The 95229-nt window shown below is 67.4% G+C and carries 89 protein-coding genes, 1 tRNA gene, 1 other RNA gene, 1 pseudogene and 1 riboswitch; of the genes and pseudogenes, 56 read left to right on the plus strand and 36 right to left on the minus strand.

Annotation, left to right across the window (positions count from 1 at the left end; translation table 11 throughout):
- A pseudogene (locus tag ACWETB_RS18125) lies at positions 1-500 on the plus strand (HNH endonuclease); the annotation flags it as partial.
- A gap of 27 nt (positions 501-527) precedes the next feature.
- Here ACWETB_RS18125 and ACWETB_RS18130 read toward each other — a convergent pair.
- Positions 528-1271, minus strand: coding sequence for an SDR family oxidoreductase (locus ACWETB_RS18130; protein WP_348804400.1), 744 nt, complete (start codon positions 1269-1271; stop codon positions 528-530).
- 101 nt (positions 1272-1372) lie between these two features.
- On the opposite strand from ACWETB_RS18130, the gene ACWETB_RS18135 reads away from it, so the two are divergent.
- On the plus strand, positions 1373-2209 hold the full coding sequence (locus ACWETB_RS18135; RefSeq protein WP_348804399.1) for a helix-turn-helix transcriptional regulator: 837 nt from the start codon (positions 1373-1375) through the stop codon (positions 2207-2209).
- Here the strand turns inward: ACWETB_RS18135 and ACWETB_RS18140 are convergent.
- From ACWETB_RS18140 to ACWETB_RS18150, 3 genes are all read right to left on the minus strand, one after another.
- Positions 2199-2486: a hypothetical protein gene (locus ACWETB_RS18140; protein ID WP_348804398.1), complete on the minus strand. Its 288-nt coding sequence runs from the start codon at positions 2484-2486 to the stop codon at positions 2199-2201. The genes ACWETB_RS18135 and ACWETB_RS18140 overlap by 11 nt on opposite strands.
- 233 nt (positions 2487-2719) lie before the next feature.
- Positions 2720-4534: an MFS transporter gene (locus ACWETB_RS18145; RefSeq protein WP_348804397.1), complete on the minus strand. Its 1815-nt coding sequence runs from the start codon at positions 4532-4534 to the stop codon at positions 2720-2722.
- A 64-nt stretch (positions 4535-4598) separates the two neighbouring features.
- On the minus strand, positions 4599-5072 hold the full coding sequence (locus ACWETB_RS18150; RefSeq protein ID WP_348804396.1) for a MarR family winged helix-turn-helix transcriptional regulator: 474 nt from the start codon (positions 5070-5072) through the stop codon (positions 4599-4601).
- Positions 5073-5214: 142 nt separating this feature from the next.
- Here ACWETB_RS18150 and ACWETB_RS18155 point away from each other — a divergent pair, with 142 nt between their 5' ends.
- On the plus strand, positions 5215-5859 hold the full coding sequence (locus tag ACWETB_RS18155; protein ID WP_348804395.1) for an SDR family oxidoreductase: 645 nt from the start codon (positions 5215-5217) through the stop codon (positions 5857-5859).
- A gap of 49 nt (positions 5860-5908) precedes the next feature.
- A complete protein-coding gene (locus ACWETB_RS18160) occupies positions 5909-7291 on the plus strand; it encodes an FAD-binding oxidoreductase (RefSeq protein WP_452212725.1) in 1383 nt (460 codons plus the stop codon).
- Between the two features lie 21 nt (positions 7292-7312).
- On the opposite strand, the gene ACWETB_RS18165 is transcribed toward ACWETB_RS18160, so the two are convergent.
- On the minus strand, positions 7313-7927 hold the full coding sequence (locus ACWETB_RS18165; RefSeq protein ID WP_449743233.1) for an isochorismatase family cysteine hydrolase: 615 nt from the start codon (positions 7925-7927) through the stop codon (positions 7313-7315).
- A 129-nt stretch (positions 7928-8056) separates the two neighbouring features.
- Here ACWETB_RS18165 and malQ point away from each other — a divergent pair, with 129 nt between their 5' ends.
- A complete protein-coding gene (malQ, locus tag ACWETB_RS18170) occupies positions 8057-10219 on the plus strand; it encodes a 4-alpha-glucanotransferase (RefSeq protein ID WP_452212727.1) in 2163 nt (720 codons plus the stop codon).
- Between the two features lie 13 nt (positions 10220-10232).
- On the opposite strand, the gene ACWETB_RS18175 is transcribed toward malQ, so the two are convergent.
- Positions 10233-11435 (minus strand): MFS transporter, encoded by a 1203-nt coding sequence (locus ACWETB_RS18175; RefSeq protein ID WP_449743231.1) that lies wholly within the window; start codon positions 11433-11435, stop codon positions 10233-10235.
- A 98-nt stretch (positions 11436-11533) separates the two neighbouring features.
- On the opposite strand from ACWETB_RS18175, the gene ACWETB_RS18180 reads away from it, so the two are divergent.
- The 3 genes from ACWETB_RS18180 to ACWETB_RS18190 all read left to right on the plus strand — a co-directional run bounded on the left by ACWETB_RS18180 (position 11534) and on the right by ACWETB_RS18190 (position 15337).
- Positions 11534-12718, plus strand: coding sequence for an ATP-grasp domain-containing protein (locus tag ACWETB_RS18180; protein WP_449743230.1), 1185 nt, complete (start codon positions 11534-11536; stop codon positions 12716-12718).
- Positions 12719-12805: 87 nt separating this feature from the next.
- Positions 12806-14287: a flavin-containing monooxygenase gene (locus ACWETB_RS18185; protein ID WP_449743229.1), complete on the plus strand. Its 1482-nt coding sequence runs from the start codon at positions 12806-12808 to the stop codon at positions 14285-14287.
- Between the two features lie 39 nt (positions 14288-14326).
- Positions 14327-15337, plus strand: coding sequence for a zinc-binding alcohol dehydrogenase family protein (locus ACWETB_RS18190; protein WP_348809451.1), 1011 nt, complete (start codon positions 14327-14329; stop codon positions 15335-15337).
- A gap of 27 nt (positions 15338-15364) precedes the next feature.
- On the opposite strand, the gene ACWETB_RS18195 is transcribed toward ACWETB_RS18190, so the two are convergent.
- The gene (locus ACWETB_RS18195) at positions 15365-16132 is read right to left on the minus strand and encodes an SOS response-associated peptidase (RefSeq protein WP_348809450.1); all 768 of its coding nucleotides are present in this window, start codon (positions 16130-16132) and stop codon (positions 15365-15367) included.
- A 47-nt stretch (positions 16133-16179) separates the two neighbouring features.
- Positions 16180-16671, minus strand: a complete 492-nt coding sequence (gene ybaK, locus ACWETB_RS18200; protein ID WP_348809449.1) for a Cys-tRNA(Pro) deacylase — start codon at positions 16669-16671, stop codon at positions 16180-16182.
- Positions 16672-16880: 209 nt separating this feature from the next.
- On the opposite strand from ybaK, the gene ACWETB_RS18205 reads away from it, so the two are divergent.
- Positions 16881-17702, plus strand: a complete 822-nt coding sequence (locus ACWETB_RS18205) for a sigma-70 family RNA polymerase sigma factor (protein WP_452212800.1) — start codon at positions 16881-16883, stop codon at positions 17700-17702.
- Positions 17699-18013, plus strand: coding sequence for a mycothiol system anti-sigma-R factor (rsrA, locus tag ACWETB_RS18210; RefSeq protein WP_348809448.1), 315 nt, complete (start codon positions 17699-17701; stop codon positions 18011-18013). Before ACWETB_RS18205 ends, rsrA begins: the two co-directional genes overlap by 4 nt.
- Before the next feature lie 100 nt (positions 18014-18113).
- Here rsrA and ACWETB_RS18215 read toward each other — a convergent pair whose 3' ends face one another.
- Positions 18114-18188 (minus strand): 50S ribosomal protein bL37, encoded by a 75-nt coding sequence (locus ACWETB_RS18215; RefSeq protein WP_373279550.1) that lies wholly within the window; start codon positions 18186-18188, stop codon positions 18114-18116.
- Between the two features lie 112 nt (positions 18189-18300).
- On the opposite strand from ACWETB_RS18215, the gene ACWETB_RS18220 reads away from it, so the two are divergent.
- Positions 18301-18516, plus strand: coding sequence for a biotin/lipoyl-binding carrier protein (locus ACWETB_RS18220; RefSeq protein ID WP_348809447.1), 216 nt, complete (start codon positions 18301-18303; stop codon positions 18514-18516).
- Positions 18517-18528: 12 nt separating this feature from the next.
- Positions 18529-20043, plus strand: coding sequence for a sensor histidine kinase (locus ACWETB_RS18225; RefSeq protein WP_348809446.1), 1515 nt, complete (start codon positions 18529-18531; stop codon positions 20041-20043).
- 72 nt (positions 20044-20115) lie between these two features.
- Here the strand turns inward: ACWETB_RS18225 and ACWETB_RS18230 are convergent, their stop codons facing one another.
- Positions 20116-20370 carry a WhiB family transcriptional regulator gene (locus tag ACWETB_RS18230; RefSeq protein ID WP_006330074.1) on the minus strand — a complete coding sequence of 85 codons (255 nt, stop codon included), beginning with the start codon at positions 20368-20370 and terminating at the stop codon, positions 20116-20118.
- Between the two features lie 363 nt (positions 20371-20733).
- Positions 20734-21684 carry a diacylglycerol/lipid kinase family protein gene (locus ACWETB_RS18235; RefSeq protein ID WP_449743227.1) on the minus strand — a complete coding sequence of 317 codons (951 nt, stop codon included), beginning with the start codon at positions 21682-21684 and terminating at the stop codon, positions 20734-20736.
- Positions 21685-21769: 85 nt separating this feature from the next.
- On the opposite strand from ACWETB_RS18235, the gene ACWETB_RS18240 reads away from it, so the two are divergent.
- Together ACWETB_RS18240 and ACWETB_RS18245 are read left to right on the plus strand one after the other, a co-directional pair.
- Positions 21770-22276, plus strand: a complete 507-nt coding sequence (locus tag ACWETB_RS18240; RefSeq protein ID WP_449743226.1) for a hypothetical protein — start codon at positions 21770-21772, stop codon at positions 22274-22276.
- 103 nt (positions 22277-22379) lie between these two features.
- Positions 22380-23171, plus strand: a complete 792-nt coding sequence (locus ACWETB_RS18245) for a ParA family protein (protein ID WP_449743225.1) — start codon at positions 22380-22382, stop codon at positions 23169-23171.
- Between the two features lie 32 nt (positions 23172-23203).
- On the opposite strand, the gene ACWETB_RS18250 is transcribed toward ACWETB_RS18245, so the two are convergent.
- Both ACWETB_RS18250 and ACWETB_RS18255 read right to left on the minus strand, forming a co-directional pair.
- Entirely contained in the window at positions 23204-24463 is a 1260-nt protein-coding gene (locus tag ACWETB_RS18250) for an Rv3212 family protein (protein ID WP_452212733.1), read from the minus strand.
- A gap of 93 nt (positions 24464-24556) precedes the next feature.
- The gene (locus ACWETB_RS18255; RefSeq protein ID WP_452212735.1) at positions 24557-26188 is read right to left on the minus strand and encodes a DEAD/DEAH box helicase; all 1632 of its coding nucleotides are present in this window, start codon (positions 26186-26188) and stop codon (positions 24557-24559) included.
- A gap of 280 nt (positions 26189-26468) precedes the next feature.
- Here ACWETB_RS18255 and ACWETB_RS18260 point away from each other — a divergent pair, with 280 nt between their 5' ends.
- Complete coding sequence (locus tag ACWETB_RS18260; RefSeq protein ID WP_449743223.1) at positions 26469-27182, plus strand: ferritin-like fold-containing protein; 714 nt, start codon at positions 26469-26471, stop codon at positions 27180-27182.
- Positions 27183-27354: 172 nt separating this feature from the next.
- Complete coding sequence (locus ACWETB_RS18265) at positions 27355-27585, plus strand: DUF3107 domain-containing protein (protein ID WP_348804378.1); 231 nt, start codon at positions 27355-27357, stop codon at positions 27583-27585.
- A 118-nt stretch (positions 27586-27703) separates the two neighbouring features.
- On the opposite strand, the gene ACWETB_RS18270 is transcribed toward ACWETB_RS18265, so the two are convergent.
- On the minus strand, positions 27704-28366 hold the full coding sequence (locus ACWETB_RS18270) for a TetR/AcrR family transcriptional regulator (protein ID WP_449743222.1): 663 nt from the start codon (positions 28364-28366) through the stop codon (positions 27704-27706).
- A 395-nt stretch (positions 28367-28761) separates the two neighbouring features.
- Here ACWETB_RS18270 and ACWETB_RS18275 point away from each other — a divergent pair, with 395 nt between their 5' ends.
- The 3 genes from ACWETB_RS18275 (at position 28762) to ACWETB_RS18285 (ending at position 31930) form a co-directional block, all read left to right on the plus strand.
- A complete protein-coding gene (locus tag ACWETB_RS18275; RefSeq protein ID WP_449743221.1) occupies positions 28762-29739 on the plus strand; it encodes a DUF3152 domain-containing protein in 978 nt (325 codons plus the stop codon).
- Positions 29740-29811: 72 nt separating this feature from the next.
- Positions 29812-30987: an adenylyltransferase/sulfurtransferase MoeZ gene (gene moeZ, locus ACWETB_RS18280; protein WP_449743220.1), complete on the plus strand. Its 1176-nt coding sequence runs from the start codon at positions 29812-29814 to the stop codon at positions 30985-30987.
- Between the two features lie 88 nt (positions 30988-31075).
- Positions 31076-31930 carry a TIGR02569 family protein gene (locus tag ACWETB_RS18285; RefSeq protein WP_348804375.1) on the plus strand — a complete coding sequence of 285 codons (855 nt, stop codon included), beginning with the start codon at positions 31076-31078 and terminating at the stop codon, positions 31928-31930.
- Positions 31931-31956: 26 nt separating this feature from the next.
- Here the strand turns inward: ACWETB_RS18285 and ACWETB_RS18290 are convergent, their stop codons facing one another.
- On the minus strand, positions 31957-32259 hold the full coding sequence (locus tag ACWETB_RS18290) for an MGMT family protein (protein ID WP_449743219.1): 303 nt from the start codon (positions 32257-32259) through the stop codon (positions 31957-31959).
- Positions 32256-33041 carry an alpha/beta fold hydrolase gene (locus tag ACWETB_RS18295; RefSeq protein ID WP_449743218.1) on the minus strand — a complete coding sequence of 262 codons (786 nt, stop codon included), beginning with the start codon at positions 33039-33041 and terminating at the stop codon, positions 32256-32258. The genes ACWETB_RS18290 and ACWETB_RS18295 overlap by 4 nt, the downstream gene beginning before the upstream one ends.
- A gap of 66 nt (positions 33042-33107) precedes the next feature.
- Here ACWETB_RS18295 and ACWETB_RS18300 point away from each other — a divergent pair, with 66 nt between their 5' ends.
- The 7 genes from ACWETB_RS18300 to ACWETB_RS18330 all read left to right on the plus strand — a co-directional run bounded on the left by ACWETB_RS18300 (position 33108) and on the right by ACWETB_RS18330 (position 45584).
- Positions 33108-36683 carry an ATP-dependent helicase gene (locus ACWETB_RS18300; protein WP_452212740.1) on the plus strand — a complete coding sequence of 1192 codons (3576 nt, stop codon included), beginning with the start codon at positions 33108-33110 and terminating at the stop codon, positions 36681-36683.
- Complete coding sequence (locus ACWETB_RS18305; RefSeq protein WP_452212742.1) at positions 36676-40173, plus strand: ATP-dependent helicase; 3498 nt, start codon at positions 36676-36678, stop codon at positions 40171-40173. The genes ACWETB_RS18300 and ACWETB_RS18305 overlap by 8 nt, the downstream gene beginning before the upstream one ends.
- Before the next feature lie 39 nt (positions 40174-40212).
- Positions 40213-41289, plus strand: a complete 1077-nt coding sequence (locus ACWETB_RS18310; protein ID WP_452212744.1) for a potassium channel family protein — start codon at positions 40213-40215, stop codon at positions 41287-41289.
- A gap of 1 nt (position 41290) precedes the next feature.
- Positions 41291-42220: an NAD(+) diphosphatase gene (gene nudC, locus ACWETB_RS18315; RefSeq protein WP_449743214.1), complete on the plus strand. Its 930-nt coding sequence runs from the start codon at positions 41291-41293 to the stop codon at positions 42218-42220.
- A 60-nt stretch (positions 42221-42280) separates the two neighbouring features.
- Positions 42281-42547 carry a mycoredoxin gene (locus tag ACWETB_RS18320; RefSeq protein ID WP_449743213.1) on the plus strand — a complete coding sequence of 89 codons (267 nt, stop codon included), beginning with the start codon at positions 42281-42283 and terminating at the stop codon, positions 42545-42547.
- An 83-nt stretch (positions 42548-42630) separates the two neighbouring features.
- The gene (locus ACWETB_RS18325; protein WP_449743212.1) at positions 42631-44757 is read left to right on the plus strand and encodes a UvrD-helicase domain-containing protein; all 2127 of its coding nucleotides are present in this window, start codon (positions 42631-42633) and stop codon (positions 44755-44757) included.
- Positions 44758-45272: 515 nt separating this feature from the next.
- Positions 45273-45584: a WhiB family transcriptional regulator gene (locus ACWETB_RS18330; RefSeq protein WP_449743211.1), complete on the plus strand. Its 312-nt coding sequence runs from the start codon at positions 45273-45275 to the stop codon at positions 45582-45584.
- Between the two features lie 72 nt (positions 45585-45656).
- Here ACWETB_RS18330 and ACWETB_RS18335 read toward each other — a convergent pair whose 3' ends face one another.
- Together ACWETB_RS18335 and ACWETB_RS18340 are read right to left on the minus strand one after the other, a co-directional pair.
- Positions 45657-46220: a class I SAM-dependent methyltransferase gene (locus ACWETB_RS18335; RefSeq protein ID WP_452212748.1), complete on the minus strand. Its 564-nt coding sequence runs from the start codon at positions 46218-46220 to the stop codon at positions 45657-45659.
- Positions 46217-46591 (minus strand): VOC family protein, encoded by a 375-nt coding sequence (locus ACWETB_RS18340; protein ID WP_452212750.1) that lies wholly within the window; start codon positions 46589-46591, stop codon positions 46217-46219. Before ACWETB_RS18340 ends, ACWETB_RS18335 begins: the two co-directional genes overlap by 4 nt.
- Before the next feature lie 53 nt (positions 46592-46644).
- On the opposite strand from ACWETB_RS18340, the gene ACWETB_RS18345 reads away from it, so the two are divergent.
- On the plus strand, positions 46645-47469 hold the full coding sequence (locus ACWETB_RS18345; RefSeq protein WP_452212752.1) for an AraC family transcriptional regulator: 825 nt from the start codon (positions 46645-46647) through the stop codon (positions 47467-47469).
- Here ACWETB_RS18345 and ACWETB_RS18350 read toward each other — a convergent pair.
- From ACWETB_RS18350 to ACWETB_RS18360, 3 genes are all read right to left on the minus strand, one after another.
- On the minus strand, positions 47427-48740 hold the full coding sequence (locus ACWETB_RS18350) for an ABC1 kinase family protein (protein WP_452212754.1): 1314 nt from the start codon (positions 48738-48740) through the stop codon (positions 47427-47429). The genes ACWETB_RS18345 and ACWETB_RS18350 overlap by 43 nt on opposite strands.
- 17 nt (positions 48741-48757) lie before the next feature.
- Positions 48758-49714, minus strand: a complete 957-nt coding sequence (locus ACWETB_RS18355; protein WP_452212756.1) for a TOMM precursor leader peptide-binding protein — start codon at positions 49712-49714, stop codon at positions 48758-48760.
- An 82-nt stretch (positions 49715-49796) separates the two neighbouring features.
- The gene (locus tag ACWETB_RS18360) at positions 49797-51272 is read right to left on the minus strand and encodes a zinc-dependent metalloprotease (RefSeq protein ID WP_452212758.1); all 1476 of its coding nucleotides are present in this window, start codon (positions 51270-51272) and stop codon (positions 49797-49799) included.
- 129 nt (positions 51273-51401) lie between these two features.
- Here ACWETB_RS18360 and ACWETB_RS18365 point away from each other — a divergent pair, with 129 nt between their 5' ends.
- Positions 51402-52451 (plus strand): YlbL family protein, encoded by a 1050-nt coding sequence (locus ACWETB_RS18365; RefSeq protein ID WP_452212760.1) that lies wholly within the window; start codon positions 51402-51404, stop codon positions 52449-52451.
- 45 nt (positions 52452-52496) lie between these two features.
- Here the strand turns inward: ACWETB_RS18365 and ACWETB_RS18370 are convergent, their stop codons facing one another.
- Positions 52497-53012, minus strand: coding sequence for a PPA1309 family protein (locus ACWETB_RS18370; RefSeq protein WP_449743203.1), 516 nt, complete (start codon positions 53010-53012; stop codon positions 52497-52499).
- 237 nt (positions 53013-53249) lie between these two features.
- Between ACWETB_RS18370 and ACWETB_RS18375 the strand changes: the two genes are divergently transcribed.
- The 8 genes from ACWETB_RS18375 to ACWETB_RS18410 all read left to right on the plus strand — a co-directional run bounded on the left by ACWETB_RS18375 (position 53250) and on the right by ACWETB_RS18410 (position 60931).
- A complete protein-coding gene (locus tag ACWETB_RS18375; protein WP_449743282.1) occupies positions 53250-56249 on the plus strand; it encodes a UPF0182 family protein in 3000 nt (999 codons plus the stop codon).
- Positions 56250-56359: 110 nt separating this feature from the next.
- Positions 56360-56436 (plus strand) — tRNA-Met (locus ACWETB_RS18380).
- Between the two features lie 208 nt (positions 56437-56644).
- Positions 56645-56977, plus strand: a complete 333-nt coding sequence (locus ACWETB_RS18385) for a histone-like nucleoid-structuring protein Lsr2 (protein WP_449743180.1) — start codon at positions 56645-56647, stop codon at positions 56975-56977.
- Between the two features lie 78 nt (positions 56978-57055).
- Complete coding sequence (locus ACWETB_RS18390; RefSeq protein WP_449743179.1) at positions 57056-57304, plus strand: DUF2630 family protein; 249 nt, start codon at positions 57056-57058, stop codon at positions 57302-57304.
- A gap of 202 nt (positions 57305-57506) precedes the next feature.
- Positions 57507-59387, plus strand: coding sequence for a propionyl-CoA synthetase (locus ACWETB_RS18395; protein ID WP_449743281.1), 1881 nt, complete (start codon positions 57507-57509; stop codon positions 59385-59387).
- Positions 59388-59408: 21 nt separating this feature from the next.
- A riboswitch (Fluoride riboswitch) is annotated at positions 59409-59497 on the plus strand.
- A gap of 20 nt (positions 59498-59517) precedes the next feature.
- Positions 59518-60027: a fluoride efflux transporter CrcB gene (crcB, locus tag ACWETB_RS18400; RefSeq protein ID WP_449743178.1), complete on the plus strand. Its 510-nt coding sequence runs from the start codon at positions 59518-59520 to the stop codon at positions 60025-60027.
- Entirely contained in the window at positions 60024-60389 is a 366-nt protein-coding gene (gene crcB, locus ACWETB_RS18405; RefSeq protein ID WP_452212763.1) for a fluoride efflux transporter CrcB, read from the plus strand. Before crcB (ACWETB_RS18400) ends, crcB (ACWETB_RS18405) begins: the two co-directional genes overlap by 4 nt.
- 11 nt (positions 60390-60400) lie before the next feature.
- Positions 60401-60931: a universal stress protein gene (locus ACWETB_RS18410; RefSeq protein WP_449743176.1), complete on the plus strand. Its 531-nt coding sequence runs from the start codon at positions 60401-60403 to the stop codon at positions 60929-60931.
- 327 nt (positions 60932-61258) lie between these two features.
- Here ACWETB_RS18410 and ACWETB_RS18415 read toward each other — a convergent pair whose 3' ends face one another.
- Together ACWETB_RS18415 and ACWETB_RS18420 are read right to left on the minus strand one after the other, a co-directional pair.
- A complete protein-coding gene (locus ACWETB_RS18415; protein WP_452212765.1) occupies positions 61259-62479 on the minus strand; it encodes an acyl-CoA dehydrogenase family protein in 1221 nt (406 codons plus the stop codon).
- Between the two features lie 34 nt (positions 62480-62513).
- Positions 62514-63884 carry an acyl-CoA dehydrogenase family protein gene (locus ACWETB_RS18420; protein ID WP_449743174.1) on the minus strand — a complete coding sequence of 457 codons (1371 nt, stop codon included), beginning with the start codon at positions 63882-63884 and terminating at the stop codon, positions 62514-62516.
- Positions 63885-64055: 171 nt separating this feature from the next.
- Between ACWETB_RS18420 and ACWETB_RS18425 the strand changes: the two genes are divergently transcribed.
- On the plus strand, positions 64056-64715 hold the full coding sequence (locus tag ACWETB_RS18425; protein ID WP_452212768.1) for an MBL fold metallo-hydrolase: 660 nt from the start codon (positions 64056-64058) through the stop codon (positions 64713-64715).
- Positions 64716-64736: 21 nt separating this feature from the next.
- Here the strand turns inward: ACWETB_RS18425 and ACWETB_RS18430 are convergent, their stop codons facing one another.
- Together ACWETB_RS18430 and hisN are read right to left on the minus strand one after the other, a co-directional pair.
- Positions 64737-65138 (minus strand): VOC family protein, encoded by a 402-nt coding sequence (locus ACWETB_RS18430; RefSeq protein WP_449743172.1) that lies wholly within the window; start codon positions 65136-65138, stop codon positions 64737-64739.
- 254 nt (positions 65139-65392) lie between these two features.
- Positions 65393-66196, minus strand: a complete 804-nt coding sequence (gene hisN, locus ACWETB_RS18435) for a histidinol-phosphatase (protein WP_452212770.1) — start codon at positions 66194-66196, stop codon at positions 65393-65395.
- An 18-nt stretch (positions 66197-66214) separates the two neighbouring features.
- Between hisN and ACWETB_RS18440 the strand changes: the two genes are divergently transcribed.
- The 10 genes from ACWETB_RS18440 (at position 66215) to ACWETB_RS18485 (ending at position 74060) form a co-directional block, all read left to right on the plus strand.
- The gene (locus tag ACWETB_RS18440) at positions 66215-66589 is read left to right on the plus strand and encodes a hypothetical protein (protein WP_452212772.1); all 375 of its coding nucleotides are present in this window, start codon (positions 66215-66217) and stop codon (positions 66587-66589) included.
- Between the two features lie 43 nt (positions 66590-66632).
- A complete protein-coding gene (gene prfB / locus ACWETB_RS18445) occupies positions 66633-67748 on the plus strand; it encodes a peptide chain release factor 2 (protein WP_449743169.1) in 1116 nt (371 codons plus the stop codon).
- Positions 67735-68745, plus strand: coding sequence for a mechanosensitive ion channel family protein (locus ACWETB_RS18450; protein WP_452212775.1), 1011 nt, complete (start codon positions 67735-67737; stop codon positions 68743-68745). The genes prfB and ACWETB_RS18450 overlap by 14 nt, the downstream gene beginning before the upstream one ends.
- On the plus strand, positions 68742-69344 hold the full coding sequence (locus tag ACWETB_RS18455; RefSeq protein WP_452212777.1) for a hypothetical protein: 603 nt from the start codon (positions 68742-68744) through the stop codon (positions 69342-69344). Before ACWETB_RS18450 ends, ACWETB_RS18455 begins: the two co-directional genes overlap by 4 nt.
- 78 nt (positions 69345-69422) lie before the next feature.
- Positions 69423-70109 carry a cell division ATP-binding protein FtsE gene (ftsE, locus tag ACWETB_RS18460; protein ID WP_449743166.1) on the plus strand — a complete coding sequence of 229 codons (687 nt, stop codon included), beginning with the start codon at positions 69423-69425 and terminating at the stop codon, positions 70107-70109.
- Positions 70110-70188: 79 nt separating this feature from the next.
- Complete coding sequence (ftsX, locus tag ACWETB_RS18465) at positions 70189-71103, plus strand: permease-like cell division protein FtsX (protein ID WP_452212779.1); 915 nt, start codon at positions 70189-70191, stop codon at positions 71101-71103.
- Between the two features lie 91 nt (positions 71104-71194).
- Positions 71195-71668: an SsrA-binding protein SmpB gene (smpB, locus tag ACWETB_RS18470; RefSeq protein ID WP_348804345.1), complete on the plus strand. Its 474-nt coding sequence runs from the start codon at positions 71195-71197 to the stop codon at positions 71666-71668.
- A gap of 8 nt (positions 71669-71676) precedes the next feature.
- A complete protein-coding gene (locus ACWETB_RS18475; protein ID WP_449743164.1) occupies positions 71677-72960 on the plus strand; it encodes a glycoside hydrolase family 27 protein in 1284 nt (427 codons plus the stop codon).
- A gap of 104 nt (positions 72961-73064) precedes the next feature.
- Positions 73065-73439: a transfer-messenger RNA gene (ssrA, locus tag ACWETB_RS18480) on the plus strand.
- 237 nt (positions 73440-73676) lie between these two features.
- Positions 73677-74060 (plus strand): helix-turn-helix domain-containing protein, encoded by a 384-nt coding sequence (locus tag ACWETB_RS18485; RefSeq protein WP_452212803.1) that lies wholly within the window; start codon positions 73677-73679, stop codon positions 74058-74060.
- Between the two features lie 24 nt (positions 74061-74084).
- On the opposite strand, the gene ACWETB_RS18490 is transcribed toward ACWETB_RS18485, so the two are convergent.
- Both ACWETB_RS18490 and ACWETB_RS18495 read right to left on the minus strand, forming a co-directional pair.
- Complete coding sequence (locus ACWETB_RS18490) at positions 74085-74993, minus strand: hydroxymethylglutaryl-CoA lyase (RefSeq protein ID WP_348809434.1); 909 nt, start codon at positions 74991-74993, stop codon at positions 74085-74087.
- Entirely contained in the window at positions 74993-76237 is a 1245-nt protein-coding gene (locus ACWETB_RS18495; RefSeq protein ID WP_449743162.1) for a CaiB/BaiF CoA transferase family protein, read from the minus strand. The genes ACWETB_RS18490 and ACWETB_RS18495 overlap by 1 nt, the downstream gene beginning before the upstream one ends.
- Between ACWETB_RS18495 and ACWETB_RS18500 the strand changes: the two genes are divergently transcribed.
- Both ACWETB_RS18500 and ACWETB_RS18505 read left to right on the plus strand, forming a co-directional pair.
- The gene (locus ACWETB_RS18500; RefSeq protein ID WP_452212782.1) at positions 76222-76818 is read left to right on the plus strand and encodes a hypothetical protein; all 597 of its coding nucleotides are present in this window, start codon (positions 76222-76224) and stop codon (positions 76816-76818) included. The genes ACWETB_RS18495 and ACWETB_RS18500 overlap by 16 nt on opposite strands.
- A gap of 80 nt (positions 76819-76898) precedes the next feature.
- Complete coding sequence (locus ACWETB_RS18505; protein WP_449743160.1) at positions 76899-78716, plus strand: long-chain-acyl-CoA synthetase; 1818 nt, start codon at positions 76899-76901, stop codon at positions 78714-78716.
- Here ACWETB_RS18505 and ACWETB_RS18510 read toward each other — a convergent pair.
- Positions 78659-79327, minus strand: a complete 669-nt coding sequence (locus ACWETB_RS18510) for an alpha/beta fold hydrolase (protein ID WP_449743159.1) — start codon at positions 79325-79327, stop codon at positions 78659-78661. The genes ACWETB_RS18505 and ACWETB_RS18510 overlap by 58 nt on opposite strands.
- Before the next feature lie 98 nt (positions 79328-79425).
- Here ACWETB_RS18510 and pgm point away from each other — a divergent pair, with 98 nt between their 5' ends.
- Complete coding sequence (gene pgm, locus ACWETB_RS18515; RefSeq protein ID WP_452212784.1) at positions 79426-81066, plus strand: phosphoglucomutase (alpha-D-glucose-1,6-bisphosphate-dependent); 1641 nt, start codon at positions 79426-79428, stop codon at positions 81064-81066.
- Between the two features lie 4 nt (positions 81067-81070).
- Here pgm and ACWETB_RS18520 read toward each other — a convergent pair whose 3' ends face one another.
- Genes ACWETB_RS18520 through ACWETB_RS18535 form a run of 4 tightly spaced genes read right to left on the minus strand, consistent with a single transcriptional unit; the run spans position 81071 to position 85008 of the window.
- On the minus strand, positions 81071-81718 hold the full coding sequence (locus tag ACWETB_RS18520; RefSeq protein WP_449743280.1) for an NUDIX hydrolase: 648 nt from the start codon (positions 81716-81718) through the stop codon (positions 81071-81073).
- Complete coding sequence (locus ACWETB_RS18525) at positions 81700-83124, minus strand: adenylosuccinate synthetase (protein ID WP_449743157.1); 1425 nt, start codon at positions 83122-83124, stop codon at positions 81700-81702. The genes ACWETB_RS18520 and ACWETB_RS18525 overlap by 19 nt, the downstream gene beginning before the upstream one ends.
- A 10-nt stretch (positions 83125-83134) precedes the next feature.
- Positions 83135-84085: a hypothetical protein gene (locus ACWETB_RS18530; protein WP_452212786.1), complete on the minus strand. Its 951-nt coding sequence runs from the start codon at positions 84083-84085 to the stop codon at positions 83135-83137.
- Positions 84086-84087: 2 nt separating this feature from the next.
- Positions 84088-85008, minus strand: coding sequence for a hypothetical protein (locus ACWETB_RS18535; protein ID WP_452212788.1), 921 nt, complete (start codon positions 85006-85008; stop codon positions 84088-84090).
- A gap of 66 nt (positions 85009-85074) precedes the next feature.
- On the opposite strand from ACWETB_RS18535, the gene ACWETB_RS18540 reads away from it, so the two are divergent.
- Positions 85075-86124 (plus strand): PHP domain-containing protein, encoded by a 1050-nt coding sequence (locus tag ACWETB_RS18540; protein ID WP_449743154.1) that lies wholly within the window; start codon positions 85075-85077, stop codon positions 86122-86124.
- On the opposite strand, the gene ACWETB_RS18545 is transcribed toward ACWETB_RS18540, so the two are convergent.
- On the minus strand, positions 86115-87050 hold the full coding sequence (locus ACWETB_RS18545; RefSeq protein WP_452212790.1) for an alpha/beta hydrolase: 936 nt from the start codon (positions 87048-87050) through the stop codon (positions 86115-86117). The genes ACWETB_RS18540 and ACWETB_RS18545 overlap by 10 nt on opposite strands.
- A gap of 32 nt (positions 87051-87082) precedes the next feature.
- Positions 87083-88453 carry an LLM class flavin-dependent oxidoreductase gene (locus tag ACWETB_RS18550; protein WP_449743153.1) on the minus strand — a complete coding sequence of 457 codons (1371 nt, stop codon included), beginning with the start codon at positions 88451-88453 and terminating at the stop codon, positions 87083-87085.
- 174 nt (positions 88454-88627) lie between these two features.
- Here ACWETB_RS18550 and ACWETB_RS18555 point away from each other — a divergent pair, with 174 nt between their 5' ends.
- Positions 88628-89485 (plus strand): CPBP family intramembrane glutamic endopeptidase, encoded by an 858-nt coding sequence (locus tag ACWETB_RS18555; protein WP_348804326.1) that lies wholly within the window; start codon positions 88628-88630, stop codon positions 89483-89485.
- A gap of 36 nt (positions 89486-89521) precedes the next feature.
- Here the strand turns inward: ACWETB_RS18555 and ACWETB_RS18560 are convergent, their stop codons facing one another.
- The gene (locus ACWETB_RS18560; RefSeq protein ID WP_449743152.1) at positions 89522-90397 is read right to left on the minus strand and encodes an exodeoxyribonuclease III; all 876 of its coding nucleotides are present in this window, start codon (positions 90395-90397) and stop codon (positions 89522-89524) included.
- Between the two features lie 259 nt (positions 90398-90656).
- Between ACWETB_RS18560 and ACWETB_RS18565 the strand changes: the two genes are divergently transcribed.
- The 4 genes from ACWETB_RS18565 (at position 90657) to ACWETB_RS18580 (ending at position 94616) form a co-directional block, all read left to right on the plus strand.
- Positions 90657-92159, plus strand: coding sequence for an MMPL family transporter (locus ACWETB_RS18565; RefSeq protein ID WP_452212794.1), 1503 nt, complete (start codon positions 90657-90659; stop codon positions 92157-92159).
- Positions 92129-92725, plus strand: coding sequence for an MMPL family transporter (locus ACWETB_RS18570; protein ID WP_452212796.1), 597 nt, complete (start codon positions 92129-92131; stop codon positions 92723-92725). The genes ACWETB_RS18565 and ACWETB_RS18570 overlap by 31 nt, the downstream gene beginning before the upstream one ends.
- A 245-nt stretch (positions 92726-92970) precedes the next feature.
- On the plus strand, positions 92971-93963 hold the full coding sequence (locus tag ACWETB_RS18575) for a sensor histidine kinase (RefSeq protein WP_452212798.1): 993 nt from the start codon (positions 92971-92973) through the stop codon (positions 93961-93963).
- Complete coding sequence (locus ACWETB_RS18580; RefSeq protein WP_348804318.1) at positions 93960-94616, plus strand: response regulator transcription factor; 657 nt, start codon at positions 93960-93962, stop codon at positions 94614-94616. The genes ACWETB_RS18575 and ACWETB_RS18580 overlap by 4 nt, the downstream gene beginning before the upstream one ends.
- The last annotated feature ends 613 nt before the right edge of the window (positions 94617-95229 follow it).

A 95229-nucleotide genomic window follows, 5' to 3' on the forward strand; every position in this document is an offset into this window, starting at 1 on the left:
TGCTCCTCCTCGGCGCCGACGCCACCACCACCTCCACCATCCGCCGACTCTACGTCCGACCCGCCGACGGCACCCTCGTCTCCATGGACGCCCGCTCCCGCTGCTTCCCCAAAAACCTGGCGCACTTCATCTCCCTGCGCGACCAGCGATGCCGCGTCCCGTACTGCGACGCCCCCGTCGAAGAGATCGAACACGCCGACCCCCACCGCCACGGCGGCGCCACCACCGCCACCAACGGCGACGGCACCTGCAGTGACCACAACCACTCCAAGGAAGCCGACGGCTGGACCTACACCGTCCTCGCCACCACCGACGGCCCCCACACCCTCGACATCCGCACCCCCACCGGCCACACCTACCGCAGCATCGCACCACCGCTCATCAGACCCCAACCACCGGCGCCACAACCAGCACGCCCCCACCCACCGATCCGACGCCGTCCCCGCCGAACCACCCACAACCGCACCATCACCCGCAGACGACGCCGATCACCAATCTGACCGTGCCAGTAGAGATCCCAGAGGAGCTCAGTGCAACCGGGCCAAGGCGCCCATCATGTCGCGGCGCGTTCCGTCGGTCTCCGAGTACCGCAGGGCCCTGACGCGTTCGACGAGGATCTCGTCGGTGGCGTCGGGCAGCAGGGTCAGCACCTCGTCGACGAAGTCGGATAGCGGCATGGCCCACTCGGCCTCCGCCTGACCGGGCATCAGGTCTGTCGCGACTGCCGGCGGAACCAGTTCGAGGACGCTGATCCCGTTGGGCGCCAGCTGCATTCGTAGGGAGTCGGTGAAGGAGTGGATGGCCGCCTTGGTGGCGCTGTAGGTGGGGGTGGTGGCCATCGGGGTGAAGGCGAGTCCCGAGGACACCGTGATGATGGTGGCGCCCGGCGTCCCCGAAAGGAATTCGGTGAACGCCGCGACCAGGCGGAGGGGACCGAGGATGTTGGTGGTCACCTCCGCGACCGCGGTGTCGAGGAATGACGGGTCGGTGAGATCTTCGGCGCGCATGATGCCGGCCATCGCGATGAGGACATTGGTGTCGGGGAATCGGGTCTGCACCTCGGTACTGGCCCGCATGATGTCGTCGGCGTCTGCGGTGTCGATGCGAACAGTCTCGATACCCGGATGGGCTGCGGCGATCTCGTCCATCAGTGCGGTGCGTCGACCGCCGATGATGACGGTGTTGCCCCGCTCGTGGAGTCGCAATGCGAGGGCGAGTCCGATACCCGAGGTGGCGCCGGGGATGAAGATGGTGTTGTCGGTGAGGTTCATGACTCCACTTCATCGCGCTCACCGACCGGCCACCAGGCCGCAGTCATCCAGGGACCGCCGATCCCTGGGCGGGGTCGCGGCGACCGGGTAACAGTGGAGTCATGACGTCCATCGACCGTGCGGGCCTGGCGCAGTTCCTGCGTGCCCGGCGCGAAGCACTGCAACCCGCCGACGTGGGTCTGCCGCCCGGTGCGCGACGTCGGGCACTCGGACTGCGGCGCGAAGAGGTCGCGGCACTCGCCGGAATGTCCACCGACTACTACAGCCGGCTCGAACAGCAACGCGGACCGCACCCGTCGGATCAGATGGTTGCCGCCATCGCGCAGGCGATGCATCTCGGTCTCGACGAGCGTGACCACCTGTTCCGGCTCGCCGGGTTGAACGCGCCCGACCGAGTGAGCCGCGACGATCATGTCAGTCCCGGCATGATGCGCATCGTCGACCGGCTCGCCGACACCCCGGCGATGGTGGTCAACGGTGCGGGGGAGACGTTGAGGCAGACGGCAATGGCGGTGGCGTTGCTCGGTGACGATTCGGTGCTGACCGGGTATCGACGCAGCATCGTCTACCGATGGTTCACCGACCCGCAGACGCGCGGTCGATTTCCGGCCGAGGATCACGACCATCACGCCGCCGCCCACACCGCTCGCCTGCGGGCCGCCGTCACCCGCGACGGGCCGCGCTCGCGGGCCGCGGAAATCGCCGATGCGCTGCGTCGCGAGAGCGCGGAGTTCGCCGAACTCTGGGACCGGCACGACGTCGCAACCTCGCTCGCCGACACCGAGAAGCGGATCGTGCATCCGCAACTCGGACTCATCGAGGTGTTCTGTCAGACACTCCTCGATCCGGACACCGCGCAGATCCTGCTGGTTTATACCGCCGTACCGGGCAGCGACAGTCACGAGAAGCTGGCGATGCTGTCGGCGGTCAGCGGCTGAGCGGGCGAGGCGGGGTGACCCGGATCCCGAGCAGGTACTCATCCTTGATGAAGTTCCCGAATTCGGTCCGCGGAATCGGCTGGTGTCCGATCCTTTCGTCCGCGGCGTCGACCTCGACGTACATGTGCGAACCCGGAACGGCCACAATCCCGCCGCCGACGACGCGGCAACGCCGATAGTCGGCATACATCGACGCGACCCGGACGTCGTATGCCGGCCACCGCGGATTGCCGGGATGCCAGGACACGTTCAGCATCAGGGGGCCGGTGACAGTCATCCAGCAGGCCCCCGACTCGGGGAGCCGTTCGGCAGCAACCGAATTCCCAACTGCCCAGGGAGGCGTACACGATGGGCGGCATCGCGGCGCTCAGGACGGACCGGACCGGCCGATCTCGGGCAGAACCCGACGGGTGGGAACGGCATGCGTACTCATGTTACAAATCGGGGAGTAGACAGCCGCGACACAAACACCGCGGGCCCCGATGTACCGCCGAGAACGGTAGCACGCGCCTACCGGCGCCCCGCGGGTTCCTGCTCGGGGTACTCGTCGACCACCAACTCCGCGGGGGCCTCGCCGGAGGCGTCGGCGGCCACGGCGGCGAGCTCCTCGCCGAGTGACTCCGCGGGTTCGTCGACGGACTCCTGAACCGACGTCTTCGAGCCGGTGAACAGGCAGGCGACGGCGCCGATCAGGCAGCACACCAGGGCGAAGGTGAAGGCCGCGGTCAGACCGTCGGAGAACGGATCGCTGATCAGGTGCGGGAAGAACTCGAGACCGGTGAGGTGATCGATACTGGCCTGCGGCAGACCCTGTAGCGCCTGGCCACCGACCTCCTGGATCGGGTTGACGCCCAGGAACGCCGCGAACAGGATGCCGACCGTGGGCAGGTGCGCGATGGAGTCGGCCGGTGCCGAGGGCATTCCGCCGGCGGTGAGGCCGTCGTACATCGCGGTGGGCAGGTGCTCGCTGAGACCCGCGATCATCATCGAGAAGAACAGCCCGATGGACAGCACCATCGCCGCGTTCTGGAAGGTCGTCATCATGCCGGCGCCGGAGCCGCGGGAGGTGATCGGCAGACTGTTCATCACCTCGGCGCGGTTCGGTGAGGCGAACAGGCCCATGCCGATGCCGTTGATGAGCAGGATCAGTGCGAACACCCAGTAGCTGAAGTCAACCGGGATCGCGATCAGGCCGGCGAACGTCCCGGCGGTGATCAGCATGCCGATGGTGGTGAACCACTTGGTGCCCAGCTTGTCCGACAGGGCGCCGGACACCGGTGCACTGAGCAGGAAGCCGACAGTCATCGGGACCATGTAGATACCGGCCCACAGCGGGGTCTTGGTGTAGTCGTAGCCGTGCTGCGGCAGCCAGATGCCCTGCAGCCAGATGATCAAGATGAACTGCAGACCACCACGCCCGATGGACGCCATCAGGTTCGCGATGTTGCCGAAGGTGAAGGAACGGTTCTTGAACAGCGACAGCTCGAACAGTGGGCTGTCCACCCGGGTCTCGATGATGACGAACGCGGCCAGCATCAGCGCACCGCCGATCAGTGCGGCCAGCACCCAGGGATTGCCCCAGCCCATGTTGGAGGTGCCGTAGGGCTGGATGCCGTAGGTGATGCCGACGAGGATCGCGACGAGGCCGATGGCGAAGGTGGTGTTACCCCACCAGTCCATCTTGGCCTTGCGGCGGACGCCGGTGTCGCGCAGCTTCAGGTACGCCCAGATGGTGCCGATGACGCCGAACGGGACCGAGACCAGGAAGATGTAGTGCCACTGGATCGGGGCGAGCAGGCCGCCGATGATCAGGCCCAGGAAGGAGCCGGCGATGGCCGCGACGCCGTTGATGCCCATGGCCAGACCACGCTGATTGGCCGGGAAGGCGTCGGTGAGGATGGCCGAGGAGTTGGCCATCAGGAATGCACCACCGATGCCCTGGATGATGCGCCAGAAGATCAGCCAGATGGCCGCTTCGGGACCGTCGAACCAGGTGATGGCGAGGAAGATCGACGACACGGTGAAGATGGCGAAGCCCATGTTGTACATCCGGGCGCGCCCGAACATGTCACCGAGCCGGCCGAAGCTCACCACGAGAACCGCGGTGACGACGAGGAATCCCATCATCATCCAGAGCAGGTAGCTGGTGTTGCCCGGCTCCAGCGGATTGAGGTTGATGCCCTTGAAGATATCGGGCAGTGCGATCAGCACGATTGAGCTGTTGATCGTCGCGATCAACATGCCGAGGGTGGTGTTGGACAGGGCGATCCACTTGTAGTGGGGCCCGAGATCGGAAGCCGTGGGGGCCGCGGTGGCGGCGGTCATGGTGTCTCCTGACGTGGTGGGGCTGGGTCGGCTGACGGGGCGTGGCGTCACTCGTCGGATCGCGTCATCGATCGACTCCGAGCGTGGAGCACTCGCCGTCGGTCAGGACGTCGGCGAGGGCGGCGATGCCGCGGGTGAGTTCGGCGCGGGTCTGCGGGTCGAGACGGTCCAGCGCGTCCGCGAGCATCAGCGCCTTCTTCGACTTGGCGTGGTTGATGAGTTCGGTGCCGGCCGGGGTCGCGGCGAGCTGGCGGGCCCGTCCGTCGTCGGGGTCGGGGAGCCGTTCGACGTAACCGCCCTGTTCGAGGTTGCCCACGATCCGTGACATCGTCGGCAGTGAGACCGATTCGCGTTCGGCCAGCGCGGAGAGGCGAAGTGGGCCGTGGTTGATGATCGTCCACAGTGCCGAGGCGACCCCGGCGCTGAGGTTTCCCTGCCCGCCGGCCCGCAACGCCCGTGTGATGCGCACCCACTGGTGGTAGAGCACGGCGACATCGACCGTCGGCGCGGTGCGCAGTTCATCGGTGGATGCGGACATGGCGGACGCCTTTCGGTGGGTGGGATACCGACAAATATAGTTGCTTGTTGCTAAGTAATCGAATGGTAAAGCGGACTACAAGTCCGGATCGCTACGTTGGGAGATACGCAGACATTCATCGACGACGACGAAGTGAGGCGACATGACACAGGTAGTGATCATCGGAGGACACGGCAAGATCGCGTTGCGGCTGGCCCGCATCCTGACCGGACGCGGCGACTCGGTGACCTCGGTGATCCGGACGGAATCGCAGGTCGACGACGTCGCGGCCACCGGCGCGAGCCCCGTGGTGGCGGACGTGGAGAACCTGGACACCGCGTCGATCGCGTCGGTGCTGGCCGGACACGACGTCATCGTGTGGTCGGCCGGGGCCGGTGGTGGCGACCCGGCCCGCACTTACGCCGTCGACCGCGATGCGGCGATCCGCACCATCGACGCCGCATCCTCGGCCGGAGTGAATCGTTTCGTGATGGTGTCCTACTACGGTGCCGGACCAGATCACGGTGTGCCGGAGGAGAATTCGTTCTTCGCCTACGCCGAGGCCAAGGCCGCCGCGGACACACATCTGAAGGACTCGCCACTGCAGTGGACGATCCTCGGGCCGTCGCGGCTCACCGACGAACCCGGTTCGGGCCGCGTCGAGGTCGGTGGCGGGGTCGACTCGAAGGGTGAGGTGAGCCGGGACAATGTGGCGCAGGTCGCCGCCGCGGTGATCGCGGCACCGGACACCGTCGGCAAGGTCATCGAATTCAACGACGGCGACGTTCCGGTGACCGAGGCGATCTGAGGACATCCGACTCCTCCGCACGAGTGGCCCCGGCGTCGATAATGGAGAGGTGACCATCAACCCGAGTGTCCTCGATCGGATGCGTTCTATCGTCGGCGATGCCAACGTCCTCACCGACCCCGACGCGATGGCGGGGTATCTGACCGACTGGATGGGCCGCTACCACGGCCACGCCGACGCGGTGATCCGGCCGCGCACCACCGCCGAGGTCGCGGATGTCGTCGGAGAGTGTGCGGCACAACGGATTAGGATCTGCGTGCAGGGTGGCAACACCGGGCTGGTCGGCGGTTCGGTTCCGCCGCCGGAGGCTCCGGGCGACGACGGTCTCATCCTGTTGTCGACCGCACGCATGACCGACATCGACGACGTCGACGAGGTCGGCGCGACCGTCGGAGCGCAGGCCGGTGCCACCATCGCCGCGATCGATGCCCGCGCCGAGTCGGTGGGTCTGATGTTTCCCGTCGACCTGGCCTCCCGGGAGTCCGCGACGGCCGGCGGGGTGGTGTCGACCAATGCCGGCGGGGTGCGGATGATCCGGCACGGCAACACCCGCGCGCAGATCCTCGGGATCGAGGCGGTCCGCGCCGACGGGCAGGTGCTGCGACGCTGGTCGCCGTTGGTGAAAGACAATGTGGGATACGACATCCCGGGCCTCCTCGCCGGCAGCGAGGGAACCCTCGCGGTGATCACCGGGGTGCTGTTCCGGTTGGTCACCGCCGCCTCGGCCACCGTCGTGCTGGTGGCGGCGCACGATCGCGTCGACGACGCCATCGCCCTGATCGGTCAGGCCCGGGAGGCGGGCCTGACCGTGGAGGCCGCCGAACTGATGACGCAGGCGGGTCTGGACCTGGTGCACGAGCACGGAACCCGGCGGCCGGTGGCCACCCCGGCCCCCGTACTATCTGCTGCTCGAGGTGTCCGGGGCCGGCGACCCGAGGAACTGGTGGTCGACCTCCTCGAGAACGGCACCGGCATCGTCGACGCGGTGCTCGAACCCGGGCCGGCGCGGGCCCTGTGGGAGGTGCGTGAAAGCCACACCGAATCCATCGCCCGCTCCACCACCACACCGGTCGTCAAACTCGACGTGTCCTTCCCGATCCGGGAGTTGCCTGCCGCCGTCACCGAACTCGAGGCGTTGCCCGGCGAGCTCGATTTCGCCTGCCGCCCCATCCTTTTCGGGCATGCCGGCGACGGCAACGTACACGTCAATCTGCTCGACGTGCCGGTCGAGCACACCACCGAGGTCACCGACCGGGTGTTCACCATCGTCGCGGGTCACGGGGGCAGTATCAGTGCCGAACACGGGATCGGCCGCGCCAAGACCGCGTGGACACATCTGGGACGATCGCCGGTCGACCTCGCGGCCATGCGGGCGATCAAGGACGCACTCGACCCCGACGGGTTGCTCAACCCGGGAGTCATCTTCGGCTGAGCCGAACCGGTTGCGGGAGGCTCAGAGCGCGGCACTCACCTGCGTCGACTCCAGCGGATGCGAGAACATCGGGTAGTCGAAGGAGATCGCGTTGTCGTGTTCGGCCACCGACGTCGCGGCGGTGCAGTCGGTCAGGGTGATCACCCGATAGCCGTTCTCATACGCCGAGCGCATCGTCGACTCCACACAGCAGTTGGTGAGGAAGCCACCGAGGATCACCGTCTCGATTCCCTTGCTGCGCAGGATGAAATCGATGTTGGTGGAGGCGAAGGTGTCCAGCCCGCGTTTGCCCTCGATGACGATGTCGCCGTCGGCCGGTGTCAGGTCGTCGACGATGCTCGCACCCCAGGTGCCCTTGACGAAGGCGTTGCCGTCGACGACCCCCTTGAGGATTCCGTAGGGGTGGCGGGTGAGTTCGCCGTATCCGGGGGCGAAGGTGATCGGTGCGTGCATGATCGTCACCCCGGCGGCACGCGCGGCATCGACGAGCGCGACGGTGTTGGCCAGCATGTCGGTCTTGTCCATCACCTCGGCCACCGCCTCGTGCAATACCCCGCCGTCGGAGGTGAATTCGTTCTGGAACTCGATGAGCACCAGGGCGGTGGTGGCGGGGTCGAGGGTGAGGGTGTCGGTCATGCTGATTCTCCTTCGCGCGATGCGGGGTGGCTCCCAGAAGACAATGCCGGGTGATCTGCGCCATAGTCAATGGAAGACCACGGAAGCCTTTGGCGGCAAGCCGCGCGCGGACCCGTCGTCGGTGAGACGATGCAAGTCGTGACCGATCACGTGGATGCACGGTTGGCAGAGTTGGCGCGCCGCAGCGGAGTGGCCACCAGCTTCGTGGGATGGGATTCCCTCGAACACACGGTGAGCGATCAGACTCTGAGGTCGGTGCTGACCGCCCTGGGCGTGGCCGTCGGCTCCGACGAGGAGATCGAGCGGTCGATCGCCGAGTCGGAGGTGGCGCCCTGGCGGGATTTCCTCCCGCCGGTCACCGTGGTCACCGAGGGTGCCGGCGCCGTCTTCTGGGTCCATGTGCCACATGGCAATCCGCTCGATGTGCACATCACCACCGAATCCGGGGTGCAGCGTCGCCCGCATCAGGTCGATTACTGGTGGGAACCGGTCGAGGTCGACGGTGTCCTCACCGGACGTGCCAGCTTCGCCGTGCCCACCGACCTCGAAGCGGGCTATCACGAGATCACCGCCACCGATCCGGCGGCCGGGCGCACCGAGACCACCCCACTCATCGTCACCCCGCGTCACCTCACCACCGCCGATGACCTGATCGGAGACCAGCGGTGGGGCCTGGCACTGCAGCTGTACTCGGTGCGGTCGGCGCGGTCGTGGGGCGTCGGAGACTTCGCCGACCTCGCCGAACTCGCCGCGTCCACGGCCAGCACCTACGGCGCCGACTTCATCCAGGTCAATCCGCTGCACGCCGCCGAGCCGGTGCCCCCGGTGGAGAACTCCCCATACCTGCCGACGACGCGGCGGTTCGTCAATCCGCTCTGCATCGCCGTCGTCGACATCCCGGAGGTGGCCGATCTGCCCAAGCGGCACCGCAAACTGATCGACCGGCTGGCCAAAGGCTTTGTGAGCGACAATGTGTCGACCAAGAAGATCAAGCGCAACAAGGCATTTCGGGCCAAACTGACGGCGCTCGAGTTGATCCACGAGGTGCCTCGACGTGCCGCCCGGGAGGCGTCGTACCGGGCGTTCCGGCGCCGCGAGGGTGACGGCCTCGCCGACTTCGCCACCTGGTGTGCGCTGGTCGAGGAGTTCGGTTCGGACAGTCCCAAATGGCAGGGGAAGCTACGGGATCCCGCTTATGTGGCGCGCCAGCGTCGGCGACTGGCCACCCGCATCGAGTTCTACACCTGGCTCCAGTGGATCTGCGACGAACAACTCGCCGCCGCGCAGAGCGCGGCCCGGTTGGCGGGCATGTCCATCGGGATCATCGCCGACCTCGCGGTCGGCGTCGGACGCGACAGCGCCGACGTGTGGATGCTCGGCGATGTCCTGGCGGCCGGGGCGACGGTCGGAGCGCCCCCGGACGGATTCAATCAGCAGGGACAGAACTGGAATCAGCCACCGTGGCATCCGAAGAAGCTTGCGTCGGCCGGGTACGCGCCGTACCGCGACATGCTGCGCACAGTCCTGCGGCACGCGGGCGGACTACGCGTCGACCACATCCTCGGACTGTTCCGGCTGTGGTGGATCCCCGACGGCGGTTCGGCCGCCGACGGCACTTACGTCCGCTATGACCACGACGCGTTGATCGGGATCCTCGCGCTCGAGGCGCAACGCGCGGGTGCCGTCGTCATCGGCGAGGATCTCGGGGTGTTCGAACCCTCGGTGCAGGACACACTGCGTGACCGCGGGATCCTCGGCTGCTCGATCCTGTGGTTCGAGCACGGCCCGTACGCGCCGATCCCGCCGGAACGCTACCGCGAGTTGTGCCTGACCGCGGTCACCACCCACGACCTCCCGCCGACGGTCGGATACCTGGCCGGCGACCACATCACGCTGCGCTCCGAACTAGGCCTACTCACCGAGAGCGAGGACGACGACCGGGCCCGCGAGGAACGCGACCGCGACGCGGTCCTGGCGATGGCGATCGAACGTGGTCTGCTTGCACCCGACACCCCGCTGACCGACAAACACACGATCAACGCTCTCTATCAGCTGATCGCGGCGAGCCCGTCGGTGCTGCTCAGCGTCGCACTGGTGGATGCGGTGGGCGAGCGGCGCATCCAGAATCAGCCCGGCACCGACGCCGATCAGTACCCGAACTGGTGCATCCCGCTGGCCGACGACGAACGGCGTCCGGTGCTCGTCGAAGACCTGCCCGCCAACGCGCGGTTCGCGTCACTGGTGGCCGCGCTCGAGGCGGTCGGGGTGGGCGGGGAGTCGGCCGGGGCCTGACCCGCCCCGCCGCTCAGTCGACGTCCGTGGCCCCGCGCCGGATGGCGATGGCAACCAGTGCGGCGGCGACGGCGCACAGCACCGCCACTCCGATGTTGAAGGCGATGCCCGTCGGGACCAGCCCCCACCGGGCGGCGGCGAGTCCCTGGGCGACGATCGGGATCGACAAGGCGACGTAGGCGACCACGAAGTAGGTGGAGGTGACCTCGGCCCGACGATCGGCCGGACTGGCCGCGACCACCGCGGCCAGGCCCTTGCTGAACGAGATGCCCTGCCCGGCACCGGAGATGACGGCCCCGATGATGAGCAGCGGCAGGGACTCGGCGGCCAGCGCCCAGGCGATCACCCCCACCCCGACGGTCAGCGCCGCGCAACCGGCGATCAGGGCGGTCCCGGTGGGGGCGCGCCGCCCCACGATCTGGGTGACAGCCGACGTGCCGAGCAGGATGGCGACGAGGGCGCCCGCCATGAAGTGATTGTCGATCCCGATGACGTGGGCGAGGAACGACGGTGCGACCGCGGTGAACGTCCCCAACACCGCGAAACCGGCGAAAGCCGCGATGGCCGGCCCGGTGAACACCGCACGCACCTGCGGTGGCACCGACAGCCGCTGCACTCCCACGCGCGCGCCGGGTGTCGGCCGGGCCGGTTCCGGGATGAACCAGATCGCGACCCCGACCACCAGCAGCAACGCGAGGTCGACGACGAAGACGGTGTGCAACGGTGACGGCGCGTACTGCGCGAGCACGCCGGCGAGCAGCGGTCCCAGGCCGAGCCCGCCGATGTTGGCGGCCGTGGCGATCGCCGGTGCCCGGAATCGCCAATTCGGCGGCGCGAGTTCGATCACCGCCGCGGTGGCGGTGCCGGTGTAGATCCCGGCCGACAACCCCGACACGATGCGGCCGACCAGGAGTTGACTCAGTCCGCCCGCGGCGAGAAAGATGATCGCGCTGATCGCCGAGAGCGCCACACCGGTGATCAGCAGTGGCCGGCGCCCGACGACGTCGGACCACCTGCCGAACACGATCAGCGCCGTGATGACGCCGGCGGCGTACACCGCGAAGATGATGGTCGTCGTGGCGACCCCGAAGTCCAGTTCGGCGCCGTAGATCGCGTACAGCGGGGTGGGGAGAGTGGTTCCCAGCATCACCACCGCGAAGGCGGCGACCGCGGCGGTGAATGCGGCCGAGGGGCCGATCGTGCGGTGAGCGGACATGCCTCATCCAAGCACGAGGTCTCGTCGATCTATTCCGGCACAGAATCAGACACGACGTGGCGCGGACAAGGCCACCGGGTGCGCTAGCCTTCACAAACATGTCGACAGATCCGCTGATTCTCGCCACCACCTCCCGAATGCCCTTTGCCGTCGACGAGATCCACAAACTCGGCGAGACCGGGCGCTTCGTCGTCGCCTCCGACACCTTCCGCGCTGCCCCCGGCAGTCACTCGCGGGGCGCGAGCAAGCATGTGACGGTACCCGCACCCACGCAGGAGACCCTGGCCTTCGTCGACGCCGTGGTCGAGATCCTCGATGAGTACCAGATCAACTGGCTGCTGCCGATGTTCGAGGACGTCTTCTACCTCGCCGCACACCGAGATCGGCTCGCCCAGGGGCGCGACATCGAACTCTTCTTCCCCGACCTGGAGACGTTGCGCCGGGTGCACGACAAGGTCAGCTTCACCGACCTGTGCCGCACCCTCGGCCTGCCCGTCGCCGAGACGATCACCGCGACCAGCCAGGACGAACTGCGGGCGGCCGCCGGGCACTGGGATCACTGGTTCGCCCGCGCCGCCTTCGGCCGTGGCGGCCTGGACATCGCGACCAACACCGGCCCGCTGGCCGGCGAGACCGACCTCGACGACATTCACCCCAGCGCCGACGACCCGTGGCTCGTGCAGGAGTTCCTCTCCGGCGTCGACCGCTGCAGCTGGAGCGTCGTCCACCACGGTGAGGTGGTGCTGCACTCGTGCTACGAGCATCCCCTCGCGATCGACAACCGCGGCGGCGTGATCTTCCAGTCCGTCGATTCGCCGGAGTCGCTGGAGACCGCACAGCGCATCGCCCGGGAACTCAACTGGCACGGTCAACTCTCCTTCGACTACCTGATGACCGACGACGGTGTGCATCACATGGTGGAGTGCAACCCGCGTCCGACGGCCGGCTGCACCGTCGCCACCGCCGAGGAGTTCGACACCGCGCTGTTCAACCCCGGCGGGCTCGTCGTCGTACCGCCGGGCCGTAAGAAGATGATCAAGGCCGCCGTCATCCGCGACGCACTGATGCATCCGTCGCACGCCCGCGGCAACGTCGCCGCGGCCAAGGGCGCCAAGGGCGTCTACGACCAGCGCAAGGACCATATGCCGCTGCTGTATTCGGCGTTGTCGCTGCAGCACATCCTGGCCTACCGCAAACAGCTGGGTATCAACCGTCAGAAGGGTGAGACGCTCGTCGCGACCCAGTTCTTCGACGTGCTCTACGACGGTTCGCCGATCGCCTGACGCCGATCGCCGGGAGCCGGGGGTTCCGGTCGACGACCGCATCACGTTAGTGTTGTCGTGGGTAACACACAATCATGAGGTGATGGCATGGGCGTTGACCACGAGGCGGTGATCGTCGGCGCCGGATTCGGCGGGATCGGCGCCGCGATCGAGTTCCGCCGGCTCGGCATCGAGGATTTCGTGATCCTCGAACGGGAGGACGATCTCGGCGGCACGTGGCATGTCAACCACTACCCGGGTCTAGCCGTCGACATCGCCTCGGCGACGTACTCCTACTCCTTCGAACCCAATCCACGGTGGTCGCGGCTGTTCGCGCCCGGGCCCGAACTCAAGCGCTACGCGGCCGACGTCGCCGAGAAGTACGACCTCAAGCGGCGGATGGAATTCGGGACCGTCGTGGAACGGGCCGTCTGGGACGACGAGGCCGCGGCGTGGATGGTGTCGACCGCCGACGGCGCGCAGCGCACCTGCCGATACCTGGTCACCGCCACCGGCTTCCTCTCCCAACCCCACACCCCCGACTTCGACGGCCTCGACACCTTCGCCGGCACCATCGCCCACACCGCCGACTGGGATGACGACCTGGATCTGTCCGGCCGGCGCGTCGCGATCATCGGCACCGGCGCCACCGCGGTCCAGCTGATCCCGGAGGCGGCCCGAAAAGCGGTCCACCTCACCGTGTTCCAGCGCACGCCGATCTGGGTGGTGCCCAAGGTCGACTTTCCCATCCCACGTGGGGTGCAGAGCCTCTTCGCCCGTTTCCCGCTGACGCAGCGGGCCGTGCGCCTGGTGAACACCTCGATGCTGGAACTGCTGATGGTGGTCGGTGTGCTGCACTTCCGGCAGGCCCGCCTCGGCAACCGTGTCGCGGCCCTGTTGGCCAAGGCGCATCTGCGGGCGCAGGTGCCCGACGCCGGCCTTCGCCGGGCGCTGACGCCGGACTACGACTTCGGCTGCAAACGACCGACCTTCTCCAACACCTACTTTCGGTCCTTCACCCGCCCGAACGTGACCCTGGAGACCGGCGGCATCGGACACCTCGAACCGGACGCGATCATCACCGGCGACGGCCGGCGGATCGAGATCGACACCCTGGTGCTCGCCACCGGATTCGACCTGTGGGACACCAACTTCCCGGCCTTCGAGATCATCGGCCGCGACGGCGTCGATCTGGGCCGGTGGTGGCGCGACACCCGATTCCAGGCGTATCAGGGCATCACCATGCCGAGGTTCCCGAATCTGTTGTCGCTCAACAGTCCCTACTCCTACAGCGGACTGTCCTACTTCACCACCATCGAGGGACAGATGCGCCACATGGCGCGCCTCTTCGGTGAGTTGCGACGCCGGGGTGCGCAGACGTTCGAGGTCACCGAAGCGGCCAACGCCGAGTTCCTCGACGAGGTCACCGACCACCTGCAGTCCTCGGTCTTCTACCGGGGCGACTGCGCGTCGGCGCGCAGTTACTACTTCAATCACCAGGGGGAGGCCGCCCTGCTCCGGCCAAACTCCACCCTCACCACTCTGCGTCAGATGGAACGATTCCCGCTCGAGGACTACAGCTTTCGCTGACGGCTCGTGCTCGACGATGCACGGGACTACCGTGGCGTCATGCGCGCATGGGCAGTCAACCGTCCGGGGCCGATCGAGAGCGGACCGCTGGACCTGATCGAGCGGCCGGTACCCGAACCGGGTACCGGCGAACTGTTGGTCCGGGTACGTGTGTGCGGGGTGTGTCGCACCGACCTGCACGTCAGCGAGGGCGACCTGCCGGTCCATCGCGCCGGGGTGACACCGGGCCACGAGGTGGTCGGCGAGGTCGCCGGATTCGGCCCCGGCGCCGACACCGGTGAGTTCACGCTCGGTGATCGGGTCGGGGTGGCCTGGCTGCACCACACCGACGGCACCTGCGCCTACTGTCGCCGCGGCGCGGAAAACCTCTGTCCGGCATCCACATACACCGGATGGGACGTCGACGGTGGATACGCCGAGTTCACTACGGTTCCCACCGACTTCGCCTACCGCCTGCCCGACGACGTCGACGACGTGACACTCGCACCGTTGCTGTGCGCGGGGATCATCGGCTATCGCGCACTCAAGCGCGCCTCACTGCCGGAGGGTGGGCGGCTGGGCATCTACGGCTTCGGTGGCAGCGCGCACCTGGCCACGCAGATCGCGATAGCCCAGGGCGCCCGGGTGCACGTGATGACCCGCGGCGAGCAGGCCGCCGAACTCGCGCGGTCGCTGGGGGTCGCCTCGGTCAGCGGTGCCTACGACGCACCGCCAGAACCGCTCGACGCCGCGATCACCTTCGCCCCGGTCGGCGAGTTGGTGCCGGTCGCGATGGCCGCCCTCGACCGGGGTGGAGTGCTGTCGATCGCCGGAATCCACCTCACCGACATCCCGAAGCTCAACTATGAGCGGGAGTTGTTCTACGAGAAGGAGATCCGCTCGGTCACCGCGAACACCCGGGCCGACGGCCACGAATTCCTGCGCCTGGTCACCGAATACGGCATCACTGCGACCACCCATCCCTACCCACTGACCCGCGCCGACGAGGCCCTCGCCGACCTCAAGGCCGGGCGCTTCGACGGCGCCGCGGTGCTCGTCGCCGACGAGTGAGGCCGGGACGACGGATGGCGGTGTGCGCTACACCGGTTCGAGCAACTCCGGGGAATTGTTGGCGACCCGATTGACCAACGGTGACACCTCGCGGATCGTGATCGCGGCGGCCACCTCGGCGCTCGGCGGTGCGAACAGCTCGTCGGGGGCCCGGTGATCGGGATCGAGCCAGGCGTCCCAATGCGCATACGGCATGATCAGCGGCATCCGGTCATGCACCTGGACCAGATCGCCGACTGCGTCGGTGGTCAGGATCGAGCAACTCAGCAGGGGAGCGGCCGCCTCGTCGGTACGGTCGTGCCACACCGACCACAGGCCGGCCATGAACAGCCGGGTACCGTCGGCCGGCGACATGAAGAACGGCACCTTGGTGGGCTTGCCCTTCGTATCCGGCGGGCCCTTCTTCCACTCGTACCACCCGTCCATCGGGATCAGGCAGCGACGCGACTTCACCGACGACCGGAACGAACTCTTCTCACCCGCGCTCTCGGCGCGCGCGTTGAACAGCAACGGGCCCTTGCCGACCTCTTTTGCCCACGGCGGCACCAGACCCCAGCGCATCGCGCGGATGCGCAGCGTGGGGTCGTCATCGGGATGGTCATGGTCGTGCCGCTTGACCACCGACATCACCGTCGTGGTGGGGGCGACGTTGTAGTTGGGTCCCAGGGCCCGCGGTGCCGCACCGCCATCGGAGTCGCCCGTCGCGGCGTCCGGCGCCGCCGGCACCTCGTTGACGGCATCGATCTCGGCGGCGAGCTTGGCCGGGTCGGTGGTCACCGCATATCGTCCACACATGGGTCCATCGTGGCACGGGGTCCCGACACCCGCGGTGTCGTCGCTGGTCAGGCGCAGATGTCGGCGGTCACCGCGGCGGTCACCGACACCAGGTCGGCCGGTGCCAGGGCCACCTCGAGGCCGCGTCGTCCGGCGCTGCACAGGACCTTCGGCCAGGACAGCGCCGAGACGTCGACGACGGTGGGCAGTGCCGTGCGCTGACCGATCGGGGAGACCCCGCCCAGGACGTACCCCGTGGAACGGGTCACCGCCTTGGCCTCACCCATCACCGCCTTACTCGCCCCCAACGCCGCCGCGGCCGCCTTCAACGACAGTTTCCGCGGCACCGGGATCACCGCGACCGCCAGGCCCGACCGGGATCCCGACAGTTCGATGACCAGGGTCTTGAACACCTGCTCGGCGGTGACGCCGAGCGCCTGCCCCAGCGCCTCGACGGCCTCGGATCCGTAGTTGTCGTTGCGCGGGTCGTGGGCGTAGCGGTGCACCTCGTGTGCGATGCCCGCCGCGACGAGCGCGGCGATGGCGGGGGTGGCGGCCACCGGGTTACCTCCTGGGTTCGGATGTCCGGCGCGGACCGAACATGTCTGGCACAGACCGGAACAATTGTCGCGTCGAGCCTGTTGTGACCACATGTCGGGGCACCTCGATTCGTCGGTGACGACGTCGGCGGCGCCCACCACACTGACCGGACACGGCGTCCGGCAACACACTCGATGCAGAGGAAGGCAGGTGGCCGGTGACCGCGGACATGCTCCTCGATCCCCCTCGCGAGCCGTTGGACGGGCTGCGCTCGCTAGACTTGATCGACATCATCGGGCAGCCGGAGGCGGTGCCCGCGAGCGTCAGCGTCGAAGGGATCGCAGTGACCGAAGCCGACCCAACCGAGCAGGAGCAGACCGACCAGGCCGCGGCTCCTGCTGCCGGTGCGCCGGCCGAAGGACCCGGATCCGCCGCGCCGCGCCGCGCCGATCCGAATGAATCGTCCCAGGACCTGACCGAGCGGTTCGAACGCGACGCGCTTCCGCTGCTCGACCAGATGTACGGCGCAGCACTGCGGATGACTCGGAATCCGGCCGACGCCGAAGACCTGGTGCAGGAGACCTACGTCAAGGCCTTCTCGGCATTCGCATCGTTCCGCGAGGGCACCAACCTCAAGGCGTGGCTCTATCGCATCCTGACCAACACCTACATCAACGGCTACCGCAAGAAGCAGCGGCAACCGGCGCAGTACCCGACCGACGAGATCACCGACTGGCAACTCGCCGCCACCGCCGAGCACACCTCGACGGGGCTGCGATCGGCGGAGATCGAGGCCCTCGACGCGCTCCCCGACGACGAGATCAAGGCAGCCCTGCAGGCGTTGCCGGAGGATTTCCGGATGGCCGTCTACTACGCCGACGTCGAAGGTCTTCCGTACAAGGAGATCGCCGAGATCATGGACACACCGATCGGGACCGTCATGTCGCGGCTGCACCGGGGACGCCGTCAGCTTCGGGAACTGCTGGCCGACGTCGCACGTGAACGCGGCTTCAACCGGTCGGCCACGGCGAAGAGCGAGGTGACCCAGTGAGCGAGAACACCACTACACCGGTACCCGACGACGACCCGGAGTTCACCTCGCTGGATTGCTCGGCGGTCATCGCCGACGTCTGGTTGCTGCTGGACAACGAATGCGACCCCGACGCGCGGGAGCGGCTCAAGTCGCATCTGGACAACTGCCCGTCGTGCCTGGCCCACTACGGCATCGAGAGCGACTTGAAGGCCCTGATCAACCGAAAGTGCGGAGGGGATCAGGCGCCGAAGGGCCTGCGTGACCGGCTGCGCGTCGAGATCCGCCGGACCGTCGTCGTCACCGAGACGCGGTACTCCACCGGGGAGTGACCACCGGGGAGTGACGGCACAAAAAACGCCCGGTCGGGAGTCGGTCGATCAGACCGGCGTCACCGTTCCGGGCGTTTTCCCGTGTCGCTGCGCAAGATGCTCAGGAGTTGGGGCGCCTGCCGTGATTGGCTGCGTTCTTCTTACGTGCGCGCTTTTTGCGTCCGCGCTTACCCATGGCGGGCCTCCTTCGTCGAAATGTGTACCCACCAGTGTCCCATGAGGTCGCCCGCATCCGAGAATCGGCCGGTGGTCGGGGCTCGCCCGCGCATCCCGGCTAGGTTGTCCCTATGGCAGAAGACGTCGTGGCCGAGATCGTCGCGAGCGTGATGGAGGTGCTGGTCACCGCGGGACAATCAGTCGACGTCGGTGACACGATCGTGCTCGTGGAGTCGATGAAGATGGAGATCCCGGTTCTCGCGGAGGAACCCGGTGTGATCGCCGAGGTCAAGGTCGCCGTCGGCGACGTCGTCCAAGCCGGCGACGTCATCGCCGTCTACCGGTGACCGCGGCCGCCCATGTCGACCCTGGCCGATCTGCTGGCCGAACACACCACACTCTCCGATCACGCCGCCGCCCATCTGCAGCGGCTGGTCGCCGAGTGGCAACTGGTCGCCGACCTGTCGTTCGCGGACTTCGTGTTGTCGGTGCGCACCGAATCCTCCGACATCGTCAGCGTGGCGCAATGCCGACCCAACACCGCCTCCACTGTCTTCCCCGCCGACGAGGTGGGTACCGTCGTCGACCCGGCCAAGAATCCGCAGGTGCCCCGTGCATTCGAGGAACGGCGGATTCTGCGTGACGAGGACCCGACGTGGTTCGGTGCGATGGCGATCCGGCGCGAGGCCGTGCCGGTGGGGTACGACGGCGCGGTGATCGGGGTGCTCACCCGTGCGGTGGACCTCACGCATCCGCGGTTGCCGTCGCCGCTGGAACTGGCCTATCAGGACTGCGCCAACGACCTCTGCCAGATGGTCTCCGACGGGACGTTCCCCCAACTGGAGGGAAATCCGCGTGGATTGTCGACGCCGCGCGCCGGAGACGGATTCGTGCGCGTCGACGCCCGCGGCATGGTGGTGTATTCGAGTCCGAACGCACTCTCGGCATTCCACCGGATGGGCTGGACCGCCGAACTCACCGGCGCGCGCCTGTCGGCGGTGACCGCCTCGCTGCTCACCGATCCCTTCGATTCCGAGGACGCCGCCCTCATGATCGACGCCGCGGCGGGTGTCAGCGCACCGCCGGCCGGCCCGTACCGCGACGTCGGGATGCGGATGGAGGCCGACGCCCGCCGTGCCTCGGTGTTGCTGCGTGCGGTGCCGCTGCGTCCCCGTGGAGAGAGCACCGGCGCGATTGTCCTGATCCGCGACGTCACCGAAGTCAAACGTCGCGATCTGGCCCTGATCAGCAAGGACGCCACGATCCGCGAGATCCATCACCGGGTCAAGAACAACCTGCAGTCGGTGTCGGCGCTCCTGCGTCTGCAGGCCCGGCGGACCAGTAACGCCGAGGCCCGTGCGGCCCTCACCGAGGCGGTGCGTCGCGTCGGTTCCATCGCCCTGGTGCACGAGTTGCTCTCCGGCAGTGTCGACGAGGAGGTCGATCTCGACGAAGCGGTCGATCGTCTGGTCCCCACGCTGGTCGACGTGGCCTCCGGGGAACGCCCGGTGATGGTGCGACGGGTAGATCGGTTGGGTGTGCTGGCCTCGGATCTCGCGATGCCGCTGGTGATGGTCCTCACCGAACTGATCCAGAATGCGATCGAGCACGGTTTTGCGGCCGAACGGCCCGACGCGCTGATCGAGATCCGAGCCGATCGTGATGTGCGGCGACTCCGAATCCTGGTGCGTGACAACGGTTCGGGACTTCCCGAAGGATTCGACTTGGCGTCGTCGGACCGGCTGGGGTTGCGGATCGTGCAGACGCTCGTGTCGATCGAGCTCGGCGGCGAGGTGTCGGCGGGACCCAACCCGGTCGGGGCGGGAACACAGGTGGAGATCACCGTGCCGCTGCGACGCGAGACAATGCGCTGAACACCAAAAAACCCTGCCGTGGCCGGGTCTTCTAGGTGCCGCCGGACAGTGGCGGCGTGTTGATCTGATCGCTCAGACGCTGCTGCGTGTGCGGGTGCGTGCGGTGCGACGCTTCAGTGCGCGTCGTTCATCCTCGCTCATCCCGCCCCAGACTCCTGCGTCCTGGCCCGATTCCAGTGCCCACGACAGGCACTCTGCGGTGACCGGGCACCGCGCGCAGACGAGCTTCGCATCGGCGACCTGTGCGATGGCCGGACCACTGGTTCCCACCGGGAAGAACAGTTCCGGATCTTCGTCGCGACAAATGGCCTTGTGACGCCAGTCCATTCCTTCTCCTTCACGTGCGCGTGCGCACCACTCGATAACCGTTGGTTGGTTCGTGTTGGCTGTAACCGATAGTTCACGCGGAGGCACCAAATGTTTCCGCGCTGTTGCTTGTGAATACTTTCACGAATCCAGCCGAAGTCAATGGTGTTCCGTTAACACGTGTGCAATATCACTGTCGGTGCCGCCCGAATTGCAGGGGGCAGTGTGTCACCTCGAACTCCGATGATCTATTCTACGCTGGCTTCGGCGTTTTCGTCAGGTGTTTTCGCAGGTCGTCACCGATGGGTGCCACGTCGCCCGCGCAAGGGGCAGTGATTCGCGACACAACCGAAGCGGCGCGGGTGTCACGTGCAGTGGCGTCGGTCACCCTTGGGGTGTATCGAGCTCGGGTGCGACGACGTCGAGGGCGTCGGGCAGGAAGTCGAATCGGATGTCGGTGAATGCGCCGATGTAGTCGCCGTCCATCTGCACGTCGATCGGTTCTGCGGCGGCAAAGGCCACCCACGTCACGTCGTCGTCGCGGAACAGGTGACGGGCCTTCGGGTCGGCGCCGCCGAGAAGTCGTAGGGCCAATGGGAGATTGCGCAGCACTCCGGTGGAGGTGGCCGCGAAGACGCCGAGGCGGGTGCCGAAACCGGTCGTCGGATTGGTGCGGATCTCGCGGCGCCCGAGGTAGGTCCACGGACTGGTGTTGCTGACGAATGCGAAACGCACCCCGTCGACCGGCTCGTGGCCGTCGGCGGTGACGGTGAAAGTGCTTGTGCCCCCGGCATTGGTGAAGAAACTGGTGACGGTCGTCGCGAGGTAGCGGACCGGGGTGGCCGGCTTGCCCGCGTGGCGTTTGTCCTCCATCGCGTGGACGATGATCGCGTCCATGCCCATACCGGCGTTGAACAGGAACCAGCGGTCGGCGGAATGTCCCAATCCGATGCGCCGGTGGCTGCCGCGGTCGAGTAGATCGATCACCTGCCGGGTGGCCTGCAGGGGATCGGCGTCGATGCCCAGGGTGCGGGAGAACACATTGGCGCTGCCCCCGGGGATCACCGCCAGCGCGGGAAGTCGGGCGGGCGGCGTGCGTGTCGGCGGTCCGAGCAGGCCGTTGACCGTCTCGTTGACCGAACCGTCGCCCCCGTGGACGATGACCGCGTCGTAGTTCTCCGCGACCGCCCGGGCACCGAGCTCGCCGGCATGTCCCCGATGCGTGGTGTGTTCGACGTCGACGGGGAAGTGCGCGCCCAGGGTGTGCACGAGCGCATCACGGCCGGCCGGACTGGTCGCGGTGGCGAATGGATTGACGATGAGCATGACGCGCACGACATCCGAGGATATGGGGTCGACCCCGACCGGCGCAGGTTCGGGTGGCGAGGGCGTGCCACACCTTCCCCTTTACCCTGGACGGGTGAGCAAGCGCAGTGATCCCGCCACCGGTACGGACGCGGCCGACACCGATCGGCCACCGACCCCGATCCGGGTCGCCGGCGCCCTGACGACCCTCGAGGGAGTGCTCGCACTGATCGTGGCGGCGGTCCTGGTGATCCGAGGACTGACCGAGGATCGGCACGATGCGTTCAACGGCATCGGAACGGCGTTGTGGCTGGCCATCATCTTCGGTGGGGTGCTGGCCGGCGGTGTGGCTCTGGTGACGGGACGGCGGTGGGGTCGGGCGATCTCAGTGGTCGCCCAGATCCTGCTGCTACCGGTGTCCTACTACCTGTTCACCAGCCATCAGCCGCTGTGGGCGGTGCCGTTGGGTCTGCTGGCGCTGATCACACTCGGCTTTCTGTTCGCCCCGGCGTCGCTGCGCTGGATCGCAGGCGATCTGGAGATCTCCGAACCCGAGCCGCCCACCCGATCGGGCCGCCCGAAGGGTTCGCCGCCCGGGTCGAAGCGGCGGGGAACGCGCTGATCCGAGCGGGTGTGGCGGTGCGCGGCGTGGTGCGATCGGATCCGCGTCGTCGATGTGGTCGGCCGCACAGAATAAGCACACCGGTGGCCGTATGGTGGACGCCATGACGCGCATTCTCGCGATTGCCAACCAAAAGGGCGGGGTGGCCAAGACCACGACCGTCGCATCCGTGGGGGCGGCGTTGGCCGACTTGGATGTGTCGGTTCTGGTGGTGGATCTGGATCCCCAAGGGTGCCTGACGTTTTCGTTGGGACACGATCCCGATCAGATCCAGGCATCGGTACATGACGTTCTGCTGGGGGACGAGGAGATCGCCGATGTCCTCCTCGACACCGAGGACAGGGTGACCCTGCTGCCGGCGACCATCGATCTGGCCGGCGCCGAGGCGCTATTGCTGATGCGACCCGGGCGCGAATACGCGCTCAAGCGCGCGCTGGCGGAGGTGGCCGAGGATTTCGACGTGATCCTCATCGATTGCCCGCCGTCGTTGGGGGTGTTGACGCTCAACGGATTGACCGCGGCCGACGAGGTCATGGTGCCGTTGCAGTGCGAGACGCTCGCCCACCGCGGGGTGGGTCAGCTCCTGCGCACGGTCACCGAGGTGCAGCAGATCACGAATCCGAACCTGACGATGCTCGGTGCGGTCGCCACGTTGTACGACGCCCGCACCACCCACAGCCGTGACGTGCTCTCCGATGTCGCCGATCGCTACGACCTGCCGGTGCTCGATCCGCCGATTCCGCGTACCGTACGCTTTGCCGAGGCGTCGGCATCCGGTGCGTCGGTGATGCGGGGACGAAAAAACAAGGGCGCCACCGCATATCGTCAGCTGGCCGAGAATCTGTGGAAGCACTGGGATGGCGGCGCGGACGTGGTCAACTCGGATCTGAGCTGACGCGCCCCCGGGTCGGCAAGCCCTGCGGTCGATCAGCTCTGCGGTGCGAACGCCTCGACGATGCCGCCGCGCTGTTCGATCACGTTGTCGCCGAGCACCCGCAGGCTGATCACGCCACGCTGGTAGTCGTGGCGGGTCAGCGGGATGGTGCGTACCGGTTCGCCGGTCGCCGGGTTGCGCACGCTGATCCCCGACGGCCCGGGAAGCAGGAGTTCGTCGCCCATCATCTCGCCGGGGCCGAGCGCCGCCGGGACCTGATACTTCGGGCGCATCGTGCCGGCGTCGAGGACCAGGGTGTCGGTGCCGGTGAAATAGGTGACCAGCCCACCTGAGGTGAGTGCGACGCTGTCGGCGGGCGGGCTGGCGAGCCCGTTGACGGTGTTGGAGCCCGTCTGCGCGCCGTCGGAACCGAACTGGCGCACGCTCGGCTGGGTGGGTGCGGCGGCGTTGGCGCCGCCGTCGTAGACCGCGATGGCCGAGGTGCTCATCCCGATGACCACCGGCGGTGCGCCGGTGGCGCGGTCGGTGATCAGTGAGGATCCGTACTGGCTGACCCGCTCGTCGCTGTCGAGGACCGCACCGAGCACCGTCAGTCGATAGCCGATGTCGCCGGCGCACCGCTCGATGACCGCGATCCGATCACCGGCGATCGCGGCGGAGTACAGGTGGCAGTCGCTGCGTCCGGGCTGCACGCCGGGCTTGACCGGTGCGGTGACCCGGCCGTATTCGATTCCGCGGACCAGGTTCGATCCCCAGGTCTCCAACCGGTCCGAACCCTGCGCCAGGACGTATCCCGATCCCGCGGTCACGGTCACCTCGTCGTCGGCGTCACTGGTCCGGGCACCCTTGCGCCCGCCGGTCGCCGCGTCGAGTGCGGTGACCTCCGAGCATCCCCGCGAATTACGGTAGACCGCGATGGCCTCGTTGAGGCTGTCCGGCCAGGCGGCGACGGCGGTGCACAGGGGTTCGTCGCGGGAGTAGGTCCACAGTTGCCCGCCCGTCGACGGGTCGCGTCCGGTGACGGTGCCACCGTCGGCGGTGATGATGGTCGACGCCGCCACGGCGGGAACCGTCGTCGCGCCGGAGGCGGCATGCCAGCGGGGGGTAAAGGAGGCCGGTACCGCGGCCGCCGGTTCAACGGCCGACGGGGTGGCGTCGGCCTGCTCGCTGGTGGTGTGACGAGCCGGGCTGACCGACCACACCACCACGGCACCCACGATGAGCACCACCACGATCAGGGCGCTCACGATGAGATCGAGCCGGGTACGTCGCTCCGGTCGGATCCGTTTCACCGGCGGTGTCCGGGGTTCGGTCGGCGTCGAGATGGCTTGTTGTCCCTTGCCTGTTCAGTGTTGGTCGGTCGTGTCAGGGGTTGATCGGCCGGGTTACTCGGCGGAGGCCACCGGGCTCGACGAGGAGTCGCTCGCGCCGGCCCCACTTCGGCGGCGGGAACCGCCGCGCCGGCGTCGACGCTTGCGTGCTGCGGGATCGGCCGATTCCGACCCCGTCGATCCGGCGTCGGTGGCATCCGAGGTGGCCGCCGGCGACGCGGTACCCGCCTCGGCGGTGTGGCTGTCGGCGGTCTGACCCCCGCGGGTGCGGCGACGGGTCCGGGTGCGGGCCGGTCGCTCCGACCGGGGGCGGCGTTCACCGGCGTCGGTATCCGCCGAGTCGCGTTCGCGTTTCGGCTTGGCGACGCGGCCGGTGGCCGAGGCGGGGATACCGAGCTGCTCGCGCAAATGCTCCGAGGTCGAATACGTCTCGACCGGCTCGGGCACACCGAGTTGCAGGGCTGAGTTGATCAGCTCCCAGCGGTGCAGCTCATCCCAGTCGACCAGGGTGATCGCGGTGCCGGTACGGCCGGCGCGACCGGTGCGGCCGATGCGGTGCACGTAGGTCTTGTCGTCCTCGGGGCATTGGTAGTTGATGACGTGGGTGACGTCGTCGATGTCGATGCCGCGGGCCGCGACGTCGGTGGCGACGAGGACGTCGATCTCACCGGTCCGGAACTTCTTGAGCGCCTTCTCGCGGGCGATCTGGCCCAGGTCGCCGTGAACCGCGCCGACGGAGAAGCCGCGTTCGGCGAGGTCGTCGGCCACCTTCTGAGCGGTCCGCTTGGTGCGGGTGAAGATCATCGTCGCGCCGCGACCGTCGGCCTGCAGGATGCGGGCGACCAGTTCGGCCTTGTCGAGGGCGTGCGCGCGGAAGACGTACTGCGTGGTGCGCTCGTGCACGGCCGAATCGTTGGCGTGTTCGGCGCGGATGTGGGTGGGCCGATGCAGGAAGGTGCGGGCCAGGGTGACGATCGGACCGGGCATGGTCGCCGAGAACAGCATCGTCTGCTTCTTCTCAGGCAGTGCCGCCATGATGCGCTCGATGTCGGGCAGGAAGCCGAGGTCGAGCATCTCGTCGGCCTCGTCGAGCACCAGCACTGCCACCTTGCCCAGGATCAAGTGCCCCTGCTGCGCGAGATCGAGGAGGCGACCGGGGGTGCCGACGACGACGTCGACGCCGGCCCGCAACTCGGAGATCTGCGATTCATAGGGTCGTCCGCCGTAGATCGCGGTGATCTTCAGCGGGCGCTGGGTGTCGTCGGGAAGTGTCACGTCGAGGGTCTTCGCGGCCACCTCGAGGTCACCGGTGACCTGCAGACACAGTTCCCGGGTCGGCACGATGACCAGGGCGCGGGGGGTGTTGTCGAGTGGTCGCACACCGGACTGTTCGGGATGGACGAGTCGGTGCAACAGGGGCACACCGAACCCGTAGGTCTTGCCCATGCCGGTGCGGGCCTGGCCGATCAGGTCGTCGCCGGCGAGAGCCAGCGGCAGGGTCAGTTCCTGGATCGCGAAGGTGTGGGTTTTGCCGTCCTTGGCGAGGGCGTCGACGATGCGGTCGTCGACGCCGAGATCGGCGAAGGTGGGCGAGGTGTGGGCGTCGTCGACGATGGTCGTCTGGACGTCGTTGGTCTGCGCATCGGTTGTTTGCGTGTCGGTTGTCTGCACGTCGGAGTCGCTCATATGGGGTTGTGGAGCCTTTCATGTGTCGTCGAGCACGCACGAAGGGTTCCACGGATACCGGCGTCTCGCGGCGTCACCGCGCGGCGGAAAGGCCGCGGCGGGCGACAGTGGGCTCGAAGTGCGCGCACATTTCTGGTGGTCCGCGAACGAGTCGGGCGCCGGACGGCGGCCTGGCGACGGTCCGGGCCCAGGTGGCCTTGACCCCCGAGCGCCGTTGTCCGCGGTACTACACCGACCACGAGTGTACGTGGTCGGCCCGGTGGCCCGTTACCATCGGGGCATGTCGTCGCCCTCCGCCTCCTCCGAGCCCGTGCCGACCGACCCCGCCGCGGAACTGCCGGCCGACTCCGTCGGGCAGGAGAACGCTGCCGTCGGCAAGTTGTTCGCCGTGCTGCTGGCCGGCGAGTACGCCGCCTTCTACCGGCTGATCGAGGAGTCGGCGATGGCCCCCGACGTGCCCAGCGGCATCGCGATCGCCCGGATGGCGGCCTCGGAAATCGCGCACTTCGAGAAGCTGAGTGAGCAGGTGACCCGTCGGGGTCTGGACCCGGCGGAATCGGTCGTGCGGTATCGCAACGTCTTCGACCAGTATCACGAGGCGACCACCCCGCAGACCTGGCTCGAGGTGCTGGTCAAGGCGTATGTGGGTGACGGCCTGGCGGCCGATTTCTACGTCGAGCTCGCCGAGATGCTGCCGCCGGCGGCCCACGACGTGATCTCCGAAGTGATGGCCGAGACCGGCAATTCGCAGTTCGCCCGCGATCAGGTCCGCAAGGCGATCGCCGCCGATCCGGCGTTGCGGTCACCGCTGACATTGTGGGGACGACGGTTGCTCGGCGAGGCGGTGACCCATGCGCAGTGGGTGCTGGCCGCCGAGGAAGGCGTGATGGACCTGTTGTTCTCCGCGACGTCGTCGTTGTCCGGCGTTGCCGACTTCTTCGATTCGATGACGGCGCGTCACGCCGAGCGGATGTCGGACATGGATCTGGGCTGACCTGCGATCGGTCCGGGCGCGTTTCGCTGTGAGCGGAGTGGGTGCCGCCGGTGCGCACGACTCGATTAATCTGGTGCCGCAGGCGTGGTCGTGCCCGATCGTGGCGCGAGCGTCGTCGAGCCGAGTGTTCGACACGCAGTGATGTCGACGAAAGCCGTAGAGAGGGTTGGCCATGACCATTGAAGTGAAGATCGGTATCACCGACAGCCCCCGCGAATTGGCGATCCAGTCGCCCCTGGACAGTGACAAGGCCCTTGCGGCGGTGGAGGCGGCCCTCACGGGCAAGGAACAGTTGTTGACCCTGACCGACGACCGTGGCGCCCGGTACCTGGTGCCGGTCACCAAGATCGCCTATGTGGAGGTCGGAGCCGCCGAGAATCGCCGGGTCGGATTCGGTTCCTGACCCGCGTCCAGACCACGAAAAAGCGCACCGCGGCCGAAGGGGCCCGGTGCGCTTTCGTTTGGGATGGCGCGTTGTGTGGGGTGGCAGGCGTCGCGCCTCTGATTGCGTTCGACGGGTTTTATTCGGCGGCGAACGAGTCGTCGTCGGCCGGGTCACCGAGGTCGTTGCGCGGTACGTGGGACAGGCCGCCCCACAGCAGTGCGACCGTGGTGTCGACGGCGGTCTGCTTGTCGATGGGCCGCTTGGCCTCGAGCCAGTAGCGCGCGTTGACCTGGCTGGCGCCGACGAGTCCGGCGGCGAGCATCCGGGACCGGTAGGGGTCGAGTCCGGAATCGTGCATGACCAGCCCGTACACCGCGTCGACGCAGGCCTCGGTGGCACCTTCGGTACGCCGGATGACGGCCGGATCCATCACGTCGGAGGCGAAGATCAGGCGATAGCCGGAGTTGTCGGAGTCGATGAAGTCGAAGAAGGCCTGGACGGCGGCTCGGACACGTTGCCGGTTGTCGGTGGTGGTGAGCAGCGCGTTGTTGACGTCGACGACCAGTTTTTCGGCGTGGGAGTCGACGACGGCGATGTAGAGGTCGAGCTTGGACGGGAAGTGTTGGTACAGGACCGGCTTGCTGACGCCGGCGTGGATGGCGATCTCATCCATGCCTGCGGAGTGATAGCCGCGTTCGACGAAGATTTCGCTCGCGGCCTCGAGAAGTTGCAGGCGCCGGGCACTCCGTGGCAGGCGGGCGCCATTGCGTCCGGAGGACACGTTTGCGGCGGTAGACATGGTTCGAGGGTACTCGGGTGAACCTCGGCGATGGCCCCCGGATCACCGGGTGAGACGTCGTGTGAATGCACAGGGATCGTCGATGTCGGTTCATGTCCTACGTGGTAATGGCGTGTCGCTGTGAGAGGGTGTGAACCGTGAGCCGCACAGATGACGTGCCGGGCGCCGGGAGCGAAGCGAGCGGGCCCGGTTTGGGGGGCGCCGACAGCGATGCGAGCGGGCCCGGTTTCGCCGGCGCCGGGAGCGCGGCGAGCGGTCGGGTCCGGGCCAGGGATGTGGGTCCGCGTGCGCCGCGGGCCCGGTCGAGTACGCGCTCGGGTGGTGCTCGCCGTACTCAAGGAGGAACCGGCAGTGGTGCGACCGGCACCGGAGATGGCGGTGATGGCGAGTCGCCGATGCGTCGTCGGCCGATTCCGGATCAACCGTTGCGGGCGCGTTGGGATCCGACCGATGACAGTGGGCGACAACGGTCGGACCGGGATGCGGTCCCGACCAGGAAGAAGCAGAGCGCGGTAGGGCGCTTCGTCACGACGTACGGGTGGCGCGCGTATGCGATCCCGGTGCTGGTGGTCCTGACGATCGTGTTGTTGGTGTTCACACTGCGTGACACCGGTGACGACGATTCGTCGGCTCCGATCACCCCGGATCCGATGTCGCGCAACGCCAACGTGACGACGGAGACCCGTGCGATCGGTGCGCCGACCGGGGATGGGCAGGGTGTCGACCTGGCCGCGGCTGTATTGCCGGAGGGTGGCCACTTCACCGTCGACGGGAAGAAGACGTTTCACGTCGTCCCGGGTACGACCGCGCAGGTCGGCAGCGGTGGTCAGGTGTACACCTACACCGTCGAGGTGGAGGACGGGCTGACCCCGGCCGATTATGGCGGGGACCGGGTGTTCGGCCGGATGGTGGATGCGACTCTGGCCAATCAGCGCAGCTGGATCGGCGACGGCAAGGTCTCGTTCCGGCGGATCGATCGGGGGGAGCCGGATCTGCGGATCTCATTGACGTCGTCGGCGACCACGCGCGAGTTGTGCGGGTATCAGGTTCAGGCGGAGACGTCGTGTTTCTATCCGCCGATGGAGCGGGTGACGATCAACGAGGCGCGGTGGGTGCGCGGGGCCACGTCGTATCAGGGTGATGACGTCGCGTACCGGCAGTACCTGGTGAATCATGAGACCGGCCACGGCATCGGGTACGAGCATCATGTGCCGTGCCCGGCGAACGGGGCTCTTGCGCCGGTGATGATGCAGCAGTCGTACGGAATGTCGAATTCGGGGCTGATCCTGCTCGATCCGGACATCTCGCAGGCGGATCGTTCGTTTGTCTGCAAGCCCAATCCGTGGCCGTTCCCGGCGCGTTCGTCGACCTGAGGGGAATGACCGGGTCCGGGCCGTCGTTGTGCTCACCAGTTCTTGGTTGATCTATTTCGGGAGGCCCGTACCGTGTCGTCCTTGCCGCCGCTGGTGGAACCCGCGGCCGAATTGTCCAATGACGAGGTTGCGCGCTACAGCAGGCACCTGATCATCCCGGATGTCGGGATGGAGGGGCAGAAGCGTCTGAAGAACGCGAAGGTGCTGGTGATCGGGGCCGGCGGCCTCGGTTCGCCGACGTTGTTGTATCTGGCGGCGGCGGGCGTGGGCACGATCGGCATCGTCGAATTCGACGTGGTCGACGAGTCGAACCTGCAACGTCAGGTGATTCACGGGCAGTCGGATGTGGGGCGGCCGAAGGCCGAGAGTGCGCGGGATTCGATCGCCGAGATCAACCCGTACGTGACGGTCAACATCCACGATCAGCGGCTCGAGCCCGAGGGCGCCATCGAGTTGTTCTCGCAGTACGACCTGATCCTGGACGGCACCGACAATTTCGCCACGCGGTATCTGGTCAACGATGCGGCGGTGTTGGCGCACAAGCCGTATGTGTGGGGGTCGATCTATCGGTTCGAGGGGCAGGCTTCGGTGTTCTGGGAGGACGCGCCGGATGGGCGTGGCCTGAACTATCGCGATCTGTATCCGCAGGCGCCGCCGCCGGGTATGGTACCGTCCTGCGCGGAGGGCGGGGTGCTGGGCATCCTGTGCGCGTCGATCGGGTCGATCATGGGGACTGAGGCGATCAAGCTGATCTGCGGGATCGGGGAGCCGTTGCTGGGCCGTCTGATGGTGTACGACGCCCTCGACATGACCTACCGCACCATCAGAATCCGCAAGGATCCCGACGGTGAGCGGATCGCAGGGCTCATCGACTACGAGGAATTCTGTGGTGTCGTGTCGGATGAGGCCGCGCAGGCCGCTGCCGGTGCGACGCTGACGGCCGTGGAGTTGAAGGAGAAGATCGACGCGGGGGAGACGCTCGCGCTGGTCGATGTCCGCGAGCCGGTCGAGTGGGAGATCGTGCACATCGACGGTGCGACGTTGATCCCGAAGGACCGGATCCTGTCGGGGGCGGCGCTGGCCGAGATCCCGCAGGACCGTCCGACGGTGCTGTATTGCAAGACCGGTATCCGGTCGGCGGAGGCCTTGGCGGCGCTCAAGCGTGCCGGGTTCGCCGATGCTCGTCATCTGCAGGGCGGGATCACCGCCTGGGCCAATCAGGTCGACAAGGAACTGCCGGTGTACTGACTCCCCGGTCGGTTCACGCCGGGGAATCGAGCATGTCGCCGCGTCGCTGCACGTGATCGGGCGGTGCCCGGAGGTAATCTCTGCAGACGTGAACAGCGTCGAGCCGCCCGAGCATGTGCTCAACACCTTCGGGCTGACCGCCCACCCGCCCATCGCGATGGGCGATACCTGGGTCGGTGGATGGCGCGTGGGTGAAGTGGTGCTGTCGTTGGTACCCGATCATGCGCGCGCCGCGTGGTCTGCGTCGGTGCGGGAGAACCTGTTTGTCGAGGGTCTGCGGATTGCCCGGCCGTTCCGCGCCACCGACGGCCGTTATGTGGTGTCGGGGTGGCGGGCCGACACCTATATCGCGGGCGCCCCGGAGCCGCGGCACGACGAGGTGGTGTCGGTGGCCGAGCGGCTGCATGTGGCGATCGCCGATCTCGAGCGGCCCCGTTTCCTGTTGCAGCAGCCCGCACCCCCGCACACCGACGTCGACGTCTTCGCGGCCGCGGACCGGGCGGCGTGGGAGGACGTGCCGATGCGTTCGGCACGTGCGGCGGGGATGGCGGAGCCGACGTCGCCGGATGGCCAGGAAAGTATCGAGATCCTCAAGACCCTCGCCTCGCTGCGTAAGAATGTCGATCTCAAAAACCAAGTGGTGCACGGGGATCTGTTCGGCACCGTATTGTTCGCCGGGGCCGCGGCACCGGGGATCACCGACATCGTGCCGTACTGGCGTCCGGCGTCGTGGGCCGCGGCCGTCGTGGTGGTGGATTCGCTGGCCTGGGGTGGCGCCGACGACGAGTTGGTCCAGCGATGGTCGGATGAGCCCGAGTGGCCGCAGATGATGTTGCGCGCCACCATGTTCCGCCTCGCCGTTCATGCCCTGCATCCGCGGTCCACCGCCGGCGCGCTGCCGGGGTTGAAGCGGGTCGTCGATATCGTGCGGTTGATGGTGTAGGGCTGATCCTCTCCGGCCTGACTTCTCTAAAGCACAGCGTCCCAACGACATTCGCGGAGCAGGACGCGGCCGTCGCGAATCGGGACGCCCTCCTGTGTCAGTCGGTCGAGTTGCCGGTGGGCGAGGTGGGCCGCCGGGCGCCCGCTCGCCGAGATCACCCGATGCCACGGGAGATCCGCCGAATCGGTACGCATGATCGCGCCGACGATGCGCGGTGAGGACAATCCGGCGGCCTCGGCGAGATCGCCGTAGGTGCTCACCTGCCCCGGCGGGATGGCCGCGACGAGCGCACGCACGCGTTCGACGTCGTCGTCGGTGATCGCACTCACAGCAGTGATCTGATCAGCGACGCCGTCAACTCCGGTGCGTCGAAGGGCACCATGTGGCCGCAGTCGGCGTGATGGATCTCGACCTCGGAGCCGTGGTCTCGCGCGCAGTCGGTGAGGAAGTCCGATCCGACGAACGGTGGCTCGACACGGTCGGCGACGACGATGTGGGTTGGCACTCCGGCCGGCGGAAGGACTGCCGGGCGGCTCATCTCACTCCACGCGGTCGCGGCCATCGGGGCGCTGACCCGCCACCCGACCCGCCCGTTCGGGAGGTCGATCAGATGCGCGGCGATCTCGGCGTCGAGGATGGCGTCGGAGACCTCCGCCCACCCCTCGGCGCGTTTGGCGGCCCGAGCTGCCGCCGCGTCGGGATAATCCCAGTTCTGCAGGCTGTCGGTGGCGACGGTCAACGCAACCCCGGGGTCGAGTCCCTGCGCCGGATCGAGCAGTACCAACCCGCCGATGGCATCGGGTCGCTTGTGGGCCAGATGGATGGCGAGCGCCCCGCCGAACGAGTGGGCCACCACGGTCAGTGGACGCTTCTCGGCGGGGATGGTGGCGTCGACGAAGGCCGACAGCGCCGCGACGTGATCGTCGATCGACCAGGGCGGGCACCACGGCGAATGCCCGTGGCCGAGTAGATCCGGGGCGACGACGTGGAGGTCGGGCAGGTGTTCGGCGGCCAGTGGCGCCCAGCGCAGCCCGTGGCCGGTGAGGCCGTGCAGCGCAAGGACGGTGGGGCCGGTGCGATCACCGAACTCGACGTGCTGCAGTCCGCTCACCCCGACGATTGTGCCCTACGGAGCCGGGGGAACGGATGTGTCGGTGGGGCATGCTTGCATGGACACATGGCCCGCACACGTTCCACCGCCGCCGGCCCGGCCGCGTCCGGGACGGGTAAGCGGCGCACCCGTCGGCCGGAGAAGACGGCGGGCGGTTCCGGTGGTACGGCGCTGCGCGCGCATCTGGTGGGGTCGGGCCGCTACGAGGTGACGCCCCGGAGCTGGGCGCCACACGTGCAACACATGATCGACGACATCGATGCGTCCTCCGATACCGGTGCGGGGCAGGCGGCGGCGCAGCCGTGGCGGCCGTATCGGGTGCACGGCGGTCCGGGCTCGGGTAAGACGGCGCTCGTGGTCGACGCCGCCGTCGCACGCCTGACCCGTCCCGGAACGGACCCGGAGTCGGTGCTGGTCCTCGCCGCGAACCGGCGGGCCGTCGTCGCCCTGCGTGAGGAGATCACCCGGCGGGTGCTGGCCGCCACATCCGATTCCCCGGCGCTCGGCGGGGCCCTGCGCGAACCCCTGGTCCGCACCGTGCACTCGTTCGCCTTCGCAATCCTGCGGTTGCAGGCGCAGGCCCACGGCAATCCGCCACCACGCCTGATCACCGGGTCCGAGCAGGACGTGGTGCTGCGCGAACTCCTCGCCGGCGACATCGAGGACGGTGCCCTCTACTGGCCGGAACATCTGCGGCCGGCGTTGGGTACCGACGGATTCGCCCAGGCCCTGCGTGATCTGCTGATGCGCGCGGCCGAACGCGGTGTCGGCCCGGAGGAACTCGCGGCCCTCGGACGTCGTCATCGCCGCCCCGAGTGGGTCGCTGCCGGGCACGCCTACGCCCAGTACGAGCAGAACATGCTGCTGCGCGGAGCGGTCGGTTCGCAGACGCCGGGCGCGTCGGCGCCCGCCGTCGACGCGGCCGAATTGGTCGGATCGGCATTGTCGGCGTTCGCGACCGACCCGGATCTGCTCGCCGGTCAGCGTCGCCGCATCCGGCACCTCATCGTCGACGACGCCCAACACCTCGACCCGCAGGCCGCCGCCCTGGTGAAACTGATCGGTACCGGCACGTCGTCGACGATCATCGCCGCCGACTCCGATCAGTCGATCTTCGGATTCCGCGGTGCCAGTGCACGTTTCGCCGACGAACTGGTGGATCCGGGCACCGAGCGCGACATCCTGCTCGACCGCGACTTCCGTCATCATCGCCAGATCGCCATCGTCGGGCGGGCGCTGACCGCCCGGCTGCCGGGGGCCCGGCCGCACGCGTTTCCGCACATCGACGGTACGGACGACGACGACGCGGAGGTGATACCCGGGGGCGCCTCGGTGCGGGTGTTCAGCTCGGCCGCCAAGGAGGCCACCGCGGTCGCCGACCTCCTGCGGCGTGCCCACCTGTTCGAGGGGGTGCCGTGGTCGCAGATGGCGGTGATCGTCCGGTCCGCGCACCTCGCGTTGCCGGCGTTGCGCCGGGCATTCCGGTCGGCCGGGGTGCCGCTGACGACGCCGACCACCGATCTCCCGTTGCACCGTCAGCGTTCAGTGGCGGCGTTGATGCTGGTGTTGCGGGTGGTCGCGGCCCGCGATCTCGGTGAGCCGGCGGATGAGGACTTCTCCGTCGAGGACACCGTCGCACTGGTGAGCGGGCCGATCGGGATGGCCGATCCCGGGGCGATGCGGCGGTTGCGTCGCGGCATCCGGCGCCGGGACGAGCGGGCCGGCGGTGACCGCGCCGACCGCGACACCCTCACCTCGTTGCGGCTGGCCCTGCTCGATCCGGATCTCGGTGCCGACTACCTCGCCGCGCTCACCGAGCACGAGGGTGCGCCACTGTCCCGGGCGCTGGGGGTGATCGGCGCGGGTGTGGCCGCACACGTCGCCGGCCGCGGCATCGAGGAAACGCTGTGGGTGGCCTGGCAGGCCACCGGTCTGGAACGGCGCTGGGCGGGAGCCGCCATCCGCGGTGGCCCGGCCGGGGAGCAGGCCGATCGGGATCTCGACGCGATGATGGCGATGTTCGAGGCGGCCGGCGGATTCGCCGACAACCTGCCGGCCGCCGGTCCGGCCGGCTTCGTGCACTACCTGTCCCAACTGCAGATCCCGCGCGACGGCCGCACCCCGGCCGCCGTTGCCGAGTCGGTCACCGTGCTCTCCGCACACGCGGCCGCCGGTCGCGAATGGGAGGTGGTCGCGGTGGCCGGCGTGCTCGACGGGCTCTGGCCGTCGTTGCGCAGCCGTGGAAGTGTCTTGGCCACAGCGCAATTGGTCGACATCCTGGACGGCGTCGACCCCGATGCGGTGGACAAGGTGGCGCGCGGCGCCGGAGCGCTCGCCGACGAACGCCGGCTCCTGCTGGTCGCCTGTACCCGTGCGCGACGCCGACTCCTCATCACCGCGGTCGAGGACGGCGGTGGGGACTCGTCGCCCTCGCGATTCCTCGCCGAGATTGCCGACGCCCTGCGCGCCGACGCACGACGCGACGGCGGTGACGCGGAGCACGCCGACGGCGATTCGCTCGACACCGACCCGGAGTCGGACCTGCCGATCGATCCCGGTGTGGACCGCGTCTTGTCGTTGCCGTCGCTGGTGGCGACGCTGCGGTCGGTGGTGGTCGGGGGAATGGAGTCGGGGGGTACAGAGGCGGGGGGTCCAGAGTCGGGGGGCCCAGAGTCCGGGGAGCCCGACGAACGCACTCGCGCCGCCGCGCAGTTGCTGGCCCGGCTGGCCGACTCCGACATCGCCGGCGCACATCCGCGGGAGTGGTTCGGGCTGTCCGGATCGAGTACCGGCGCGCCACTGTGGCGGCGCGAGGACGGCCCGGTGACGTTGTCTCCCTCCAACGTCGATCAGCTGGAGCACTGTTCGCTGCGGTGGGTGCTCGAACGCAACGGCGGCCGGGACGGTGACGGCACCCCCGCGCTCACCGGCAGCCTCGTGCACACCCTGGTGCAGGCCGTGGCCGGCAGGATCGACCCGGAGGAGGTGACCGGCGCGCTGCGTGAGATCTGGGATCGCGTCGAGGTCGGAGCCGTCTGGCATTCGGCGCACGAACTCGAACGTGCCGAGGCGATGTTGGTGAATTTCCGTGAATGGCTGCGGGTCTCGCGTGCCGATCTCACCGAGGTCGGCGTCGAGTCGGTCATCGACGCGACGATCGCGCCGGTGGCCGAGCCGGCCGGCGAGGTGCCCGCCGAGGATGGATCCGATCTCCCGATCAGGCTCCGCGGTCGCGTCGACCGTCTCGAACGCGATACAGAGGGGCGGCCGGTCATCGTTGACGTCAAGACCGCCAAGACGCCGGTGTCCAAGGCCGACGCTGCCGAACACCCACAGTTGGCGGCCTATCAGGTGGCCATCGCGCACGGTGGCGCACGGGATTTCGCCGGGGAATCGGTCGAGCCCGGTGGTGGGCGGCTGGTGTATGTGTCCTCGGCGAACCGGTCCACCGGTGCGGCGCAACGGGATCAGCCGGCGCTGACGCCGGAACTGCTCGACGAGTGGGTGAGCGTGGTCCGCCATGCCGCGCGCTCGGGTATCGGACCGGAGTTCCGGGCGACCCCGAACGCCGGTTGTGCGCACTGCGGTCTCGTCACGAGCTGCCCGGCCCAGTTGCGTGGCAAGGCGGTCACCGATGACTGACCCCGAAGCCGCTGACCCCGATACCGCTGACCCTGATACCGCTGACCCCGATACCGCTGACCGCGATACCGTTGTGCGTCAACGTATCCCGGCAACATCGCTGGCCGCGGCGCTCGGGCTGCCGCCGCCCACCCCCGAACAGATCGAGGTCATCGAGTCGCCCAGCGAACCGATGTTGGTGGTCGCCGGCGCCGGTGCGGGCAAGACCGAGACCATGGCGTCGCGGGTGGTGTGGCTGGTCGCCAATCAGATCGTCGGACCGGACGAGATCCTCGGGCTCACCTTCACCCGGAAGGCGGCCAGCGAACTCGGTGCACGTATCCGACGGCGACTGTCGATGCTCGCCGGATCCCCGGCGCTGATCGGCTGGGATCCCGACGGCAGCCTCGCCGCGCGGCTGCGGGCCGGCGATCCGGAGGTGAGCACCTACCACGCGTACGCGGGGCGGCTGATCGCCGACTACGGATTGCTCCTGCCGGTCGAACCGCATGCGACGCTGCTGTCGGAGACCGAGTTGTGGCAGATGGCGTTCTCGATCGTGTCCACCTGGACCGGGGACCTGCACACCACCAAGATGCCGGCGAGTGTCACCGAGGCGGTGCTGCGCCTCTACGGGGAGATGGCCGAGCACCTGGTGGATCTCGACACGCTCGCCGCGTGGGGCGATGACCTCTACCGGATGGTCGATGAGCTGCCCAAGGGGCCTCGTCAACGTGGCGGACCCAATGCCGCGCTGCGCACCGTGCAGGAGGTCATCGACGAACGCCGCGAACTGCTGCCGCTGGTGGCCACCCTGATGCGCACCATGGCCGAGCAGGCGGTCCTCGACTTCGGCAGTCAGATGTCGCTGGCCGCCCGACTCGTCGCCGGGCATCCGGAAGTGGCTGCGGCCCAACGGCAATCGTTCAAGGCGGTGTTGCTCGACGAGTATCAGGACACCGGGCACTCGCAGCGGGTGCTGCTGTCGGCGCTGTTCGGCGGTCGCGATACCGCGCGTGGCGCCCCGATTGCGGTGACCGCCGTCGGCGACCCGATCCAGTCGATCTACGGCTGGCGCGGCGCCTCGGCCGCCAACCTGCCCCGCTTCGCCACCGACTTCCCGTGCGCGGACGGAACACCGGCACGTCGGCGTGAACTGCTGACGAGCTGGCGTAATCCGGTGCAGACGCTGCGTCTGGCCAACGCCGCCTCCGAGGAGTTGCGACGCCGTGGCGTGCCGGTCAGTGTGTTGCGCCCGCGGCCCGACGCGGATTCCGGGACGGTGACGATGGCGCTGACCGAGACGATCGTCGACGAGCGCAACTGGATCGCCGATCAGGTGGCCGCACGGTACCGCGTCGAGGATGGCGGCGCGCCGCCGACCGTCGCGGTCTTGGTGCGCCGCAACGAGGATTCGGCCCCGATCGCCGCCGAACTGGAACGGCGTGGCATTCCCGCCGAGGTCGTCGGCATCGGTGGGCTGTTGCACGTCCCGGAGATCACCGATGTGGTGGCCACGCTGCGGCTGATGGCCGATCCGATGGCCGGCACCGCCGCCATGCGACTGCTCACCGGGGCGCGATGGCAGCTCGGGGCGCGGGACCTCGCGGCGTTGTGGCGGCGGGCCACCGACCTGGCCGCCGGACAGATCGCCGCGGGTGGTGTGGTCACCACCCGCGAACAGCTCGACGATGCGCTCGACTCAGTCCTGCCCGCCGAGATCGTCGATCGTGCCGGGATCGCCGACGCCGTGGCCGATCCCGGTGATCCGGAGGCCTACAGCGCCGAAGGGTTCGCGCGGATCCGGGCGTTCGGGGCGCAACTGGAATCGCTGCGACGTCGCATCGGCCAGCCGCTGCCCGAACTCGTCGCCGACGTGGAGACCACCATCGGGGTGGCCGTGGAGGCCCAGATCCGGGCCCGTCGTATGCGCGGAGCGATCACCGGGCGCGAGCACCTCGACGCCTTCGCCGACTACGTCACCAATTACGCCGAACGGCCGGGCGCCACCCTGCCGGGCCTGTTGGCCTTCCTCGATACCGCGGAGACGATAGAGAAGGGACTCGAACCGGGCCGGGTGGAGGTGGCCGAGCAGCGGGTGCAGATCCTGACCGTGCACGCCGCCAAGGGGCTCGAATGGGACGTGGTGGTGTTGCCGCATCTGGCCGACGGGATCTTTCCCAGTTCCAAGTCCGAGACCACCTGGATGCGCAGTGCGCGGGAGCTCCCCGGGCCGCTGCGCGGTGATCTGGCGGTGGCCGATCCGCGGGGCCCGGACGCGGGTAAGCGTGCTGCGGACGCGGCACAATCCGGTGCCGCCGAAGGATTTCCGGTGCTCGACCTGAGTCGGGTGGCCGATCGCAAGGAACTCGAGGACGCCCTCACCGAGCACAAGGAGGCCATCGCCGAACGGCGACTCGAGGAGGACCGGCGACTGCTTTACGTCGCGATCACCCGGGCGCGACACGACCTGCTGATCTCCGCCCATCACTGGTCGGAGACGTCGACCTCGCCGCGCGGTGGGTCGGTGTTCTTCGACGAACTCCTCGCCCTGGTGACCGCGGCCATCGAGTCCGGCAGCATCGAATCCGGTACCGACGCCGACGGCCTGCGGATCGACGTGCTGGCGCCGGATCCGCCCGACGGTGCCGACAATCCACTGGCCGACGTCGTCGATGCCCGCTCCTGGCCGGCGGATCGGCTCGGCGAGCGCCGCGACGCGGTGACGGCAGCGGCCCGGCTTGTGCTCGACGAATTGGCGGCGCGGGAGGCGCCGTCCCTGTTCGACGCACCGCCGGCCACGCCGGAGGGCGACGAGCAGCGTGCACCCGGCGGTGCGGGCGAGATCGATGCGTGGACCGCGGAGGTCGACGCATTGCTCGCCGAACATCACCGCAGCAATCAGGCCGTCGTCGACGTGGAGTTGCCGTCGCATCTGTCGGTGAGTCAGCTGGTCGATCTCGACTCCGATGAACGTGAGTTCGCCCGGAAACTGCGCCGGCCGGTGCCGTTCCGGCCCAATCCGATCGCCCGGCGGGGCACCGCCTTTCACGCATGGGTGGAACGGTGGTTCGGGGCGAGCAGGCTGCTCGACATCGACGAACTCCCCGGCGCCGCCGACGAGAGCGCGGCACCCGACACCGAACTCGACGCGCTGCGGGAGGCGTTTCTGGCGTCTCGCTGGGCCGCACGCAGCCCCAGCGAGGTGGAGGTGCCGTTCGAGACGGTGATCGGGGAAACGGTGATCCGCGGTCGTATCGACGCGGTCTTCGCCGAACCCGACGGATCGTGGACGGTGGTCGACTGGAAGACCGGTGCCGTCCCGACCGCGTCGCCGGAACTGTCGTCGCTGGTCATCCAGCTCGCCGCCTACCGCATCGCGTGGGCGCAGCTGGCCGGTGTGCCGATCGAACGCGTCGGCGCGGCGTTTCACTATGTGCGCTACGGCCATACGTTTGCCCCCGACGAGCTTCCCGATGCGGCCGCACTCGCCGCATTGTTGGCCCGATGAGCTAGATTCTCTTCGTGTGACACACCGGAGGTACTGCCGATGAGAGCGCGGGCGCGGGGGCTGCGTCGCCGATTCACCGGGGAGGACCTTTCCGAGGGTCCCGACTACGCTCTCGTCGGCGTCGTCCGCATCCCGGAACTGCAGCAGAGCCCGGGCCGTGCCATCGGCAAACGTGTCATCTTCGCGCTCATCGCCCTGTTCTTCACGGCCGTGCTGGTCTACCTCGATCGTGACGGTTACCGTGATGTGCAGCCGAATCCGCTGTCGTTTCTGGACGCGATGTACTACTCGGCGGTCACGCTGTCGACCACCGGCTACGGTGATATCACCCCGTACACGCCGTCGGCGCGCCTGATCAACCTGCTCATCATCACGCCGCTGCGCGTGCTGTTCCTGATCGTGTTGATCGGTACCACGCTCGAAGTGCTGACCGAACGTTCCCGTCAGGCCCTCAAGATCCAGCGCTGGAGGAACAACTTGCGCAATCACACCGTCGTCATCGGTTATGGCACCAAGGGACGCACCGCGGTGGACGCGATGATCGGCGACGGCATCAAGCCGGCCGACATCGTCGTCGTCGACGCCAATCCCACCGTTCTGGAGGCCGCGGAATCCGACGGCCTGGTGACGGTGCGCGGCGATGCCACCAAGTCCGACATCCTGCGGCTCGCCGGCGTGGCGCACGCGGCGAGCATCGTGGTGGCCACCAACCGCGACGACACGGCGGTGCTGGCGACCCTGACCGCGCGGGAGATCAATCCGCGCGCCAAGATCGTCGCCTCCATCCGGGAATCGGAGAACACCCACTTGATGCGTCAGTCCGGCGCCAACTCGGTGGTGGTGTCCTCGGAGACGGCGGGCCGACTGCTCGGCATCGCCACCATGACACCGTCTGTGGTAGAGGTGATCGAGGACCTGCTGACACCGGACGCGGGGTATGCGATCGCCGAACGTGAGGTCGACCCCACCGAAACCGGTGGCTCCCCGGCACATACCCGCGACATCGTGCTCGGCGTCGTCCGCAACGGGGTCCTGCACCGCGTCGACGACAGCGAGGTCGAACAGATCGAGGTGGGCGACCGCCTGCTCTACATCCGCAAGAGTGCGGGCGACTGACATGGGTGAGTTCGTCTTCGATCAACCCCCGCTGCTGTCGCGTGGCACCTTCGACCGCGCCGACGAGATCCGCGACGATCCGGCGCGGATGGCCTCCGGATGGCCGGCGGCGCTGGTCCTGCCGATCGGACCGGACGGCCGGTACCCGGTGACCGACGAACGCGGGTTGGCGTGGCGGCCCGCCGCCGAATTCGGTGACGCGCCACCGGAGGACGCGGTGTTCCTGGCGCACACCGACACCGACCTGTGGGCGCTGCGGGTCGACTCGCTCGACGGGCGGACCGCCGATCCGCGACGCGGTGCGGCCCGGCTGTCGGCGGATGAGGCGGGCCTGCTGGCCACCGCCCTCGGAATCCTGAATTGGCATGCCGCCGCCCGCTTTTCGCCGGTCGACGGTGGTGTGACCAGACCGGCCCGGGGTGGCTGGGTGCGTCGGCACGTCGAGACCGGCGCCGACGAGTTCCCGCGCACCGATCCGGCGATCATCACCGTCGTGCACGATGGTGCCGATCAGATCCTGCTCGGTCGTCAGGCGGTGTGGCCGGAGCGCTGGTACTCGACCCTCGCCGGTTTCGTCGAGCCGGGAGAATCGTTGGAGCAGTGCGTGATCCGGGAGGTGCACGAGGAGGTCGGGCTCACCGTCACCGAGCCCCGCTACCTGGGCAGTCAGCCGTGGCCGTTCCCGCGGTCGCTGATGCTGGGCTTCAGCGCACTGGCCGATCCGGCCGAACCGCTGCGGTTCCTCGACGGCGAGATCGGCGACGCCGTGTGGTTCCACCGCGACGAGGTGCGTGAGGCACTCGCGCGCGGCGACGAGTGGATGCGGGGCGATCCGGTGCCCGACGACGATTCCGGGCCCCGGCTGCTATTGCCCGGATCCATCTCGATCGCTCGGTCGCTGATCACAGCGTGGGCCGGCCACGAGGTCTGAACCGGCGGCGGACTCGTGCCGGCGGTCCCCCGTCCGGAACAGTTCGGCGGAGGTGGTGTTATGGGTGCCATGAGTGACACGACGTCCAACGCTGCCCTGACGATGTACACCACGAGCTGGTGCGGTTTCTGCGCCCGACTCAAAACCGGTCTGCGCAGTGCCGGTATCGAGTGGACCGAGATCGACATCGAGGCCCATCCGGAGGCCGCCGAGTTCGTCGGCAGTGTCAACGGCGGCAATCACGTGGTGCCCACGGTTCTGTTCGCCGACGGCAGCACCGCCACCAACCCATCGGTCAACGAGGTCAAGGCCAAGCTGGGGGCGTGACGCTCCTCCCGCGATGACATGGGGTGGGCGTGGGGTGTGGATGGGCCGATGCCGGTGTCGGTGTCGGCTGACATAGTGGAGGCGTGCCGCAACGCTCCACCGACTCCGCTTCCGGGCCCTCAGCTCCGTCCTCCGGCGGGATCCTCGACGGTCTCGATCCCGAGCAGCGCGAAGCGGTGCTCGCGCCTCGGGGTCCGGTGTGTGTGCTGGCCGGGGCAGGCACCGGCAAGACCCGCACCATCACCCGGCGTATCGCCCATCTGATCGACGCCGGTCAGGTCAATCCCTCGCAGGTGCTGGCGGTCACCTTCACCGCGCGCGCCGCGGGGGAGATGCGAACCCGGTTGCGCTCCTTGGGAATCGGTGCGGCGGGCCCGTCGGTGTCGGCGCAGACCTTTCACGCCGCCTCACTGCGGCAACTGCGCTACTTCTGGCCCCGGGTGTTCGGCGACGCCCGGTGGGAGTTGCTGGACAATAAGTTCCCGCTGATGGGACGTGCCGCCCGACGGGCCGGTCTGGGGACCTCCACGGACACGGTGCGTGATCTGCTCAGCGAGATCGAATGGGCCAAGGCCTCGGTCATCGGTCCGGAAGGGTATGTGGCCGCCGCCGCGCGGTTGCAGCGCGAGACGCCGGCCGCGCCCGAGCAGGTCGCCAAGGTCTATGCCGCCTACGAGGACTCGAAGGTGTCACCCGAGGGTGACCGGCTCCTCGATTTCGACGACCTGCTGATCTACATGACGCAGATGATCGACGTCGACCCGGGTGTGGCCGAGGAATTCCGTTCGCGTTACCGCTGTTTCGTCGTCGACGAATACCAGGACGTCACCCCGGTGCAGCAGGGCCTGCTCGACGCGTGGCTCGGGGAGCGTGACGATCTGACCGTCGTCGGCGACGCCAATCAGACGATCTACACCTTCACCGGCGCCCGGGCCGACTACCTCCTCGATTTCCCGCGCCGTTTCCCGGAGGCGACGATGGTCCGGCTGGTGCGGGACTACCGGTCGACGCCACAGGTGGTGGGCCTGGCCAACCGGGTGATCGGCGCCGCGCACGGCCGGATCGCGGGCACCCGTCTCGAACTGATCGGACAGCGGGCAGCGGGGCCGCAACCGCGGTTCGTCGATTACGACGACGAGCCGGCGGAGGCCGCCGCCGTCGCGCGACGCATCAAGAAGCTGATCAACGACGGTGTCTCGCCGTCGGAGATCGCGATCCTCTACCGCGTCAACGCGCAGTCGGAGAATCACGAGCAGGCGCTGACCGAGCAGGGCATCGCCTATCAGGTGCGCGGTGGGGAGGCGTTCTTCACACGTACCGAGGTGCGGCAGGCGATGCGGCAGCTCGGGGTGGCCGCCGAACGCGGGGTCCGTGACGGCGTCGACGTGCCCGACGTGGTGCGCGCGGTACTCGGCGAACTCGGGCTCACCGACGAGGAACCCACCGGCGCGCAGGCCAAGGCGCGGTGGCAGTCGCTGAAGGCGCTGGTCGAGCTCACCGACGACATGGTCGCCGAGAATCCGGATCTGACGTTGAGCAACGTGGTCGCCGAATTGCAGACCCGTTCGCAGGCCCGGCACCCACCGACGGTGCAGGGTGTCACGTTGTCGTCGTTGCACGCGGCCAAGGGCCTGGAGTGGGATGCGGTGTTCCTGGTGGGGCTGACCGAGGGGTCGCTGCCGATCAGCCAGGCGATCAAGGGATCATCGGAGGCGGTCGAGGAGGAGCGTCGGCTGTTCTACGTCGGTGTCACCCGGGCCCGGGAACATCTGCAGGTGTCCTGGGCGACCGCCCGCAACGAAGGCGGCCGGGCCCGCCGCCGTTCGCGGTTTCTCTCCGGTCTGATCCCCGACGATTCGCCCGCCTCGCGGATCGCGCCGGAACGCAGACCCCGCCGCGGTCCGACCTGCCGGGTCTGCGGCTCCCGGCTGATCGACTCGACCGCCACCCTGCTGGGTCGTTGCGAGGGATGCCCTTCCGATCTCGACGACGATCTGCTCGTCGCCCTCAAGGAGTGGCGTAAGCGGCGGGCCGCGGAGAACGATGTGCCGGCCTTCGTGGTGTTCTCCGACAAGACGCTGCTGGCCATCGCCGAGCAGCAGCCCACCGACGACGATTCTCTGGTGGCAATTCCGGGGATCGGGGCGAGCAAGCTCGACAAGTACGGCGCCGACGTCATCGAGATCGTCAAAAGTGCAGGTCAAAAATAGGTTGTGCGGAATGTGGCGGCACCCTTAGGCTGGTACGCACATCAGCACGGGGAGTGGTCGTGTGCGCCGAACGGGCGGGCCGAATCCCAGCGGATGCGACAGCAACAGTCATCATCGAGACCGAAAGGAGTGGATCAGTGAACGGAATCATCGTCAACGCTGCGGAACAGAAGTGTTCTGCGCAGCCAAGCACGTACGCGCATCGAGACCGCTTCTGGCTCGATGCACGTTGCTCGCATCGTGCCGCCCTACCGACCGGCGCCATCGCCGTACCGGCAGTCGAGATGCCACTGACCGCACCCGCGGCCATCGCAGCTCGAGCGAGCACGCGGTTCCCCGTACATTTCCGCAGATCGAGACGCTAGAGTAGCGTCAGGTTTTCGGCCACGGGCGAATCGCATCAAGCGAACCCGTGGCCTTTTTTGTTGTCCGCCTTGACATCACCGTCGGGGCGACTCCGCCGGAGGCTCGGGTCAAACAATCCGATGAAACCGATCACGAGGTGGAGAACAGTTATGACGACCGAATGCGTCCTCGACTCCTGTATGCCGGCCGACGGTGTCGCCGCCCTCGGCGCTGACGCGGTTGGCCGTGCCCCCGAACTGCCCTGCCAGGTCACCGACGCCGATCTGTGGTTTGCCGAGGATCCCCGCGACCTCGAGCGTGCCAAGGCATTGTGCGTCGACTGCCCGCTGCGCGAGGTCTGCCTGCAGGCCGCGCTCGAGCGCGCCGAGCCGTGGGGCGTGTGGGGTGGCGAGATTTTCGACCGCGGCACCGTGGTGGCGCGTAAGCGTCCGCGCGGCCGTCCGCGCAAGAATGCGGCATGAGACACCGGCTGTTTCCGAGGTCATGATGACCCGGGGACGGCCGGTGTTGTTCGTCAGAACTGACGATGCTGATCACGGGTATGCGCGGAAGCGCACCGACCATTCGTTGGTTTCCACGCTCGCCGAGGCGAATCCGGCGTCGCACAGTCGGCCGACGAGGTCGTCGGGGGACACCGGCACGCAGACGTCGTCGGTGTGCAGAGCGCGAAAGTCGGGGCCGTCGAGCGAGTCCGACCCGATGAACACCCCGGTCGGGGAGACCACTCTGCGGGCCTCGGCGAACAGCAAGTTCTGCCGGTCGACTCCGGGGACGTGATGCAGCATCGTCATACACACGACGGTGTCGAACCATCCGGCGGCCAAGCCGGTTTCGGCACCGTCAGCGCAGATCACCTCGATCCCGCGATGGTCGGCGAATCGGCGGGCGAGGGCCGCCGCAAGATCGCCATCGATCTCGGCCGCGACCAGGTGTGGTACCACCTCGGCGAGTACCTCGGTGGTCCGTCCCGGCCCGGGACCGAACTCGACGACCCGCTCACCCAGCGACACACCGTCGATCGTCCAGGGAACGATCCACTCCCGCACTGCCTGAGCCCATTCGGTGCTCGCGCACAGGTCCAGATGTGCCCGGTTCATGTGTCCGCCTTCGCGTCGTAGTGCATGGCCCCCACCACATTTCCGGCGGGATCGGCCAGAAAGATCAGGTGGCCGACCCCGGCAATGGTGTGCCGATCGAGAACGACGTCGCCACCGGACGCACGCACCCGCCGCGCGATCTCATCCACGTCGTCGACCGCGAAGGTGGCCTCGACCCCGTTGACGGTGCGCCCGCCGAGTTTGCGACGCTGCTGCAAGGCGCCGGCGATACCGTCGGCGCCGGTGTCGATCGCGTAGAAGCCGGGCGGGCCCCATGCGGTGAACGACCACCCGAAGACGCTCTCGTAGAAGCGGCGAGAGCCCGCGACGTCGTCGGCGTTGAGGGAGAAGTGGGCGAGGTTGGCGGACATGATCCCAGTGTCGCAGCCGATCAGCCGTCACACCTTCGATACTCTGTCGAATTATGTCGTCAATCCGCCACGATCGCGATGTACTGGTGCGGGGATATGCGGTGACCCACCCGGCCGGTCGCGCGCAGGTCGTCATCGAACCAGGGTGGGACCAGATCCTCTACACCGCAGGTGGTGTCATGACCGTCGCCACCGAGCACTCCCGGTGGTCGGTGCCGGTCGGGCGAGCGGTGTGCGTGCCCGCCTCTGTCGATGCCGTCATGGACAATCAACGTGGTGTCCGGGTGCGGGCGCTGTACTTCCGGCCAGACCCGGGCCCGGGGCAGTACCCCGACATGACCCGCGTGCGAGCCATCCACCTGTCGTCCTTCGGGCGCGAACTGCTCGACCACATAGTCGCAGCGGCGCCGCTCGATCGTCGCGATACGGTCGGTCGGGCACTCGTGACGGTGCTGATCGATCAGATCGATCGGCCGGAGCCGACCGGTCTGCAGCTACCGCTGCCGTCCGGAGACCTCGGAAAGCGACTCATCGACAACGCTTTTCACGATCCGGGTGTGTCCGTCGCGCAGCTGGCCCGATCGGCGTCGGCATCGTTGCGGACCGTGGAAAGACTGATCGCCCGTGACACCGGGCTCAGCGCCGGCCTGTGGTTGCGACGCGCGCGAGTGCTGTCGTCATTGGAGGTACTGACCGAGACCCGGTCGGTGACCGAGGCCGCGCACGCCGGTGGATACTCGACGCCATCGGCATACATCGTCGCGTTCACCCGCGAGCTGGGGATGACCCCCGGGCGCTACATCGCCGACGACGGTCCCGCAGATCTGACCCGTGCTCACGCCAGGCCGGGAACCCACTCCTCCATGATCGAGCGGTAAGGGGCCTCGGCGTCGAGTTGCGCCGCGATACCCACACAGCCGGCCAGGACCCGGAACACCATCACGTACTGCTTGGGCACATTGAGATGGCGTGAGGTCTTGTACACCTCACCGCGCACGTCGGTGGCCTGACCGGCCGCCCGCTGCAGCCACTTCCGGGTGAAGTGGAAGGACTCGGTGTAGAGCGGATCGACGTAGGGACGCAGGTAGGCCTGCAGATCGGCGGCGCTGACCTTGTCCACCTGGGAACGGAGGATGAACCCGGCCGCCACCATGTGTTCCTTGAGCTCGTCGTACTCCTTGTCACGCGCGAGCCGCAGGATCGGTCCGGTCTCCGGCGGCAGGCCGTTCGGATAGTGCCCGACGGCACCGAAGTCCAGCGCCCCGAAACGGCCGTCGGTGGTGATGAAGAAGTTGCCCGGATGGGGATCGCCGTGCAGCAGACCCGCGCGGAACGGTGAGCTGACCTCGAAGGTCGACATCAGAGCGGCGGCCCGGTCACGGGTGGCCTTGTCCCCGTTGGTGATGATCCGGGACAGGGGTGTGCCGTCGAGCCACTCCGACACGATGACCTTGGGGGAGCTCGCCACCACCTTGGGGATGACGAAGTCCGGATCGTCGGCGAAGGCCTTGGCGAAGGCGCGCTGGTTGTCGGCCTCACCGAGATAATCCAGCTCGGCCTCGGTGCGGTCGATGAGCTCGTCCATCATCGACTTCACGTCGGTGCCGGGGGACAGCTTCTGCATCAATCCCGACATCCGGGACAGGGTCTTCAGGTCGGCCTTCAGTGCGTGGTCGGCGCCCGGGTACTGGATCTTGACGGCGACCTCGCGGCCGTCCGACCACAGCGCCTTGTGCACCTGTCCGATGCTGGCTGCTGCGGCCGGTTCGTCGGAGAAGTCGCGGAATCGCTGCCGCCACTTGGTGCCGAGTTGCTGATCGAGAACCTTGTGCACCTTCGACGCCGACAGCGGCGGTGCCTCCGCCTGCAGCTTGGTGAGGGCATCGCGGAACGGCTCACCGAACTCGTCTGGGACCGCGGCCTCCATGATGGACATCGCCTGGCCCACCTTCATGGCCCCGCCCTTGAGCTCACCGAGCACCGCGAACAGTTGTTCGGCGGAGCGCTCCAGGAGTTCCTGGTTGACCTCATCCTTGTCCTTGCCGACCATCCTCTTGCCGAGGCCGGCGGCCGCCCGACCGGCCATGCCGATCGGCAACGAGGCGAGCTTTGCGTTGCGGCGACCTTGCCCCCGCGTGATGTCGGTCATAGTGTCCTTTCCCCCACTCAGAATAGAGGACCGCCGGCGGTGATCGTCCCGCTAGTGCATCGACACAGCGGATGCGGCAACCACGTCGTCGATTCGATCCTCGGGGGAGCACCGTGCAGGTGCATCATCCGGTTGATCAGGTGCGGTGGAGCGGCGTCGGCCGCCGACGACGCGGCCGCGAGTTGCTCGATCTGGTCGTGCGCCAGGGCCGCGGTGGCCCGGGCGATCGCCGTCGACGCATGCCCGCTCACCCGGTTCAGTTGGGCGGCCAGGACCGGCCAGGCGGCGTCGCGGTCGGTGCGGTGACGGTCGGCGCACTCCAGGCAACTCGACAGCCCGGGCAGGACGAGCGGACCGATGAGGCCCGTCCCGTCGCGCAGACGCACCGGCAGGTGTGGTGTCCGGGAGCGCATCAATTCGTCGGTCACCCACGATTCGTGCACCAGATGATCGGTCAGGATCACCAGGTTCGGGACAGCGGCGGTGACCGCCGTCGGCGGCGTCTCGGGGACGTCGTCGGGATGCACGCGGGTGGCGTCGGGGTGCACGCGCCGTCGCGCGGTACGCACCGTCGGGAAACCCGCGTCGGCGAGCGAGGTTGTCAGCAACTGCGTCAACACCCCCGTCCCGTGGACCCGGATGCGCAGCGCGCGGCGCGGGTGCCGCGGCGCTCCGGCGTGTGCCTTCTGCTCGGACACGAGCCGGTCGAGGATCGCCGCGAACTCCGCACGGGTCAGTCCCGCATCGACGAGATCGGAGAACACCTCGGCCGGGGTGCGGGACTCGTGCAGCGAATCCAGCACCGCCGCAACACTTCTGCCGGACACCGTCGGGGGTAATCGGAGGATGAGTGCAGTGTGCGGATCGCTGCCGACGTGCACCTCGTTGCCCGGGCGCAGCAGCACCGTGACGCCCTCGCGGAGCACCGGCAGGCGTGCCGCGCGTCGTCCCGTCGCAAGCGGATCCGCTGTCATGGGGACACTGTGCCATCCGGATGCCCCGATCACCCGCGCCGAGCGGGGTTATCCACAGCGCGTGCGAACAGCGGTGCCGGGATCAGTGCTGAGGCGTGTCGTCCCCGTCGCCGGTGTCCTCGCCCGAACCGTCGGTGTCACCGACGGACTTGGGGTCGCCGGAGCCTTCCGCGTCGGCGGCGAAGGACTTCTCGAGTTCGGCGATCGCCGAATCGATCTCGGAGGTGTCGCCGCCGATCACGCGATCGATGAAGCCGGCCGGCGCGTCGAGGTCGTCACTGTCGGGCAGCAGATCTGGGTGTTCCCACACCTTGTCACGAGTCGGGATGTCGGAGGCCTGCTTGAGCGAGGCCCACAACGCCGATGCCTCACGCGACTTGCGCGGACGCAGTTCCAAGCCGACGAGCGTTGCGAAGGTCTGCTCTGCCGGGCCGCCGGTGGCGCGGCGGCGACGGATGGTCTCGGTCAGCGCGGCCGTGCTCGGAATCCGGTCCGAGAGTGCTTCGGTGACAACGTGTTCGACCCAGCCCTCGATGAGGGCGAGGAGGGTTTCGAGGCGTTCGAGGGCCGCCTTCTGTTCGGGTGTGGTGGTGGGCTCGAACGATGCCGACGAACTGATCAGTTCCTCGAGCTTGGACGGATCGGCCAACAGCTGCGTCGGATCGATACCCGCGGTGGCGTCGGTGATCCCGGAGAAGTCGATGCTGATGCCACGGGCGTACTCCTCGACGGTGGCCAGCAGCCGCTGACGCAGCCACGGCACGTGGGTGAACAGCCGCAGGTGGGCCGCCTCCCGTGCGGCGAGGAAGACGATGATCTCCTGAGCGGGCAGGTTCAGACCGTCGGCGAAGGACGCGATGGCCTCGGGCAGGAGCACCGCGGTGCCCTCCGGGGCCAGCGGCAGGCCGATGTCGGTGGAGGTCAGCACCTCCTTGGCGAGCTGGCCGAGGCCCTGGCCGAGTTGGGTGCCGAAGGCCATGCCGCTCATCTGCGTCATCATGCCCATCATCGGGCCGGCGAACTGGGCGGCCTCCGGTGGCAGGTTCTGCTCCCAGGTCCGCGAGATCTGTGCGGCCACCGGATTGCACAGTCCCTTCCAGGTGGGCAGCGTCTCGTCCAGCCATTGCACCGGCGTCCAGGCGACGGCCTTGCTGACGCCGCCGGGCAGCGTGGTGACGTCGTCGAGCCAGACGTCGGCCAGGCGCACCGCGTCGGCCACCGCCTTCGTCTCCTTGTCGAGGACCGGGGTGAAATTCCCGATCTGCTGACGCGCGAGCTTCGCGGCGAGTTCGTAATTGACCGGGCCACCGGCGGACGGGCCGGTCATCGACGTCCCCATCCCGCTGAGCATGCTGCCCAGCTGGCTGAACATCTGGCCGAGCGCGGCGGGATCGAGGCCGGCGGACGGATCGAAACCCTCTCCGCCCATGGCGAATCCGAAGGGATTCTGCGCACCGCCCGACGCGCCGGCGCCCGAATCGCCGCTACGGTCGGGGTTCTTGTCCTTGCCGCCGTCATCATCGGAGGCGGACGAGAATCCGAAGGGCAAATCACTCATGAGTCCACGGTACCGCCACCATCGCCGGGTGTGGCCCTGGAGCGGTTTCGCCTTGAGCGTAGTTCGCGCAGGTCGGTGTTGTGGGCCGTGCGCCTCGGACCTCGTGTGGTGTGCCCTAGGGTGGTCGGAATGACAGGGCTCTCCTCGCGCCGCACCTTCACCGTGGCCGTCACCGCTCTCGTGATGCTGGTGTTTATCGTGGTCGGCACCACCGTCCAGGTGCCGTTCGTCGCGCTCGGACCGGGCCCGACAGTCAACACGCTGGGCACCATCGATCTCGACAACCGAGAGGTGCCGGTCGTCGAGATCGCCGGAGCGCGAACCCATCCGACCGACGGACATCTGAATCTGACCACCGTCTCGGTGAGCGACGGGCTGTCGTTGTTCGGTGCGCTCGGGATGTGGTTGTCGGGGACCTATTCGGTGCAGCCACGCGAGACGGTGTTCCCGCCGAGTCAGACGACCGAGGAGACCCAGCAGCAGAACACCCAGCAGATGACCGACTCGGAGGGCAGTGCGACGGCCGCGGCCCTGCGGTATCTGAACAAGCCGACCGCACTGGCGGTCGCGGTGGTGGCGCCGGATGGCCCGTCGGCGAAGGTGCTCAAGGCCAACGACGTCATCATCTCGGTCGACGGAACCGCGGTGGCGACCACCGAGGACCTGCAGAAGGCGGTGCGCACGCACAAGCCGGGTGAGCAGATCCCGTTCCGGATCCGCCGCGACGGCACCGAGTCCACCGTGACCGTCACCGTCGCCGCGCGTCCCGGCGAGGCCGACGTCGCCTACATCGGCGTCACCCCCGAGGTGCGCAGCGCCGACCCCGGACTGCGCATCACCTACAACGTCGGCGAGATCGGCGGGCCGTCGGCGGGACTCATGCTGAGCCTGTCGGTGATCGATAAGCTCGGCAGCGATTCGCTGACCCACGGCAAGTTCATCGCCGGCACCGGCACCATCGACGACGACGGCGACGTCGGTCCGATCGGCGGCATCACACACAAGACGCGTGCCGCACGTGACGCCGGTGCGTCGGTGTTCCTGGTGCCCGACGAGAACTGCACCGAGGCGAAGTCCGACGCCCCGGACGGTCTCGAACTGATCAAGGTGAGTTCCCTGACCTCGGCCGTCGACGCCCTCGACACGATCGGTGCCGGCGGGTCGGCGCCGCACTGCTGAGCGGTACCGGGCAGTCCGGCCCGACCGCTTGATCCTCCCGGTCGCTCAGTCCTCCAGCGCCGCGGCGAGCGCCGCTCGGAGGTCCGTGGCGAGGTCGGGGTGGGTCCGTAGTTCGCGTACCTGATCGGCGTCGTCGGGTTCGAGTTCGAGCAGCGCCAGCGTCGGTCCGCCGCGCAGTGCGCCGACCGCGAGCCGGGCGCGACGCGCATCGGGATGGTCGTGTGCCAGCTCGTCGCGGGCGTCGGGTGGCAGCACCGTGATGTCGACGACGACCGCCGCCCCGACAACCGGCTCCTGCCACGACGCCGTCGACAGGAACTCCTCCAGCGCGGCGAACGGGTCGTCCTGATCGGCGGTCTCCAGGGGTTCCTCGGCGATCGGACTGAGCACGGAATCGTCATCGGCGTCGACGACCTCGGGATGCAACGCGGCCAGTACCTCGGTGGGCACCAGCGCGAACACCGTCGGAGACTGACCCCATCGGTGCGGCGTCAGGAATCCCAGCGCATCGCGCAGGGTGCGACCGAGATCGTCGGGGGAGAAGCGGTGGGGCTGCGACATGGTGCACCCATCATGCCGTGCGCCCGGATGTCGTGTGCCGGATGTCGTGGCCGGGGCCGCGCCCGGAACTCGATCCGCGTCCGTGCCGTTTCCTCCGATGAGCGGCGTCACAGCTGCCCGGTACGGTGACCGGGCGTCCTCGTGGCGGGCACCAGTACAGTGGGGAACCACATCGCAGGGACTCGGCACAGCCGGTTGACGTGTGTCCGTATTGAGAATATTTGGAGAGTGGATCAGGTGGGCGTACGCGGGCCGGCAGGACTGCCGACACTGTCGCGCAGGAGCAAGATCGCCATCGGCATCGCGGTGGCGCTGCTGATCATTCTGTTGGTGGGGCCGCGCATCGTCGGCATCGCCACGGACTGGTTGTGGTTCTCCGACCTCGGCTATTCGAATGTGTACTCGACCATCCTCTGGACACGGGTGCTGCTGTTCCTGATCACCGCGGTCGTCGTGGGGCTGCTCATCTTCGGCGCCATCGCGATGGCCTATCGGTCGCGACCGGTGTTCGTCCCGACGTCGGGTCCGAGTGACCCGCTGGCGCGATATCGCGCCGTGGTGATGGGCCGCGTCCGCTGGTTCGCCATCATCCCGCCGGTGCTGATCGGCGTGCTGGCCGGACTGGTGGCGCAGGGGTCGTGGGTCACGGTGCAGACGTTCCTGCACAGCACCGACTTCGGCGTCACCGACCCGCAGTTCGGACTCGACATCAGTTTCTACGCGTTCGAGTTGCCGTTCATCCGGTTCATCCTCAACTTCCTGTTCGTCATCATCGTCATCGCGTTCTTCGCGAACCTGATCACCCACTACCTCTTCGGTGGTATCCGTCTCGGCGGCGGCAGTGGGTCGCTGACCAATCCGGCGCGCATCCAACTCGCGGCGCTGGCCGGCACCTTCCTGTTGCTCAAGGCGGTGTCGTACTGGTTCGACCGGTATCAGCTGCTCTCCAGCGATCGCAAGCAGGACATCTTCTCCGGTGCGAGCTACACCGACATCAATGCCGTCCTGCCGTCCAAGCTGATCCTGATGGCCATCGCGATCATCTGTGCGTTGGCGTTCTTCGCGGGTGTGGTGCTCAAGGATCTGCGTATTCCGGCGATCGCGACGGTGCTGATGTTGCTGGCGGCGCTGCTGATGGGGGTGGGCTGGCCGCTGACCATGGAACAGTTCTCGGTCAAGCCGAACGCCGCACAGAAGGAAGCCGAGTACATCAGCCGCAACATCGCGGCGACGACGGCCGCGTACGGTATCGAACCCGACAAAAACGTGGATTACCAGGAGAATTGGGGTGCGACGCCGCCGAGTGCGGAAGCCGTCAACACCGACGAGCCGACGTTGTCCAACATCCGCATCCTCGACCCGAACGTGATCGCGCCGACGTTCAATCAGCGTCAGTTCCTCAAGAACTTCTACGGGTTCCCGTCCCAGTTGGCCATCGACCGCTACACCGTCGACGGACAGCAGCGCGACTTCATCGTCGCGGTCCGTGAACTCGACCCCACCAAATACGGTGACCAGCAGCAGAACTGGCTCAACAAGCACACCGTCTACACCCACGGCAACGGGTTCGTCGCGGCACCGGCCAATCAGGTCGACGAGGCCTCCGACGACACGTCGGCCGGCGCCAGTGACCGCGGCGGACTCCCGGTCTTCTACGTGAGCGACCTGCAGAGCATCCGCGATCCCCAGTATCAGGAGACGGCGCCGATCAAGGTCAGCCAGCCGCGCATCTACTTCGGTGAACTCATCGCCAATGTGACTCCCGATTACGCCATCGTCGGTACCTCCGGCGGCGACCGAGAGTACGACGAGGACGGCCGCACCTACAGCTACACCGCCGATTCCGGTGTCTCCCTGAGTAATTGGTTCGTGCGCGCGATGTATGCGGTCAAGTACACCGAACGCAACTTCCTGCTGTCGGATGCCATCAACAGCAATTCACGGATCCTCTACAACCGCGACCCGCGGGACCGGGTCAAGCAGGTCGCGCCGTGGCTGACGGTCGATTCCAAGACCTACCCCGCGGTGATGGCCGACGGGTCGATCAAGTGGATCGTCGACGGCTACACGACCCTGGACAACTACCCCTACTCGCAGTCGACGTCGCTGCAGGAGGTCACCACCGACGCCCAGGACCTGATCAACAATCAGGCCCAGCGCACGCAGGCCAACGAGCAGGTGTCCTATGTCCGTAATTCGGTGAAGGCCACCGTCGACGCCTACACCGGCAAGGTGACGCTGTATCAGTTCGACGACACCGATCCGGTCCTCAAGACCTGGATGAAGGTGTTCCCGGGCACGGTCGAACCCCGCTCGGAATTCGACAAGAAAGCCGATCTGGCGGCGCATGTTCGTTATCCGGAAGATCTCTTCAAGATCCAGCGCGAACTTCTCGCGAAGTATCACGTGACCGATCCGACGGCCTTCTTCCAGAACAACAACTTCTGGTCGGTGCCGCCGGACCCGAGCAATGAGGACAATGCGAATCGTCAGCTGAACCAGCCGCCGTATTACTTCACCGCACGCGAACCCCGTGGCGGTTCCGGGTCCGGTTCACAGTTCCAGTTGACGACAGTGTTCACCGGATTCCGGGAACGAAACCTGGCCTCGTATATGACTGTTTCGTCCGACCCCGGGACCTATGGGCAGATCACGGTGAAGGTGCTGCCCGCCGATCGGCAATCGGGTGTCGGACCGATCCAGGCGCAGGACAACATGAAGTCGGCCGGTGCCGTGGCCTCGGACCGAAAACAGTTGGAGGGCACCACCAAGGTGACCTACGGCAATCTGCTGACCCTCCCGGTCGGCGGTGGCGGCATCTTGTACGTCCAGCCGATGTACACCGAGGTCGACTCGGGCGGCGGCGTGCCGAAACTGCATCGCGTTCTCGTCTACTACAACGCCGCGGCCGCGCAGCCGAAGGTCGGGTATGCGGCCACCGTGGCGCAGGCCCTGCAGCAGGTGGGCATCAGCCCGGAGGATGTGACGTCGCCGCTGGGCGGGGAGCCGACCACCGGCACCACCGAACCGGAACCGACGACGCCGACCACACCCACCACCCCGACACCGACGACCGGTGACACGGCGCAACGCGACGCCGCGGTGAAGGCGATCGGAGATGCGCTGGCGAAGCTCAGGGATGCGCAGAGCAACGGCGACTTCACGGCGTACGGGCAGGCACTCGATCAGCTCAATCAGGCCGTCCAGACCTACGAGAATCTGGGTGGCGGCAACTGACATGAAGGCCCCGAATGTGGTTGCGCTCACACGTGTTTGCCCAGTTCAGGGCCGATACGGGAGGCGATTTGCATCCGCTGGGAACCACCATGTAACGTGGTATTCACCAACGCGGGGTGGAGCAGCTCGGTAGCTCGCTGGGCTCATAACCCAGAGGTCGCAGGTTCAAATCCTGTCCCCGCTACCACATAGATTCGGCCCCCGATCGTCACGCGATCGGGGGCCGAATTTTTTGCCATGCGAGCCGGGTCATTCGGACATCACCGATCCGGGTTGCGCGCTTCGCTGAATTCAGTCGCAGCCCAGGCGATGAACGCGTGGTTTCAAGATCGAAAACCCTCCCGATGCTATTGTTCGGGTGGTTATTCAGAAGGAACTATGGGGGGGAACCCAGCATGGCACGACGTACCGTCGTCACCTTTGTCGACGATCTTGACGGGAAAGAACTCAAAGAAGCCGTCACGATCGCATTCAGCGTTGACAACAAGAATTACGAATTCGAGACCTCGGCGGCGCACGCCGAAGAGTTCCACCGTGACCTAGAGAAGTACGTCGCGGCGTCGCGGGTGGCCGGCGCACGACGCTCGGGTGGGGGTTCAGGCCGACGGGCACGCTCATCCCGTGACCTGAAATCGGTGCGTGAATGGGCGCGTGAGAACGGCTTTGAGATCAGTGAGCGTGGCCGGATCTCCACCGAGGTCATCGAGGCCTACGACGCGGCCCACTGACACCTGCGTGTGACCGCCGGCGACCGTCCGTCGCGAATGAGGGTGCACGTACTGTCGCCGCGACGCTAACGTTGGGGAATGACCACCGACAAGGCGATCCACGATCACATCACCGACCTGATCGGCGAAGAGCACGATCTGCGTGAACGACTCGGCCGCGGCGACATCGGCAGGGACGAGGAGAACGCCCGTCTGAAGGAGCTCGAGGTGTCGCTGGATCAGTGCTGGGATCTGCTGCGCCAGCGTCAGGCCCGCCGCCGCGCCGGTCAGGACCCCGACGACGCTGCGGTGCGTCCGGCCGACACCGTCGAGGAGTATCTGGACTGACCCGGGCCGACGCGTCGCTGCGTCACAACGGCTGCCCATGCTCTCCTATCGGTCAGGGTGATGGGCGCCGTTCGGCGCGTTCTGGCTACCGGTGGGCGCAGAACGAAGGAAGCGCTCGCGTCCCGGTGTGACCGTCATTACCCTCATAGCGGCAGAGTCGTGTGACGCGCACGACCGCGAGGACATCGACGTGAGGACGACAGTGGGCAGCTACAGCGACGCATTCGCGCGCAGCATCGACGATCGGGAGTCGTTCTGGCTCGCCGCTGCGGCAGAGATCGAGTGGTCCGTCCCGCCGACCACCGCCCTCGACGACTCCGAGGCGCCGATGTACCGATGGTTTCCCGACGGCCGGCTCAACACCTGTTTCAATGCGCTCGACCGGCACGTGGCGGCCGGGCACGGTGACCGCCTCGCCCTGATCTGGGATTCGGCGATGGTCGGTGAGGTCCGTCGCTACACCTACGCCGAACTGCTCGACGAGGTGTCGCGGTTCGCCGGGGTACTCGCATCGCAGGGCGTGGCGGCCGGCGATCGGGTGGTCATCTACCTGCCGATGATCCCAGAGGGCGCCATCGCGATGCTCGCGTGCGCGCGCATCGGGGCCGTGCACTCGGTGGTGTTCGGCGGTTTCGCGGCGCCCGAGCTGGCCACTCGCATCGACGACGCCGAGCCGGTCGCCATCATCACCGCATCCGGAGGTCTCGAACCCGGCCGCACCGTCGAATACCTCCCGATGGTCGCCAAGGCGCTCGAACTGTCGGCGAACCCGCCGTCGACGGTCATCGTCAAGGACCGCGAACAGATCGCCGGATCGGCTGCCGATCACGACGGCTGGCTGGACTGGGACGAGGTGATGGAGGCCGCGTCGCCGGTCGATCCGGTGGATGTCGCGGCGACCGATCCGCTCTACATCCTCTACACCTCGGGCACCACCGGAAAGCCGAAGGGCGTGGTCCGCGACAACGGTGGGCACGCCGTCGCCCTGCGATGGTCGATGACCAACATCTACGGCGTCGCCCCCGGCGACGTGTGGTGGACCGCATCGGATGTGGGCTGGGTGGTGGGGCACTCCTATATCGTCTACGGTCCGTTGCTGACCGGCGCCACCACGATCATGTACGAGGGCAAACCGGTGGGCACCCCCGACGCCGGGGCGTTCTGGCGGGTGATCTCCGAGCATCGGGCCAAGGCGCTGTTCACCGCGCCGACCGCGATCCGGGCGATCCGCAAGGACGACCCGGACGCCAAACTCCTTGCCGAATACGACATTTCGTCGCTCAAGACCTTGTTCGCCGCCGGTGAGCGCCTCGACCCGGACACCTTCACCTGGGCCAGTGAGGTGCTCGGTGTGCCGGTCGTCGACCATTGGTGGCAGACCGAGACCGGTTGGTCGATCGCGGCGAATCTGCGTGGGCTGGAACCGATGCCGATCAAGGCGGGTTCCCCGACGGTGCCGGTACCGGGCTATCAGGTGGGCATCGTCGACGCCGAGGGCAACACCGTCGACGCCGGCGTCGAAGGCAACATCGTCATCACGCTGCCGCTGCCGCCGGGTACCCTCGCCGGACTCTGGCGCGACGAAGAGCGTTACCGCAGTTCGTATCTGAGTGCCTTCCCGGGTTACTACCTGACCGGCGACTCGGGATACATCGATGCCGACGGCTACGTCTTCGTCCTCGGACGTTCCGACGACGTCATCAACGTCGCCGGTCACCGCCTGTCCACCGGCAGCATCGAGGCCGTCGTCGCGTCGCATCCCGCGGTCGCCGAATGCGCGGTGATCGGCATCCACGACGACCTCAAGGGACAACGACCCAGCGGCTACGTGGTGCTCAAGGCCGGCGTCGACATCGAACCCGACACGCTGCGCAACGAGCTGGTGGCCATGGTGCGCAACGAGATCGGAGCGGTCGCCACCTTCCGCGACGTCACCGTCGTCCCGGCGTTGCCGAAGACGCGATCGGGCAAGATCCTGCGCAAGACGATGCGACAGATCGCCGACCACGAGGAGTACGCGGTGCCCTCCACCATCGAGGACCCGGACGTACTCGCCGACCTCGCGCGTCAGCTCGGGGGCTGAAAGCAGCGTCGGTATATGCTGTCGGGCAGGGGTGATGGATCTCGCCCGGGGCGACGGTGTCTGTGCGCCGCCCCGAACCGCCGACGTCGGCTGATAGTTCCTGTTCCGAGTAGACGGAAGGGGTATTGTCATGGGCGCAGATCACACCGACGCCGACCTCACCGGGGGAGCGGACCGGATACCGATCCCAGTGGATCCGGACACGCCACCGGCGCGGCCGCTGCACCTGCAACTGCCGGCGCTGGGTCTGGTGTTCGTCGGCGGGGTCGCGGGCACCGGAATGCGGTATCTGCTGGAGGAACTGTTCCCGACGGTGGGTACCGGGTGGCCGTGGGCGACGTTCGGAGTGAACCTTGCCGGCGCGTTCATCCTCGGTGTGATCCTTGAGGTGATAATTCTCGCCGGACCGGATTCCGGATGGCGCCAACGGGTTCGGCTTCTCGTCGGGACCGGCTTCTGTGGGTCGTTGACCACCTACAGCACCTTCGCGCTGGAGACCACGCACCTCGGACAACACGGCGCGGTGGGCATCGCGATCGCCTACGTCGTGACGTCGGTGGCGGCCGGAATCGCCTGTGCCTGGCTGGGAATCGTGGCAGCCGGGTCGATCTTCGCGCGCCGGATGGGAGCGGTGTCGTGACGGTCCTCGCGGTTCTGCTGGCCGGTGCGCTCGGCGCGGTGGCCCGGTTCGTTGTCGACGGCGCGATCAAGAGGTGGCGGCCGACGACGTTCCCGTGGGCAACGTTCGCCATCAACGTGACCGGTTCGCTGCTGCTGGGTGTGCTCGCCGGTCTGGTGATTGATCACTCGGCACCGCATGCGCTGCAGACCATCGTCGGCACCGGATTCTGTGGCGGTTACACGACATTCAGCACGGCAAGTGTGGAGACGGTGCGGCTCGCCGAGGGACGCCGCGGAATACTGGCCGCCGCCAACGCGATCGGCAGTGTGGTGGCGGCCGTCGTGGCGTGCGGGTTCGGGTTGTGGTTGGCATCGGTGTGAAGGAGTTTGCCATGAACGATGAGAAAGACTTCGGCCAGCTCGGTGGCGACGGTCCGCTGCGGCGCAGCCGATCCGGTCCCGAACCGACAGTGGCGGCGCGAGCGGCCCTGGTGGTCGGCTGGGATCGCCACCCCGACAGCATAGCTGCCATGGCTTTCGCGGTCCGACTCGCCGTCGATCTCGACGCCCACATCCATCTGGTGCACATCGTCGATCTCGACGACGCCCCGATCGATCTCGACTCCCCGGAGTGGGACGAGGACTACCGCAACACGGTGACCGACGAGGTGCTTGCCGCACGCTCCCTGCTCGACGGCGTCCCGGCGTCGTGGACCTACCACGGCGGTCACGGCTCACCCGCCGACCTCCTCGCCGTCGTCGCCGATCGCTACTCCGCGCTGATGGTGGTGATCGGCAGTCCGCGACCTGGCATGCTCGGATATCTGGATTCAGTTCTGGGACAATCGGTTGCGCATCGCCTCATCGGTCGGCGTGGGGTACCCCTGTTGTTGGTGCCGGCGGATTCGTCGGCTGACGGGTAGCGGCGCCCGCAGGCCGGTGAGATCGCTGTCGCGGTTGCGTCCGAGGTCAGGCGTTGGGCTGTTCCACATTCTGGTTGCAGCTTCGGCGAGCCACTGATCGAATACGTTGGGCGGAGCGAAAGTCATGGCCCCCCGTGACGACGACGTGTGTACGTTGCGCGAACAATATCGGGAGCCGGGATTTCTGTATGTCACCCAGGCGGGTGATTGCCGGTTGGGGTGCGGCCGGCACCCTTGTCCTGAAACGGCCTCGTCCCCCGAAGAGCCGGTGGCACTCGGGGGACGAGGTCGTGGACGATGCCTGCGATCAGTTGATGATCGGTTGCCTCACTTCAATTCCGCACTGCTCTTACCCAGCACCCGGCGGGCGATGATGAGTTGCTGGATCTGTTGGGTGCCCTCGAAGATGTCCAGGATCTTCGAGTCCCGCGCCCACTTCTCCAGCAGGGTGCGCTCGGAATAGCCCGGCGTACCGGCCAATTCGACGGCCTTGTTGGTGATGTCGGTGCCGGTGCGGCCCGCCTTCGCCTTGGCCATCGAGGCCTCCAGCGAGTTGGGCTGCTTGTTGTCGGCCATCCAGCAGGCCCGCATGGTCAGCAGATACGCTGCCTCCCAATCGGATTCCATCCGGATGAACTCGGCTGCGGCCGCGTGCTGATCGGCGGCCGGGCGGTCGTAGTCGATCTCGATGCCGGCCTCTTCCAGGATGTGGCGCAACTCCTCGAGGGCGGCGCGGGCCACACCCACGGCCATACCCGCGACCAGCGGACGCGTGTTGTCGAAGGTCTGCATGACACCGCCGAAGCCCTTCTTGGTGTCCACCTCCGGGCTACCGAGCAGGTTCTCCTTGGGGATGTGGCAGTTCTCGAACCGGATCACCGCGGTGTCCGAGACGCGAATACCGAGCTTGTGCTCGAGACGCACGATCTCCACGCCCGGATGTTCGCGCGGCACAACGAAACTCTTGATGGCGGCGCGGCCGAGGCTCTTGTCGACCGTCGCCCACACCACGATGTGGCTGGCGCGCGAACCGGCGGTGACGAAGATCTTCTCACCGTTGATGACGTACTCGTCGCCGTCGAGGGTGGCCGTCGTGGTGACCGCGGCCGAGTCGGAGCCGAAACTCGGTTCGGTGATGGCCATCGCGGCCCACACCTTGCCGAAGCGTTCGAGCTGCTCGTCGGTGGCGACCGCGGCGATCGCCGAATTGCCCAGTCCCTGATAGGGAATCGACAACATCAGGCCGACGTCGCCCCAGGAGGTCTCCATGACGTTGACCACCGACTGCATGTTGCCGCCGTTGACGACGACGCCCTCGGGACGCTGCTTGCCCTTGTCCTGGCCGCGCCCGGCGTCGGCGCCCGCACCGGCCTGGCCGGTCTCGGCGAGTCCGTCGTACAGGCTGGCCAGGGTGTCGAGTTCAACGGGGTAGTCGTGCTCACGCAGGTCGTACTTGCGCGAGATGGGACGGAAGATCTCCGCCGCGGCCTGGTGGGCCTGATCGATGGTGACGCCGAGCTTGCGTGGCAGTTCCAGATTGATGCTCATGAGTTGAAATTCCTCGTTGCTTCCCGGGTCGGCCTCAGAGGACGACGATGCCTTCGCCGATGCCGGCGCCACGCAGATCGCGGTACCAACGCTCGACCGGGTGTTCCTTGGTGAAGCCGTGGCCGCCGAGGAGTTGCACGCCGTCGAGACCGATCTGCAGGCCCTTGTCGATGGTGAGCTTGCGGGCCAGCGCCGCCTCCCGGGCGAACGACAGGCCCTGCTCCGCACGCGATGCGCCGCGCAGGGTGACCAGTCGGATTGCGTCGAGTTCGGTGGCGATGGTGGCGACCATGAAGGCCACCGCCTGACGGTTGGAGATCGGCTCGCCGAACGCCTCACGCTCGTTGACGTAGGGGATCACGTAGTCGAGGACGGCCCGGCCGGTACCGGCGGCCAGAGCCGACCAGCCCAGCCGCGACAGGCGCACGACGTCGCGGTAGGCGGCCAGCGCGGCCTCCCCGGTCTCCTCGCCGAGTAGCGCGGACTCCGGTACGGCGACGTCCTGCAGCAGCAGGCGGCCCATGCCGGCGGCGCGCACACCCATGCCGGGGTCGGCCTCCACGATCAGGCCCTTGCTGTCGGATTCGACGATGAACAGGGCGGGCTGTCCGTCGAGCTGCGCGCCGACGATGAACAGTTCCGACGAACCTGCCGCGGGGACAAAGGACTTCACGCCGTTGAGGCGGTAGCCGCTGGGCACCCGATGGGCCTTGGTCTGCAGCGCGAAGGCGTCGAAGAGGGGACGCGGCTCGGCGATGACGACCGCCGACTGCGGGACGTCCTCACCGGCGAAATCGGGGAGATAGGTCTTCTGCTGGCCCTCGCTGCCGAAGTTGGTCAGTGTGGTGGCCACACCGCTCGGCGCGAGTAGCGGAAGGGCGAGTCCCATGTCGCCGTAGGCCATCGCCTCGGCGACGAGCGCGTTGGTGACCACACCGCGCTCGGTGGCGGCACCCTCGAACTCCTCGGGGACGTTGATCATGGTGATGCCGAGTTCCGCGGAACGCTTGACGATGTCCTCGGGTGCCGCTGCGGCGGCGTCGGCGTCATAGGCCGCGGGACGCAGGATCTCGGCGGCGAACTCCTTGACCGTCTCGGCGATCATCTGCTGTTCGTCGTCGGGGGTGAGGTTGAAGTAGTCCTTCGGCGTGGTGGTCAGGCGGGCTGCCTGGCCCGATCCGCCCTGGACCTTCTTGAAGGCGCGGTTGGCCGCACCGAGGGTCTGGAAGCCGGTCTTGGTCGCCTGGTAGGCGATCCGGTTGATCGGTTCGCGGATCTGGTACTTTTCCGCGAACTCCGATCCCGTGACGGTGGTCAGCACCCGCATGGCGGTGCCGATGAAGTTGCGGGGATGCTTGGTCTTGCCGACCGCAGAGGTGTCGCGGGGCTCGGTGTGAGTCGACATGGTCACCATTTCTCTCGTGCGTGTGGCTTCGTGCGTGGGGCTCCGGTAGAACTTACCCGGTAGTAAGAACGAACCTTACTCCTCAGTAAGAAGTTTGTCACGCACTCGGCGAACTCCGGCCGGCGGGCCACGACGCTGGCACCGCACCGACAGCAGGAGCATGGTGGAACCATGCAACTCACCCACTTCGGTCATTCCTGCCTGCTGGTCGAGTTGGACGGGACGAAGATCCTGTTCGATCCGGGAAACCTCTCACACGGATTCGAGGGCATCACCGGCCTCGACGCCATCCTGATCACCCATCAGCACCCGGATCACTGCGACGTGGCGCGGCTACCGAGCCTCGTCGCCGACAACCCCCAGGCGCTGCGGATCGCGGACCCGCAGACCGCCAAGCAGCTCAACGACGCCGATTCCGCGGGTGAGTGGACCGCGGCACATGCCGGCCAGGCGGTGTCGATCGGCGAGGTCAACACGCGCGTCACCGGCGGTCGGCATGCGGTGATCCACCCCGACATTCCGGTGATCGACAACGTCGCCTACGTCCTCGACACGGCCGGGCAGACCGGTCGATTCATGCATCCGGGTGACTCGTTCTACATCCCATTCGAGAAGATCGACGTTCTCGCCCTGCCGTCGGCGGCGCCGTGGATGAAGCTGTCGGAATCGGTGGACTACCTGCGCGCGATGGCGCCGCGGGTCGCGGTGCCCATCCATCAGGCGATCCTGTCGGATGCGGGCAGCGGAATTCACCACGGACGACTGACGGAGATGAAGGACCCGGCCACCGAGTTCACCGTGTTGGGCAAGGAATCGGCGACCGACGTCTGAGGGCGATCCGGGCCGGATCGACTATTCGGCCGGGGGAGCGAAGAACTCCAGCGCGATGTTGTCGGGGTCGCGGAAGGAGATCCCGGACCCGTAGTGCGCATGCTTGATACCGCCGTGTGCGATGCCGAGCTCGTCGAGACGCGTCACCCAGGACTCCAGTTCGTCGCGTCCGACGGCGAATGCGACATGATCGAGCCCGGTGCGCTTCTCGTCGAAGGTTTCCGCGGGAGTCGTGTCGGTGTGCGTGTGCAGCCCGAACAGGGTTCCGCCGTCCAGCGCGTAGACGGCATGGTGGTACGTGCCCGATTCCTCGTCCTCGTCGAGAACCGGGTCGGTACCGAACAGTCGCGTGTACCAGTTGGTGCTGATCCGCAGGTCGCGGACGGTGATCGCGACGTGGGTGAGTGCGGGAAAGCCGGGCATGGGGGACTCCTTCGGCGTCGGTGACGAGACCTTGCTCACCACGACGGTAGGTAATGGTCCGGCGTGGCAAGCGGATTCGCCGGAGGACTCACCAAAAGGACAGGGCGCCCCTCGACCGGATTGTGGCGCCCACTCGACGGGAAACGGCGCCCACTCGACGGGAAACGGCGCCCACTCGACGCGAAACGGCGCCCACTCGACGGGAAACGGCGCCCACTCGACGGGAAACGGCGCCCACTCGACGGGGTTGGCGGTCAGCCGCGCAGCGCGTTCAGCACACCCTCGTGCAGCAGTCCGTTGGTGGCGACGGCACTGCCACCCGAGGGACCGTCGGCGCCCTCCAGCGAGGTGAAGGTTCCGCCGGCCTCACGGACGAGGATGTCGAGGGCGGCCAGGTCCCACAGTGAGACCTCCGGCTCGGCCGCGATGTCGACGGCGCCCTCGGCGACGAGGCAGTAGTTGTAGAAGTCGCCGTAGCCGCGCACGCGCCACACCTGGTCGGTCAGCGCGATGAACTTCTCGCGGATACCCCGATCGGCCCACCCGGACAGGCTGGAGAACGCCAGGCTCGCCGACGCCGGATCGGTCACCGCCGACACCGACAGACGACGTACCTCGCCACCGTCGAAGTCGGAGAACGCGCCCAATCCGGCTGCCGCCCACCAGCGACGTTTGAGCGCCGGGGCGCTGACGACACCCACCACGGGCACCCCGTCGACCAGCAACGCGATGAGCGTGGCCCACACCGGTACGCCCCGGACGAAGTTCTTCGTCCCGTCGATCGGGTCGACGATCCACTGCCGGCCGGTGATCATGGCCTCGCCGCCGAACTCCTCACCGAGCACGGCATCATCGGGTCGGCGTGCGGCGAGTCGCTCGCGGACGAGGCGTTCGCAGTCGAGGTCGGCATCGGAGACCGGGGTCAGGTCGGGTTTGTCGGAGACGTGCAGATCGAGCGCCCCGAATCGGCGGGTGGTCAGGGCATCCGCGGAGGCGGCGATCGACAGGGCCAGATCGAGGTCATCGCGGGGGTCGACGTCGGCGGCGGGGCTGGTCATGACCGGTAGGGTAGCGGCATGTGGATCACCATCACCATCGCTGTCCTGCTGGCCGCGCTCGCGGTGGGGATGATCATGCAGATGCGGGGTCGCAGGATCGGTGGATTCTCCGGTGGCGGAGCCGGATACGAGCAGGGCACGCTCACCGTCACCGGGGTCAGTGACCGACCTCAACCGGACAGCAAGGGTGAGGTGTTCTGCACGGTGTCGGGCGTCATCAACGGTCCGGGAACCTCGCCGACCGAGGTCTACGGAACCATGGTGCTGACCGACGGGGCGTCGTGGCCGCAGGTCGGCTCGGACCATCCGGTGGTCTACCGCCCGGGCAAGGCGGAGACCAGCTGGCGATTCGGGGAGTTGCCGCCGGTGACCCCGCCACCGACCTCGTCATGAGCCGACTGGGTCTCACAGTCGCGGATCGGTACCCTGGTTAACCGTGCATCCCGACGTGACCGCAGATCTCGAATCCCTCGACGCCACCCTCACCACCGTGGAGAAGGTGCTCGACGTCGATGAGCTGCGCCGCCGGATCGACGAGCTCGAGATGCAGGCCTCCGACCCCGAGCTGTGGAACAACCAGGAGCACGCGCAGAAGGTCACCAGCGAACTCAGCCACGCCCAGTCGGAGTTGCGGCGCGTGACCGAACTGCGCCAGCGCCTCGAGGACCTTCCCGTGCTCTACGAGCTGGCCGAGGCCGAGGAGGGTGACGACCGCACCGCCGCCCTCACCGACGCCGACACCGAACGCGAGTCACTGCGGACCGACATCCAGGCGATGGAGGTCAAGACCATGCTGGCCGGCGAGTACGACCAGCGTGATGCGCTGGTCAACATCCGCTCGGGCGCCGGTGGCGTCGACGCCGCGGACTGGGCGCAGATGCTGATGCGGATGTATGTGCGCTGGGCCGAACAACACAGCTACTCCGTCGAGGTCTACGACACCTCCTACGCCGAAGAGGCCGGGCTGAAGTCGGCGACCTTCGCGGTGAAGGCGCCGTACATGTACGGCACCCTCTCGGTCGAGCAGGGCACCCATCGCCTCGTCCGGATCAGCCCCTTCGACAACCAGGGCCGGCGCCAGACGTCGTTCGCCGAGGTCGAGGTGCTGCCGGTGGTGGAGACCACCGACCACATCGACATCGACGAGAACGAGCTCAAGGTCGACGTCTACCGGTCGTCAGGTCCCGGCGGCCAGTCGGTCAACACCACCGACTCCGCGGTCCGCCTGACCCACCTGCCCACCGGGATCGTCGTCACCTGTCAGAACGAGAAGAGTCAGCTGCAGAACAAGGCGTCGGCGATGCGGGTGCTGCAGGCCAAACTGCTCGAACGCAAACGTCAGGAGGAGCGCGCCGAACTCGACGCCCTCAAGGGCGACGGCGGCTCGAGCTGGGGTAACCAGATGCGCTCCTACGTGCTGCACCCGTACCAGATGGTCAAGGACCTGAGGACCAACGTCGAGAGCAACAACCCGACCGCCATCCTCGACGGCGATCTCGACAACTTCATCGAGGCCGGAATCCGCTGGCGCATGGCCGATGCCGACGCTTGATCTCGGTGTGGCACAGGTGATCGCCGCCCCCGACATCTGGTCGGTCGCGGCGCAGCCGCTCGCCGCCAACTCTGCCGAGTCGGTGTTCGAGCAACTGCTCGGGTCGATCTATCTGTGGCTGGCGACCAGCGGTCTGCAGATGCTGACCTGGGTGCTCGGCGGTTTGCTGACGATCCGGTTGATCCGATGGTCCGCGGATCACTACGCCGCGCGCCTCGAGGCGAACTTTCACAACAGTGACCTGATCGTGCAGACCGAGGACTCCAAGCATCGGCGAGCGTTGGTCGACGTGGTGGCGTGGGTGCTCATCGTCGCCGTGATCGCCGTGGTCCTGATCCGCTTCCTCTCGATTCTCCACGTTCCCATCACCGGCCTGACCGGTCCCGGTGCGGTGATCGGTGCGGCACTCGGTTTCGGTGCGCAGCGGGTGGTGCAGGACATCCTGGCCGGATTCTTCGTCGTCGCCGAACGCCAGTACGGCTACGGCGACGTCGTCAGCCTGACGGTCACCGGCAATGGCCTGGCCGACGGCACGGTCGAGGACGTGACCCTGCGCGTCACCAAGCTGCGGACCAGTGAGGGCGAGGTCATCACCGTGCCCAACGGCCAGATCATCAAGGCCACCAACCTGTCCAAGGATTGGGCACGCGCCGTCGTCGACGTCCCGGTGCCCGCCGAGGCCGACATCGGTCTGGTCAACGAGACCCTCGACCGGGTCGGACGCGACTTCTTCGAGGATCGCAACTGGCATGACCTCCTGCTCGACGCGCCGTCCCCGCTGGGTGTGACCGACCTCGAACTCGACTCGGTGACCGTTCGGATGGTGGCCCGCACGCTGCCGGGCAAGCAATTCGAGGTGAGCCGCGCACTGCGTGTCGCGATCGTTCAGGCCCTGGCCCGTGAGGGCATCACCGTGGCGCCCGGACGTGACGCGCAGTCCGGCGGGGCGCCCCCGGCCACTCTGGCCGACACGATCGGCAAGGGCGGGGACTCATGACCCATCGCAACACTCCTGACGGCGACAATCCCGAGGACAACATTCCCGCCGGCGACAAGCCCGCCGGCACCAAGCCCGCCGGCAATGTGCCCGCCGCCACCAACTCCGACAACGAGATCACCGGCGAGATCCCGCGCGTCGATGCGCCCACGACGGACACGCCCACCGGCGGCCGGCCGGCGGGGCAGCCCCATCCGCGTCGGCGGCCCCTGCGCGACCGCAATTGGAAGCACATCTACCGCACCCGGATTCGTACCAGCACGGCGATCCTGCTGGTGGCGTTCCTCGGCTGCTGGACGCTCTACGGCTTCACGTCGCAGCGCTACGCGCCCGCACCGACGACCACCGCACCCGCTCAGGTCGCACGCACCACCACACCGACCTACTATTCCGAGCCGGCGACCACATACTCATCGACCACACCCAGCGTGTCCGAGTCGGTATCGGGGGAGCCGTCGGTGTCGGGAACCAGCGGAGAAGAGGGTGCCGAGTCGGCTCCGGGAACCGATGAATCGTCGACGACGACCACCAACAAGAATCCGTTCCAGTGGCTGCAGCCCAACACCACCAACACCACGACGACGGTTCCGTCCCGCTGACCTGCGCCTTACCCGGGCAACGCGCCGGGTGCGGCGCCTGAGCGGGCTTCTCAGGCGTCGTCGTTACACTGGCTCACCGTGATCAAGCTGGACAACGTCACGATGAAGTACAAGGCCTCCAGCCGCCCCGCCCTGTCGGACCTGTCCCTTGAGGTCGACAAGGGTGAGTTCGCCTTCCTCATCGGACCATCGGGTTCGGGAAAGTCGACGTTCTTCCGGCTGCTGCTCAAGGAGGATAGACCCACCTCGGGCGACATCTACGTCGGCGATTTCCACGTCAACACGCTCAAGGGCCGGCTGGTCCCGAAGCTTCGTCAGTCGATCGGGTGCGTCTTCCAGGACTTCCGCCTGCTGCAGCAGAAATCGGTCGCCGACAACGTCGCCTTCGCACTCGAGGTGATCGGCAAACCGCCGTCGATGATCCGCAAGATCGTGCCGGAGGTACTCGACTACGTCGGCCTCGAAGGCAAACTCGAACGGATGCCGTATGAACTCTCGGGCGGTGAGATGCAGCGCGTGGCCATCGCACGGGCCATCGCCAACCGGCCGCTGGTGCTGCTCGCCGACGAGCCGACCGGCAACCTCGATCCGGAGACGAGTGAAGAGATCGTCGACGTGCTCGACCGAGTCAACCGCCGCGGCACCACCGTCGTGATGGCCACCCACGATCGCCACATCGTCGACGCGATGCGTCGGCGGGTACTCGAATTCGACAACGGGCGACTCGTCCGCAACGACGAACAAGGGGTCTACGGGATCGGCTGAGGGACATCCGCGCGCACCTGTGAGTGCGCCGCGAATTCCGGGCCGAAGAGACCACGACCACAAAGGACATCCGAGCGACATGCGAGCGCATTTCATCATCAGCGAGGTCTTGAACGGCTTCCGTCGCAACGTCACCATGACGATTGCCATGATCATCACCACGGCCATCACGCTGGGGATGTTCGGTGGCGGCCTGCTGGTGATCCAGATGGCCGACAAGAGTCAGAAGATCTTCCTCGACCGGGTGGAGATGCAGTTCTTCCTCAACGAGGACGTCTCCAAGGCCGATCCCAATTGCCGCCAGGCCCCGTGTACCACGTTGCGCACCGAGCTGGAGAAGCAACCCGGTGTGGGCTCGGTGACCTACGTCAGCGCCCAGGAAGGCTACGAGGCCGCCAAGGCGATGTTCGAGGAGACCTCACCAGAGATCGCCGATCAGATCACCCCGGACACCTTCGCCCAGTCCTCGGTCAAGGTCCGGATGTCGGATCCGGATCGCTTCGACGAGGTTTACACCACCTTCGCCGGCCGACAAGACCTCGGCATCGAGGGAGCGCTCGATCAGCGAGAGTTGGTCAAACGCATCTTCGGGGTGCTCGACGGCGTGCGCAATGCCGCCTTCGCCGTGGCGGCGATCCTGGCGGTGGCGGCCATCCTGCTGATCGTCAACACGGTGCAGGTCGCCGCCTTCACCCGCCGAACCGAGGTGTCCATCATGCGGCTCGTCGGTGCCACGCGGTGGTACACGCAGCTGCCGTTCCTGCTCGAGGCAGTGCTCGCCGCCCTCATCGGATCCTTGCTGGCCGTCGGCGGATTGTTCCTGGCCAAGATCTTCTTCTTCGACCGTGCACTGGCCGGGCTCTACGGCGTCAACATCGTGCCGCGGGTGACCGCGGGTGACGTCCTGCTGGTGTCACCCTGGCTCGTCATCGGCGGAATTGTGTTGGCAGCGGCGACCGGATATGTCACGCTGCGTGTCTACGTCCGGGAGTGAACGGGCCGTCGCGCGCGTTGTACACCCGGAGGATTTCCATCAACCACTGCATTTCGACGAACCACTGCACCCGAGGAGGTGAGTAGCCGCCATGGCGAAGGAAAAGGGACGCAACCTCATCGCGTCCAACCGCAAGGCCCGGCACAACTACACCATTCTCGACACCTACGAAGCCGGCATCGCGCTCCTGGGCACCGAGGTCAAGAGTCTGCGTGAGGGCAAGGCGTCCCTGGTGGATGCGTTCGCCACCATCGATGACGGCGAGGTGTGGTTGCGTGGACTGCACATCGCGGAGTACGGCAACGGGTCGTGGACCAACCACGCACCGCGCCGCAACCGAAAACTGCTCATGCACCGTCGCGAGATCGACAACCTGATCGGCAAGATCCGCGACGGCAATCTCACCCTGGTGCCGCTTTCGATGTACTTCCACGACGGTCGGGCCAAGGTGGAGATCGCGTTGGCCCGCGGTAAGCAGGCCCACGACAAGCGCCAGGATCTCGCCCGGCGCACCGCCCAGCGTGAGGTGGCCCGCGAGGTCGGCCGGCGCGTGAAGGGTATGTGATCGCTGCGGTGACAGCGCCCGGACTCGGTCGCCGTCGTCGACGGTGGGTGGTCTGGCTGAGCGCTCTGGTCGTCGCGGTGCTGTCGCTGGCCGGATGTGCCCCCGAGCAGTCCGCTGCCGAACAGATCGGCGGCTCCGGGCCGGCGATCGCGGGGTTACCCGCCACCCCGCCGATGGGCTGGAACAGCTGGAACACCTTCGGCTGCGGAATCACCGAGCAGATCGTGCGCGCCCAGGCCGATGCGCTGGTTTCCTCCGGACTCCGTGACGCGGGGTATCGCTACGTCGTCGTCGACGACTGTTGGATGGCCCCGACCCGGGACGACGACGGCCGACTACGTGCCGACCCCACGCGTTTCGCCGCCGGGATCGCCGCACTCGCCGACTACATCCACGCCCGCGGACTGAAGTTCGGCATCTACGCCGGCGCGCAGGACAAGACGTGTGCGCAGTACACCGGAAGCTATCCGGGCGCGACCGGAAGCGGTGGCCACGAGAGCACCGACGCGGCGACCTTCGCGTCGTGGGGAGTGGACTTCCTCAAGTACGACTGGTGCTCCGGTACCTCCTCGCACGACGATCAGGTCTCGGCCTTCACCGCGATGCGCGACGCGATCCGGGCGACCGGGCGGCCCATCGTCTACGGCATCAACCCGAACAGCGGCGTGTCCGGATCGGTGCCCGGAGCCGAATTCGATTGGGGCGGTGTGGCAACGATGACGCGGGCCACCAACGACATCACCCCGGCATGGTCCACCGACGCGGGACCGTCGGGCTATCAGGGCATCACCGACATCGTCGACGCCGCTGCTCCGCTGGGCAATCGGGTCTCCGATGGTCGGTTCGTCGATCCGGACATGCTGGTGGTCGGGGTCGGCAACGCACTCACGCCGGCGATGCAACGCACCCAGATGTCGATGTGGGCGATGATGGCCGCGCCGCTGATGGCCGGCAACGACCTCACCACGATGAGCACCCAGACCCGCGACATCCTCGCCAATGACGCGATTATCGGCGTCGATCAGGACCCGCGGGTCCGCGCCGGTGCGATGGTCGGTGACGATCCCGAGATCTGGAGTCGGGCACTCGGCGACAAGGGCCTCGTCGTCTCACTGACCAACCGGGGCGATCATGCGCGCACGATGTCGGTGTCGCTGACCAGTCTCGGTCTCAACGGCGATGCGTCGGTGGCCGGCGTCGACGCCTGGACCGGTAAGCGCTACCAGGCCTCCGACGGGCAGTTGTCGGTTCCCGTGGGTGTCGCCGACACCGCGATGCTGTCGATTCAGTGACGTGGTCGCGGCGGTGCGGGGACGGCTGCGAGAAATGGGAATGAACCTGTCCGTCCGGGTTGTTACAATGAACTGCTCGCCCCTCACCGGGCGGGTCTCGTCTCGGGGCTGATCGGTTTCGACTACGTTCGCCGAGGCGGGGGAAGCGTGTCGGTGCAGGCCAGAGACCACCGTATAAGCGTCGCGGCAACCAATTAAGCGCCGATAAGAATCAGCGCGATTACGCCCTCGCTGCCTGACAGCGAGCCCGTAATCTGTCGGCCCGGATCATGCTCCCGGATCCGGTGCCGGCATCATCTTCGGGAGCTCACCGTTCGCACCGGTCGCGGGTGCGGATGGGACATTCAACAGCGACTGGGATCGTCATCTCGGCTTGTTCGCGTGACCGGGAGATCCGAGTAGAGACACAGTGAACTGCACACGGAGAAGCCCCGCTGACACGACGGAGGACCCGGGTTCAATTCCCGGCAGCTCCACAGCGATGTGCCCCCTACCTATGTCAGGTAGGGGGCACATTTCATTCCTGGCGTGCCATGTGGGTGAGTGCCATGTGGGCGGGAGGGAATTGGTCAGCGTGGTACGACGGGCTGTGCAACGTGAATCTCGTAAGCAGACCGCGCAGGGAAGAAGACGGGGAAGAAGCGACGACCACGCTCGATGACCTCCGCGCACGCCGTCCCGGAAACCGTGAGCCGATCGACCGCGTTCGCGCCCAGATGAATCACGACACCGCGATCTATCGGCTTGTGCAACTCCGTAGGGATGCGGGGTTGGTGCAGAAGGAGGTGGCTGACATCGTGGGAGTTGGACAGAACCGTGTGTCACGAATCGAGAAGGGTGACCTGGCCACCACCACGGGCTCGACGTTGCAGAAGTACGTCGAGGCGCTCGGCAGTGAACTCGAACTCATGGTGAAAAAGGCCCGACGGGACCGTGGCTCCGCTGGACATCAACCGCGAGACGATGCCTGCGTAGCTCGTGGACCCTCAGCCACGCAATGGGTGGGACGCCCGGGAAGTGACGTCCGAGGCGGGCATGCGTCCACCTCTGCCTCGGCAACGGAATCTCAACGCACGCAGTCTGATGCTGGTCACGGCTGAGGAGACACTCGTTCGGCCGACCGCTCACCGCGCCACCGCGGGCGCCACCAACGTCCGATCGCCGGCACGCATCAACGCGCTCCCGGTTCCACCGCCGACGGCTCCGATCGCCACCCGCCCGGCACGGATCGCGGCGTCGAGGTCGATTCCGGTCTCGACGCCGCTGTCGCGCAGCAGATAGACGAGGTCCTCGGTGGCGATGTTGCCGCTCGCCCCGGGCGCGAACGGGCAGCCGCCGAGGCCGCCAACCGATGCATCGAGACGCGAGATGCCGGCCTGCACAGCGGCATACGCACTCGCCAGGCCGCTGCCGCGAGTGTTGTGGAAATGCGCGCCCAACGGCAGTTCGCCGATCAGCGGAACCACCTGCGCGACAAGATCACGCACGCGCCCCGGGGTGGTGGTGCCGATGGTGTCGGCGACGCTGATGCGGTCCGCGCCCGCGTCGACGGCCCGTGAGATCACTCCGGTGACCCGCTCCGGGGGCGTCGGACCGTCGAAAGGGCAATCCCACGCGGTCGCCACGATCACCTCGACGCCGGCGTTCGCCGCATGTGCCATCGCGACGATCCCTTCGATGAGGGCGACCGACGCCTCGGTGTCCCGGCCGACATTGGCGCGGCTGTGCGCATCCGACGCCGACACCACGTATTCGAGGTTGGTGAGCCCCGCGTCAAGGGCGCGTCGCACCCCGCCCACTGAGGCGACCAGGGCCGAGAAGCTCACGCCCGGAAAGCGATCGAGGTGGGTACACAGTTCGGCGGCGTCGGCGAGCGCCGGGACCTTACTCGGCGAGACGAAGGCGGTGACCTCCACCTCACGCACGCCGGTGTCGCAGATCGCCTCGAGCAGTTCGAGTTTCGCGGCCGTGGAGATCGGTTCCTCGATCTGCAGGCCGTCGCGCATCGCGACGTCGCGAATGGTCACATCCATCAGATCACTCCCTCGTCGGCCAACTCGGCCACCTGCTCCGCGGAGAGCCCGAGCACCTCACCGTAAACCGCCGCGTTGTCACATCCCGGTTCGGGTGGACCGGCATTGCGGATCCGTCCCGGCGTCTCGCTGAACTGCGGCACCACACCCGGACCGCGCACCACCCGACCGGCCCGTTCGTCGAAATGGTCGGCAATCATGCCGCGCGCCTGCAGATGGGGGTCAGCGACCACCTCGGCGATGGTGTTCACCGGGCCGACCACGACGCCCGCCTCCGACAGCACGTCGGTGAGCTTGTCGGCGGAGAACTGCGTCGACCATTCACCGATCAGCGCATCGAGCTCGTCCTGATTGCGGCCGCGCGCCGCATGATCGGCGAAACGCGGATCGGTGGCCAACTCGGGTTGCCCCATCGCCGCGCACAGCCGCGCGAACACAGAATCCTGGTTGGCGGCGATGATCACGTGCGTGCCGTCGGCGGTGGGGTAGAGGTTCGACGGGGCAATCCCGTCGAGTCGAGTACCCGACGGTCCGCGCACCACGCCACCCACGTCGTAGTCCGCGATCGCCGATTCCTGCACGGCGACACAGGATTCCAGCAGCGAGGTATCGACCACCTGCCCCTTGCCGGTGACGCTGCGCCGATACAGTGCGGCCAGCGCGCCCTGGGTGGCGAACATTCCGGCCAGGGTGTCGCCGAGTGACAGCGACAATCGCGGCGGCAATTGGCCGGGATAGCCGTTGATGTAGCGCAACCCGCTCGCCGCCTCGGCGACCGAGGCGTATCCGGCACGCGACGCATCGGGTCCGGTCTGTCCGTACCCGGACACCCGGACGATCACGATGCCGGGATTGCGTTCGAGGAGCACGTCGGGTCCGATGCCGAGACGTTCGAGCGTTCCGGGCCGGAAGTTCTCGACGATGATGTCGGCGCGGTCGGCGAGACGGAGAAACATCTCCCGGCCACGATCGGAGCGCAGGTCGAGGGTGATGGCCCGCTTGTTGCGGCCGTGCACGGTCCAGTAGAAGCGGTTCCCGTCGACCTCGGCCTGCCCCCAGGTACGGATCGGGTCGGGTCGATTCGGCGGTTCGATCTTGATCACGTCGGCGCCCATGTCGCCGAGGAGCCGGGCGGCATGCGGGCCGGCGATGAGGGTGCCGAGTTCGAGCACGGTGACCCCGTCGAGGGGGCCGGTGGGCTCGTCGTTCGACGGTGCCGTCGGCCGGGATGCGGAAGCGCTCATCCCTTCAGTGTGGCCGGGGACGGGCCTCCGGGGCAATCCGCCACCAGGTTCAAATGCCCTCTGACGTGGCAAAACGCCTGAATGGCGGCGACAACGTGAAAATGAGCCAGAATTTGAAATCTCTGCACATTGGTTCGCGAATCGAACAATGGGGTGGCATTGGTGACGGTGAAGCGATTCGAGCAGATGTCTGCGGGGCGCGTGGTGTCCACCGCGGGCTCGGCGATCGCGACGCTCGGTCGGCTGCTCGAACTGTTCGCGACCGCCGCGAGCCGCGGGTGCGGATCTGGTCCGCGGGCATCGTGGGCGGCGGCACCGTGGCGGTGCTGGTGGTGCTCGGCGCGTCGGTCGGCGGATCGATCGGTGTCGAGGCGTTCGGCACGGGTCTGCCCGTCGGGTCGGTCACGTCGATCGCTGCCCACGACGGGCAGGTGGTGGTGCGGTTCACCGTGGACGGCGGCATCGACTTCCCCGCCGACGTGTCCGATCACGGTGGATCGCAACGGCTGTCGGAGCACCGACATCGCCGGAGGGGTGGCAGCGCCTCCGGGGAACTGATGCCGTCGTCGGTGATTCACTGAGCTCTGGCTGTGTTCTATGTCATACCGACCCGCTAGTGTTGCCCACGCGTCATCGTTGTCCAATGAGTTCAGGAGGGACCATGTCCGCACAGACGACATCCGAGTCCGCACAGACGACATCCGATTCCGGGTTGTTGCCCGACATCTCACTGTGGGACATCCTCCGCGGCATCGGGTCGCTCCGCTGCGACCTCGGCAGCATCGTGCGGACGCTGCCCGCCCTGATCCCGCAACCGCCGACCCGGCGCATGTCGATCGGGAAGCGGTTCGTGCAGGCCGCCGAGAAGTACCCGGACAACGACTTCCTGCGATTCGAGGGCCGGTCGATCACCTACCGTGAGGCCAATTCCCAGGCCAATCGGATCGCCGATTATCTTACACGCCAAGGTATTTCGAAGGGCGACGTCGTCGCCGTGCTGTCCCGCAATCACCCCGACGTGGTGATCACGATGCTGGCGATCGTGAAGGTGGGCGCCATCGCGGGCATGCTCAACTTCCATCAACGCGGGGCGGTGCTCGAACACAGCCTCGGGCTGATCGATGCGTCCCTGGTGATCTACGAGGAGGACCTCGCCGAGGCCTTCGAATCGGTCTCCGAGCAGGTGCTCCCGCCGCTGCGTGTCTCCTTCGACCAACTGCACCGCGAGGTCGCGACGTGCTCGCCGGTCAACCCGGTCGCCACCGACGCGATCACCCTGGGCGACACCGCCTTCTACATCTTCACCTCGGGAACCACCGGATATCCCAAGGCCTCCAAGATGAGTCACTTCCGGTGGCTCACCGCGATGGCGGGCATCGGGGGCGTGGGGATCCGGCTGCGCAGCGACGACGTCATGTACACCGCGCTGCCCTTCTACCACAACAACGCGCTGACCATCTCGGTGTCGTCGGTGCTGGCATCGGGGGCGTGCCTGGCCGTCGGCCGAACGTTCTCCGCGTCGCGGTTCATCGACGAGATCATCGAGAACGATGCCTCGGCGTTCTGCTACATCGGCGAACTGTGCCGGTATCTGCTCGCGCAGCCGGCCAAACCCACCGACCGCGCCCATCGGCTCCGGCTGGCCGTCGGCAACGGGCTGCGACCCGACATCTGGGACGAGTTCACCGCGCGTTTCGGCATCGATCGCATCGTCGAGCTGTATGCCGCCAGCGAGGCCAACATCGGATTCGTCAACATCCTCGGCATCCCGAAGACGGCAGGATGGACGGTTCTGAAGTACGCCATCGTCGCGTACGACGAGGAGTCCGGTGAACCGCGACGCGACGCCGCCGGCCGCGTCATCAAGGTCGGCAGACGTGGTACCGGACTGCTGCTCGCCGAGATCAATCGCCGGGTGCCCTTTGACGGGTACACCGATGCGAAGGCGTCGGCGAAGAAGATCGTCACCGACGCCTTCAAGACCGGCGACCGCTGGTACAACAGCGGCGATGTGGTTCGCGACCAAGGCTTTTCGCATATCGGGTTCGTCGATCGCATCGGCGACACCTTCCGGTGGAAGGGGGAGAACGTCGCCACCACGGAGGTGGAGGCGGTCCTCGATGCCCACCCGGCCGTCGCGGAGGCGGTGGTGTTCGGCGTGCCGGTTCCCGGTGCCGACGGGAAGGCCGGGATGGCCGCGGTCAGCCTCATCGAGGGCGCGACCTTCGACGCCGCCGATCTGGCCCGCCACGTCGCCGACGGTCTACCGGGCTACGCCGTACCGCTCTTCGTCCGGATCACCGATCACCTCGAACACACCTCGACCTTCAAGAACATGCGCTCGGACCTACGGCGGGAATCGTTCTCCGGCGCCGGTGACGACGCGGTGTACGTGTTCTCCGGCGGCGAGTATGTGGAGTTCTACGAGGGGTTCGTCGACTCGCTGGGTTCGCCGCGCCCGACCGCCACGTCATCGTGACCACCGCGCACCAACTGATCACGCACGAAATCGAGTGCCGCACCCTGCCATAGCCGGAGGTGATCGAGCATCGGATGTCCTCCGCCGGGCACCGGGAGGTAGGTGGCATCGTTCCCGGCCGCGCGCAGTTCCGCGACACCCTGAGCGGTTCGCTTGGCGGACGTCACCGTATCGGCCTCACCGTGGATCGCGACCACCCGGGCGGTGCCGTGGATGACGCGCCAGTCGGCGAATTGCCACCACGGTGCCAGGCCGAGCACACCGCTCACCCGTTCGTCGGCGGCGAGTCGTGCGGCGATCCGGCCGCCCATCGAATGGCCGATCACCGCGACCGGGGTGTCGGGATGGTCGCGGGTGATCGCCTCGAGGGCGGCCCGTGCGTAGGGCATCGGTGAGGCCTGTCCGCCGTTCCAGCCGTAGACGCGGTAGCGCACCTGACGGACCTCGACGCGGCGACCGAACCGCAACCGGATCGACCAGGTGAACGGATACATCCGCAGCGCCGAGCCCTGCCAGGGCGAGAAGCGTCGATAGCTGGCGTCGGTGCCGCCCGGTAACACCAGGACCAACAACTCCGGCGTGGCCGCCGGGCGCAGGGGGAACAGCGTCACGCGGGTTCCTTTCACAACCGAATGGCAATTGGGATTCACAGTAACCGTTCGGCTCGGCAGGCCTTCCGGACCGGCGGATCGATGGCACAATTTGGCATATGGCACATCCTCGCGCCGGCACTCCGGCACTGCCCGAAGACCTCATCGACGTGGCCGCAGTGGAAAAGGCCTACTACGACAACATTCCCGATCCCGAGAACCCGCTGCAACAGGTGGTGTTCGGCACCTCGGGTCACCGCGGTTCGAGCCTCGATACCGCGTTCAACGAAGCGCACATCCTCGCCACCACGCAGGCGATCGTCGAATATCGCACCGGCGCCGGGATCACCGGCCCGCTGTTCATCGGCTACGACACGCACGCGTTGTCGATCCCGGCGTGGCGTTCGGCGCTCGAGGTGCTCGCCGCCAACAAGGTGACCACCCTGACCGCGGAGGGGGATGGGTACACCCCGACACCGGCCGTCAGTCGCGCGATCCTGAAGTTCAATGCGGAGAATCCCGGTGTGGAATCCGACGGCATCGTGGTGACTCCGTCGCACAATCCGCCCCGCGACGGTGGCTTCAAATACAATCCGCCGTCGGGGGGGCCCGCCGACACCAACATCACCTCGTGGGTCGCCAACCGGGCCAACGAGTTGCTACGGGCGAATCTCGTCGGCGTCCAACGCATTCCGTTCGAGACCGCGCGGGCCAGTGAGTACGTGTCGGAGTATCCGTTCATGATGCATTACTGCGATGCGCTGGCCGGGGTCATCGACATGGAGGCCATCCGCTCGGCGGGCATCCGGATCGGCGCCGACCCGCTCGGTGGGGCGGCGGTGGGATATTGGGCCGCAATCGGATTCCGCTACAACCTGCCGGAACTCACGGTCGTCAACCCGACCGTGGACAAGACCTTTTCGTTCATGACCCTCGACACCGACGGCAAGATCCGGATGGACTGCTCCTCGCCCAACGCGATGGCATCGCTGGTCGCCGCGCGCGATCACTACGACATCGCCACCGGCAACGACACCGACGCCGACCGCCACGGCATCGTCACCCCGGACGCCGGCCTGATGAATCCCAATCACTACCTCGCCGTCGCCATCGACTACCTGTTCACCCACCGTTCCGGATGGTCGGAGAACGCGGGAGTCGGCAAGACCCTCGTGTCGTCCTCGCTGATCGACCGCGTCGTCGCCGGTATCGGCCGCCGACTCGTCGAGGTACCCGTCGGCTTCAAGTGGTTCGTCGGCGGACTGCTCGACGGGTCGATCGCCTTCGGTGGTGAGGAAAGTGCGGGAGCATCCTTCCTGACCTTCGACGGTGGACCGTGGACCACCGACAAGGACGGCATCATCCTGGCCCTGCTGGCCTCGGAAATCCTTGCGGTGACCGGCAAGACGCCGTCGCAGCGGTACCGGGAACTCGCCGACGAGTACGGGGAGTCGGCCTACGCGCGGGTGGACGCACCGGCCTCGCGGGAGCAGAAGGCCGTCCTGTCGAAGTTGTCGTCGGATCAGATCACCGCGACCGAACTCGCCGGCGAGAAGATCACCGCCATCATGACCCACGCACCCGGCAACGACGCGGCGATCGGCGGGGTCAAGGTGACCACCGACAACGCCTGGTTCGCCGCCCGCCCGTCCGGCACCGAGGACGTTTACAAGATCTACGCCGAATCCTTCAAGGGCGCAGACCATCTCAAGGAGGTCCAGGTGCAGGCGCAGGAAGTGGTGGACGCCGCACTCGGGTAATGCCCTAGGTCAGGTCCACCTGGTCGGCTGCCCACCGCCACAACTTGGGCGGGCGTCCGCCGGAGGTCGGTGCCACGCCGGCCTCGGTGAGTACATCGATCCGGGCGAGATCGCGATTGAGGTTCGCGCGGTGGACCTCGGCGCCGGTGAGTTGCCGGGTGATGGCGACGGCGTCGGTGGCGGTGAATTCGGCGCCGGTCAGTCCCCGGGTGAAATCGAGGTCCCGCCACAGCCGTTCGGCGAGCAACCGGCGGGCGGTGGTGACGATCGTCGAGTGATCGAAGACGAGTGCCGGAGGGTGATCCAGTGGTTCCCACAGGGTGCGGGCCGTGTGGATGCTCCCGTCGTTCCAGAAGGTTGCCCACATTGCGATCGACAACGACGGCCCACGCGGATCCCGGCTGGGCTCGTCGAAGGTCTGCAACTGACCGAGTGCGCTCGGCACCGCGGCGATGCCGAGTTTTGTCACCGCCCGGAGGGCCGCCTCGCGCAGACGTTCACCGCTGCGCACCACCACGCCCGGTAGCGCCCGCCGGCCCCGATACGGTTCGGTCTCGCGCGCATGGGTGGCCACCAGCACCCGGCGCGCGGAGACGTCGTAGGTCAGCGCCACCACGTCGACGCTGACGACGCTCAGGATGGCCGGGTCGATACCGCCCGAGGTCGTGCGGTCGGCGCCGGGCTCGTCGGTGGTGTTCTTGTCGGCGCTGGCCACGTGATGCTCCTGTCGGTCCGTCGGGGCCCGTCCGCGGTGATCACGACCGGAGCGCCGGTTGCCTCGGAGATCAACCTAGTCACCTCACCCGCCGACGTGGGCAGTGGTCGCAGATCCGGGCGCGCCGCCGCGGCGATGCGGGTCAGCTCGCCCAACCGGTCGAGATCCCCGGCCGGGGTCGGGCGCACCGGGGTGTGCACGCCGTTCCAGCTGTCGGCCACCGCCAATCCCGGTGTGCCGAGCACGTCGAGGTGCGACACCGCGACGCCGTCGAGTCCACCACAGATCGCCGCCGCGTACCGCAGGGCCGGCAGGTCGAGGTGCCCGGTCCGCCACGCGCCCTGATATCGCCCCTCCCGATTGTGGGTGTCGGGCAACTCCGGATGGGCCGCCTCCGTCGGCATCGGGCCGGCGCCGTGGCGGGTCGCGTAGCACCGGGTCGCTCCGAGCACCGTCGGGCGGTGTCCGGCGGCGGTGAGCTCTCGCCGCAGCGCACCGGGCAGCACCGTCGACCACGTGGTGTGCGGATGGAAACCGTGCCACTCGTCCAGCAGGGCACCCTGGCTGCCCTCGAAGATCACGGTGCCCGACGCCAGCGTCGCCGCCAGATGTGCGTCGGCGTCGTCGAGAATGGTGATCGCCGACGCGATGTCGGTCAGCGCGTCGGCGATCGTCCCGACCGATTCGATCCCATCGGCACCGGCCGCGGTCAACAAGGGTCGGGCAAAGGCGCTCAACGCATCCAGGGACCGTACGATGGCCCGCCGGTCACGCAGCATTCCCATGGTCAGGGGCGCGACATCGGGAGCGTCGGCGTACACCCGGAAATTCCCGATCGTCTCGCCGGCGCGGGCGCCGCGTGCCACGGCCAGGTCATAGGCCCGGGTTTCCCCGATGCCCTCCCCGCACGAGCCGTGACGGGCGTTGCCGCGCAACGATTCCCGGGCGCGATTCATCGCCGCATGGATCGGCGTGGTGACCAGGGCGCGGGCGTCGGCACCGATCAGGCCGAGCGGTTCGACGACGCCGAGGCGCGCCAACCCGGCGGCCTCGACCGCCAGCAGCAGCGGGTTGATCATCATCGGTGCGCGCAAGATGGTACGCACGTCCAGCAGGGAGGCCGAACCGAACTGCCGGAAGGTGTGGTGCCGGGCGCCGTGGCAGACATTGTGGGCTGCCTGCGCGCCCCCGGAGAACCGGACCACCGCGGCCGTGTCGGGAATCGTCGACGCCAGGACATCGACGGTCGCACCCTTGGCCTCATCGCCGTACCCCAGGCCGACGACCACGATCGGTGACCCGTGGGGACGGGTGGCGGGCGTCCGGTTCTCTTGGTGAGTCATGGTGCGCTCCTTACAGATCTGTCGGCAGGATGCCACCGCCGTCGGCGATGGGCGTGAGTCGTGCCAGCGCCGTCCCGACCGCCGCACCGGCACTGCTTCCGGCCGCATCCAGGTCGGCCACCCCTTCGGCCACGCTGATCGACTCCTCGGTGACACCGATGGTGACGGCGATCAGGTCGGCGACCCCGTCGGGATCGTCGAGCTTGACGAAGCGTTCCCCGACGATGGCTCGCCAGTGGTCTTCGACCTCCGGATCGTCGTAGTAACTCGTCAGATTCGGCAGCACGTAGAAGACGTGGAAGCGTTGCGCCAGTTGCCGGTACACGTCGGCGACGTCACGATCCTCACCGATGTCGTCGCCGACGAAGCGGCGCACCGAGTCGGCGAACAGCGCGGGCTTGTTCATCTCGTCGCCGATGAAGAACACATATCCCTTGCGCCCGTGCTTCTCCCAGGCGTCGGTGACGCAGCGAGTGGCGAGGAAGTAGGCGGCCAGGGCGTACCCTTCGCGTTTGTCGCCGCCGCCGCCGCCCTCGAGGTAGATCTCACGCAACTGCTCGTCGATCCGATTGTCGGATTCGAACTGCCCGATCTGCAGGGGGACGGCATCGAACTGGTCATCGCCGATGGCGCCCACCATGATCTGCGGGTCGTCGACGTAGCCGCCGCGCGTCAACAACCCGAGCAGATCCGACAATCGTTTCTGCACCGTGATCGGTACCCGGCCCATCGAACCGGTGACGTCGAACAGGACGACGATCGGGGTGGAGCGGGGGTGATCGGCGCTGTCTCGTGCCTCCCGGACGGTGGCGCCATACGCATCGAGTGCCGGTGCGGCCATCCGCAGGTGGCGCGGGGTGTTACGCATCCGTGCCGAGTAGCCGAAATCGTCGGCTCCGGCGGCGCGGCGTGCGTCGGCGGCCGCCTGGTAGGCGCCGGTGTCCCAGTATCCCTGTCCCATGATCAATTCCTTTCTCGAACGGGTGTGGTGAAGGGTCGAAATCTGCGGGGTCCGTACAGGACTCCGATCAGGAGGTCGTATTCGCGGAGCGACTCCCGTGGGGTGAGTGCGGCGCTGCGCCGTGCGAAGGTGGTCTGCCGCGGTGCCCGATCCGCGAGCATCGTCGCGAAGAGGTCGGCCAGGGCGGCGCCGTCGGATGTGGCTCCGCCGTGTGCTCCGCACCAGCCGGTGAGCACGACACCGTGGTCGCCCGGGTGGATCAGGACGGTGTCGAGTCCGAGGTTTCCGTGACGGGTGGCCGCGGCGTCGAGGGTCATCAGGATGCGACGTGCCATCCAGGCCCAGTCCCGCCCGTCGAGTCCCTGCGGGCTCGCGGCACGCACCGCACGCAACGACACCAGTCCGTCGGGGAGCCGATAGGCGATCCAGCGTCGGTTGGCGGTGACGGCGTCGTCGACGATGTCGGCGGCGAATCGGGACATCCCGTGTCGGTCCAGCCGGCATATCGCGTGACCCACGGTGCCGATGGCATCGTTCGCTGATCGCGTGCGGGCGATCTCGATGCGTACAGACGGGTTGTCGGTTCGATAGCCGGCCACGGAGTCGGTCGCCCAGAGCCTTTCTCGCAGAGCGTATGTGCCGGATGAGCCACGGACATGTGGCTCGGTGGGGGCCGAGACGTCCGCGGTGGCGGTGAATGCGGCGTAGAGCGCGTTGAGGGTCATCGTCGCGTCACGTGCGACGTCGGGGTCGATGCCCACCGATACGGCGCGGTCGGGATGGACGGCGCCGAGAAGGATGCGATGGCGACGACGGGCTGCTCGTCGATCGGCCGGGTCGGTGGCCGATCCGCTGAAGACGTCGGCGGGTCGACGTGCCGCCTCGATGAGCGTGATCGCGTCGGTGGGGGTGGTGGCGAACATGAAATTACTCTAACGGAGTAATAGCTTGGCCGCAAGATCGCCGCTATCGGCAGTTACCCTGGCTCGATGATGCCGTTCGCGCCCGTAGAGGCTCCGTTGTCGCCGGAGACGGCCCTGACGCGGATCGCGTGGCTGCTCGAGCGCCGCCGGGAGAGCAGCTACCGCGTCGAGGCCTTCCGTAGGGCGGCGCATGCCGTCGCCGGGCACCCGGCCGGGGATCTGGCCACGCGCGCGGTGGCGGGGACTCTCACGGCGATTCCGGGAATCGGGAAGACCACCGCCGCCGTCATCGCGGAGTCGCTCGATGGTCGGCTACCGGACTACCTCGCGCGATTGCAGGATGAGGGTTCGCCCCATGACCCCGGCGTGGCCGCCGAACTCGTCGCCGAGGCGCGCGGAGATCTGCACGCCCACACCACCTGGAGTGACGGTGGCGCATCGATCGACGAAATGGCCGCTGCGGCACAAGCACTCGGGCTCGATTGGATGGCCATCACCGACCACTCGCCCCGACTCGCCGTCGCCAATGGGTTGAGTGTCGAGCGACTGCGCCGACAGATCGATGAGATCGATGAGTGGAATGCTCGATCCGGCACCGGATTTCGTCTGTTGCGCGGGATCGAGGTGGACATCCTCGACGACGGCTCGCTCGATCAGTCCGACGAGATGCTGGACCGTCTCGACGTCGTGACGGCGTCCGTGCACTCGGCACTGCGGATGGATCACGATGCGATGACCGCGCGGATGGTGGCGGCGGCGAGCGATCCGCGGGTCACCGTCCTGGGGCACTGCACCGGCCGTCGAGTGCTGACCGGTCGCGGTCACCGGCCGCCGTCCACCTTCGATGCGCACGCCGTCTTCGAGGCGTGCGCGGCGAACAGCACTGCGGTGGAGATCAATTCACGTCCCGAGCGTGTCGACCCACCCGACGACCTGATCGACATCGCGCGGGATCGGGGATGTCTGTTCGCCATCGATTCCGACGCGCACGCGCCCGGTCAGCTGGAGTTCCCCATTCTCGGTGCGCGGCGCGCCCAGGAGCACGGTATCGAGCCGGATCGGATCCTCACGACGTGGCCGGTGGAACGGGTGCTCGCGTTTGCCGATCACTCCTGACCCGGTGTACCACGGCCGTGGCCATCGGCCCGGCCGCCCAACCAGTTGTCGATGTCTCGTTGCGCCTGCGTGGCGACCGGCGTGGCATGACCGGTGAAGCCATGGGGCACATCGGGATACAGGCGAAGGTCGACGTTGTTTCCGGCATCGGTCAGACGCTCCACCATTGCGAGATTGTCGTCGAGGAGCACATCGTCGGTGCCGATCACGACCAGCGTCGGTGGGAGCCCGGACACCTCACCGAAGATGGGGGAGATGTCCGGAATCGTGCGATCGCGGACGTGCCCGGCGTATGCCTCGATGAAATACTCGCCGGTGATGGTGGCCCCGGCGGGGGTCGCGCCGCTGAGGTCGTAGGTTCCCGCCTCGAGTACGGCCCCCGCGAAACTCTCGGCCGATCCCTGATCCCGAAGCCGCAGCAGGGTGGTCATCGTCAGGGTCGCGCCCGCCGACATCCCACCGATGGTGAGCCGGGTGGTGCCGAAGCGATGCTGCGCGTGGTCGATGATCCAGTGGGCCACCGCCTCGCAGTCGTCGGGTGCCGCGGGCCACGGATTCTCCGGAGCCAAACGGTAGTCGACCCCGATCACGGCGACACCCAACGCATCTGCCATGCGTTCGTTCCGGGCGTCATCACGGGCCGAGGGCCGCAGGTAGAAACCACCACCGTGGATGGCGAGGTGGACGCCGGTGATCGCAGATCGGTGCGGCAGGGTGATGCGTATCGCGACCTCGCGGTCACCGGTCTCGATGGTGAGGGCCGACGTGCGCCCGGCCGCGGGCGGCGCTGTGTGCGCCGACCGCGCGCAGTGCACCTCGTCGAGCGACTGTGCACCCACCCCACTCGGACGGTGCGCGTAGAACTCGCGGGTGGCGGCGAGGTCACCGGCGGCCACCGGCACCAGTGCTGCTCGCCGCACGCTCATCGGATCCTGCGCTGCGGACGTCACACCGCAGTTTAGACCGCGACGAGTCCCGAACCCTCTCGGATGTCGGCGGGCAGATCCTCGTCCGGTGATCCCAGGCCGAAATGCTCGCGCAGAGTACTGCCCTGGTACTCCCGTCGGAACAGCCCGCGCCGCTGCAGCTCTGGGACGACGTAGTCGACGAAGTCGTTGAACGTTCCCGGTGTCTGCGCGCTGGAGACGATGAACCCGTCGGCCTCGCCGCCGGTGAACGATTGCTCGATCTGGTCGGCGACATCGGAGGCGGTTCCCACGAACTGCGGCAGCAAGACGCCCTGGGCGTAGAGCTTCCCGATGTCGCGCAACGTCAGTTGATCGCGGTGGCTCAGGCGACGTGCCACATCGAAGAGTCCCTGCGTTCCGCTCACCTGGACATCCTCGACCGGTGCGTCGAGGTCGTATTGGGAGAAGTCGTGGTCGGTGTGCACCGAGAGCGTGATGAGGCCGGAGATCGGGTCGGCGAGTTCGTTGTGGAATGCCTGCTTTTCCCGCGCGATCGATTCGGTCTCCCCGATGAACGGAATGAACGACGGAAAGATGTTGACGTGATCGGGATTTCGGCCGAAATTGTCGGCGCGCGACTTGACGTCGTCGTAGTAGGCGCGGCGTCCCTCCGGGGTGGGGTCGATCTCGAAGATGGCCTCCGCCCAGCGGGCGGCGAAGTCCTTGCCGGTGTTCGACGATCCGGCCTGGATGAGGACCGGACGATGCTGTGGTGAGCGTGGCTGGTTGAGGGGGCCGCGCGTGCGGTGATACTTCCCGTCGTGGTCGACGGTCCGGATCTTGGCGGGATCTGCCCAGACGCCGGACTCCTTGTCGGCGACCACGGCATCGGCCTCCCAACTCGACCACAGCTTGACCGCGGTCTGCACGAACTCCTCGGCCCGCGCATAGCGTTCGTCGTGCTCGACGTGGGTGTCACGTCCGAAGTTGTGGGCCTCGGCCTCCGACAGCGAGGTGACGATGTTCCAGGCGATGCGGCCGCGGGTGAGGTGATCGAGCGAGCCGAAGACACGCGCCAGCTCATACGGGTGAAAGTAGGTGGTGGACTTGGTGACCGCGATGCCGAGGTGAGTGGTCACGGCGGCGATACTGGCGGCCACGAGCGACGGATCGATGGTGGCCGCGGCCTGGGTGCCGCGTCGGAACGGCTCGGACTGGTCACCGCCGAACCGGACCGGGGCCGCGAGGAGGTCGGCGAAGAAGGCGAAATCGAACTTTCCGCGTTCGAGGATGCGGCCGACGCGATGATAGTGGTCGGGCCCGAAGTAGTCGGTCACCGAGCCCGGATGCCGCCACGCCGCATGAGAGTGGGTGACGGGGGAGGCGATCAGGAAGCCGCCGAGGTGCAGCTGTCGTGTCATCGGATGTCCTTGTGGTGTCGGGAATCGTCTACGCCGCACAGCTAATCGCTGCGGGGTGCCGAATGCCACGGTTGAAGTCAGGGTGGGTGAATGCGGTGGGGAGCGACCGACGGATCGGCCAATGGTGTCCAACGGCACTTGCCCGATTGTGGCGGATCGGGCCACAGTGGGGACGTGGAGGCGAGTGCGGGTCCCCTCGGCGATCAGAGTGTGCGGTGGCGTCGACTGGTGGCCTACTGGCTGCTGGCTTGTGCGTTCTCGTGGTCGTGGTGGATTCCGCTGGCGCTCACCGATGTCGCGGTGGGTCCCGGTCAGGGATGGCCCAGTCATCTGCCTGGGCTGCTCGGGCCGGCCGTGGCCGCGGTGGTCGTGGTCGCGGTGACCGAAGGGCGGGAAGGCCTGCGGCGGCTGTGGGCGCGGGTGATCCGGTGGCGAGTGTCCTGGTGGTGGTTTGTCCTGGTGCTGGCCACCGCCGCATGCGCCTTGCTCGCCTATCCGGCGGCGTGGCTATCGGACTCGGCTGCGCCCACGGCCGCCGACTTCGCCGCGTACTCCGGCGTCGGCGCATGGCCGGTGGTCGTGATGCTGATCTACGTCGTCGTCGTCAACGGACTCGGCGAGGAAACGGGATGGCGCGGATACCTCGCCGAGGGGCTGTTGGGGCGGTTCGGCATCACCACCACCGGTCTGATCGTCGCGCTGCCCTGGGCGCTGTGGCACCTGCCGATGTTCTGGGTGGTCAGATCATTTCGCGACTTCGGTGTGGCGGGCACCGTCGGATGGCTCGTCGGTCTGACGGCCGGCTCGATCGTGCTGGCCTGGATCTACGCGCGCTCGGGGCATAGCGTGCTGATCGTCGCGCTGTGGCATACCGCGTTCAACCTCACCTCGGCGACCGATGCGGCCGCGGGTCTGCCGGCCGCGCTCAGTTCGACGCTGGTGATGATCGCCGCGGTCGCGATCCCCGTGGCGGCAGGGGTGGCGCGTCGTCGAAACGCGAAGTCGCGGTCCGGGGTCGCCTCACCCGGCTGACTTCCGGGAAGCTGTTGACAGCCGCGGTTTTTCGACTCATCCGTAGGTCACCACGAGCGGTGCGTGATCCGACAGTCGTTCGGCGGGCGACGGCTCCTTGTCGACGGTGACCTGGGTGGCCAGCCGAGCCAGTCCGGGCGTCGCGAGTTGATGATCGACCCGCCAACCCACGTCCTTGACGAAGGACTGACCCGCCCAACTCCACCAGGTCAGCGGTCCCGGCCGGTCTCCGTGGACGGCGCGCACCACGTCGACGAGCCTGCGCGTGCCGAGGAGTTCGTCGAACCAGTCGCGGTCGGACGGGAGGAAACCGTCCATGGTGCGTGCGGCGCGCCAGTTGGTCACGTCGTGCCGGGTGTGGGCGATGTTCAGATCGCCGACGAGGAGGAACTCGCGCCCCGCGCGCAGGGCGGCCAGTCGGTTGCGGTTCACCTCGCGCGCGAACGCGGCGAGGAATCGCTGCTTGCGTTCGTACTTCGCCCCACCGTCGGGCTGCTCACGCATCGAGCCCGGACGTTGCAGGTGTGCGGGCAGTCCGCCCTTGGGGAGGTACAGGCAGGCCACCGTTACGGGATGGTCGGCCAGGTCGACCTCGATGTAGCGACCGTGCTTTGCGAACTCGCCGAGCACGCGGGCCCGGGGTGGGTGGGTCACCCACGTCCGAACCGCGGCGGCGGGTGTTCTGGTCAGCACGGCCACACCGTTACGCCCCGGCACCGATCCGACGTCGAGGGCGGTCGAATAGCCGGGGAACACCCCCACCTCCGGTGCGGGACACCGCAGTTCCTGCAGTGCGATGACGTCGGCGGATCGCTGTGCCAGCCACTCGTCGAAGCCGCGGCGACGCGCTGCCCGGATGCCGTTGACGTTGAATGTCGCGACCGTGAACGTTTCGGCGATGCGTGAAGCCATGATCACCACTGTGCCAGTGGGAGTTCCGTTGAGGCGGCGTGATCCGACGACCTGGGCCGGTCGAGGACCGGCCCGAGATGTGCCGGCTACCACGAATGGAGAACTACTACGAATGGAGTAGTCGGATCTCGTCGGCGGGCATGAGGCGCCGCGCATCGTCCTCCACTTGACTGGAACACGGGGCCAACGGGCCCGAGTTCAGCTGAGGAGGAGACGGATGTCGGCAGTTGGCAGATGGTGTCACGACCACAGGATCGGGGTGATCATCGGATGGGTGCTGGCGATCGTGACGCTCACCGGTGCAGCGCTGTCGGTGGGGGCATCGTTCGAGTCCGCCACCGGCGGCGCGACGGCGGTGACCGGTGAGGTGGTCTGGCAGGGCGACGATGTACTGGCTCACGGGCACAACCACATCGACTCCGTGCTCACCAAGGTCGGTCAGACCGAGGGAGTCGTTTCAGTGGCTTCACCCTTCGACCATCCGGGGCAGGTCAGCGCCGACGGCCGTACCGCGTACGCGGTGGTCACATTCGGCCCGAATTCGTCGGGAGCGGAGCACGTCGTCACCGACATCCTCGAGTCGGAATCTGCGAAATCCGGACTCACTCAGGCGGCCGGTGGGCAGGCCTTTGCGGGCACGATCGCGGTATCGGAGATCACTGAGATCGTGGGTGTGACAGGCGCGCTGATCATCCTTGTGGTGATGTTCCGTTCGGCGTGGGCGGCGCTGTTGCCGATTGTCACCGGGGCAGCCGGCGTTGTCGCGGGACTGATGGCCGCAATGCTGCTGAGCAATGTGGTGCCACTTCCGGACTCGACACCGACTCTCGGAGCGCTCATTGGTCTCGGAGTCGGCATCGACTACGCATTGTTCATCACCTATCGCTTTCGCCGGGAGCTGATGCGTGGCGCCGCAGTCGACGTCGCGGTGGGACGCGCGGTGTCGACGTCGGGTCGTGCGGTGGTGTTCGCCGCGGCCACGGTCATCGTCGGGCTGCTCGGCATGACCGTCCTGGGCGTGCAGACACTCACCGGGATGGCCATCGGCGCCGCCCTTACCGTGCTGCTGACCCTCGTCGCCGCGCTGACGTTGCTGCCCGCGCTGCTATCGGTTGCGGGACGCAAAGCGCTCAGTGCTGCTCAGCGCGAGCGGATCGGCGACGACACCGAGGCGGGTGTTCGCACCAGGCGGTGGGTGGCCTTCGTCGAACGACGCCCCGTGGTGGTCGCGATCAGCGCCGCGGCAGTGATGGCACTCGTCGCGATCCCCGCGCTTTCGTTGCGCCTCGGCGCAGCAGACGCTGGTAGTGCACCGGAATCGACGTCACGGCACCAGGCTTACGACATGCTGGCCGAGGGCTTCGGCGTCGGCATCAACGGTCCCCTCACGCTGCTGATCGATGCGCCCGATCCGGCTGCAGAGCAGGCCTACTCGACCTTGATCTCAGAACTGCCTCATGTGCCCGGCGTCGCACGCGTCACCGAGAGTCAGGTGGCACCGGGTCGGGCTGTGGTGACGGTCACCCCCCAGACCGGACCGTCGGATGAGCGTACGGAGGACCTCGTCGAACACCTGCGGGCGGCCGTGATCCCTTCTGCGGCGGCCGATACATCGCTTCGTGTCACGGTCACCGGGGCCGCCGTTGGTGGGTTCGACTTCGCCGACACCATCACTGACAAGCTGCCGATACTGGTGGCATCATGCTCATCGCTGGGATGCTGGTGCTGCTCATGGCATTTCGGAGTGTCCTCATCGTGGTGATCGCCGCCGTAGCGAACACGGCAGTGCTCGGCGCTGCTGCGGGGATCATCGTGCTGGTATTCGGCCACGGGTGGGGTTCGGCATTGCTCGGCGCAGGATCGGCGGGTCCGGTCGAGTCCGTGGTGCCCGTGCTGATCGTTGGTGTGATGTTCGGATTGTCAATGGACTACGAGGTCTTCTTGCTCAGTAGCATTTACGAACGCTGGCATCAGTCCGGCGACACCAGGCGTTCGATTCGTGACGGTGTCACGCACACCGCGCCGGTGCTGATCGCCGCCGCGCTGATCATGTTCAGTGTCTTTGCCTCGTTCGCCGCGGGCGGGGTCCGGCTCATCGCTGAGTTCGGCCTCGGCCTGGCACTTGCCGTCCTACTCGACGTATTCGTCGTCCGACTCGCAATGATCCCAGCGCTCATGTTCGTCTCGGGTGGCGCCAACTGGTGGCTGCCCCGATGGCTGGGACGACTGCTGCCGAACCTCTCGATAGAGGCATCAGCGGATGACGATGATGCCGCAGCGCCGTCCGCAGACCACGGCCAGCAGCGCGTGTCCGGGCATACTGGATAACCGGATAGGAGGCGTCGTCTGTGACGAGGACACACGGGAGCTTCTCAGGGAGCACGTCGCAGTGGATCGCTGCAGCGTGTGTGGCGTGCCTCCCGATGGTGGTCGTCCTGTTCGCGGGCGATCGCTCGACTCTGCCGCTCCGGGTTGTGCTGGCCTTCATTGCGGGGGTCTGTGTCCTGTGGGCGTGCGGACAACCGTGGTTCGCTCTGCCCGCCGCAGTCGTGACGGAGACCCTCTTGGTTGCGGTGCCCCCACACACACCCTGGATACCGCTGGCCTCGATTGCGGCGATCTACCTCGCCACATCGTCGACACGTTTTCGGGTGGGTGTCGGCTGGCTGGTCGGGGTGGTGATCGGCATGTGGCTGACCGCGGCATCATTCATCTGGGTGACACCCGACAGTATCGAGCTGACCCACCTGGTGGTGTTCGACTATGTGGTGATCGCGGTGGCCGTCGGCACGATGGTGCGCACGCGTGCCGAACGGATCGACGCGGTGCGCGCACAGGCGGTGGCAACGGCTGCGTCGCGGGAGCGCGAAGCCGATCAGCGGGTACAGGCCGAACGCATGCGCATCGCGCGCGACCTGCACGACGACGTCGCGCATCACATCACTCTGGTGAACGCGCAGGCCGGGGTTGCCCGCTACCTCATGGCGACACCGCACTCGGAGTCGGAGACGAAGGTCGCCGAGACGTTGACGGCGATCGAGGAGGCGAGCAGGCTCGCACTCGATGAATTGCGATCGACGGTCGGCCTCTTGACGTCCGCACCCGACGTGAATCGCTTGCCGGTCGCCCACTTCGACGCCCGCGCCGAGCTGATCGAATCGTTTCGATCGGCGGGAATGACCATCGAGCACACCGAATACGGCATGGGTGAACCCGTCGACGGAGGACCGATGACGGGCAGCGTCGCACGGACCCCGGGATCGGTGGCCGCCTACCGTGTTCTCGCGGAAGCTCTGCAGAACGCTCGGAAGCACGGCACCGCCGCATCGGCGACAGTCCGGATCAGGATGGTGCGCGGGATCATCGACATCGAGGTCATCAATCCCGCGCGTCCGGCGGTTCAGGGTGAGGGCACGCGGCTTGGACTCACCGGGCTCCGCGACACCGTCGTGGCCTCGGGGGGGTCGATCGATGCGGGCTATCGCGACGATCAGTTCGTGATCCACGCCCGGCTTCCGATCATTGCGAGCGATCGGGAAATGAGGAATTCAAGGGTGGTGTCGTGAGCATTAAAATCCTCTTGGCTGACGATCATGCTTTGTTGCGCAACGCGTTTCGCGCCCTCTTTGACGCTCAGAGCGATATGGAGGTGGTAGGCGAGGCGTCGACGGGATGTCAGGCCCTCGACATCGCGCGACGCACCCGAGCAGATGTGGTGCTGATGGATGTGCGGATGCCAGATCTCGATGGGGTGGAGGCTACGAGGCGCATCCGGGCCGATCCAGCCCTCGCCGACACTGCGATCCTGATCCTGACGACGTTCGAGAACGACGATTACGTGACCGAGGCGTTGCGCGCAGGTGCCCTCGGGTTTGTCGGCAAGGGCATCAGCCCTGACGATCTGCTTGCCGCCGTACGAGATACCGCCGCCGGGCAGCCCACCCTGTCGCCAACGGCAACTCGGGCGCTCATCGACTCCTATGTCGCGACGCCTGCCACCGCGGCGTCGACGCCGTCGCCACCGGTTGAACAGCTGACGCCCCGTGAAAGGGAGATCGTCGCCCTCATCGCAATCGGCCTGAGCAATACCGACATCGCCGAGAAGCTGTTCATTGCCCCACTGACCGTGAAGACCCACGCACACCATGCGATGCGAAAGCTCGAGGCTCGTGACCGTGCGCACCTCGTTGCTCTCGCGTACATGAACGGACTGGTGTAAGCGACCGGGCCGACCTGAGCCCGCGGGATCGTCCGGCGTCACAGGCGCGCCAACACACCGCACCGGCACGCGAAGCCAGGGCCGTTGGAGAATGCTGGGCGCTCAGGCCATCTGAACGACCAACGAGCCGTGGGAAAACTGGGAGCAGATCGGTCGATGCGTTCCCAGCCGGCGCACTGGTCTGGTGAAGTGTCCTCCCGTGCAACGATTCCGGCGGAATGGAGATCCGGCAGGCTTGCCGTCCTCGAGCCGGACTCGACCGGCGGCCAGGCCTGCGAGCGGATCGTCGAGAAGCGGGAGTAGTACCTTCTCGACGCCGTCATCGGATCGGATGTACCCGCACCAGCTCGAACATCGCAAAGCCGTGGACGGCTGCGAACCACTGGTTCGCTATTCGCCAGCCGGACCCGGGAGCGAGGTCGCCAGCCGAATCCTCTTGTGCGCCTTTGAATCGCCCCGGGTTTGTCGGAGGCTCTCGAATCTGTGAAGGATGGAGAGTATGGCAGCACCACGGAAGTACAGCGTTGAGCTGAAGGAGCGGGCGACGCGGATGGCGGTGGAGGCCCGCAAGGACCCGGTCACGCGGCCGGGAGCGCTCAAACGGATCGGGGAT

The organism is Gordonia sp. NPDC003950, from assembly GCF_053605205.1.

What these genes read in the sequence shown, in the direction of transcription:
- ACWETB_RS18130 (WP_348804400.1), bottom strand. Translation starts at nt 1,271, where the DNA reads ATGAACCTCACCGACAACACCATCTTCATCCCCGGCGCCACCTCGGGT.
- ACWETB_RS18135 (WP_348804399.1), top strand. Translation starts at nt 1,373, where the DNA reads ATGACGTCCATCGACCGTGCGGGCCTGGCGCAGTTCCTGCGTGCCCGG.
- ACWETB_RS18140 (WP_348804398.1), bottom strand. Translation starts at nt 2,486, where the DNA reads ATGACTGTCACCGGCCCCCTGATGCTGAACGTGTCCTGGCATCCCGGC.
- ACWETB_RS18145 (WP_348804397.1), bottom strand. Translation starts at nt 4,534, where the DNA reads ATGACCGCCGCCACCGCGGCCCCCACGGCTTCCGATCTCGGGCCCCAC.
- ACWETB_RS18150 (WP_348804396.1), bottom strand. Translation starts at nt 5,072, where the DNA reads ATGTCCGCATCCACCGATGAACTGCGCACCGCGCCGACGGTCGATGTC.
- ACWETB_RS18155 (WP_348804395.1), top strand. Translation starts at nt 5,215, where the DNA reads ATGACACAGGTAGTGATCATCGGAGGACACGGCAAGATCGCGTTGCGG.
- ACWETB_RS18165 (WP_449743233.1), bottom strand. Translation starts at nt 7,927, where the DNA reads ATGACCGACACCCTCACCCTCGACCCCGCCACCACCGCCCTGGTGCTC.
- malQ (WP_452212727.1), top strand. Translation starts at nt 8,057, where the DNA reads ATGCAAGTCGTGACCGATCACGTGGATGCACGGTTGGCAGAGTTGGCG.
- ACWETB_RS18175 (WP_449743231.1), bottom strand. Translation starts at nt 11,435, where the DNA reads ATGTCCGCTCACCGCACGATCGGCCCCTCGGCCGCATTCACCGCCGCG.
- ACWETB_RS18180 (WP_449743230.1), top strand. Translation starts at nt 11,534, where the DNA reads ATGTCGACAGATCCGCTGATTCTCGCCACCACCTCCCGAATGCCCTTT.
- ACWETB_RS18185 (WP_449743229.1), top strand. Translation starts at nt 12,806, where the DNA reads ATGGGCGTTGACCACGAGGCGGTGATCGTCGGCGCCGGATTCGGCGGG.
- ACWETB_RS18190 (WP_348809451.1), top strand. Translation starts at nt 14,327, where the DNA reads ATGCGCGCATGGGCAGTCAACCGTCCGGGGCCGATCGAGAGCGGACCG.
- ACWETB_RS18195 (WP_348809450.1), bottom strand. Translation starts at nt 16,132, where the DNA reads ATGTGTGGACGATATGCGGTGACCACCGACCCGGCCAAGCTCGCCGCC.
- ACWETB_RS18205 (WP_452212800.1), top strand. Translation starts at nt 16,881, where the DNA reads ATGCTCCTCGATCCCCCTCGCGAGCCGTTGGACGGGCTGCGCTCGCTA.
- ACWETB_RS18220 (WP_348809447.1), top strand. Translation starts at nt 18,301, where the DNA reads ATGGCAGAAGACGTCGTGGCCGAGATCGTCGCGAGCGTGATGGAGGTG.
- ACWETB_RS18225 (WP_348809446.1), top strand. Translation starts at nt 18,529, where the DNA reads ATGTCGACCCTGGCCGATCTGCTGGCCGAACACACCACACTCTCCGAT.
- ACWETB_RS18230 (WP_006330074.1), bottom strand. Translation starts at nt 20,370, where the DNA reads ATGGACTGGCGTCACAAGGCCATTTGTCGCGACGAAGATCCGGAACTG.
- ACWETB_RS18245 (WP_449743225.1), top strand. Translation starts at nt 22,380, where the DNA reads ATGACGCGCATTCTCGCGATTGCCAACCAAAAGGGCGGGGTGGCCAAG.
- ACWETB_RS18255 (WP_452212735.1), bottom strand. Translation starts at nt 26,188, where the DNA reads ATGAGCGACTCCGACGTGCAGACAACCGACACGCAAACAACCGATGCG.
- ACWETB_RS18260 (WP_449743223.1), top strand. Translation starts at nt 26,469, where the DNA reads ATGTCGTCGCCCTCCGCCTCCTCCGAGCCCGTGCCGACCGACCCCGCC.
- ACWETB_RS18265 (WP_348804378.1), top strand. Translation starts at nt 27,355, where the DNA reads ATGACCATTGAAGTGAAGATCGGTATCACCGACAGCCCCCGCGAATTG.
- ACWETB_RS18270 (WP_449743222.1), bottom strand. Translation starts at nt 28,366, where the DNA reads ATGTCTACCGCCGCAAACGTGTCCTCCGGACGCAATGGCGCCCGCCTG.
- ACWETB_RS18275 (WP_449743221.1), top strand. Translation starts at nt 28,762, where the DNA reads ATGCGTCGTCGGCCGATTCCGGATCAACCGTTGCGGGCGCGTTGGGAT.
- ACWETB_RS18300 (WP_452212740.1), top strand. Translation starts at nt 33,108, where the DNA reads ATGGCCCGCACACGTTCCACCGCCGCCGGCCCGGCCGCGTCCGGGACG.
- ACWETB_RS18305 (WP_452212742.1), top strand. Translation starts at nt 36,676, where the DNA reads ATGACTGACCCCGAAGCCGCTGACCCCGATACCGCTGACCCTGATACC.
- ACWETB_RS18310 (WP_452212744.1), top strand. Translation starts at nt 40,213, where the DNA reads ATGAGAGCGCGGGCGCGGGGGCTGCGTCGCCGATTCACCGGGGAGGAC.
- nudC (WP_449743214.1), top strand. Translation starts at nt 41,291, where the DNA reads ATGGGTGAGTTCGTCTTCGATCAACCCCCGCTGCTGTCGCGTGGCACC.
- ACWETB_RS18320 (WP_449743213.1), top strand. Translation starts at nt 42,281, where the DNA reads ATGGGTGCCATGAGTGACACGACGTCCAACGCTGCCCTGACGATGTAC.
- ACWETB_RS18330 (WP_449743211.1), top strand. Translation starts at nt 45,273, where the DNA reads ATGACGACCGAATGCGTCCTCGACTCCTGTATGCCGGCCGACGGTGTC.
- ACWETB_RS18335 (WP_452212748.1), bottom strand. Translation starts at nt 46,220, where the DNA reads ATGAACCGGGCACATCTGGACCTGTGCGCGAGCACCGAATGGGCTCAG.
- ACWETB_RS18340 (WP_452212750.1), bottom strand. Translation starts at nt 46,591, where the DNA reads ATGTCCGCCAACCTCGCCCACTTCTCCCTCAACGCCGACGACGTCGCG.
- ACWETB_RS18345 (WP_452212752.1), top strand. Translation starts at nt 46,645, where the DNA reads ATGTCGTCAATCCGCCACGATCGCGATGTACTGGTGCGGGGATATGCG.
- ACWETB_RS18350 (WP_452212754.1), bottom strand. Translation starts at nt 48,740, where the DNA reads ATGACCGACATCACGCGGGGGCAAGGTCGCCGCAACGCAAAGCTCGCC.
- ACWETB_RS18355 (WP_452212756.1), bottom strand. Translation starts at nt 49,714, where the DNA reads ATGACAGCGGATCCGCTTGCGACGGGACGACGCGCGGCACGCCTGCCG.
- ACWETB_RS18360 (WP_452212758.1), bottom strand. Translation starts at nt 51,272, where the DNA reads ATGAGTGATTTGCCCTTCGGATTCTCGTCCGCCTCCGATGATGACGGC.
- ACWETB_RS18365 (WP_452212760.1), top strand. Translation starts at nt 51,402, where the DNA reads ATGACAGGGCTCTCCTCGCGCCGCACCTTCACCGTGGCCGTCACCGCT.
- ACWETB_RS18370 (WP_449743203.1), bottom strand. Translation starts at nt 53,012, where the DNA reads ATGTCGCAGCCCCACCGCTTCTCCCCCGACGATCTCGGTCGCACCCTG.
- ACWETB_RS18385 (WP_449743180.1), top strand. Translation starts at nt 56,645, where the DNA reads ATGGCACGACGTACCGTCGTCACCTTTGTCGACGATCTTGACGGGAAA.
- ACWETB_RS18390 (WP_449743179.1), top strand. Translation starts at nt 57,056, where the DNA reads ATGACCACCGACAAGGCGATCCACGATCACATCACCGACCTGATCGGC.
- crcB (WP_449743178.1), top strand. Translation starts at nt 59,518, where the DNA reads ATGGGCGCAGATCACACCGACGCCGACCTCACCGGGGGAGCGGACCGG.
- ACWETB_RS18410 (WP_449743176.1), top strand. Translation starts at nt 60,401, where the DNA reads ATGAACGATGAGAAAGACTTCGGCCAGCTCGGTGGCGACGGTCCGCTG.
- ACWETB_RS18415 (WP_452212765.1), bottom strand. Translation starts at nt 62,479, where the DNA reads ATGAGCATCAATCTGGAACTGCCACGCAAGCTCGGCGTCACCATCGAT.
- ACWETB_RS18420 (WP_449743174.1), bottom strand. Translation starts at nt 63,884, where the DNA reads ATGTCGACTCACACCGAGCCCCGCGACACCTCTGCGGTCGGCAAGACC.
- ACWETB_RS18425 (WP_452212768.1), top strand. Translation starts at nt 64,056, where the DNA reads ATGCAACTCACCCACTTCGGTCATTCCTGCCTGCTGGTCGAGTTGGAC.
- ACWETB_RS18430 (WP_449743172.1), bottom strand. Translation starts at nt 65,138, where the DNA reads ATGCCCGGCTTTCCCGCACTCACCCACGTCGCGATCACCGTCCGCGAC.
- hisN (WP_452212770.1), bottom strand. Translation starts at nt 66,196, where the DNA reads ATGACCAGCCCCGCCGCCGACGTCGACCCCCGCGATGACCTCGATCTG.
- ACWETB_RS18440 (WP_452212772.1), top strand. Translation starts at nt 66,215, where the DNA reads ATGTGGATCACCATCACCATCGCTGTCCTGCTGGCCGCGCTCGCGGTG.
- ACWETB_RS18450 (WP_452212775.1), top strand. Translation starts at nt 67,735, where the DNA reads ATGCCGACGCTTGATCTCGGTGTGGCACAGGTGATCGCCGCCCCCGAC.
- ACWETB_RS18455 (WP_452212777.1), top strand. Translation starts at nt 68,742, where the DNA reads ATGACCCATCGCAACACTCCTGACGGCGACAATCCCGAGGACAACATT.
- ftsX (WP_452212779.1), top strand. Translation starts at nt 70,189, where the DNA reads ATGCGAGCGCATTTCATCATCAGCGAGGTCTTGAACGGCTTCCGTCGC.
- smpB (WP_348804345.1), top strand. Translation starts at nt 71,195, where the DNA reads ATGGCGAAGGAAAAGGGACGCAACCTCATCGCGTCCAACCGCAAGGCC.
- ACWETB_RS18485 (WP_452212803.1), top strand. Translation starts at nt 73,677, where the DNA reads ATGAATCACGACACCGCGATCTATCGGCTTGTGCAACTCCGTAGGGAT.
- ACWETB_RS18490 (WP_348809434.1), bottom strand. Translation starts at nt 74,993, where the DNA reads ATGGATGTGACCATTCGCGACGTCGCGATGCGCGACGGCCTGCAGATC.
- ACWETB_RS18500 (WP_452212782.1), top strand. Translation starts at nt 76,222, where the DNA reads ATGCGGAAGCGCTCATCCCTTCAGTGTGGCCGGGGACGGGCCTCCGGG.
- ACWETB_RS18495 (WP_449743162.1), bottom strand. Translation starts at nt 76,237, where the DNA reads ATGAGCGCTTCCGCATCCCGGCCGACGGCACCGTCGAACGACGAGCCC.
- ACWETB_RS18505 (WP_449743160.1), top strand. Translation starts at nt 76,899, where the DNA reads ATGTCCGCACAGACGACATCCGAGTCCGCACAGACGACATCCGATTCC.
- pgm (WP_452212784.1), top strand. Translation starts at nt 79,426, where the DNA reads ATGGCACATCCTCGCGCCGGCACTCCGGCACTGCCCGAAGACCTCATC.
- ACWETB_RS18525 (WP_449743157.1), bottom strand. Translation starts at nt 83,124, where the DNA reads ATGACTCACCAAGAGAACCGGACGCCCGCCACCCGTCCCCACGGGTCA.
- ACWETB_RS18530 (WP_452212786.1), bottom strand. Translation starts at nt 84,085, where the DNA reads ATGGGACAGGGATACTGGGACACCGGCGCCTACCAGGCGGCCGCCGAC.
- ACWETB_RS18535 (WP_452212788.1), bottom strand. Translation starts at nt 85,008, where the DNA reads ATGTTCGCCACCACCCCCACCGACGCGATCACGCTCATCGAGGCGGCA.
- ACWETB_RS18540 (WP_449743154.1), top strand. Translation starts at nt 85,075, where the DNA reads ATGATGCCGTTCGCGCCCGTAGAGGCTCCGTTGTCGCCGGAGACGGCC.
- ACWETB_RS18545 (WP_452212790.1), bottom strand. Translation starts at nt 87,050, where the DNA reads ATGAGCGTGCGGCGAGCAGCACTGGTGCCGGTGGCCGCCGGTGACCTC.
- ACWETB_RS18550 (WP_449743153.1), bottom strand. Translation starts at nt 88,453, where the DNA reads ATGACACGACAGCTGCACCTCGGCGGCTTCCTGATCGCCTCCCCCGTC.
- ACWETB_RS18560 (WP_449743152.1), bottom strand. Translation starts at nt 90,397, where the DNA reads ATGGCTTCACGCATCGCCGAAACGTTCACGGTCGCGACATTCAACGTC.
- ACWETB_RS18570 (WP_452212796.1), top strand. Translation starts at nt 92,129, where the DNA reads ATGGCATTTCGGAGTGTCCTCATCGTGGTGATCGCCGCCGTAGCGAAC.